Origin of the sequence: Actinomadura rubrobrunea NBRC 15275, from assembly GCF_001552235.1 — a bacterium.
In the GTDB taxonomy this organism is placed as follows: Bacteria; Actinomycetota; Actinomycetes; order Streptosporangiales; family Streptosporangiaceae; genus Spirillospora; species Spirillospora viridilutea.
This window is the reverse complement of the sequence record NZ_BCQU01000019.1, coordinates 1-85,536: the sequence shown is the minus strand read 5'-3', so window position 1 is coordinate 85,536 and position 85,536 is coordinate 1. Positions and strand designations below refer to the sequence as shown.

69 protein-coding genes and 2 pseudogenes are annotated in these 85,536 nt (G+C 72.4%); 26 read left to right on the top strand and 45 right to left on the bottom strand.

Going from position 1 to position 85,536, the window contains the following annotated elements:
• From AR3_RS08530 to AR3_RS08480, 11 genes are all read right to left on the bottom strand, one after another.
• On the bottom strand, positions 1 to 2,071 hold a 2,071-nt coding region (locus AR3_RS08530), incomplete at its 3' end, for a sensor histidine kinase (protein ID WP_157406636.1).
• Positions 2,072 to 2,075: 4 nt separating this feature from the next.
• Positions 2,076 to 2,417 carry a hypothetical protein gene (locus AR3_RS08525; protein WP_067911129.1) on the bottom strand — a complete coding sequence of 114 codons (342 nt, stop codon included), beginning with the start codon at positions 2,415 to 2,417 and terminating at the stop codon, positions 2,076 to 2,078.
• 160 nt (positions 2,418 to 2,577) lie between these two features.
• Positions 2,578 to 3,126: an ATP-binding protein gene (locus AR3_RS08520; protein ID WP_067911126.1), complete on the bottom strand. Its 549-nt coding sequence runs from the start codon at positions 3,124 to 3,126 to the stop codon at positions 2,578 to 2,580.
• A 43-nt stretch (positions 3,127 to 3,169) separates the two neighbouring features.
• Entirely contained in the window at positions 3,170 to 3,745 is a 576-nt protein-coding gene (locus AR3_RS08515) for a PadR family transcriptional regulator (protein ID WP_067911124.1), read from the bottom strand.
• 75 nt (positions 3,746 to 3,820) lie between these two features.
• On the bottom strand, positions 3,821 to 5,986 hold the full coding sequence (locus AR3_RS31665) for a fatty acyl-AMP ligase (protein ID WP_067911121.1): 2,166 nt from the start codon (positions 5,984 to 5,986) through the stop codon (positions 3,821 to 3,823).
• Between the two features lie 5 nt (positions 5,987 to 5,991).
• Entirely contained in the window at positions 5,992 to 7,785 is a 1,794-nt protein-coding gene (locus AR3_RS08505) for an acyl-CoA dehydrogenase family protein (protein WP_067911160.1), read from the bottom strand.
• 49 nt (positions 7,786 to 7,834) lie between these two features.
• Positions 7,835 to 8,245: a nuclear transport factor 2 family protein gene (locus tag AR3_RS08500; protein WP_083951119.1), complete on the bottom strand. Its 411-nt coding sequence runs from the start codon at positions 8,243 to 8,245 to the stop codon at positions 7,835 to 7,837.
• Complete coding sequence (locus AR3_RS08495; protein ID WP_217998495.1) at positions 8,242 to 8,970, bottom strand: SGNH/GDSL hydrolase family protein; 729 nt, start codon at positions 8,968 to 8,970, stop codon at positions 8,242 to 8,244. The genes AR3_RS08500 and AR3_RS08495 overlap by 4 nt, the downstream gene beginning before the upstream one ends.
• Positions 8,971 to 9,047: 77 nt before the next feature.
• Positions 9,048 to 9,710, bottom strand: coding sequence for an SGNH/GDSL hydrolase family protein (locus AR3_RS08490; RefSeq protein ID WP_067911113.1), 663 nt, complete (start codon positions 9,708 to 9,710; stop codon positions 9,048 to 9,050).
• A complete protein-coding gene (locus AR3_RS08485; protein WP_067911111.1) occupies positions 9,710 to 9,967 on the bottom strand; it encodes an acyl carrier protein in 258 nt (85 codons plus the stop codon). Before AR3_RS08485 ends, AR3_RS08490 begins: the two co-directional genes overlap by 1 nt.
• A gap of 629 nt (positions 9,968 to 10,596) precedes the next feature.
• On the bottom strand, positions 10,597 to 11,190 hold the full coding sequence (locus AR3_RS08480; RefSeq protein WP_067911110.1) for a histidine phosphatase family protein: 594 nt from the start codon (positions 11,188 to 11,190) through the stop codon (positions 10,597 to 10,599).
• A gap of 458 nt (positions 11,191 to 11,648) precedes the next feature.
• Between AR3_RS08480 and AR3_RS08475 the strand changes: the two genes are divergently transcribed.
• From AR3_RS08475 to AR3_RS08435, 9 genes are all read left to right on the top strand, one after another.
• On the top strand, positions 11,649 to 13,160 hold the full coding sequence (locus AR3_RS08475; RefSeq protein ID WP_067911109.1) for a rhamnulokinase: 1,512 nt from the start codon (positions 11,649 to 11,651) through the stop codon (positions 13,158 to 13,160).
• Positions 13,160 to 14,179 carry an autoinducer 2 ABC transporter substrate-binding protein gene (locus AR3_RS08470; RefSeq protein ID WP_106258290.1) on the top strand — a complete coding sequence of 340 codons (1,020 nt, stop codon included), beginning with the start codon at positions 13,160 to 13,162 and terminating at the stop codon, positions 14,177 to 14,179. Before AR3_RS08475 ends, AR3_RS08470 begins: the two co-directional genes overlap by 1 nt.
• 24 nt (positions 14,180 to 14,203) lie before the next feature.
• Positions 14,204 to 15,751: a sugar ABC transporter ATP-binding protein gene (locus AR3_RS08465; RefSeq protein ID WP_067911108.1), complete on the top strand. Its 1,548-nt coding sequence runs from the start codon at positions 14,204 to 14,206 to the stop codon at positions 15,749 to 15,751.
• Entirely contained in the window at positions 15,748 to 16,737 is a 990-nt protein-coding gene (locus AR3_RS08460) for an ABC transporter permease (protein WP_067911095.1), read from the top strand. The genes AR3_RS08465 and AR3_RS08460 overlap by 4 nt, the downstream gene beginning before the upstream one ends.
• Positions 16,734 to 17,843, top strand: a complete 1,110-nt coding sequence (locus AR3_RS08455; RefSeq protein WP_217998494.1) for an ABC transporter permease — start codon at positions 16,734 to 16,736, stop codon at positions 17,841 to 17,843. The genes AR3_RS08460 and AR3_RS08455 overlap by 4 nt, the downstream gene beginning before the upstream one ends.
• A gap of 27 nt (positions 17,844 to 17,870) precedes the next feature.
• Positions 17,871 to 18,695 carry a DeoR/GlpR family DNA-binding transcription regulator gene (locus AR3_RS08450; RefSeq protein ID WP_067911093.1) on the top strand — a complete coding sequence of 275 codons (825 nt, stop codon included), beginning with the start codon at positions 17,871 to 17,873 and terminating at the stop codon, positions 18,693 to 18,695.
• Positions 18,696 to 18,837: 142 nt separating this feature from the next.
• Entirely contained in the window at positions 18,838 to 19,632 is a 795-nt protein-coding gene (locus AR3_RS08445) for an aldo/keto reductase (protein WP_067911155.1), read from the top strand.
• Between the two features lie 110 nt (positions 19,633 to 19,742).
• The gene (locus tag AR3_RS32065) at positions 19,743 to 19,994 is read left to right on the top strand and encodes a hypothetical protein (RefSeq protein ID WP_227022988.1); all 252 of its coding nucleotides are present in this window, start codon (positions 19,743 to 19,745) and stop codon (positions 19,992 to 19,994) included.
• A gap of 56 nt (positions 19,995 to 20,050) precedes the next feature.
• The gene (locus AR3_RS08435; protein ID WP_067911088.1) at positions 20,051 to 20,977 is read left to right on the top strand and encodes a ribokinase; all 927 of its coding nucleotides are present in this window, start codon (positions 20,051 to 20,053) and stop codon (positions 20,975 to 20,977) included.
• Here AR3_RS08435 and AR3_RS08430 read toward each other — a convergent pair.
• Together AR3_RS08430 and AR3_RS08425 are read right to left on the bottom strand one after the other, a co-directional pair.
• The gene (locus AR3_RS08430; RefSeq protein ID WP_083951115.1) at positions 20,944 to 21,483 is read right to left on the bottom strand and encodes a DedA family protein; all 540 of its coding nucleotides are present in this window, start codon (positions 21,481 to 21,483) and stop codon (positions 20,944 to 20,946) included. The two genes, AR3_RS08435 and AR3_RS08430, sit on opposite strands and share 34 nt — an antisense overlap.
• Before the next feature lie 52 nt (positions 21,484 to 21,535).
• Positions 21,536 to 21,982 carry a PH domain-containing protein gene (locus tag AR3_RS08425; protein ID WP_227022987.1) on the bottom strand — a complete coding sequence of 149 codons (447 nt, stop codon included), beginning with the start codon at positions 21,980 to 21,982 and terminating at the stop codon, positions 21,536 to 21,538.
• A 100-nt stretch (positions 21,983 to 22,082) separates the two neighbouring features.
• Here AR3_RS08425 and AR3_RS08420 point away from each other — a divergent pair, with 100 nt between their 5' ends.
• On the top strand, positions 22,083 to 23,009 hold the full coding sequence (locus AR3_RS08420; protein WP_067911152.1) for a Ppx/GppA family phosphatase: 927 nt from the start codon (positions 22,083 to 22,085) through the stop codon (positions 23,007 to 23,009).
• Positions 23,010 to 23,022: 13 nt separating this feature from the next.
• On the opposite strand, the gene AR3_RS08415 is transcribed toward AR3_RS08420, so the two are convergent.
• Positions 23,023 to 24,507, bottom strand: a complete 1,485-nt coding sequence (locus tag AR3_RS08415) for a polysaccharide deacetylase family protein (RefSeq protein ID WP_169803796.1) — start codon at positions 24,505 to 24,507, stop codon at positions 23,023 to 23,025.
• Between the two features lie 775 nt (positions 24,508 to 25,282).
• Between AR3_RS08415 and mtnA the strand changes: the two genes are divergently transcribed.
• Positions 25,283 to 26,320 (top strand): S-methyl-5-thioribose-1-phosphate isomerase, encoded by a 1,038-nt coding sequence (gene mtnA / locus AR3_RS08410; RefSeq protein ID WP_067911081.1) that lies wholly within the window; start codon positions 25,283 to 25,285, stop codon positions 26,318 to 26,320.
• Between the two features lie 21 nt (positions 26,321 to 26,341).
• On the opposite strand, the gene AR3_RS08405 is transcribed toward mtnA, so the two are convergent.
• The gene (locus tag AR3_RS08405; RefSeq protein ID WP_067911078.1) at positions 26,342 to 27,271 is read right to left on the bottom strand and encodes an aldo/keto reductase; all 930 of its coding nucleotides are present in this window, start codon (positions 27,269 to 27,271) and stop codon (positions 26,342 to 26,344) included.
• A 115-nt stretch (positions 27,272 to 27,386) separates the two neighbouring features.
• Here AR3_RS08405 and AR3_RS08400 point away from each other — a divergent pair, with 115 nt between their 5' ends.
• A complete protein-coding gene (locus AR3_RS08400; RefSeq protein ID WP_067911066.1) occupies positions 27,387 to 28,178 on the top strand; it encodes a hypothetical protein in 792 nt (263 codons plus the stop codon).
• An 807-nt stretch (positions 28,179 to 28,985) separates the two neighbouring features.
• Here AR3_RS08400 and AR3_RS08395 read toward each other — a convergent pair.
• The 3 genes from AR3_RS08395 to AR3_RS08385 form a co-directional block, all read right to left on the bottom strand.
• Positions 28,986 to 29,414 carry a helix-turn-helix domain-containing protein gene (locus tag AR3_RS08395; RefSeq protein ID WP_083951111.1) on the bottom strand — a complete coding sequence of 143 codons (429 nt, stop codon included), beginning with the start codon at positions 29,412 to 29,414 and terminating at the stop codon, positions 28,986 to 28,988.
• Between the two features lie 192 nt (positions 29,415 to 29,606).
• Complete coding sequence (locus AR3_RS08390) at positions 29,607 to 30,104, bottom strand: hypothetical protein (protein WP_067911057.1); 498 nt, start codon at positions 30,102 to 30,104, stop codon at positions 29,607 to 29,609.
• Entirely contained in the window at positions 30,104 to 30,289 is a 186-nt protein-coding gene (locus AR3_RS08385) for a hypothetical protein (RefSeq protein ID WP_146150186.1), read from the bottom strand. The genes AR3_RS08390 and AR3_RS08385 overlap by 1 nt, the downstream gene beginning before the upstream one ends.
• Here AR3_RS08385 and AR3_RS08380 point away from each other — a divergent pair.
• Positions 30,279 to 30,680 carry a hypothetical protein gene (locus AR3_RS08380; RefSeq protein WP_146150185.1) on the top strand — a complete coding sequence of 134 codons (402 nt, stop codon included), beginning with the start codon at positions 30,279 to 30,281 and terminating at the stop codon, positions 30,678 to 30,680. The genes AR3_RS08385 and AR3_RS08380 overlap by 11 nt on opposite strands.
• A gap of 1,564 nt (positions 30,681 to 32,244) precedes the next feature.
• Here AR3_RS08380 and AR3_RS29415 read toward each other — a convergent pair.
• The 9 genes and pseudogenes from AR3_RS29415 to AR3_RS08345 form a co-directional block, all read right to left on the bottom strand.
• Positions 32,245 to 32,355 carry a methionine/alanine import family NSS transporter small subunit gene (locus AR3_RS29415; protein ID WP_083951109.1) on the bottom strand — a complete coding sequence of 37 codons (111 nt, stop codon included), beginning with the start codon at positions 32,353 to 32,355 and terminating at the stop codon, positions 32,245 to 32,247.
• Positions 32,355 to 33,893: a sodium-dependent transporter gene (locus AR3_RS08375; protein ID WP_106258286.1), complete on the bottom strand. Its 1,539-nt coding sequence runs from the start codon at positions 33,891 to 33,893 to the stop codon at positions 32,355 to 32,357. Before AR3_RS08375 ends, AR3_RS29415 begins: the two co-directional genes overlap by 1 nt.
• A 257-nt stretch (positions 33,894 to 34,150) precedes the next feature.
• Positions 34,151 to 37,168, bottom strand: coding sequence for an AAA domain-containing protein (locus AR3_RS29410; RefSeq protein WP_227022986.1), 3,018 nt, complete (start codon positions 37,166 to 37,168; stop codon positions 34,151 to 34,153).
• Positions 37,169 to 37,796: 628 nt separating this feature from the next.
• On the bottom strand, positions 37,797 to 39,623 hold the full coding sequence (locus AR3_RS08365) for a DUF2075 domain-containing protein (protein WP_227022985.1): 1,827 nt from the start codon (positions 39,621 to 39,623) through the stop codon (positions 37,797 to 37,799).
• A gap of 157 nt (positions 39,624 to 39,780) precedes the next feature.
• Positions 39,781 to 40,143 (bottom strand): nucleotide pyrophosphohydrolase, encoded by a 363-nt coding sequence (locus AR3_RS08360; RefSeq protein ID WP_067911044.1) that lies wholly within the window; start codon positions 40,141 to 40,143, stop codon positions 39,781 to 39,783.
• Between the two features lie 49 nt (positions 40,144 to 40,192).
• A pseudogene (locus tag AR3_RS32060) lies at positions 40,193 to 40,396 on the bottom strand (hypothetical protein); the annotation flags it as partial.
• A 128-nt stretch (positions 40,397 to 40,524) separates the two neighbouring features.
• Positions 40,525 to 41,664, bottom strand: a complete 1,140-nt coding sequence (locus tag AR3_RS08355; RefSeq protein WP_067911041.1) for a hypothetical protein — start codon at positions 41,662 to 41,664, stop codon at positions 40,525 to 40,527.
• A 585-nt stretch (positions 41,665 to 42,249) separates the two neighbouring features.
• Positions 42,250 to 43,392 (bottom strand): hypothetical protein, encoded by a 1,143-nt coding sequence (locus AR3_RS08350; RefSeq protein WP_067911037.1) that lies wholly within the window; start codon positions 43,390 to 43,392, stop codon positions 42,250 to 42,252.
• Between the two features lie 846 nt (positions 43,393 to 44,238).
• On the bottom strand, positions 44,239 to 45,132 hold the full coding sequence (locus AR3_RS08345) for a hypothetical protein (RefSeq protein ID WP_067911032.1): 894 nt from the start codon (positions 45,130 to 45,132) through the stop codon (positions 44,239 to 44,241).
• Between the two features lie 2,914 nt (positions 45,133 to 48,046).
• On the opposite strand from AR3_RS08345, the gene AR3_RS08335 reads away from it, so the two are divergent.
• The gene (locus AR3_RS08335; protein ID WP_067911029.1) at positions 48,047 to 48,259 is read left to right on the top strand and encodes a helix-turn-helix domain-containing protein; all 213 of its coding nucleotides are present in this window, start codon (positions 48,047 to 48,049) and stop codon (positions 48,257 to 48,259) included.
• Between the two features lie 168 nt (positions 48,260 to 48,427).
• Here the strand turns inward: AR3_RS08335 and AR3_RS08330 are convergent, their stop codons facing one another.
• From AR3_RS08330 to AR3_RS08320, 3 genes are all read right to left on the bottom strand, one after another.
• Positions 48,428 to 49,663 (bottom strand): DUF2786 domain-containing protein, encoded by a 1,236-nt coding sequence (locus AR3_RS08330; RefSeq protein ID WP_067911026.1) that lies wholly within the window; start codon positions 49,661 to 49,663, stop codon positions 48,428 to 48,430.
• A gap of 88 nt (positions 49,664 to 49,751) precedes the next feature.
• Positions 49,752 to 50,021 carry a hypothetical protein gene (locus tag AR3_RS08325; RefSeq protein ID WP_067911022.1) on the bottom strand — a complete coding sequence of 90 codons (270 nt, stop codon included), beginning with the start codon at positions 50,019 to 50,021 and terminating at the stop codon, positions 49,752 to 49,754.
• Between the two features lie 579 nt (positions 50,022 to 50,600).
• Positions 50,601 to 51,740 (bottom strand): serine hydrolase domain-containing protein, encoded by a 1,140-nt coding sequence (locus tag AR3_RS08320; RefSeq protein WP_067911019.1) that lies wholly within the window; start codon positions 51,738 to 51,740, stop codon positions 50,601 to 50,603.
• Positions 51,741 to 51,968: 228 nt separating this feature from the next.
• On the opposite strand from AR3_RS08320, the gene AR3_RS08315 reads away from it, so the two are divergent.
• Positions 51,969 to 52,754 (top strand): siderophore-interacting protein, encoded by a 786-nt coding sequence (locus AR3_RS08315; RefSeq protein ID WP_083951105.1) that lies wholly within the window; start codon positions 51,969 to 51,971, stop codon positions 52,752 to 52,754.
• 271 nt (positions 52,755 to 53,025) lie between these two features.
• Positions 53,026 to 53,448 (top strand): hypothetical protein, encoded by a 423-nt coding sequence (locus AR3_RS08310; RefSeq protein WP_146150184.1) that lies wholly within the window; start codon positions 53,026 to 53,028, stop codon positions 53,446 to 53,448.
• A gap of 300 nt (positions 53,449 to 53,748) precedes the next feature.
• Here AR3_RS08310 and AR3_RS08305 read toward each other — a convergent pair whose 3' ends face one another.
• The 3 genes from AR3_RS08305 to AR3_RS08295 form a co-directional block, all read right to left on the bottom strand.
• Positions 53,749 to 54,585: a patatin-like phospholipase family protein gene (locus AR3_RS08305; protein WP_067911013.1), complete on the bottom strand. Its 837-nt coding sequence runs from the start codon at positions 54,583 to 54,585 to the stop codon at positions 53,749 to 53,751.
• Between the two features lie 81 nt (positions 54,586 to 54,666).
• A complete protein-coding gene (locus AR3_RS08300; RefSeq protein WP_067911010.1) occupies positions 54,667 to 55,428 on the bottom strand; it encodes a TIGR03943 family putative permease subunit in 762 nt (253 codons plus the stop codon).
• A complete protein-coding gene (locus AR3_RS08295; RefSeq protein WP_390098304.1) occupies positions 55,425 to 56,456 on the bottom strand; it encodes a permease in 1,032 nt (343 codons plus the stop codon). The genes AR3_RS08300 and AR3_RS08295 overlap by 4 nt, the downstream gene beginning before the upstream one ends.
• Before the next feature lie 652 nt (positions 56,457 to 57,108).
• Here AR3_RS08295 and AR3_RS08290 point away from each other — a divergent pair.
• Positions 57,109 to 57,756: a hypothetical protein gene (locus tag AR3_RS08290; RefSeq protein WP_067911006.1), complete on the top strand. Its 648-nt coding sequence runs from the start codon at positions 57,109 to 57,111 to the stop codon at positions 57,754 to 57,756.
• A gap of 162 nt (positions 57,757 to 57,918) precedes the next feature.
• On the opposite strand, the gene AR3_RS08285 is transcribed toward AR3_RS08290, so the two are convergent.
• From AR3_RS08285 to AR3_RS08265, 5 genes are all read right to left on the bottom strand, one after another.
• Positions 57,919 to 58,830, bottom strand: a complete 912-nt coding sequence (locus AR3_RS08285; RefSeq protein ID WP_067911005.1) for a TIGR03621 family F420-dependent LLM class oxidoreductase — start codon at positions 58,828 to 58,830, stop codon at positions 57,919 to 57,921.
• Positions 58,831 to 59,729: 899 nt separating this feature from the next.
• Positions 59,730 to 60,551 carry a PIG-L family deacetylase gene (locus AR3_RS08280; RefSeq protein ID WP_217998493.1) on the bottom strand — a complete coding sequence of 274 codons (822 nt, stop codon included), beginning with the start codon at positions 60,549 to 60,551 and terminating at the stop codon, positions 59,730 to 59,732.
• A 99-nt stretch (positions 60,552 to 60,650) separates the two neighbouring features.
• Complete coding sequence (locus tag AR3_RS08275) at positions 60,651 to 61,508, bottom strand: class II glutamine amidotransferase (RefSeq protein ID WP_067911001.1); 858 nt, start codon at positions 61,506 to 61,508, stop codon at positions 60,651 to 60,653.
• A gap of 19 nt (positions 61,509 to 61,527) precedes the next feature.
• Positions 61,528 to 63,003, bottom strand: a complete 1,476-nt coding sequence (locus AR3_RS08270; RefSeq protein WP_067910996.1) for an amino acid permease — start codon at positions 63,001 to 63,003, stop codon at positions 61,528 to 61,530.
• 341 nt (positions 63,004 to 63,344) lie between these two features.
• Positions 63,345 to 63,983 (bottom strand): HNH endonuclease family protein, encoded by a 639-nt coding sequence (locus AR3_RS08265; protein ID WP_106258278.1) that lies wholly within the window; start codon positions 63,981 to 63,983, stop codon positions 63,345 to 63,347.
• 325 nt (positions 63,984 to 64,308) lie between these two features.
• Here AR3_RS08265 and AR3_RS08260 point away from each other — a divergent pair, with 325 nt between their 5' ends.
• Positions 64,309 to 65,322 carry a methyltransferase gene (locus AR3_RS08260; RefSeq protein WP_067910991.1) on the top strand — a complete coding sequence of 338 codons (1,014 nt, stop codon included), beginning with the start codon at positions 64,309 to 64,311 and terminating at the stop codon, positions 65,320 to 65,322.
• 45 nt (positions 65,323 to 65,367) lie between these two features.
• Here the strand turns inward: AR3_RS08260 and AR3_RS08255 are convergent, their stop codons facing one another.
• Positions 65,368 to 65,994, bottom strand: coding sequence for an NUDIX hydrolase (locus AR3_RS08255; RefSeq protein WP_067911145.1), 627 nt, complete (start codon positions 65,992 to 65,994; stop codon positions 65,368 to 65,370).
• A gap of 140 nt (positions 65,995 to 66,134) precedes the next feature.
• On the opposite strand from AR3_RS08255, the gene AR3_RS08250 reads away from it, so the two are divergent.
• Both AR3_RS08250 and gltX read left to right on the top strand, forming a co-directional pair.
• The gene (locus AR3_RS08250) at positions 66,135 to 66,725 is read left to right on the top strand and encodes a TIGR03086 family metal-binding protein (RefSeq protein WP_067910989.1); all 591 of its coding nucleotides are present in this window, start codon (positions 66,135 to 66,137) and stop codon (positions 66,723 to 66,725) included.
• Between the two features lie 60 nt (positions 66,726 to 66,785).
• Positions 66,786 to 68,195, top strand: a complete 1,410-nt coding sequence (gene gltX / locus AR3_RS08245; RefSeq protein ID WP_083951104.1) for a glutamate--tRNA ligase — start codon at positions 66,786 to 66,788, stop codon at positions 68,193 to 68,195.
• 197 nt (positions 68,196 to 68,392) lie between these two features.
• On the opposite strand, the gene AR3_RS08240 is transcribed toward gltX, so the two are convergent.
• The 3 genes from AR3_RS08240 to AR3_RS08230 form a co-directional block, all read right to left on the bottom strand.
• Entirely contained in the window at positions 68,393 to 69,487 is a 1,095-nt protein-coding gene (locus AR3_RS08240) for an urease accessory protein UreH domain-containing protein (protein WP_067910970.1), read from the bottom strand.
• 119 nt (positions 69,488 to 69,606) lie between these two features.
• Complete coding sequence (locus AR3_RS08235) at positions 69,607 to 70,254, bottom strand: response regulator (protein WP_067910967.1); 648 nt, start codon at positions 70,252 to 70,254, stop codon at positions 69,607 to 69,609.
• 211 nt (positions 70,255 to 70,465) lie between these two features.
• Entirely contained in the window at positions 70,466 to 74,722 is a 4,257-nt protein-coding gene (locus AR3_RS08230; RefSeq protein ID WP_067910964.1) for a HAMP domain-containing protein, read from the bottom strand.
• Between the two features lie 418 nt (positions 74,723 to 75,140).
• On the opposite strand from AR3_RS08230, the gene AR3_RS08225 reads away from it, so the two are divergent.
• The 3 genes from AR3_RS08225 to AR3_RS08215 all read left to right on the top strand — a co-directional run bounded on the left by AR3_RS08225 (position 75,141) and on the right by AR3_RS08215 (position 78,295).
• Positions 75,141 to 77,444: a SpoIIE family protein phosphatase gene (locus AR3_RS08225; protein ID WP_227022984.1), complete on the top strand. Its 2,304-nt coding sequence runs from the start codon at positions 75,141 to 75,143 to the stop codon at positions 77,442 to 77,444.
• Positions 77,445 to 77,511: 67 nt separating this feature from the next.
• Positions 77,512 to 77,853 carry an STAS domain-containing protein gene (locus AR3_RS08220; protein WP_067910961.1) on the top strand — a complete coding sequence of 114 codons (342 nt, stop codon included), beginning with the start codon at positions 77,512 to 77,514 and terminating at the stop codon, positions 77,851 to 77,853.
• A gap of 73 nt (positions 77,854 to 77,926) precedes the next feature.
• Entirely contained in the window at positions 77,927 to 78,295 is a 369-nt protein-coding gene (locus AR3_RS08215; protein WP_067910958.1) for an ATP-binding protein, read from the top strand.
• Positions 78,296 to 78,346: 51 nt separating this feature from the next.
• Here AR3_RS08215 and AR3_RS08210 read toward each other — a convergent pair whose 3' ends face one another.
• Positions 78,347 to 79,696: a class II 3-deoxy-7-phosphoheptulonate synthase gene (locus AR3_RS08210; protein ID WP_067911140.1), complete on the bottom strand. Its 1,350-nt coding sequence runs from the start codon at positions 79,694 to 79,696 to the stop codon at positions 78,347 to 78,349.
• A 172-nt stretch (positions 79,697 to 79,868) separates the two neighbouring features.
• On the bottom strand, positions 79,869 to 80,963 hold the full coding sequence (locus AR3_RS08205) for a sigma-70 family RNA polymerase sigma factor (RefSeq protein WP_083951095.1): 1,095 nt from the start codon (positions 80,961 to 80,963) through the stop codon (positions 79,869 to 79,871).
• A 130-nt stretch (positions 80,964 to 81,093) separates the two neighbouring features.
• Between AR3_RS08205 and trxA the strand changes: the two genes are divergently transcribed.
• A complete protein-coding gene (gene trxA / locus AR3_RS08200) occupies positions 81,094 to 81,447 on the top strand; it encodes a thioredoxin (RefSeq protein ID WP_067910956.1) in 354 nt (117 codons plus the stop codon).
• A gap of 658 nt (positions 81,448 to 82,105) precedes the next feature.
• Here the strand turns inward: trxA and AR3_RS29405 are convergent.
• A pseudogene (locus AR3_RS29405) lies at positions 82,106 to 82,323 on the bottom strand (methyltransferase); the annotation flags it as partial.
• Here AR3_RS29405 and AR3_RS29400 point away from each other — a divergent pair.
• Both AR3_RS29400 and AR3_RS08190 read left to right on the top strand, forming a co-directional pair.
• Positions 82,293 to 83,126: a thiamine pyrophosphate-binding protein gene (locus AR3_RS29400; protein ID WP_313819608.1), complete on the top strand. Its 834-nt coding sequence runs from the start codon at positions 82,293 to 82,295 to the stop codon at positions 83,124 to 83,126. The pseudogene AR3_RS29405 and the gene AR3_RS29400 overlap by 31 nt on opposite strands.
• 10 nt (positions 83,127 to 83,136) lie before the next feature.
• Positions 83,137 to 83,988 carry a putative RNA methyltransferase gene (locus AR3_RS08190; protein ID WP_067910950.1) on the top strand — a complete coding sequence of 284 codons (852 nt, stop codon included), beginning with the start codon at positions 83,137 to 83,139 and terminating at the stop codon, positions 83,986 to 83,988.
• Positions 83,989 to 85,536: the final 1,548 nt, after the last annotated feature.

Here is an 85,536-nt window from a genome sequence, read left to right as displayed (position 1 = left end):
CGGCCCGCGGGCCCGCCGGCCGGGGCGGCCCGGGCCGCGCGGCCGCCCCGGCGACCGCCTCGTCCTCGGGATGCTCCACCTCCACGATCAGCGACCGCGGGATCAGCACGACCGCGCTGACGCCGCCGTACAGCGACGGCTGGAGCGCGACCTTGACGCCGTGCCGCCCGGCGAGCCGCCCCACGACGAACAGCCCCAGCCGGTCGCTGACGGCCAGGTCGAACTCGGGCGGCTGCGACAGCCGCAGGTTCAGCGCCTCCAGCTCGGACTGGTCCAGCCCGATGCCGCGGTCGACGACGTCGACCGCGAACCCGTTGGCGCCCATCTCGCCGCGCACCAGCACCTCGGTCGGCGCCGGCGAGAACACCGTGGCGTTCTCGATCAGCTCGGCGAGCAGGTGCACGACGTCGGCGACCACCTCGCCGATCAGCGCGGCGCCGCCGGACACCACGACCACCTCGACGCGGGTGTAGTCCTCCACCTCGGCGACGGCGGCGCGCAGGACGTCCTCGACGTGCACGGGCCTGCTCCAGCCCCGGGCCGGGGTCGCGCCGGACAGGATGACCAGGCCCTCGGCGTGCCGGCGCATGCGGGTGGTGAGGTGGTCGAGACGGAACAGGTCCTCCAGCAGCTCCGGGTCGGAGGTGCGGCGCTCCATCTCGTCCAGCATGTGCAGCTGGCGGTGCAGCAGCGACTGGCTGCGCCAGGCGACGTTGAGGAACACGCGGCTGATGCCCTGCCGCAGGTAGGCCTCCCGCACGGCGGTGTCGATCGCGGTGCGCTGCACCTGGGTGAACGCCTCGCCGACCCGTGACACCTCCTTGGTCTTGCCGATGAGCAGGGGCGGCGCCTCGGCCTCCACGTCGACCTCTTCGCCGCGGCGCAGCCGCGCCACCACCCGGGGCAGGCGGTCGTTGGCCAGGTCGAGCGCGGCGCGTTGCAGACCGCGCAGCTCGCGCGACAGCCCGCGCGCCGCCAGCAGCGACAGCACGACGGACGCGACCACCGCGAGCAGGCCGAACCCGCCCGCCAGCACCAGCCGCCGCACGATCCGGTCGCCGATCGGCTCGGCCATGTCGTTCAGCGCCGCGCTCGCCTGGGTGAGCTGCTGCTCCCAGGCCCGCGCCAGCTGCGTCGTGGTCGCCTGCCAGGTCGCCGCCTCCGGCGGCAGCCGCCCCCCGGAGGAGGCGACGATGGCGGACTCGGCGGCCCGGTACCGCCGGTACTCCGGCGAGTCGACCAGGCGCTGCAGCGGCGCGCGGGTGGCGCCGTCCAGGTCCGCCATCCCGGCGTCGAACTCGCGCCGCCCGGCCGCCGCCCACTGGACGAACGCCAGGTGCTCGGCGGGGGTGAGCCGCCCGTCCCGCAGCAGCACCCCGGAGATCAGCGCGTCCTGGCGCATCATGTAGGCGCGCGCGTTGCCCACGCCGATCAGCGCCCGGCCCTGCTCGAAGATCGCCAGGTCGTTCACCAGCACCAGGTTGCTGAACACCTGGATGACCTTGTCCAGGACGGCGCTGTAGGAGTCGATGATCTCCAGCGCGTCCGCGTCGCCGGAGTCGACCCGGCCGCGGTACTGCGGCACCCGGTCCAGCCACCGCAGCGCCTCGGCCAGGCGCCGCTCGGTCTCCGGTTGGGCGGCGTCCCGCGCCTCGTCGGACAGGGCGCTCCTGCGGAACACCTGCTGGACGGCGTCCACCCGCGCCCGCTGCGCCGCCAGGCGCCGCCGGTGCTGCGGGTCGCGCCCGGCCATCGCCACGACGCTCAGCGAACGCTCCTGCTGGAGCTGGTTCACCAGGTACAGGCCCGGCCGGACGATCTTCTCGTACGTCGTCGAGAAGTCGTACTTGTCGAACGCGGGCCCCAGGGTGAGGTTCGCGGCGAACGCCCACAGCGCGATCAGCGACGCCAGCGGGACCACCAGCAGACCGGTGATCCGCAGGCGGATCGAACGCTTGCGGCGGCCGGCGCGGGGCGCCCCGCCCTTGTCCGGTTCTCCCTTGCGTCCGGTGCCCGGCGCGTCGCCGGCCGCGGCGTCCGGCGGGAAGGGCACCGATTCCTCGTCGGCCATCACGTCACTCCTCACCGGTGGCGGCGCGTGCGACCAGGTCGCGGAGCCGCGCGGTGATCATCGCCACCGCCTCCCGATGACCGCGTTCGGCCCGCTCCCGCGTGGTGTACCGGCCGACGTCGACGTGCGTCGTCGGGTCGGATACGAGTGTCTGCCATAGCAGTGGCCTTCCGTTCGCGGCGAATCCCAGGTCGGTCACGGTGAACCAGGTGGAGACGGCCACCACGACCGGCCCGACGCGGATCACGTCCTGGGCGAGCAGGCGCGCGTCCGCGTCGAGCAGGAGCCGTTGCGCCTCGTCCGCCGTGGCGGGGCTCCCGTCCGCCCGGTACCAGTCCACGGACATTGACATCCCCATCGCTGCCGATTCAGCCGTCTCCGTGGCGTTTCTGACGATCCGTAAATCGACATGTAAACCCGCATGGCGCGTCCGTTCCGGAAAGGGGCGGTCACAGTGGCTTCGGCGGTGCGGCAGCGGGGGGCGCGTCGAGCGCCGGACGCCGCGATCAGGCGGGGCCGGCGTGCGGCCAGGCGCGCAGCTCGCACCAGACCGACTTGCCGCGGGCGGTCTGCTCGGCGCCGTGCCGGTCGGCGATCGCCGCGACCAGCAGCCAGCCCCGGCCCGTCTCCTCCAGCAGGTCCACCCGCCGGGTGCGCGGGGCGGACGGGCTCGGGTCGTGCACCTCGATGCGCAGCAGGGCGCCGACGCGCAGCAGGCGCAGCCGGAGCGCGCCGGCGCCCGGGCAGGCGCCGGCGGCGTGGCGGACGGCGTTGGTGACCAGCTCCGACACCAGGATCTCGGCGTCGTCGCGGACGTGGGGGAAGGCGAATCCGGCGCCCTCGGCGGTCAGCAGGGCTCGGCAGAAGGCGCGGGCGCGGGGAACGGAGGCGCTCGTCGCGCGCAGGTCCAGTTCGCCCAGCGGGACTCGGGCGGTGCGGGGAGACGGGGACGCGGGGTGGATCGGGAACGCGGCGGTCGCCGGGGGAGGCGCCTTCGCGCTCAGGGTCAGGGGGTCGCTTCTCGGTCGTTCGATGGTGCGATGTTCGCCCGACATGGTGGACGCCTCCTCGGGGTGGGGCGCTCAGGGGGCGGCGCGGTCATGCGCCCTCCTCGGCTCGGGCCGCGGTCCGCTCGCGCAGCAGCCGCGCGGTGCTCGTGAACCACTCGTAGTTCTCCTGCTCGAACCGCAGGCCCCGCAGGCAGGTGAGATAGGGGCCGATCGGGGAGCCGTGCCGCAGGTACGTCTCCTCGTCCATGTCGCCGCGCAGGTGCTCGAGGGTGCGCCGGAAGATCTCCACCTTGGCGGCGGCGATCTTCGCCCGCTCCTCCAGCTGCTCGATCACGGGCGCCGCGGAGATGTGGTCCACGGCCTGCACCATCACCAGCAGGTTCTCCCGGATGATGCCCGGCTTGGCCGGGGTGGCGGCGAACCGCTCCAGTTCCTCCAACCCGGCCTGGGTGACGGTGTAGACGCGCTTGTTCGGACGGTCGTGCTGGATGACCCGTCGTCCGCGGATGAGCCCCTCGGCCTCCAGCTTGGCCAGCTCCGAGTACAGCTGCTGCGGCACGGCGTGCCAGAAATTGGAGACCGACACGTCGAAGATCTTCGCCAGCTGGTAGCCGCTGTACTCGCCGTCGAGCAGCGCCGCGAGCACCGCATGACGTAGCGCCATGGCCCATGTCTCCCTGCTTGACTCAGGGTGGTGTCCGACGTTAGCACCCACCTATCGGAACAGTCACCGTTTTGACTAAGAAATTCTCAGATGGGCGGAGTGCCGGATGTGGCCGCCCGCCCCCGCGGTCCGCGCCGGCGGCGGCGCCGCGCCCGGTGCGAGGTCCGCGGCGAGCGCGGCGATGCGCCCTTCCAGGAAGTCCCGCCGGGTGAGGCGGCGCTGGATCTTGCCGCTGGTGGTCCGCCGCACCGCGCCCCGCGCGGCCAGCACGACGCTCACCGCGGGCAGCCCGAACGCGCGGGCCACCCGCTCCTTGGTGCGCGCGGCCAGCTCCTCCAGCGGCGTCCCGTCCGCCGCGGCCGGGTTGATCTCCTGCACCACGACGACCTGCTCGGCGCCGCCCGCGTCCGCGGCGGCCGGCTCGTCGGGGGCGTCCAGGCTGAACGCGGCGCTGGTGCGCGCCGCCGGGTGCGCCGCCCGCGCCGCCTCCTCGATGTCGTGCGCGTACAGGTTGCGGCCGTTGACGATGATCACGTCCTTGATGCGCCCGGTGACGTACAGCTCGCCGTCCAGGCGGAACCCCAGGTCCCCGGTGCGCAGGTAGGGGCCGGCCCCGTCGGCCGTCCGGGCGTCGAAGACCGCGCGCGTCGCCTCCGGGTCGCGCCAGTAGCCGCGGGCGACGCTGCCGCCGCGCACCCAGATCTCGCCGACGCGTCCGTCCGGAAGCGGGACGCGGGTGCCCGGATCGACGACGCGCACGTCCAGCGTGACCGGGCGTCCGCTGCTCACCAGCCGCCGCACCTTCGCTTCAGGGAAGGTCGCGTCCGCAGCCCCGGCATCCGCCGAGGACGCCGCGTCGACGCACGCCGAGGACGCGGCGTCGGCGTGCGTCGGGTCTGTAGCGTCGGCGTTCGCAGGGGACACGGTGTCGGTGTGCGTCGGGCGCACGGTGTCGGGATGCGCCAGGGAGACAGTGTCGGCGTGCCCTGGGTCGGCGGCGTTGGTGTCCGTCGGAGACGTGGTGTCGGGAAGCGTCGGGGACGTGGTGTCGGCGTGCGCCGGATCCGCAGCCTCGGCGGGCGTCGCGGACGCGGTGTCGAGGCGCCTCGGGGGCGCGGGAGCGGGACGCGCGAGCGGCGCCGGGACGGGGACGGCCTCGCCGCGGGCGAGCGCCTCGGCGTCGAAGGAGCGGATCACCGGTCCGGAGCCGAACGGCGCGGCGCTGATCAGCAGCGTCGTCTCGGCCATCCCGTAGCAGGGCATCCAGGCCTCCCGCCGGAATCCGACCGGCCCGAAACGCGCCGCCATCCGCTCCAGCGTCGCCGCGCGGACCGGCTCGGCGCCGTTCTTGACCGTCCGCAGCGAGGACAGGTCCAGGCCGTCCAGTTGCGCGTCGGTGACCCGGCGCAGGCACAGCTCGTAGCCGAAGTTCGGCGCGACCGTGATCGTCGCCCGGTACCGGGTGATCAGCTCCAGCCACAGCACCGGCCGCTTGATGAACGCGATCGGCGAGGTGAACACGTAGCGGCACCCGAGGTACAGCGGCTCGAGCAGCTGCCCGACCAGCCCCATGTCGTGGAAGTGCGGCACCCAGCCGACCCCCACGGTGTCGGCCGACCCGCGGATGCGGCGCTTGATCTCCTCTCCGTTGTGAAGGAGGTTCCCGTGGGTGACGACCACGCCTTTCGGGGCGCTCGTCGAGCCCGACGTGTACTGCAGGAAGGCCGGGGTGTCCGCGTCGATGCGCGGCATGGACCAGCCGTCCGGATCGACACCGGCGCCGGTCAAGATCGTCTCGGTGTCCAGACACCGGACCCGCCCTGTCAGCCCCGCCCCCGACAGCCACGCGTCGAGGGCCTCGCGGTGCGCCGCGTCGGTGAGGACGCACGTGATGCCGGCGTCCTCGATGATGCGCAGGGTGCGTTGCGCCCGGCCCGCGTCGAGCTCGGGAAGCGGCGCCGGGACGGCGACGGCCCGCGCGAACAGGCAGCCGAGGAACGCCGCAGGGAACTCCAGCCCCTCCGGGTAGAGCAGCAGGACGGGTGCGTCCCGCAGGCCGCGCTCCTCCAGCAGGCGCGCCAAGGCGCGCGCCCGCCGTTCCAGCTCGGCGAATCCGAGGTCGGCCGACCGGTACCGGCGCCCCGGACCCGGCTCCTCGTCGACGAAGGTGAAGCCCCGCCCGTCGCCGTGCGCCTGGGCGGCGTCCCGGACGACCGACACGAAATCGCTGCGCTCCCGCATCGGTCTCACCTCTCCGGCAGCGGGGACGGCAGGTCGTCGGCCAGGGCCGTCAGGGAGAACCACCGGCGCTCGTCGCGGCAGCGCGCCATCGCCTCCTCCAGCGGCGGCACGTGCTCCTCGGGAAGCGCGGTGTCGGGGCGGACGCGCTGCAGGAGCCGGTGCAGGCACAGCACGAGCCACCGCCCGTCCGCGAAGGCGCCGCCGAACACGCGGCGGTTGTGCAGCCAGGTGAGCATGCACGAGACCATCGCGTGGATCTCGCAGTAGCGCCGCGCCCGGCCGAGCGCAGCGACCGAGGAGCTGTCCTCCGGGGCGGACAGGACGCCCTTGCGCAGGTCGGCGCGCAGGTCGTCGATGACGGACACCAGGTCGGCCAGGGCGGACGCCACGCCCGGGGCCGCGTGCACCGCGGCCTCCGCCACGACGGCCCCGGCGGTCTCCTCGAACCGCGCCCCGATCTCGTCGCGGCCCTCGTTGGTGAGGCGGAGCGCGCGGCCGTCGGGACGCCAGGGCGGCGGCGCCTGCGTCCAGGTGAACAGGTCGGCGAGCAGGTCGCCTCCGGCCTCGCGGTCCGTCGCGCCGCCGGCGGCGTCCACGACGAGGTACGGCAGCTGGGCGGCGACGTTGGCGAGGTTGACGTGCGTCGTCCCCTCGAACACGCTCGCGATGGCGTGGTCGCGCTGCAGCTTCTGGAACGCGCCGTGGGCCACGCCTTCCCGCAGGTAGCCGCGGGCCGCCAGCACGGTGCCGATGGCGGCCACGACCTCCTCGCCCTGCACGGGCACGAAGTACTTGACGATGGACGACCACAGGCTGAGCCGTTCGGGCGCCACCGTCAGCGCCCGCGCCACCGGGAGCGCGGTGCACTCGGCGATCAGCAGGTCGAGGTGGGACTTCAGCAGCAGGTCGCGGATGACCGGGATGCGGTAGATCTCCGCCCCGTAGAGCGTGCGCCGCCGCGCGTAGTCCATGCCGATGCGCACCACCGCGTCCATGGTGCCGAGCGACAGCGCCGCGATGGCGGTGCGGGTGATCTGCAGCGTCTTGAGCGTCTGGACGAGCCCGGCGCCGGGCCGGCCGATGACGCATCCGGCGGGCAGCCGCGCCCCGGCGAACTCCACGCCGCTCAGGTCGTGGCCGCGCAGGCCCACCGTCCGGACCGGCGGCAGCGCCGACCAGCTCGCCGGGTCCAGCTCCTCCTTGTCGACCAGCAGCAGGGAGAAGTCGCGCGGGGCCGTCTTGGCGTAGGCGGTGACGAACCGCCCGCGCGTGGCGTTGCCGACCGGCCATTTGACGCCGGTGAGGACCAGGCCGTCCCCGTCGGCCTCGGCGCGGGCCTCGCACGCCGTGACGTCGCTGCCGTGGTCGGCCTCGGAGACGCCGAAGCAGGCCAGGTCGCCGCGCAGCACTCCCTCGGCGACGGTCTTCTGCTGCCGGGGGTCGCCCCAGAGCCACACCGGGTTGACCGCCAGCAGCCCCGAGCCGTACATCACCGCCACCGTGACGCTCCGCCGGGAGACGGCGCGAGTGACCAGGAACAGCTCCTCCAGGGACGTGAGGCGTCCGCCGAGGTGGCGCGGGACCAGGTAGGCGGGGAAGCCCCAGGCCCGGACCGCCTCGACCGCGCCGGGGGGCAGCTCGTCGCGCTCCTCGGCCTCGACGATGGCCTTGTAGGAGAACGGCCCGGACTCGTCGTCCATCGGGTCGCCCAGGTAGGCGTCCAGGTCGGCGGCGATCCCGTGCGCCGGGGACAGCCGCGCCTGGACGGGGTGCGTGGGCGTGTGCGTCTGTCTGTCCATGAATCCGACCCCCTCGTGCGGGTCCATCGCGTTCGGGGCCGCCGCGCGGTCAGCGGGCGGACGCCGCGGGCCGCTCCAGCCGTCGGCCGACCAGCCGGGCCAAGGTCATCGCCGCGGGCAGCGGCCGCACCATCACCGTCAGCTCGGTGACCAGACCGTCGTCGCCGAACCTCAGCAGGTCCACGCCCTGCACGCGGGTGCCCCCGGCGCGCGCGCGGAAGATCAGCGCGTGGCCCGGCGGCGGACCGTCCGGAGCGGACGGGGCGATGCTCACCAGCTCGTCGATGTAGTGGAAGTCCTCGAAGATCTCCATGAGGACGCGCAGCAGCCGGACGACCGCGTCCCGGCCCCGGTAGGGCCGCACGACCACCGGGCTGTGGAGCTCGATGTCCGGATCCAGGGTCCGAGCGATCGCGGCGAGGTCGCGCGCCTCCACCGCCGCCCGGAACGTCCCCCTCACGACGGCCGCCCCTGCGCCAGGGCGCCCGCCGGGACGTGGGGCGCCGCGGCCCGGGCGAGGTCGTCGGCCCACGCCCGGTAGCCGGCGGGGGAGGGGTGGAAGCCGTCGGAGGCGAACAGCCTCCGGTCGCGCGCCATGGCCTCGTCCATGGGCGCGTGGACGGCGCCGTGCGCGCGGGCCGCCTCCCGCATGATCCGGTCCATGGCGCGCGCCCGGGCGCCGACCACCAGCCGCAGCGGCTGCGGCAGCGCCGGGAACCGGTGCACCGGCGGCATCCCCGCGAGCAGCACCGTCGCGTCGCGGTACGCGCCGCGCACCCCGGTGATGAGGGCGGCCAGGTCGTCGGCCCAGGCCCGCAGCGGGCGCCGCCGGATCAGGTCGTTGATCCCGACGGTGACCACCACCAGATCGGGGGCGGTGCCGTTCAGCGCGGGCACCAGGTCGGTGACCACCCGGCGGGCCGTCGCCCCGCTGCGTCCGGCGACCGACCAGGCCACGCTCCGGCCGAGCCGTTCGCGCAGCGCCGCGGCCAGGAAGCCGGGCAGCGCCTCGGCGTGCGCCGACGCCCCCACGCCCACGGCGGTGGAGTCGCCGATCACCAGCAGCCGGAAGGCGGGCGCGCCGGAGCCCGCGACGCCGTGCTCGGCGCCGGTCGCGGGGGCGAGCCGCGGCGTGCCGCGGGCCGTGCGCCGCGCCTGGACGAGCAGCACCGGCGCGAGCGGCACCGCCGCCGCCGTCCGCCAAATGTCGGCCAGGTGCGAAAAGAAACGGTGATCCGGGCCGGACAAGAAAGAACTTTTCGTCATCTCCACCCCATTCTGGTGCGGTGCACCGGTGTGCCGGGCGTCCGTTCGCCCAGCAGTTCCTCGGCGATGGGCGCGATCACCTCCGCCACATAGGCGTGCCCCGCCGGATTGAGATGGATTCCGTCCGCGCTCCACAGCTCCGGATCGTTCACCCGGGGCAGCGCTTCCGGCGGAATGAACCTCATTCCCCGTTTTCCGGCGGCGCGTCGGAGCTCCTCGTTGAAGGCGTCAATTCTCTGCCGGGTCCGCTTCCTGCGGAACGCCGACATGGGAACCCGTTCCAGTAACGGCGGGCAGGGCACCGGCGCCGCGATCGCGACCGCCCCCGCCCGCCGCGCCCAGCCCAGCACCTCCCCGATGCGGTGCGCGGCGTCCGTCTCGTCGAAGCCCCCGATCGCGTCGTTCATCCCGCAGTTGAGCACGACCAGCCCCGGGCGCGCCGACCGCGCGGCGGGAAGCTGCTCGGCGGCCACCCGCGCGATGGTGGCCTCCGGCCGCCCGAAGTTGGCGACGCGGTCGCGGGGGAGTCCCAGCAGGTCGGCGAGCCGTCCCGCCCAGCCGATCCAGCCGCCGGCCGGGTCCGGGTCGTCCCGCCCCTCCGCGACGCTGTCGCCGAACACCACCAGGCGCCAGGGCGCGGCGCCGGGTCCGGCGGCCATCACGCGACGAGTTCGAGCAGGTAGTCGGTGAGCGACGCGACGGTCCCGCGGCGGCGGGCCTCGGCCACGTCGACCTCCACCTGCAGCCGGTCCTCGATGTCGCTGACGATGCTGAGCGCGTACACCGAGTCCACGCCGTACCGGGCCAGTTCCACCGTGGGGTCGATGTCATCGGGCGGCCGGTCCAGATAGAACGCGATCCGGTCAACAAGCCACATTTGAAGCTCGTCGCGAGAAATAATTTCCGATCCGTTCATCGCGTTCCTCTCCTTTGCTGCGGGGCTTCGGATTGGGCGTGATCGGCGTCGGATGGAAGATACCCGCCTCCTCACTGGCTGTCACGGCCCCGGTAGTGGGCCATTAGGGTGCACTGTTTTCTGCACTGCAAATTGCAGATTCGCCTGCGGAGAAAGGGGCGCTAAACGCGGCTCGCCGACGGGTGCCCGATATGGGCCCAATCCGGTCGCCCGTTGTGGGCCGCCCGCCGGCGCCGTCCCGCCGCCGGCCGCCGCGCGGCGCCCCGACCTTGAGGTTTCCGTCGGCGCCGCGCACCGCATGGCGACGCACCGCTGCCGATATTGGGCGCTTCTCCGCGGGATTTGGGACCGGGTCCGTGCCGGTGCGCGACGCCGTCGGGCGCCCCGACATGACCCGATGGTGACAGCTAGCTCACCTTGCTGGTGGGGCCCGTCCCGCCGCGCGACAGACGACGGAACCGTGTGCGAGAAGGCGTTCCGCACACGGTCCTGCGGCTGGATCGCTCCCGGCGTGGTGCTCCGTTGCGGCCGCGCCGATGCCCGCGCCGGAGGGTCTCCGCCCCAAGCGGCGCCTGGAAGGCGACACACGGGACGGGGCGGCCGGCCGTTGCCGTGCGCGGACCCCGCGCTCAGGTCGGCACGTTGTAGGCGATCAGGCCGACGTCCGCGCCGTCGACCTCCAGCTCGGTGACGGCGCAGTTGCGCACCCGCGGGAACACGCGGCGGTAGCGCGGCAGCGGGATGCCGAGCAGTTCGCAGAGGGCGAGCCGCATCAGGGTGTTGTGCGCGACGACCAGGACCCGCGCCCCGGGATGCGCGGCGGCGACGCGGCGCAGGGCGGCGGCGCCGCGGGCGGCGGCCTCGCGAGGGTCCTCGGCGCCGGGGAACGGGGTGTTCACCGGGTCGGCGCGGAACGCGGCGACCTGGTCGGGAGGCAGTTCGGACAGGGTGCGGCCCTCGGCGGAGCCGAAGTCGACCTCGGCCAGGTCGGCGTCCACGGTGAGGGGCAGGCCGAGGGCGGCCGCGGCCGGGGCGGCGGTGGCGCGGGCGCGGCCGAGCGGGGAGGCCCACAGCGCCTCGATCCCGGCGCGCTCGGCCCAGCGGCCGAGCGCCTCGGCCTGGCGGCGGCCGGTGTCGCTGAGCGCGACGTCGCTGACGCCCGCGTACCGGTTCTCGGCGTGCCACACCGTCTCGCCGTGCCGGGCTACGAAGAGCGTTGTCACGTGGTCGTCCCGTCGTTCTCGCGCGGCGGCCCCGGCCGACCCGCCGCCTGGTTCCCTGGCCTCGACGAACCGAGCGTACGGTGTCGTGCAACGTTCCACGCAGCCGTTCCGCGCTCGTGCGGCGCCCCCGGGGGTTCGTGCGGCCGTCGGTCGGTGCGCGGGCCGCGGCGGGTCCGCGCACCGACAACGAGGGGAACGGCGCGCCCGTCAGATCGCGGTTCGTCTTGTGAAGTTATAGATGTTGAGCGTTAAGACGGCAAGCGGGCCGGTGGAAGGCGCGTCGTCCAGGGGGATCGACCGTCGGTCGGCGAGGACCGGCGACAGTGCTCTCGGCTGGGATGTTGCCGCGACGTCCCGGTGAGATTCACAAATCCGTAACAGACCCTTGACGCTGTGGATCTTCGTGTTACAGGCTCCTGTGAACTCCATCACCTCGGGTGTTATCTGCTGGAGGGCACATGAGCGGGCGTCCCCGCGCCGTCGTCGCCGCCGACCTCGGCGCCGAGAGCGGCCGCGTGGTCCTCGGAAGGTTCGACGGCACCCGCGTCGAACTCACCGAGGTGCACCGCTTCCCCAACGGGCCGCGCCGCGTCGGCGGCCTGCTGCGCTGGGACCTGGAGCACCTGTGGTCGCAGGTGCGCACGGGCCTGGCGAAGGCGGGCGACCTGGCCGGCCGCGTCGACGCGGTCGGCGTGGACAGCTGGGGCCTGGACTACGGCCTCCTCGACGCAGGCGGAGAGCCGCTGGCCGACCCCGTCAGCTATCGCGACCCCCGCACTCGGGGCGTGCTCGCCGAGGCCGTGCGCCGCGTCGGCGCCGAACGCCTGTACGCCGAGACCGGCACCCAGCTGATGGAGGTCAACACCGTCTACCAGCTCATGGCCGAGGCCGACGGCGGGACCCTGCGGGACGCGGCGACGCTGCTGATGATGGCCGACCTGTTCCACCACCGGCTGTCGGGCGCGACCGTCAGCGAGCACACCGCGGTCAGCACCACCGGCGCCTACGACATCACGCGCCGCGCCTGGGCGACCGGCCTGCTGGACGACCTGGGCGTGCCGACCCACATGCTGCCCGAGGTGGTGGACGCGGGCACCGATCTCGGCCCGGTGCTGCCCGCCGCGCTCGACCATCCCGCCTACGCCGGCGCCCGCGTGATCGTCCCCGGGGCGCACGACACCGCCAGCGCCGTCGTGAGCGTCCCGTTCGTCCACCCGGACGCCGGATACGTCTCCTCCGGCACCTGGTCGCTGGTCGGGGTGGAGACCGGCGCCGCGGTCGTCACCGAGGCTGCGCGCACGGCCAACCTGACCAACGAGGGCGGCGTGCGCGGCACCGTCCGGCTGCTGCGCAACTGCATGGGCCTGTGGCTCCTGCAGGAGTGCCGCCGCCAATGGGAGCGCGAGGGACGCCGGTACAGCTACGACGACCTGGTGCGGCTGGCCGAGTCGGCCCCTCCCTCCGCCGGCGTGGTCAACCCCGACCACCCCGGGTTCGTGCAGCCGGGCGACATGCCCGCCCGCATCCGCGACTACTGCCGCCGCACCGGCCAGCCGGTCCCCGACGGGCCGGGCGAGGTCGTGCGGTGCGTGCTCGACAGCCTGGCGCTGGGCTACCGGGCCGCGTTCGACGACATCGCCCGGGTCACCGGGCGTCCCGTGCCCGCCGTGCACATCGTCGGCGGCGGCTCGCGCAACACGCTGCTCAACCGGCTCACCGCCGACGCGACCGGGCTGCCGGTCGTCACCGGCCCGGTCGAGGCGACCGCGCTCGGCAACGTGCTGGTGCAGCTGATGGCGCTGGGGGAGCTGTCCGGCCTGGACGAGGCGCGCGCGGCGGTGCGGGCCGCCGCGCGCACGGGCGAGGTCGAGCCGTCCGACCCGGACCGCTGGTCGGACCTGTACGGCCGCCTGAGGGAATACGCGGCGGCCGACCAAGAGGCGGCGTTGGCCGACGAAAGGAGATCATGATGCGGCTGATCAGGACGGTCACCGTCGGTGTCGCGCTCGCTCTGACCGCGGCGGCGGGCCTCGCCGGGTGCAGCAAGAAGGACGGCGCCTCCGGGGGCTCGGGCGACGGCGAGGTCACGGTGGCGTTCGTGCCGAAGCTGCAGGGCATCCCCTACTTCGAGGCCATGAACACCGGCGGGCGCAAGGCCGCCGCCGACCTCGGCGTGGAGTGGATCTACAAGGGCCCCGCCACGGCCGACCCGGGCGCGCAGACCGAGGTGGTCAAGTCGCTGATCCAGCAGCGGGTCGACGTGCTGGTGGTGGCGCCCAACGACCCCGACTCGATGGCGCCGATCCTCAAGGACGCCCAGTCCCGCGGCATCAAGGTCATGACGTCCGACACCGACGCGCCCAACTCGGTGCGGGAGCTGTTCGTCAACCAGGCCACCGCCGAAGGCATCGGGCACGCCGTCACCGACGCGCTCATGGAGAAGATGGGCGGCAAGGGCAAGTACGCCATCGTCTCGTGCGGGCAGACCGCCGGGAACCTCAACTCCTGGATCGCGGTGCAGCGCAAATACACCGCCGAGAAGTACCCGGACGCCGAGATCGTCGACGTCGTCTACGCGGGCGAGGACGAGGCCAAGGCCACCTCCATGGCCAAGGACCTGATGAACGCCCACCCCGACCTGACCGGCCTGGTCGGCGAGTGCACCACCTCGGCGCCCGGCGTCGCCAAGGCCGTCCGCGAGACCGGCAAGATCGGCAAGGTGTTCACCGTCGGCGTCGGCACCCCGGCGTCGATGAAGCAGTACCTGGAGGACGGCTCGTCCAGCGCCGCCATCCTGTGGGACGTCGAGCAGCTCGGCTACCTCACGGTGTGGGCGGGCGTCCAGCTGAAGAAGGGCGCCCGGCTGCAGGCCGCGAACAAGGTCAACGACAAGCTGACCGCCGTGAAGTACTTCCCCGACCAGAAGATGCTGCTCCTCGGCGACCCGCTGCGGATCACCAAGGACAACGCCGGCGACTACGACTACTGATACGACTACCAAGAGGTCCGGCAAGTGGAGCGGGAGACCGAGGGCGACGAGCGGCCGCTGCTGCGGCTGGCCGGCGTCCGGCGCAGCTACGGCGGCGTGCAGGCGCTGCGCGGCGTCGACTTCGAGGTGCGCGCGGGCGAGGTGCACGCGCTGGTCGGCGAGAACGGCGCGGGCAAGTCCACCCTCATCAAGATCATCTCGGGGGCGGAGGCCGCCGACGCGGGCACCGTGGAGATGGCCGGGCGCGTCCTGCCGGGCGGCAGCACCGCCGCGGCGTTCGAGGCCGGCATCGCCACCGTCTACCAGGAGCCGCAGCTGTTCGGCGAGCTGCCGGTCGCGGAGAACATCTTCCTCGGCCGGGAGCTGCGCCGCCGCGGCCTGGTCGACCGCGCCGCGCAGCGCCGTCGCGCCGAGGAGCTGCTGCGCAGGCTCGGCCTCGACCCCGGCCTGGCCGACGTGCGCGTCGCCGACCTGCCGGTGGCGCGGCGGCAGCTGGTGTCGATCGCCAAGGCGTTCGCGCACGAGGCGAGGCTGCTGATCCTCGACGAGCCGTCGGCCATCCTCACCGACCGCGAGATCGAGGTGCTGTTCGACGTGCTGCGCTCGCTGCGCGCGCACGGCGTCGGCGTCGTCTACATCAGCCACCGCCTGGACGAGCTGACCGTCATCTCCGACCGCGTCACCGTGCTGCGCGACGGCCTGCGCGTCGCCACGCGCCCGACCGCCGAGCTGACCATCCGCGAGATCGCCCGGCTGATGGTCGGGCACGCGCCGGTCGGCGCGTCGCGGCGGCGGCCCGTGCCGGACGGCCCGGCCGTGCTGGAGGCGGCGGGACTGTCGCGGCGCGGCGCCTTCCAGGACGTGTCCTTCCAGGTGCGCGCCGGGGAGGTGGTCGCGCTGTTCGGACTGGTCGGATCCGGGACGGGGGCGATCGCGCGCGCCCTGTACGGGATCGACCCGCCGGACGGGGGCGTGCTGCGCGTGGCCGGGCGGGAGGTCCGCCCGCGCACCCCCGCCGACGCGGTCGCCGCGGGCGTGGCGATGCTGCCCGGCGACCGCAAGGCGCAGGGCGTGTTCGCGTCCAAGAGCATCGGCTTCAACATCTCCGTCGGCCACCTGCCGGCGCTGAGCCGCGCCCGCGTGTGGGTGGACCGGGCCCGCGAACGCGCCGTCGCGTCCGGGTTCATCGACCGCCTGCGCATCAAGGCGCCCGGCCCGGCGACGCCGGTCGGCACGCTGTCCGGCGGCAACCAGCAGAAGGTGGTGCTCGCCCGGCAGCTGGTGCAACGCCCCCCGGTGCTGGTGCTGGAGGAGCCCACCCAGGGCGTGGACGTCGGCGCCAAGGACGAGATCCACGACCTGGTGCTCGGCCTGGCCGACGAGGGAAGCGCCGTGCTCGTGGCGTCCAGCGACCTGCCCGAGACGATCCGGCTCGCCGACCGCGTCCTGGTGGTGCGGGGCGGGCGGATCGCCGCCGAGTTCCCGCGCGGCGCCGCGCAGGCCGACGTCCTGGCCGCCGCCGCGGGCGACGACGCGCCCCGGGCGGACGAGGAGACGGGAGAGGAGCGATGACCGCGCTCGCGCGGCCCCTGGCGCGGCGACCCGCGGCGGGGGCGATCGAGGGCCAGGAGGCGGTGCTCATCGGCGTGATCGCGCTGCTGTGGGCGGCGCTGGGCCTGTCGGTCGACACCTTCTTCACCGCGTCCAACCTGCAGAACATCCTCGCCACGGTGGCCCCCGTGACGATCATCGGGGTGGGGATGACGGCCGTCATCGTCACCGCGGGCATCGACGTGTCCGTCGGCAGCGCCATGGCCGTGGTCATGGTGATCGTGGCGCGGCAGCTGCGCGACGGCGGGCTGGCGTTCGCGCCCGCGGTCGGGCTGGCCCTGCTGATCGGCGCGCTGCTCGGCCTGGTCAACGGGGCGCTGGTGGCCTACCTGCGCGTGCACCCGATCATCATCACGTTCGGCACGCTCAACCTGTACCGGTTCGTCGCGCTGGAGATCTTCGACGGGCGGGAGGTGGCCGGGGTGCCCGGCACCCTCGGCCCGCTCGGCGGCGGCGCGGAGGGCCGCACCCTCGGGCTGCCGCACTCCTGGGTGCTGGCGGTCGCGCTGGCCGCGCTGATGTGGGCGTACATGCGGCACGTCCCGACCGGACGGCACCTGTACGCGATCGGCGGCGACGCGGAGGCGGCGCGGCTGGCCGGGGTCCGCGTGACCCGCCGGCTCCTCGGCGTCTACGCCCTCACCGGGCTGCTGGCCGGACTGGCCGCCTGCTGCGTGATCGGCGGCGGCGGGCTGGTGGCGCAGAGCGCCGGGACCGGCATGGAGCTGCAGGTCATCGCCGCCGTGGTGATCGGCGGCACGAGCATCCAGGGCGGCCGCGGCACCGTGCTCGGCACCGTGCTGGGCGCGCTGCTGGTCGGCACCGTCACCAGCGCGGTCACCCTCCTCGGCTGGCCGAACGAGCTGACCTCGCTGTTCATCGGAGTGTTCATCCTCGTGGCGGTCGGATCCGACCTGCTGCGCGAGCGCCGGAGGCGGTCCCTGTGACGACGACGGCGGAAGAGACGACCCGCGACGGGCAGGCCGTGAAGCGGCCCTCCCTCCCCGCCCGGCTGGGCCGGCTGCTGCTGCACGACCGGGTGGCGCTGCTGTGCCTGCTGCTGGTCGTGCTGGTCGCCTGGATGCAGGTGCTCGACAGGGGCGGGTACCTGCTCGGCCCCTACGACGCCGCGTACATGGCGGCGGCCCTGGAGTCGTTCGTGCCGCTGTGCGTCCTGGCGCTGGCCGAGACGCTGGTCATCCTGTCCGGGCGGGGCGGCATCGACCTGTCGGTCGGGGCGATGGTGAGCCTGACCGGCATGGCGTTCGGGTTCATGGTGGGCGAGTGGGGGTGGCCGCTGTGGCCGTCCCTGGCCGCGGCGCTGGCGTTCGGGACGGCGCTCGGCGCGGTCAACGGGTTCCTGGTGGCCGTGCTCGGCTTCCCGTCGCTGATCGCCACGCTGGCCACCGGCTACGCCTACAGCTCGCTGGCGCTGGTCAGCAACGACAACGCGCCGATCTCCACCAAGCCGATCCAGGACCTGCACGAGCTGACCAGCATGGTCGACCTGCCGTTCGGGCTGCCGCCGGTGCCCGAGCAGTTCTTCACGTTCCTGATCCCGTGCGTCGCGCTGGTGTGGCTGCTGCTCAACCGCACCGCGTTCGGACGCCGCCTGTACGCGGTCGGCACGAACGAGACCGCGGCGCGGTACGCGGCGGTGTCGGTGAGCGGGACGCGGTTCCGCGCGTTCGCGCTGGCCGGGCTGCTGTCGGGGGCGGCGGCGATCGTGACGGTCGGCCAGTTCGCCTCGGCGCGTCCCGACGCGGGGACCGTCGGCAACGGCATGGCCCTGCCCGCGATCACCATCGCGGTGCTCGGCGGGGTGGCCATCACCGGCGGCGCCGGCCGGGTCGGCGGCGTGGTCCTCGCGGCGCTGCTCGTGGTGTGGCTCAACGCCGGGATCCTGCTGTACTTCGAGGGATCGGCGGGCGCGCGCTTCCAGCTGCTCGCCCTCGGCCTGCTGCTGGTCGCCTCCACGTCGCTGAACGCGCCGGCCGGGCGCCGCCGACGGCGGCGACGCGGGCCGGCGGGGCGCACGGCGGGGCGCGCATAGGCCGCCGCAGACGCGAGGATGGTTGCCATGGAGAAAGGGGAGAGCGGCGCGCGGCCGGGCCGGGGCGACACCGCCGGGCGGCGGTCGCAGGGGCCGGCGGAACGGCAGCGGCTGATCGCCGAGCACGTGCTGGCGGAGGGGTCGGCGTCGGCCGCCGACCTGGCCGAGCGGTTCGGCGTCAGCCTGATGACGATCCACCGCGACCTGGACGAGCTGGAACGCCAGGGGGTGGTCCGCAAGTTCCGCGGCGGGGTCACCGCGCAGCCGTCGGGGGTGTTCGAGAGCAACGTCGCCTTCCGCCGCAAGTCGATGCGGGCGGAGAAGGAGGCGATCGCCGCGCACGCCGTGCGGCTGATCGAGCCGGGCATGGCGGTGATGCTGGACGACTCCACCACCACGCTGGCGCTGGCGGCGCGGCTGTCGGAGGTGACGCCGCTGACGGTGGTCACCAACTTCCTGGAGGGGCTGAACCTGCTGGCGCGGTTCCGCGGGATCCGGCTGATGGCGCTGGGCGGCGACTACGACGCCATGCACGACTCGTTCCTCGGCGTGTCCTGCGTGGAGGCGATCGAGTCGCTCAGCGTGGACCTGTGCTTCGTGTCGACCTCGGCGGTGTCGGCGGGCTACGCCTTCCACCAGGAGCAGCACATCGTGTCGGTGAAGCGGGCGATGCTCGCGTCGGCGGCCCGCAACGTGCTGCTGCTCGACCACACCAAGCTGGGCCGCACGGCGCTGCACCGGGTGGCGCCGCTGAGCCGGTTCGAACGGGTCATCGTGGACGCCGGGGCGTCCCCCGAGGCCCTGCGCGACCTCGACGAGCACAAGGTCGCCTACGACGTGGCGCCCCTGTGACCCGGCCGCGGGCCCCCGCGGCCGGGACCCGGATTCCCGGCCGCGGCGGGAGATCTGATATGCCGGTATGTGATCAACACGAGGTTTTCACGCAGGGGGTTTCGTGACCGTTCCCAACGTCACGTTCAACAACGGCGTCACCATGCCGCAGCTCGGCTACGGCGTGTGGCGGGTCCCCGACGCCGAGGCCGAGCGGGTGGTGAAGATCGCCCTGGACACCGGCTACCGCAGCGTCGACACCGCGGCGATCTACGGCAACGAGGAGGGCACGGGCCGCGCCCTGCGCGCCTCGGGCGTCCCGCGCGAGGAGGTGTTCGTCACCACCAAGCTGTGGAACTCCGAGCAGGGGTACGACTCGACGCTGCGCGCCTTCGACGCCAGCATGGAGCGGCTCGGCCTGGAGTACCTGGACCTGTACCTCATCCACTGGCCGATGCCCGCTCGCGACCGGTACCTCGACACCTGGCGGGCGTTCGAGAAGCTGTACAAGGACGGCCGCGTCCGCGCCATCGGCGTGTCCAACTTCACGGTGGAGACGCTCACCCGGCTGATGGACGAGACCGAGGTGGTGCCCGTCCTCAACCAGATCGAGCTGCACCCGTACCTCCAGCAGGAGGAGATGCGCGCCTTCCACGCCGAGCACGGCATCCTCACCGAGGCGTGGAGCCCGCTCGGCCAGGGCAAGGGCCTGCTGGACGACCCGGAGCTCGGCCGCCTGGCGGCCGAGCACGGCAAGACCCCCGCGCAGCTGGTGCTGCGCTGGCACCTGGAGCTGGGCAACGTGGTCATCCCCAAGTCGGTGACCCCGTCGCGCATCGCCGAGAACTTCGACGTGTTCGGCTTCGAGCTGACCGACGAGGACAAGGCCGCGATCGCCGCCCTCGACAAGGGCACCCGTTTCGGCCCGGACCCCGCCACGTTCGACGCGATGGGCTGAGACCCATCACCGCCGTGCCCGCCGACCGCACCAGTCGGCGGGCACGGCGTATTCGCGCACCCGACGACCCCGACGTGTAGTCGAATAAGCGCAGAACGTAATGTTGGCGCATGGGGGCGGATCGGGGGCACGTCGAACGCGCCTGCTGGGTGGGACCCGGCGGGTTGCGTGTCGCCGCCGTCCGGCTGAACGGCGCCCACCGGGTATGGGCGGACGCCGTCGGGATCCCCGCCGAAGTACAAGGCGCGTTCCTGGTCACCGACGGCGGCGCCTGCGTTGGCCGCGGCTACTACGCGACCGTCGAGGAACTGGCCGAGGTCGTCGACCTGGCGGCCCTGCGGCCTTGCGACCCCGAGGCGTGACAAACGGTGGCAAGCTTGACCCCACCGGTGTGCGGCGCGGTCGCGAGGAGGGACGGGTGCCGAAGAAGTTCGACGTCGTCGTGGTGGGGTCGGTCAACGCGGACCTGGTCGTCGGCGTCGAACGGCGGCCGGCGCCCGGCGAGACCGTGCTCGGCTCCGACCTGGCCACCTATCCGGGCGGCAAGGGCGCCAACCAGGCCGTGGCGGCCGCCCGCCTCGGCGGACGGGTCGGCATCCTGGCCCGGATCGGCGGCGACGGGCACGGCGGGCTCCTGCGGGACGCGCTCGCCGAGGCCGGAGTGGACCTGGGGCACCTGCTGGTCACGGAGGGGCCGTCCGGCGTCGCGCTCATCACCGTCGGGCCGGACGGCGACAACAGCATCATCGTGTCGCCCGGCGCCAACGCCCGCCTCACCCCGGACGACGTCGCCCGCGCCCGCGAGATGATCGCCTCGGCGGCCGTCGTGTCGTTCCAGCTCGAGGTGCCCGTACCGACCGTGCTGGCCGCGGCCCGGGCGGCCTGCGACGCCGGGGCGCGCGTCGTGCTCAACCTGTCGCCGCCCGCCCCCGTGCCCGGCGAACTGCTGGCCCTGTGCGACCCGCTGGTGGTGAACGAGCACGAGGCGGCGTTCCTGCTGGGACGGGAGGGCCGGACCGGCGCCGAAGCCGAACGCCGGACGCCGTCCGCGGTGGCCGAGGCGCTCCTGGAACGCGGCCCCCGTTCGGTGGTCGTCACACTCGGCGGGGACGGCGCCTTGGCGGCGGACGCGTCGGGCACCATCGCCGTCGCCGCCCCCAAGGTGGAGGTCGTGGACACCACAGGAGCGGGGGACGCCTTCACCGCCGCGCTGTGCCTGCGCCTTGCCCACGGCGACCCCCTGAAGGACGCCGTCCGTTACGCGACCCGGGTAGGGGCGGCGGCCGTGCGGGAATCGGGCGCCCAAAGCTCCTATCCCACGGCGGACGACGAACTGCCGCTCTGACCGGCGTCCGCGTCCGCGTTCGCACCGCCGTCCGCGCCGGAGCCGCGGCGGCGCCGCCGGACTGCCGCCCACACGCCCACGACGACGGCGACCGCGGCCACCAGCCCCGCCACCGCCAGCGGCGAGCGCCCGAAGAACTTCAGCCAGCCCCAGACGACCGCGTACCCGCCGACCACCCACGGCGGCGTCCACAGCAGCGACCCCAGCGCCGAGGCCAGCAGGTAGCGGGGGATCGGCATGCGGGTCACGCCCGCGCAGACGGGGATGGCGTGCCGGAGCCCCGCGACCCAGTGCGCCGCGAACACCGCCACCGCTCCGCGCCGGGCGACCAGCCGCTCGACGCGGCGCAGCCGCCGTTCGCCGATGCGCCGCCCCGCACGCGACGCGTAGACCCGCGGACCCACCCCGCGGCCGATCCAGTAGTACGCCTGGCCGCGCGCGAAGATGATCAGCACGGAGGCGACGACCGCCGCCCACAGCGGCATGCCCAGGAAGGAGTCCCGCATCGCGTCCCGGCCTCTCGCTCGTCGCCGTGTACCGAGCCGTTCTTAGGTAAGCCTAACCATCGTTGCGGGATGCGGTGCGGCCGCGGAGCCGTTCCAGCTCGGCCGCCACGTCGCGCACGTCGGCTCCGAGGTCGAAGAAGCTGAACAGGAACAGGTCGTCGGCGGTCTCGATCTCCAGCAGCCGGGTGTGCGTCAGCAGCCGCCGCCGCTCGTCCACCCGGACGGCGGTCACGTCGGACCAGGCCAGGCGGCGTCGCCCGGCGTACCCGCGCACCACGGTGACGCCGTCGGCGTCGGCCGCGACGCGCACCGGCGCCAGGACGTCGCGCAGCGCCAGCGCTGCCAGTCCCACCGCGGCGATCCCCGCCAGCAGCAGGAACTGCCGGTCCTCGGCCGACACGGCGGCCATGGCCGCCAGCACGGCGGCGGCCGCCGCCTTGACCGCCGCGTGCGCCGGAGGCACCCGCCAGCGCCGCTGCGCACCGCCTTCCTCGCTCACACCGGTCACGGTAGTCGACGGCGCGCCGCCCGGCGGTGCCACGGCGGCGACGTCCGATCCCCGCGATCACACGACGGGGCGGTCCGATAGCGTCATGGCCATGCGACTAGGCGTATTGGACGTGGGGTCGAACACGGTGCACCTCCTGGTGGTCGACGCCCACCAGGGGGCGCGTCCCCTGCCCGCCTTCTCCCACAAGGAGGAACTGCAGCTCGCCGCCCACCTGGAGGACGACCGGCTGTCGGACAAGGGCGAGCGCCTGCTGCGGCAGTTCGTCGACGAGGCGATCCGGATCGCCGAGGACAAGGGCGTGGAGGACCTGGTCGCCTTCGCCACGTCCGCCGTGCGCGACGCCGCCAACGGGGAGGAGGTGCTCGCCCGGATCCGCGAGCGGACCGGCGTGGACGTCCGCGCGCTGTCCGGCGCGGACGAGGCGCGGCTGACGTTCCTTGCGGTGCGGCGCTGGTTCGGCTGGTCCTCCGGCCGCCTGCTGGTGGTCGACATCGGCGGCGGCTCGCTGGAGATCGCGGCCGGCATCGACGAGGACCCCGACGTGGCGATCTCGCTGCCGCTGGGCGCCGGGCGGCTGACCCGCGACCGCCTGTCCGCCGACCCGCCGCCGCCCGACGAGCTGCGGGCGCTGCGCCGCCACGTCCGCGCCGAGATCGCCCGCCGCGTGGGAGAGGTGGCGCGGTTCGGACCGCCGGACCACGCCGTGGCCACCTCCAAGACGTTCAAGCAGCTGGCGCGCATCACCGGGGCCGCGCCCACGTCCGAGGGCCCCTACGTCAAGCGGGTGCTGCGCCACCAGGAACTGGTCGAATGGGCCGAGAAGCTGGCCCGCATGACCGCCGAGGAGCGCACCCGGCTGCCCGGCGTGTCCGCGCGCCGCGCGCCGCAGCTCCCCGCCGGCGCGGTCGTCGCCGACGCCGCCATGGACCTGTTCGGCCTGCCGGAGCTGGAGATCTGCCCCTGGGCGCTGCGGGAGGGCGTCATCCTCCGCCGCCTCGACATGATCACCGTGTGATCCGGCGGGCCGCTCAGCGCCCGTTGGACAGCCCTTGGAACACCCCGCCCGCGGGCACGCGCGCCCCGGCCAGGAGCTCGGAGACGGTCACGAACGTGTAGCCCTGCCGGGACAGACGGTCCAGGACGCGCGGGACGGCGTCCACCGTGGGGCGGCGCACGTCGTGCAGGAGCAGCACGGCGCCCGGACGGGCCATCGACACGGTCCGGTCCGCGATCGCCCGCGCGTCCCCGCCGGTGTCGTCGTGGACGTCGGCGTTCCACAGCGCCTGCACCAGCCCGAAGGAACCGGCGATCTGCCCCACCGTGCCGTCCGTGGCGCCGTACGGGGGCCGCAGCAGCGTCGGCGCCCGCCCCACGGCGTCGCGGACGACCTGCTGCGTGCGCTGCACCTCGGTGTTGACCTGCAGGGCGGGCAGGCGAGTGAGGTCCCGATGGTGCTGCGTGTGGTTGCCGATCTCGTGGCCCTCGGCGGCCGCGCGGCGCAGCACGTCCCGGTGGACGGTCGCGTTCGCGCCGACCACGAAGAACGTGGCGCGCGCCCCGCGGGCGGCGAGCGCGTCCAGCAGCCGCGCCGTGTCGGGACCGGGACCGCCGTCGAACGTCAGCGCCACGCACTTGGCCCGACGGCAGTCGACGTGCCGAGCCGCCGGGCCCTCGGCGCGGTCCGACGGGGCGGTGTCGGGCGCAGAAGTCTCGGGCGGAAACGGAGGCGCGGTGAACTTCGGCCGGTAGGAGACGGCGGCCTGGCGGGCGCGCTCCCCGAAATCCGACAGCAGGGACGCGAAGTCCGTGTCGTCCAGGGCCACGGCCACCCGTCCGGCCGTCCCGGGGGCGACCGTGTAGTCGCTGAACTCCACGACCAGGTTGCCCTCGGCGTTGAAGCCGATGGACGTGAACAGGTGCGGGGACGGCTGGACCCGTGCGGCGTTGGCCTGGCCGCCCAGGCGTTCCCGGATCCGCTGGGCCAGCGTGGCGAGCGCGCGCGGCCCGTCCACGAGGTCGGTGGACGGCCGCACGGTCCGGGTGGCGCCGTCGTACCACAATGTGACGCGCGACTCGCCGCCCGCCGTCCCCAGGATTCGGGACGTCACCAGACGGACCCCGGCCACGTCGCCCGACGCGGCCGCCAGGGACCATCGCACGTTGAGCTCCGGCACGTCCCCGGTGGGGGACGGCGGCGTGTGGGCGGTCGCGGCGAGGAACGGGTCCACCTCCGCGTCCACGGCGGCGGCCAGCGCCTTCGTCAGCTCGGGGGCCCCGGGGAGCAGCGGATATCCGGTGAAGATCCGGCGGCGGGCGTCCCGCGTGATGCGCGTCGCCGTGGTGAGGCCGGGCACCGCCGACGGATCGGCGGCGCGGATCGCCGCGCCGGAGCTGTCGACCATGGTCGGCGTGGCGGGCTGCGCGGTGCACCCGGTGAGCAGCGCCATCCCGAGCGCCGCCGCCACGGCGCCGCGCCGCATTCCGGGCAGCCCCCGGCGCATACCGCACGACAAGAAGGACCTCCTCGGAAAGCGACGCCGGACAGTGTGGACGACGGCCGCACCCGGACCCCGGGATGGCCGCGCCGACCATGCCGAGATCGACAAGGTCGGACGACGTGCCAGATTAGTAACGCTTTGAGCGTTAAACGCCACAACGCGAAGATTTGACGAGACCTTTAGATCGTCCAGGATCGTGCTTGACACAGGCTTGACCACGCGTTGACCGTGGCTCGGCTGTCGCCGACCTGCCATGGTGCGCACCAGGGACCGTGTCCGCTCAGGCGGGTGCCCCTGTGGGGACGCTGCAGTGACGGCCATTGTGCCGCGCCGCACCGACGGTGAAGCGGGGCGATCGCATGGACGGCATGCGGCCTCGGTTCTTGAGTGCCGGCTCGGAGGAACGCGGCGGCCGACGGCCGGTACGTTCTCGAAGCCGAAAGCGGTGAGGGCGGCATGGGCACGGTCCACCAGGGCGAATGGCACGACCGCCGCCTCCACGATTCCATGGCTGCGATACCAGTGACATGATTCACACCGCCGAGCCTGACGCGTTTCCCTGGCCGGTCACCCGTGCCGGTATCAGCGGCGATCGCTGCTCGTCCCCGCGCCGGCCGTGAGGCGGTGCCCGTGTCCATACCGTGCGCGCATCCCCAGACCCGCACGCCGAGCAGGTCGCCCGGCATGACACCGAGGATGATCTCGAACGCGGAGAGAACGACGAAGCGGCGGAACGACGCCTGGAGCAGCGAGGATTCCTGGGTGCTCAAGCCCTTCGTATCCTGCCGTCATGGGTCATGGTCATGACGTCAGGGCCGTCGAATGGACCGGGCAGGGGTTGCGGCTGATCGACCAGACGGTGTTGCCGCACCGCCTGTCCCACCTCCACGTACAGGACGTCGACGCGCTCGTCGACGCCATTCAGCGCCTGGTGGTGCGCGGGGCCCCCGCCCTGGGCGTCGCCGGCGCGTTCGGCGTCGCCATCGCCATGCTCCAGGCCGAACGGGAAGGCTGGGATGACGCAACCCGCGACGCCGCCATCGATCGCATCAGGAACGCCCGCCCCACGGCCGTCAACCTCGCCGCGGGCGTCGACCGGGTGCGGCCGCTCGTGCCCAAGGGCCTGGACGTCGTCGTGGCCGAAGCCCGGGAACTGCTGGAGGAGGACCTCCGCGGCAACCGCGCCATAGGACGGCACGGCGCGGACTGGATCCTGGCGCGGACACCCGACCGCCCCCTTCGCGTCCTCACCCATTGCAACGCGGGAGCCCTCGCCACCGCAGGCTGGGGCACCGCTCTCGGAGTCGTCCGCGAACTGTACGCCCGCGGCCGCATCGAGCTCGTCTACGCCGACGAGACCCGCCCCCTGCTGCAAGGTTCACGGCTCACCGCCTGGGAACTGCGGCAGGAAGGCATCCCGTGCCTGGTCCAGGCCGACGGGGCCGCGCCCGGAACCATCCTGCGCGGACTGGTCGACGCGGCCGTCGTCGGCGCCGACCGCATCGCCGCCAACGGCGACACCGCCAACAAGGTCGGCACCGTGAGCGTGGCCCTGGCGTGCGCCGAGGCGGGCATACCGTTCGTCGTCGCCGCCCCCTGGAGCACGGTCGACCTGGACACCGCATCGGGCGCCGACATCCCCATCGAGGAACGGGCACCCGAGGAGATCCTCGCTTGGAACGGCGTACGCGCCGCCCCCGACGGCGCGCGCGCCTTCAACCCGGCGTTCGACGTCACCCCGGCACGGCTCATCAGCGCACTGGTGACCGAGACGGGCGTGCTCGAAATCTCCGCGGGCGCCACGCCGGACCGCGCGTTCCCCCGCTGATCTCCGCCGGGGCGTGCGCCGTCACGTCCACGGCAAGGCGGAACGCTCGGCCCAATACTGTTCCGGCGGTACGGCGAGCGCCATGAGCTCCGCCAGTTCCTCTTCTTCAAGCGCAACCGTGACCGCCGCCAGGTTGGACTTCAGCTGTGCCGGACTGACGGCCCCCGACAGCACGGTATCGGCCCACTCCTGAGCCAGCACCGCCGCCAGCGCCACCGCGTCCGCCCCCACATCGTGCCGGGCGGCGACTTCACCCACCGCCTTCGGCGGCTGCACGGCCAGCCTGCCGTTGGCCATGCCCTCCTTCACCAGCACATGAGCGCCGGCCTCGTGCGCCTCCCGCAACGCGTCGCCCGCCGACGGCTCCAGCAGATTCCACGTCGACTGCACCGCGCTGAACAATCGCTGCCCCGCCACCTCCAGTTCCATCGCCTTGCGCACGGTGTCGGCCTGGCGAGGCCCGGACGTGGAGAACCCGACCTTGACGCCGTCGGCCGCCGCCTCGGCGAGCGCGGCCTGCAGGGCGACGTCGTCGAAAAGAGGACTGTCATGGGTCAGCGAGTGCACCTGGTAGAGACTCAGCCGCGTCCCCAACAACCGCTTCGTCTCCGCGTACTGCGTCCTGTAGCGGGCGAGGCTGTGCTCCTTGACCTCGTGGACGTCGGCGTCCACGCGCCAATCACCGACGTAGGCGTAGCCCCACTTGCTCGAGACGGTGACGTCCCCATGCCCGCGCGCATCGAGCCATCCGCTCAGGAACTCCTCGGCCCGCCCGTACGAACGCGCCGCGTCCACCCAACGGACACCCGCCTCGTACGCGGCGTCCAGCACATCCCACGTGGCCGCCCGCATCTCTTCGACGCCGCGCCCCGCAGGCAGCTGATCAACACGCCCCGCATTGATGTACGCGGGACGTCCCAGCGCCGCCAGCCCCAGACCCAGCCTCCGCATGCCTCCACCCTGTCACGCCCTCACCATCCGAAGTAATCCACAGAACGCCGTTCTGCTGCTGCGGCCGCGGTGCGGCGGTGAGCATCGAGGCACGGCGAAGAGGAGGGAGTTCACGATGACCCGCCGCACCGACTACGGCTTCCGCCAGTTCGCCGCCCTGCTGGGCGTGACCGCCTGGCAGCTGCGGCTGGCCCAGGAGCACGACCTGCTGCCCGGCCCCGACCTCGAGGGCCGCCGCTGGTCGGCGGAGCTGGCCGACCGGTACGCCGACAGCGGGCCGCGGATCGTGGCCGCCTTCGGCGAGGACCCGCCGGTCGGAGCCGCCAAGGCGGCGGCGCGGCTGGCGCTGCGGGTCGGCCTCGACGTGGAGCGGGCCGACATCGAGGTCCTCGTCGCCCGCGGCGACCTCACCGTGATCAGCCGTTTCCAGGGCAATCCGGTGTACATGCTGCGGGACCTGGACGCCCTCGACCCCGACACGATCGCCTCCGTCGTCGCCGCCCGGAAGGGCCCGCTGTTCGACAGCGTCGACGCCCGCGGCGCCGCGACGATCCTCGACTGGCCCAAGGGCGTCTTCGAACGGATCGCCGCCGAGCGGCGACTGCCGACCGACCAGCTGGGCCGCTACTCCATCGACCAGGTCCGCGCACTGGCCGCCGACGACGAGATCGCCGACCGGGTCCGCCGCGAGCGGGACCGCACCGCCCGGTTGCGGGCCCGCCGCACCCGGGAACGCTGCGAGAACACGCTGCGCGACTGGCTGCTGCGCTGCAACGCCTACCTCGACGGCGCCGTCACCGAGCCGCCGAAGGTCGCGGAGGCGGGCCGCGCCCTCCGCGCCTTGGCCGCCGCCCGAGCCGCCACCGCCCGAACCCCCGACCCGCAGTCGCCACACAGCGACGACTAATGATCGCGATGCGAACGACTCCACCGGCATGCCGGTGCGGTCCTCGCCGCCGTGGGGGAGGCCCGCCCCGTGATCGACTGCACCGACGACGCCAACGACGACCAGGGCGCCGAACCCGCGGCCGCCGAGGTGGCCGAGGCCGACCCTGCCGAGGCGCCGCGGCCACCGCTTGAGCTGGTCACCCTCGACACCCGCCCCGGCGGTGCAGTCCGCCGACACGCTCCCGCGCGCCCTGGCCCGCGCCAGGGCCCGCGCGGGGCCCGGCAGCTGCTGGCCGAGAGCCGGGTCGCCGGGCGCGGGAACGGCCATGACCGCACCACCATGGTCAGGCGCCCACTGCGTCCACGCCGCTGCACCAGACGCCCCCATGGACATCCGCGCCGCAGACGTGGCAGCACCCCCGAGCGCGGCCCAAACCAGCTCTCCACCACGAGGCCGCCAGGGCCGAGTCCAGCGTGGTCTGACGCCCGGCTTGGCGCAGGTGGTGCGCCAGGCGGTCGTGGTGTAAGCCCAGGCGTTGTCGGTCAGGTCGCGCCGGATAGTGAGCCGCAGGCGGCAAACCAGGCCGCGGCACGGACCAGGAACGGCAGTGCAAGGCGACGGCGATCTCGCCGGTGAGGATCTCGGGTGTAGGTCAGGCGGGAGTACCCGTCGACGGCACAGTGCAGGTAGACGTAGCCGTCGCGGACTCCGGCGGTCTTGGCGCGGGCTACCCGCCGGGCCTGCTCGCGGTGGCGGCCGTGCGCTCGCCGGCCGCCGTCGGGGATGCGGCAGGTCTTCGTGAAGTCCGGTGCACCCTGAGGCCGGTCAGCCCGCGTTGATCGGCCGCACGGTGCGGTTGGCCGTGCCGCCGGGGTCCAGGTCGCGGTGGCGGTTGAGACCCAGGCGGGCCAGGTGGCGGCCCACAGTGCACTCGCTGATCGTGATGCCCTGGCCGTTCGACTCGATGGCGATGCGGCGGGCTGACCGTTTGCGCTCCCGGCGCAACCGTTCGATCCGTGCGATGACTTCGGGTGGGGTGGCAGTGGGCCAGCGGTGCGGGACGCTGGGCCGGTCCAGCAGACCGGTCTCGCCGAAGCAGCGGTAACGGTCGAACCACGTGCTGGCACATGAACGGGAGATGTCCATCTCGGCAGCCACGTGTGCGATCGGGCGCGTGTGGCAGCAGTGGACGAGCTGGCGGCGGCCTCGACCGACGGCGCGTCGCGGCGATACCCGCCAGGTTGGCCGCTTCATGAGCGCGCTCTCTTCAAAGCGAGTTCACTGGAGGCGCGGCCGGGCGCAGGCATGGATGCACCCGCACGCGGAGTTGCGCAGCCGAAGGAACCGCGCGTTCTACCTCCGGGGCCCTCCGAAGGGCGTGGCGACTGCGCTACTGCTTCCCTGGAAGGGCCCGGAGGAAAGGGACGTCATGCCTTGAACGGCGAGTCAGAGTCGCTTGGAGGATCGGGAGCCGCGTCGGCGCTTCTTGGAAGCTTCGGTTTTGACGATCGCGAACAGGCGGTCGCGGGCCTCGGTCCGGGACATGGCGGGAAGACGGCAGGGAAGAGCACCGGCCATGTCCGACGGCGCATCGACGCGACCGTCCTGGTCGACCGACACCCGGTCGCCGGGCCAGTCGCCCAACACCACGGCCGAGACGTCGCCGGCATGCCGCTCGAGAAGCCGGGAAATCCGGTCGGCCTCCTGCTCGCAGTCGGCCACCAGCAGGAGACGGCGCCCGTGCGAGCAGGTCCCCTCCGCGCGCATGGCCAGCTCGGTCTCCAGGTAGGACAGAGCGGAGTCGAGGTTGCCTGGGATGAACAGGCCGTCCGGGGTGTCGTCGAGCAGGTCGTCCTCGGCCAGGCCGAACAGCACCATGGCGTCGGGACGCGGGATCACCACCAGGGCGGTGTCCTGGTACTCCTCCAAGGCCGTCAGCGTCATCACCCGTGTGGTGGCCGGGGCCCCTCTCCGGTCAGGGGGAGCAGCGGCAGTGCGAACGGATCCAACGCCGGCCGGTAGGTGACGCGCACGGTCGGCTTCTCGTCGGCGGGCGCGGCCCCCGCCAGCAGCGCCGAGGACGCGGCCGCGACGATGCGATGGCGAAGCGGATATCCGATGGCGGCCACCGTGGGCAGCAGAAGGCCGATCAACAGCAACGGCTGCAGGGAGGTGGTCCTCGACCTGTCCTCATCGATCTGCGCCTGGGGGGACGGCCGCAGGGAGAGCGGCGCGGAGGGGGAGACGATCGGCGTCGCCGACGTCTTCGACGCGGAAGGCGTGGGGCTGGGACGGGGCGGAGCCGGTGCGGCCGGACGAGTGGATGCGGCGGGGGCGCGGCGCTGCGTCGCGGGCGCCGAGGCCCGCTTCTTCTTCACCGGAAGCCGGACCGGGGGACGGCCGAAACGAGGCCGGTCCGCCCATGATCGGCGCTGCATCGCCTCCCACGTGTCCCTGCAGACCTTGGCGGTGTACCAGTCGGTGAAGTACGGCGCCCGGCGGCAGGCGACGGACCAGTAATACCGTCGATCGGGGTCGGGCCTGGGCGTGGCGTGCGCCTGCGCAGGCGTGGTGAAGGAAACGACTCCTGTCAGGACGACGCTGCCCAACACCCCGTGCGCGCACCGCACGGCCGCTTTCCGCAACGGGCCGACGCGCCTGGGATCTGGCTGAAGGTGCTTCATTCTCCGCCCCGGGGGGTCGCTGCGGACACTCTCAGACTGCCGATCGTAGTAAATTTGACTACGCTGTGTTGACGATTGCTCACACTTGTGTCCCTGGAACTGAGAAAGTTTCGCGTGGTCCCCGCTGAGCGGGAGCAAACTCTGTAGGTCCGCGGCGACGGCGCCGGGCGCACTCTTCCGGCGGGCGCCGTGCCCGAGAAGGCGAGATCGGTTCGCCTGCAAACCGCCTGCCCGTGGCCGACGGCGGACGCTTCGGCTCGGCGCCGCCTCCCGCGATGAAGCTCGCTGATCGGCATGCCGGGAAGGCGGGGGCGGCACGGCCGCCGAACACTCAGACCGCCCATTCACTGCGACTGCTCGGACAGCCAGCGGCCTGCGACTTCAGAGAGGGACGAGAAGGGGGCGTCATTCATCGCGGCGCCGGAGAGGAGCGCACGGACACCGCCCCGAGCGTCGCGACCCGGCGCGCATCGCCGAGTGAGATCACTGACCAGCAGGTCGTCGGGGATCGTCGGAGCGAGAACCAGATCGTCGCCCCAGTATGCCGAGGCACAGCTGTATCGCCCGCTGACCAATGTCGCGACCCGACCGCCACAACCCGTCGCGATGTGGTCGAGCCGTCCGACCATGACGAGGACGGCCCGCGGTGCCGTTCGGTGTGCCGCCACCCCCGCGTGGGCGCCGCGTAGCCGCGCTGACCGCCCGATGCCCGAGGCCGGCCGTGGCCGACGCCGGATCGTCCTTCAGGCGCGGCGTGACGCCGCGGGCATGCCGTGGCGGGAAGGGCGGCAGGGGAGAGCAGGGCCGGCCTTCCGCTCCTCGGCGTCGAGCGGCTCGATGGCCGCGACCGCCCCGCCGCATCTCTGCGGACGGTCGACCGATTCCGCTCTCCTAGACCGACGGGGCGGCGACGATCAATGTGGATTTGCCGAAGCCGCGCCGGACCGGTCAGCCGCCGGCCGTCGACCCGGTGACGTTCAACAACCCAGGTCGGAGAGCATCCAGCCCTTGGCGAGGCGCCCACACGGGTATCGAATGCGGCCACCCGCGTCGTAACGGAACGCATCCCACGTACGTCAACGCGCCGACCTGATGAGGCGCCGCGCAAAGGTCGCACGTGGCGCTCCGTTTCAGGACGACCTCGTCGGCGGTCGCGCGGATCTCGTCAAGCGGGGCCCGTCCATCGGTGACGCGGGCGCGTACGGGGTCGTCCGCGTCGTGGTCGCCGTCGGCGTAGAGCCGTACGGGGAGCTTGTCCAGCAGGCGGACGGGGCGTGCCGCCCCCGGCAAACGCGGGACGAACACCGAGGCGTCCGCAAGAGCCTGCAAGGAGGCAGACGCGCGTCCGCCCGGCCACCGGAGCGGATGGCGTACCGGTGGCCGGGCGGACGTCAACGGGTTCAGGAGTCCCCGTGCTCAGGGTGGCCGCGGAGGCGGAGGATGGACGCGACCAACCCGCCCCAGACGATGACGATGGCGATGACCATCATGATGACGGCGCCGGCGGACATCAGCGCGCTCCCTTCTCCTCAACGGTCTCGCCCTGCGCCGGTGCGACCTCGGGGGTCGCGGCGCGGCGCCACAGCAGCAGGGCCATGACGACGCCGACGACGAGCACGCCGCCCGCGACGCCCCAACCGGCCGCGTTCAGGAACCACGAGGGGTAGCCCTCATAGTTCTCGGCGAACTCGTCGCGCAGGCTGTCCCACATCATCCAGCCCAGCATCAGCGGCGTGATGACGCCCAGGCACAGCCGCCACAGCAGGCCGACCTTGGTCGCCGAGGTGGCGTTGGCGTGGTCCTGCATCTCGGTCAGGCGGCGCAGGATCCAGCCGGCCACGACCACCACCACGAGCGCGGCCAGCGCGATGCCGTACTGGTTGACGAAGTGGTCCACCACGTCCAGCAGGTACAGGCCCTGGTCCGTGGGGAACAGGGCGATCGACACGACCGCCACCGCGCCGCCGACGCCCAGCACCGAGGTGAGGCGGCCCAGGCCGAAGCGGTCCTGCACGGCCGACACCACGACCTGCACGATGCTGATCAGCGAGGTCAGCCCGGCGATCACCAGCGAGCCGAAGAACAGCACGCCGAACAGGTCGCCGCCCGGCATGGACGAGATGATCTTCGGGAAGGCGATGAACGCGAGACCCACGCCGGACGCGGCCACCTCGCCGACCGGCACGCCGCTCGCGGACGCCATGAAGCCCAGCGCGGCGAACACGCCGATGCCCGCCAGCAGTTCGAACGAGCTGTTGGCGAACCCCGCCACCATCGCCGAGCCGCTCAGATCCGCCCGCCGGGGCAGGTACGACGCGTAGGTGATCATGATGCCGAAGCCGACGGACAGCGAGAAGAAGATCTGCCCGTAGGCCGCGACCCACACGCTGCCCTTGGTGATCGACGACCAGTCCGGGGAGAACAGCGCGTCCAGGCCGGCGCTCGCGCCGTCCAGGAACAGGGCCCGCACCACCAGGACGCCGAACAGCAGCACCAGCAGCGGAATGAAGATCTTGTTGATCCGCTCGACGCCGCCCGCGATGCCCAGCGCCAGCACGCCGAGCGTGATCGCCCACACCACGATCAGCGGCCAGGCCACGCCCGCCACGTAGGTGGAGATGCCCCCGGGGGCGTCGGCCACGTGCAGGAACTTGGCGCTCAGGAACTTCTCGGGGTCGTCACCCCATTGCTGCCCGATCGAGAAGCCGACGTAGCGCACGGCCCACGCCAAGACAACGGCGTAGTACACCGCGACCACGAAGCAGATCGCGACCTGCCACCACCCGATCGCCTCGGTGGGCCGCGCCAGCCGCCGGAACGCGGCGGGAGGCGCGCCGCGGAAGCGGTGGCCGATCGTGTACTCCAGGATCAGCAGCGGAATCCCGGCGGTGAGCAGCGCCGCCAGGTAGGGGATGAGAAAGGCCCCGCCGCCGTTGTCGTATGCGACGTAGGGGAACCGCCAGATGTTCCCGAGCCCGATCGCCGATCCGATCGCCGCGAACAGGAACCCCCCTCGACTGGTCCACTGCTCGCGTTGCTGGTCAGGCACTGGCCGACCCTCCCATCTCGCTCGTCGTGCGGTGTGGCCCCCCATTATCGGTCTGTCGTTAAGGTGCTTTTCGCTCGGCTGCCGCGAGTAACCCCTTCGTAACGTATCTGATATCTAGGTCCACTCCGAAGCCCACCCCCCGGGGCCCGGAGCCTGTACCGCTCCACCGAGCCCCGCCCATGCCGGCCCCAGGCGAGCAGGTGACGTCCTGGAACGCTCAAGCGCACCGCGAAGCTCTGGGCGCTGCAGCGGTACGTTCAACCGCCACCGGGCAGCCAGTGCCGCACAGCCTCTCGCGGCACGTTGGCGTCTACGTGCCAAAGCTTCAGCCTTGCGTCCCACCGTGCTTTCACGCGACGCTTGGCCTCGTCCTTTTCCTCGTAGGGCACCGCCAGATACAGGCGGCCGTTTACGACATCCCCTGGAGCGATGCCGTGCGATGAGGCTGCGGCAGGGAGAGTGCGGGCCGGTCGGTCCATCCGGGCCCGGTCCACGATGGTCCGAACCCGCTCGCAGGCGGTCGGGTCGGTGATGCGCATCATCAAGTCGGTGGACCCGGTGTGGGCGAGGAGGTTCAGCGATCCGTGCCACAGGACGCTGTCGTCGATGATCAGCACCTTCTCGTGCATGCGTTCGCGTGCCAGCACCTGGCAGCCGGCCTCCCTCAGGCGTCCGACCAGCGCGGCCTGAGGCGAATCGGCGGGGTGGGGTCGGGTGTGGACGGTGACGCGAACGCCTGCGGCGATCCGCGGAGACAGTCGCCGGAGCCAGAACCGCACCGGATTCGGCGACAGGAAGGCACAGAAGATGTCGATGCTGCTGCGGGCTCGCGCGATGTCCCATTCGACGGCGCGTGCGACCTCGTCGGCGGGAAAGAAGGCGGGGCGGGCGAGTTCCTCTTCGTCCAGTCTGCCGAGCTCGGCCGCTGAGCGGATGGGGACCAAGTCCTCCACGGGCAGCCGCTGCGCATGGCGTTCCAGGTAGTCGAGCATCCGGGCGGCCTCGCTGCCCGCGCGCAGTTCCCCGCGGAGGAATTCCACGTTGGCGACGACGACCAGGTGGTCCTGGGCCCTGCTCAGGGCCACGTTCAGCAGGCGGCAGGTCCGTGAAGACAGCCCGACCTCCTGGTAGAAGTAGCCGAGTTGTCGGCCCGCGCCGGCCACCGTGTCGATCACGACGAGGGGCCGCTGGCTGCCCTGGAAGCGGTGGACGGTGTCGACCAAGCCGTCGTACGCCTCACCGAAGCGGTGTTTCAGACTGGCGTTGAGGATCTTCTTCTGGTTCTTGTAGGGGGCTATGACCGCGAGCAGGTCCGTCGGTCGCCGTCCGTCGGGCAGCTCGGTCCATCCGCGGGGCGGCAGGACGGTGTCGTACTGCAAACCCCGGATCAGCTCGTGGATCACCGCCTCGTGCACGGGATTGGACAGGTGCGCCTGGTTCCCCGTGCCTTTGAGAACGCGGCTGGAGGTGTCGACGAGCACCAGCGGACTCTCGATCAACGGCGACGCGGGCAGGCTGCTGGTGTCGGGTCGGCCGGTGCGCAGCGGGGCGTCGGGGTAGGCGACCTCGTTGACCAGCGCGCAGATCGCGGGACGCATCCGGTACTGCTCGTCCAACGCGACCATCCGGCGGTCGCTCTGGACGGCGCCGCCGCGTGCGTCGACCAGACCCGCGGCATGGAAGGCGTCACGGTCCATCCACAGCTGCGAATGCCGCCGGTCCGCCTCGGTGGCCCGGTGATCGGTCGAGGCGCGGGTCACCGCGGGCAGTTGCCGGAAGTCGCCCGCGACGACGACGCGGCGCGCCGCGATGCCCGCCGCGAACCACACCGACGGCAGGCCCACCATGCCCGCCTCGTCGATGATCACAACGTCCACGGCGCTCATCAGCGACCGGGACTGCACCGCCTTGGAGACCGTGGTGCCCATCACCCGGCAGCGGTCGCGCACCGTCTCCTCGATCCGCCGGCGCTCCTTCTCCAGGTCGTCCAGCTGCTCGTCCAGCCGTTCGGCCTCCCGTCGCAGCCGATCAAGGGACGCCAGGCCGCGCGCACGGGCGAGCAGCGGCGTGAGCTCGGATTCGAGCCTGGAGAGATCGGCCGCGTGCCGCCGGCGATCGGTCTGCGCGTCGTCGTGTCGCCGTCTTGCGTTGTCGTACGCCTGTCGATGCTCGGCCAGCTCCAGGTACAGCGCGTCGAGCTTGGCCTGCTTGCGGCGGGCGAACAGGCCGGACGGCACGCCGATCTCCGTGATCCGGCGTTCGACGTCCCGGGCCCTCCCGGAGGTGACGTGCATCCACCGCTCGGCATCGGCGATCGCTTCGTCGACGGCTCGCAGTCGTCCTCGCAGAGCGTCCAGCTGCGCCGACATCCGAGCCGCCTTCTCGTGGACGGCGATGTCGGCTCGCATCTCCTGCAGACGCCCCGCCACTTGCGTGATCTTCTGCTCCAGGGAGAGGGCCAGCCGGTCGGCGATGCGCTTCGGGCTGATCTGCTCGCCGTATCGGTCGGCCAGCGAGGGGACGGCGATGTCCCCGACTCGTTGGACGAGACCCGAATCGAAGCCCGGCTCGCCGGACAACAGATCGCACATGCGTTCCAATGCCTGGTCCACCGCGACGTGCGTCGGCGCAAGGAACAGGGTGCGCAGGCCCTGCCGGTAGCAGCCCTCCACGATGCACGAGACGACGTCGGTCTTGCCGGTGCCCGGCGGCCCCCACACGAACGTGACGTCGCTGCCCAGCGCCTGTGCAACGGCCTGCCGCTGACGTTCGTTGAGCCGCTGGTAGCGGCTGACGTACCGGTCGGGGTCGGTGCAGCGTCCGACTCGGGGCGTGCCCTGACCGAGCATCCGATTCGCCGTAGTCAGGTTGACCCGACCCTGACCGTCCCGTACCTCCCGCAGCCGCTCGGCCAGCGCCCGCAGCCCCGCCGTCTCGTCCTCCGCCAGCTGCGCGCCCTCGGGCCGCTCGCCGAGATCGGCTTCGGTGATGACGCGGACCTTCCCGCCGGGCAGCCGCGAGGCCTCGGCCTGCGCCCACGGACGACGCGGCCGGGTGGTCCTGACCAAGAGATCCTTGACCTCGAACGTCTCGTTCCAGCGGGTGCAGGAGAACAGGTACTCGCGCTCGTCTCCCGTTCGCCCCACCAGCCGCCCGTCCCGCAGCGACACTTTTTCCGATCCGCTCAGATCGCTGTGCAGGACGGCGGCGATCTCTGCGTCGATCGCTCGCAAGAACTCCCCGACCGGACCGGGCGCCATGTGTCCGTGAGCCAACGCCGGATCCTTCCGCCCTCTCCCCGCCCGCGCGTTGAGGAAGAAATTTACCGTGTCACTGACAGCTCGTCAGTTGGTTTCGCCCGAGTTGTGCAATGCAGGTCGACCGGCATGCGGCCGTTATCCCACACGACATCTGCCGAATGCGGGCGGGCTGGCCTCCGCTCAGCGTCATGCTTCTGGCTGGTGGGCGAGAGGCGCAGATCGGACTGAGGGGAAGGGGGCGCTCGCCAAGAGGCATGCTCACCAGCTCGTCTAGCTTGGCAGTGACACTGCCCAGGGGCCATCAAGCCTGAGCGGATTAAGACCTGGCCACTGGGCACGACCCCCGCCTACCGCCTCTGCCTCCCGGACGTCGAGCAACGGGCACTGCGCGGCCTGAAGTTCAACGAGGCCCTCTCCGAACAGCTCGCCTGCGCCACCCTCGCCGCCCGCCTCGCCGACTTCGACAGCGCTCTCACTGCTCTCAACGAACCGTGAGGTTCGTATCGTCGAGTTGACGAGCTGTCTTAGAACTGCCTGGGGCTACGACGTAGACGACCACCCGCGAATGCCGCAAGTCAACACGGCCACGGACGTTCTCCCTCAAAGGGATGTGCTCGTATTGGAGCACGGTCGCCTCGCCGGGTCACCCGACGAGGCGGGCGAGGAACTCCTGGGTCTCCCTGTCGACCGAGTAGAGGACGGTGCCCATCATCCCTCGGGTGAGCAGCACCTTATAAGTGTTGCGAATCAACCGGTCGGCCTGCGCATCGCTCACGTCGCGCTTCCTCAGAGCGGGATCTCGGCTTGCTTGGCGCACGGTGACCAGGCGACCGTCGCGGTAGACCAGGTCCGGCCCGAGGATGACGCCGTTCCAGTCGTATTCGAATCCCTGGGCCGTGTAGACGCAGCCAACCTGCTCGAACCCGCCGTCCAGCGTCGCCCACAGCGCACTCGGCGGAGCGGAGCCGACTGCGCGGTCGCCCCGAACGTTCCACGGCCGTGCCCAGTCGCCGATGACCACGTCCGGAACGAGCGTCCCGTTGCGGGGGTCGCTCCAGGGCCAGCAGAACCCGGCGGTCATCCGGGCGGATCGGCCGCTGTTCAGGTGGCCGCGCAGCATCGCCTCCATCTCGTGCGGCGAGTCGGCCATGATGACGGTGAAGTTGTCGTCCCCGTCCCAGCGCTCGGGAGTGCCGCCGTCGAGCCCGAGCAGCTTGAGCACCCACTCCTCGTACTTGCGGCTGCCGCCGCAGCGGAACTGTTCATCGAGGGAAATGTGCTGAACGTCCAGCCCCTTGCGCGCGGCATGCTCGCGGATCTGGCGGAGCGTGCCCATTTCACCCGGGCGGACGTTCTGGTGCTCGTCGAGCAGGAAGACCGGCACCCGGGCGGCGTCGATCAGCTCGTCCACCTGCGGACGGCCGGTACGTTGACTCGCCGGCGTGAAGCGGGTGGCGGAGACCTCGCGGATGCGGTGGGCCTCGTCGCAGATGAGGACGTCCAGCCCGTTCTTCTCGGCGGTCATGAAGTCGTTGAAGTACTTGAACATGGCCTTCATGCGCGACGAGCCCTTGGCGACATGGCGACGCATCGTCGTCGTGAACGAGCGCGATCCCGTGGCATGCAGGACCTCGTAGCCGCGGTGCGAGAGCTCACCTAGGAGCGCCACCGCGATGACGCTCTTGCCGCTGCCGGGGCCGCCTGTGATGACCACGACGCTCTTCGAATCCCCCTTGCGGGCCTTGTCGACCTTGTGCAGCACCATTTCGTACGCCAGGCGCTGCTCGGCGAGCAGGACGTACGCCTTCTGATGCTTGATCTCCGCGGCGGCGTGCTCGAGCAACTGCTTGGAGGGGCCCACCCGCTTGGACAGCAGCCGGTCGGCGGCCGCCGCACCCGGCTTCGGCGCGAAACGGTCGCGCAGATAGTCGATGAACGCGCCCCGCGTCGTACGCGTGAACAGCCGCGTGCGGTTGTCGTGCACCAAGTCGTACAGGTCGAGGACGTCGTCGCGAGCCGCGTTGTGAAGATAGGCGACCGCGTGCACGGCGTCGGGCCGGTCGGCCAAGGCGGGCAGGAAATCCAGGAGATAGTCGGAGTAGCCTTTGGCCTGCAGCGAAGGGTGCAACTGAGGGTCGCCCGGCTTGCACTCCACGAGCACCCTGCCCTCGTCCTGGCCCCACACCCGCGCGTGGCTCCACTGCTTGAGCTCGACGACGACGTACGCGTCTTCGCCGGTCCGCCGGTCGACTCCGGCGAGCACCACGTCGGCCCGCTTGCTCGTCAAAGGCAGCTGGTACTCGATGAGCATCTCGACCTCGTCCAGACCGGCCTCCACAAGGTCGTGGGCGAGGACGGGGAGGCTGCGGTCCCAGGAGCGCTTTTCGGCGGAGGAGGCGGAGACGGCGGCGCTCATCCTCAGGTGCTCGTCGAGGATCTCGCTCAGCTTGCCTTCGACCGGAGACAGCAAAGCTTTGGCGGTACGGCGGAAGGCCGTCAACGGACTTACCCCCAGGCAGCACGAAAACCTCGTGCGGTATGGGGGCATGTCCGCCGGCGGAGCCAGTCGGCGGAAGCCCGTCGGACCGCGACACTTCAGGCAGAAGGCTAGCGGCGGCCGCCGACATTCAAGAGCGGTCGAGCGGAGGAGCCTTGCGGGCCGATCCCCGGTAGGTGGCGGGATCGTAGCGGCGTTCGCTCTCGTCGAGTTTGGCGTGCGCCGCCCCGGCCAGGTCGACGCCGAGAACGTCGGCCAGCCGTGTCAGGTATATGAACACGTCGCCCAGCTCGGCCCGCACTCGCGCGGCCGCCTCGGCGTCGTTCATGATCGTTTTGGATTCCTCGGGCGTCAGCCACTGGAACTCGGCGACGAGCTCACCGACCTCCCCCGACAGCGCCATCGCCAGATTCTTGGGCGTGTGGAACTGCTCCCAGTCGCGTTCGGCGGCGAACCCGCGCAACCGTTCAGCCAGGTCGACGATCTCTCTCACGTCCCCAGGCTAGTGGCCCAGCAGTCGGAGGGACGGCCGGCTACGGGAGGGGACTGTGATGCGGGCGGCTGGAGCGGTCGTGCAATGCCGGCAGTAGGCGGCCCACCGTGCGGGGTGGTGTCGCCGAGGCCGCGAAGCGTTCGGCTGCTCGGCGCAGCGGTGGGCCGTCTGCCACGACACCCCGGTCAAGGTGCAGGCGTCCGGTCAGGGGCAACGGGCGTCCTGGTGGGACAGGAGGGCCACCTGCAGCCAGTGCAGATGTCGCAATCCGCACCGAAACCAGCCGACCCTCTTGTCGCCAAGAACCGCCCAAGGCGTGTCGCCTGTCACCAACATCCCCCGACAGCACACCTGTGCCTCCGGCTGCGGGTACTGAGCCGATCAGCGCGGGGCTGGGCCGTTCGCCCAGATTCCCCAGCCAGGCTCGCCAGTTTCACTGGCGTTGATGTAGCCGACCGCCCAGGCGAAGCGGGCGCGGGGGACGGCGGTCACGTCACTGACGGTCGCGCGCTGCCCATTCGGCTGCTCCAGCTGGGTCACGGTCCAGCGGCCGTCGCGGTAGTGCAGCAGCTCAGCCGGCTCGTCCGGCAGCGCCGGAATGACCCAAACGCCGCCGCGGCCGTCGGACGTCACATCCAAGAACCCGTACGGAAGGGGATGGGACGGCGGGACGATCCGCTGCCAGGCGCGGCCGTCGAAGTGCAGCATGAACGGCGCGTAGGTGCCGCTGTCTCCATCCTGGCGGTACTCCTCACCGACGATCCACACATCACGCGACGACTCGGCGTGGATTCCGGAGAACCGCACCCAGTGATCGTCTGTGTTCGGCGGTCCGGGGACGCTCACTTCGGTCCAGGTGCGGCCGTCCCACCGCGCCAGCAGATCGCCGTACAGGTGCACGGGGCTGCCTCCGATGGCCCAGATGTCGTCGGACGCCACGGCGCTGGCCTCCTGCAGATGGCCGACCGGCGTCTCGACCCGGCTCCACGTCCGGCCGTCGAAGTGCCAGGTGCCGATGCTCTCGCCGATATAGCCGTCGCCGAACAGCCACACGTCGCGGGGACCGAGCACCTCGGTGTCGGCTATGTAGGTCCCGCCGGGCCAGCGTCCGGCGACCTGCCATCTGCGCCCGTCCCAGCGGAGGGCGAAGGCTTCCCCACCGGCGGGGTCGCCGCCGCCGAAGGCCCAGACATTGCGAGAGCTGGATGCGTCCGCGGCCGAGATCCCCCTGTTCAGCCCGGACGGCAGCGCCACCGCCGTCCAAGACCGGCCGTTCCACCGGCGGGCCACCGGCTCGGGCCCGCGGTCGCTCGTAAAGGCCATGCCGAACGCCCAGGCGTCGCGCCGCCCGAGCGCGACCACATCAGTGAGCGCGACGTTCGGGTCCTCTGCGCCGAACGCGGCGAGACGCCAGTCTGTCGGACCGGTCGCGGCGCCGGCGGGAGCCGCCCCTACGGTGATCGCGACGGCCGCGATGCCGCCGAGCGCGGAAATACGGCTGATGAATTTTCCTAGCATCATGCTCGTCCTCGTTCTTCCGGAAGTTCTTGAGATGCGAGTGCAGTGCGTTGCCGCGGGACGCCTATCTAAGAGCCGCCTTACTTGAGGCCCGCACCGGTCGTCGGTCGTCCCGTATCGTCCGTTCGAACGTTCAACCCTTCGGCGTGCTCCGTGCTCTGCGGGCAGCGGCCCCCTCGATATGCGTGGCAGCTCAGAATGGGTGTCGTTCTCTTTAAGTCGACAGGTGCTGAGCTTTGCCGCCCGGCGAATCGCAGATGCCGTTCGCCCCTTTCCGTGCATGGACAGCCCAGGGTGTCGGATACCGCAGTACGCAGGGCGGAAGACGAGCATCCTCATGCGCGAGCCTCGCACGTCGCCACCCTCGCGAGGGGGAAGCAGGTCCGGTGGCGAGGGACGCGTCGACCTGTGCCTTGTGGCACGCCACCGGCCCTGTCTCCCTGCATGGCTGGATGCCGAGGCGGGATCGCGGAACCCCGTCGCTGACATGCCATGACCTGCTGGGGCTTCGCATTGCTCCCTCGACTGCTGGTTGGGACGCTCGGGCCAGCGGTTGCGGTGAGACGGTCAGCTTCTGGCAATCGGGGGTCACGGCTTGGGTTGGCGAGGCGATATGCCGTTGCTCCAAATCGTCCAATTCCATGTACCGGAGAGGACGGGCGTGCTGCCGACCGCCCATGCGGAGCGGCGGTGCGGCACGCCGGCGATGGCGCGCACGGTGCCGTTCGGCCCTCCCGGCAAGTCGACCTGACTCACGGCCCACTGGCCGTTGCGGTAGTGCAACAGTTCCGGCGTGTCGCCGATCGAAGGCAGGACCCATACGCCGCCTTCGCCGTCGGAGGCGACGTCGTAGACCCCGTACATGCGCGGCGCGGGCGGCGAGTCGATCTTTTGCCAGCCGTCGCCGTCGAAGTGCAGCAGGAGGAACCCGTAGGTGTCCTTGTCCCCGTCCCGCCGATACTCCCGGCCGAAGACCCACACCTCCCGTGAGGAAACGGCGTGGACCCCGTCGAAGAACACCATGTGGTCGCCCTCGTGAGGAAGCCCAGGGACGTCCACTTCCGTCCAAGTCCGACCATCCCACCGCGCCAATAGGTCATGGTCCCTTCCCTCGGGATGCCTTCCGACGGCCCAGATGTCGTCGGCCGCCACGGCGCTGGCCTCCTCCAGCCTTCCCACCGGTGTCGGCACTTCCGCCCACCGCCGGCCGTCATAGCGCCAGCTCTTGTGGTCCAGGTCGTTCGGATGGAAGCCGAACACCCACACGTCGCGGGGATCGAGAACCTCGGCGTCGGTCAGCCAGGTGTAGCTCGGCCAGTGATGGGCGACGCTCCAAGCTCTGCCGTCCCAGCGCAGCGCGTAGGCGTCGCCGAACGCCGGGTCACCGCCGCCGAAGGCCCAGACATTTCTGGGACTGGACGCGTCCGCGAACGAGATGCCCTTGCCCAGCCCGGTCGGCATCGTGACCGTTGTCCAGGACCGGCCGTTCCAGCGGACGGCGAGCGGGTCGGACCCGTGACTCGACTCGGTTTCGCCGAACGCCCAAGCGTTGCGTGGCCCGATCGCCACCACGTCCCGCAGATTGCTGTTGAAGGGCTCATCGCCGACTGCGGCGATCGGCCATACGTCCAGACCGGTGTCGGCGGCAGCGGGAGCCGTACCCGCGATGACCGCGAGGGCCGCGATTCCTCCGAGCGTGGAAAGTCGCCTGGTGATTGGGCCTGACAACATGCTGGTCCCCGTTGTTCTCGCAGTTTCCCGAGAGTGAGCGGGGATACGGCTGCTCGGGTTGCCATTGCACACGCCGCTATAGATGGGACGTGCGTTGGCGGTGAGCGGTTGACCGCACGCTTTCTTTCACCCGGTGATCAGCATGGTTCGTGTCCAAGGACGCTCTGAGGCTCAGCAGCAATCGGCCTTGACGGCTTGCCCGACGGCAGAGACCGCGGTCGCGAGTGCCGAGACGAAGCCATGCCGGACGCGACGGCGGCACAGCCCAGGCGCCATACCTGATCGTTTTGCCCGGCTGTTCGCCACTCTCATGCTGGCTGCCTCGGTCCACTCCGGCTTCCGTTGGCACCGTTCGTTGGACACGCCCGGCACTGGGGACGTCGCCGTGGCTCCGTGCAGTAAGCGCTTGACATGCGCGGTCAGCCCATGACGGATCGTCACCTGTCACGTGCTCAGAGCAGCTCGTTCGACTTGGTGTTTCGGGCGGACGAAGCCGCCCGAAACACAAGGCGTCGAGCAGCGCTTCCGGGGCGTCGTCTCCGATGAGGCGACGTCACACGACAGTGTCTCGGGAAGGGGACGGGCGTCTCCCACCCTTGGGCTGCTCAGCCCTTGCTTGTTCGGCGGCGAGGCGGCGTTCCAACTCGGTGGGCGATCTTCCCGATGACAGCTGGGGCTGAGGGCGTACGACGTCGTTTCGTTTGCCGCGCGAAGATCGCGCATACTTTCGATTCGCATCTTCGCTTGATGACGCTCGATCTTCTCAAGGGACACTTCCGACTCCGGAAGGGCGATGGTGGGATCAGGCACCAGATCAACGGTGTGCGGTCTTCTGGTGCGCCCGTGCTACTGCTGGGAAAGCTCTGCCGTGAGGGGAAGCCATTCACGTTTGAGGTTTTCCAGAAGTCGATCCCGAACCTCGGTCCGCACCTTCGCCCTGGTGAACACGCAGATCGGATCCAGGCAGTACTGGCACACAGCCTCGTGCTTCGACGGGTCCTTGCACATGACCACGGCAAGAACGCGAACCGGCCATATGAACTCGAAGATGGCGTCGGCTCCTAGCGCACCTCTGACAGCCAGGGGCAATGTCTCAAAGAGCGATCCGGTGGCGAGCCGGATCACCGTCTGCACCTCCTGTCGGCCGAGTCCGGGCGGTTGCCCTAGATGCTCGTCCACCACCTGCAGCACCAGTCTCTCCGCGGTCTCACGGGCACGGGCCAGGAGTACGTCGACCGCCTGCAGGCCGTGCCTGTACACCCGCCGAAGGCTTTCGAGCGCGTGCGCGGCCTGGGCGAGCAGTTCGCACCAAAAGTGCACGTCCACGGCCCAGCCTTGGAACATCTTCGTCCTGTCCGGGCCCAGTCGGTTTTCGATCTCGCGTAGGAGGCGTCCCCGCTCGGGATCGTCTTTGCGGCGGTCGAAGGGCCGTGTCACCTCCTGGGCACCTTCCAGTAGCGCCTTCTCCCGATGCAGCCATCCCACGATGTCGGCGAGCGCGCAGCCGACCGCGGCCTGCGCAACGGTCAGGCTTTTGGGCTTGTTCTGCCAATCCTTTTCCCGGTCGTCCGCGAATTCCCTCGCCCGCCGACCGGTCGGCTCCGCAGCGATGGTGAACGTCCCCTGCCAGCCGTGTTGTGCACCTCCGCATCCTGTGCACCTGCATCCAGGACGCGTCGCCTCAGCGCAGCGGCTGTTGTGGCCCATGTATTCCTCCACGAGAGCGAACAGAGAACGCATTATCCGAAGCGTGGAGGTGTGTGTGAATAGCTGGCTCTGCCAGGTAACGCTCGGCTGACCGAAAAGTGACAGTTCTCCATGAGGCGGTATGCCGACGTGCTGCTTTTCGGGGATATCGATGCTGAGGCAGGGGCGGTCCGAAATTGTGTGCAGTGGTCGTCGCTGGTCAGACCGAAAGCTCTCCGAGGTGCGTGAGCGGCATGGCTGTTGCGCTCGAAGAGGTGCGGGTTGCGAGTCAAGAAGAGATGTTTCTGTGAAGTCCTTGTATGTTAGGTGACAGCAGAAATTTATGCAATCAGAGAACCGGATCCCGGGAGGTGAACGGCTGGGACGGCGGCTCCTGCGTGCTACCGGTGGAGACTGCGCGCTAAGGGACGCAGTCAACGGAGGCGGGAGGCTGAGTGTGCTCCGCTTACCCGAGTTGAGAGAGCCATGGCGATGGTGCTAGGCGACTGAGCGCTGTTTCGAGGCGGGTTATCCGGTGGCGTAAAGCAGAAGCGTCAAGTGATCAGTGTGACTGACGTCAAGATGTGGTCCTCTCGTGTGGAGGAATTCAGGAACGGAGCGATTTCTCGATCTTTGATCCTTCTGAGGTGCTGCGGCCCCCGTTCAGTGGTCCGCAATCGCCTTTCGAGGCAGTGCCCGCTGAGGAGACCGCGGCTGCGCGTCTGTTCAACTTGCTCGGCGCCGTATGGTGATTCGCTCGCCGACCTGGACGCCCGCCCGCCATAGCGGAACTCTTGCAAGCGGCACGTTGTAGTGCTTCCCGGTCGGCTGCCACCGCGGCCGTCCGCTTCGGCCCGCGCGCACTCGCGCCGGCTTCACCACATTCATCGAGGCGGAGGTCGCGCGGTTGGTTGACGGACTCGCCTCAGTGGACGGCTGGCCCGCTACGAGGCCGATGCCGCGACGGCGGACCGCAGACGTGCGCGGGCCGCCGAGGCGAGGCGGCAGCGCGGGGCGTTGGCCTCTGTGAAGTTGAGCGCCATCGTGCAGTGGTGTCGTATGCCGTGCGCTGCCGCCGCTGGTGATTGACCACGAGGAGGCGGTCGATCTGAGCGGGAACGTGTCGTTCACCGCCGTCCCCGGCGACGCGGTCCTGCCCCTGTTGCACGGCGCGCTGCGCACGAACGACACCCGGCTGGTGGCCGCCGCCCTCGGCCGAGGGAGCCATACCGCTACGTGCGCCACACGGCCCGCGCGTCGGAAAGCGCCGGTCGTTCTGGCGAAACCTGAGGGGCATCGGAGTTGTTGGCGGGGTCCTGGGCCGGAGGGAATGCCATGGTGCTGGTGACCCCGCCACGCCTCTTGGCCTGCCAGTCCGGCATGGTCGGGGCGTCAGCGAGGAGGCCGCTGGCAGGCTGGCCTCCTCGCCTTGTCATGCGGGCCGTGGCCCTCTTGGGGCAGAAGCAGGTGATCTCGGGCTCGCTGTGGCGGTGTGCTTGGGATGTGTTGCTCGATGAGGTCAGTGGTGCTGTGGGGCTTGCCCTCGGGGCTTTCGGCGAGCAGAAACCGGGGCTTCTTTTTGGCCACCGAGACGCTGGTGGTCTCGCCTAAGAGGTCAACAGCGGTGCAGAAGGCGATGGTGGACTCATGGGGGAGGGCGGCGTGGGTGGCGTCGATGGCTTTGGGGACCGAATGTCCATAGACGGCGGCGCCGGCCGACATCGGCGATGTGGGCCGGCAGCGGGTCGTCTTGGTGCTTGACGCCGTGTCGTAGCCGCTTGCCCGGCCACAGCGTGGTTGGCGGTTGAACGTCGGCCGCCATCGCAAGCCCTGACGCTGTTTAGAGGAGGCTCTGGCCGTCCGGGCTGCTGTGACGGTCCACGAGAAGCCAGCAGCTCGAAGTGTTCGGACCCGGCGAGGAGCAACTCCGGTCTCTTCGTCCAGCAGGTGGAGGCGTAAGAGGTGTGCAAGCGGTAGCGCTCGTCCTTCTAGCGCCTCCATGCGTGGGTGGAGGTGTCGACGTGTCGCTCTTTCGCCGCCTTCTGCTTGGCGCAGCAGTGGGTTGGGAGAGGGCTGGAGCTTGGGGTGGTGGGTTGTGTGGCGGCGAGGGCTGATCGTTGTGGGCAGGGCGGACGGTCAAGCAGGGGTCGTGGGCGCCCATCTGCCTGAAAGTGCGGGGCGGACGGTTCAGAGCGGATGTGTGGCGGCAAGCGCTGCGCCGGAAGGATGCCCAGCTTGGGGTTCTTGGGCGGGGAGGTCGGACGCGTGGCCGCGGACACGAACCGGCTGAGTTCGTCGGGGTTCTACCGGGGCGCCCACGCACGTTGGTGGAGGTGTCGACGTGTCGCTCTTTGCCGCCTTCTGCTTGGCGCAGCGGGGTTGGGGGAGGGGCGGAGCTTGGGGTGGTGGGTTGTGTGGCGGCGGGCGCTGATCGTTGTGGGGAGGGTGGACGGTCAAGCAGGGGTCGTGTGCGTCCATCTGCCTGGAGGTGCGGGGCGGTGCTTCCAGTGAACGGTTCAGGGCGGATGCGTGGCGGTGGGCGCTGACGAGGGATGCCGTCGGACGGCCCGCGGTGCGCCCCTGCCGGGGGGCGGTTCCGACGGGCGGTGACCGGCGGACGGGGTCTGTGTGGCGTTGGTTCGGGGTGTTTCGGGAGTGCTTGAGCGCTTCATGTCGTTCAGGACGTACATGAGGTGGGGGAGCGGCGTCCGCCGGGGTGGACGGAGGCGCCGGAGGGGCGGGGCGGAGCGAGGCCGGCCCCCAGGTCGTGGCGATCGTCACCGGGGCAGCGGTTGCGGCTCGGCGATCGCCATGGAAAAGTCCACCATCAGTCGTTCATGTGACGATTCGTGCGGCATTGGCGGCCTGTTTGCGGGGAATGTGTAGGTTGGGTAGATCAACAGCGCGCTGAACTGCGGGGGGACGTCCCGCCGAGCAGCCGACAAGCACGTCGATACTGGAGGTACCCGTGGCCCGCACCTTGGCGAGGGGAACCCGAGTGACCGGTGCCGAGCGCACCAAGCTCGCGGCGGAGCTCGCCCCTCGATACGCGTCCGGTGAGAGCATTCGCGACCTGGCCGCCGAGACCGGCCGGTCGTACGGATTCATCTACAACATCCTCAAGGAGGCCGGTGTCCCGCTGCGCGGCCGCGGCGGCAACACCCGGCGCAGGAAGGGCTGACCGTCCGCCGGTCACGGCGCCCGGTCACCGGGGCCGGTGCCGCGCACGCGGCTCACCGGCGGGCGGCGGGCGTTCGCGAGCGGACCGGTTCCGCGATGGCGCCGACGCCGGGGCGTCGCGGCGGCGGAGCGTGCGCGGGTGTCGCCGCGGCGGGCGGTTCGGCGTCCGTCAGGGGGTCCGGCCGGCGATCTCGGAGCGGGAGTCCAGGCTCGCCAGGTCGGCGGCGGCGCGGCCGGCCACCCACCCCGCGTAGTCGGACACCGCGCGGGCGCGGCCTCTGACGAGGTCGGGGAACAGCTCGTCGACCGCTCGGTCGACGGCTCGGTCTCGTGCGGCCAATGCGGGGAGCAGCCGGCCCCGCGCCGGCGCCGCGCCTGCTGCCGCGCTGTCGCGGGCGGCATGCTCGGCGACGTGGAGGGCGCGGTCGGCGGCCTCCCGCAGCCGTTCGCCGATGCGGGCGGCGTAGGCGTTGAGGAAGGCGTGCCGGAACGACCGTGTACGGGATCGGCCGTCGGCGTCCCGCTGCGCCCCGGCCCGCGCCATCGCCGCGGACGTCTGCACCAGCAGGGAGGTGAACAGCATCTCCACGGCGGCCAGGTCCGCCGGGAAGCCGAGCACGGTGGAGAAGCCCAGCTCGCGATGCCACACGGCGCGGCACCGGTCGGCCTCGGCGACCACCGTCAGCAGCGCGGCCTTCGGCGACTCGTACGGGGCGTCGACGGCCAGACGCCGGCCTGCGGGGGCGGAGGCCGCGCCCGTGTCGTCGGCAGCCAGCAGCGCGTGGTCGATGCTGTGACGGGCCATCAGCTCCTGCGCGCGGGCGCTGAGCGCCTCGGCCTCCTCGGGGAATTCGGTCGATTCCGCCTTGGCCAGGAGCGCCCGGACCTTGGCGAGGATCCGCTCGTCGACCGGGGCGGCGGTCGCGCGCGCCGGTTCCCCGGGCAGCGGGCCGAGCCTGGGCAGCCGGGGCAGGGTGGCGAGCAGGTGCAGGACCTCGAGGGCGCAGACCAGCAGGGCGGCCCGGTCGACGCGTTCGCGTCGGCACCAGGCGCTCGGCAGCTCGTCGTCGCGCGTCCACCAGACTCGCGCGCCGAGCGCCGACAGCTGGGCGCGCCACAGGGCGTCCACCGTCGCCGCCGGGTAGGCGCGTGACTCGGCCGCGATCACGTCCACGACCAGACGCCGGTGCCGGGCGCCGTGGCTGCGGCCGGTGTGGCGCGCCACGTCGGCGGGCTGCCAGCCGCGGTGCCAGGCGGCGGTGACCCCTTCCTGCAAGCGAGTCGTCAGCAGCCGGTCGACGAGGTGTTCCCGGCGGGCGGCGAGTTCGGCGGCGCAGGCGCGGAACGCCGGCCCGTCGGTGCGCGACAGCGCCCGCAGGGCCTGCGTCACCAGCGCCTCCACCATCGGTCGTCCCCCGTTGCGAAAGACCGGAGAGCATCCTGCCAGGCGGCGACCGCCGCGACCGCGGGGACGCGCCGTGGCCGGCGGCGGCTCAGGCGCCGTCCTCGCCGCGCAGTTCCTCGAAGACGACGCTCTGGTAGGCGCGAGAGGTGTCCGGGACGTACGTCAGGCGGGCCAGGGCATTGCCGTCCTGATCTCGGATCTCGAAGTGGTAGCCCTCGTCGGCGGGCTGGCCCACCTGGGCGACCGCCTGGTCGTGACGCAGTCGGCACATGGTGTCGACTTTCTCCAGGGCGACCTCGAGGCTGCCGGCGTCGGTGATCAGCCGGGCGGGCTCGCTCGTCTCCCAGATCTCGAACATGGTCGCGTTCCTGTCGGCGGTCGGGGGATGCAGGTGCGTGGACCATAACCGGTCTGCGGGATAGCTTGCGCCGGTTCGCTGAAACTTTCAATCGGCGAACGTCTCGGATTGATCACTTCTCGGGGCGGTGCGCGTTCACAGCGTTATTCGCCTTCGGACGACCGGGCCGGCCGCATGTCCCCGTTGGCCTCGGTGAACGGCGTTCCGAAGCGGACCAATGCGCCTCCGCGGGGCGTTGCGGCCGACTCGGACGGCAATCCGGCGTGGTTCGCGAGAACCCGCACGTCGACCGGTGTTCCCTCCGTGCCGGGCCGACCGGACGCGGCCAAAGGCATGGGAGATTCGCCACACCGGGCGACGCGCACCGGGGCCTTTGCTGCGCGCTGCACGGCGTGAGCATTCCGCATTGTTAGCCATTTCCTGTAAACCTCGGAAGTCGCTTGTGCGTCGGCACATTGCCGGGCGGGGATTGGGGCGGTGCGCGGCCGCCGATCGGTGGGCGTCGGCGGCGGCTGCCGGAGCGGCGTGCTTCTTTGGCGGACGCTCGCCCGAAAGGCTGGCCGAACGGCTGCCCGAGCGTCAGAGGCAGGAGTACAGGGCGTCGATGAGAGCGCGGTTGCGGGGGTTCTGCCAGCCCATGCTCATCTGGTTCGTCACGTACCCGAAGCCCACCTCGGCGTCCGGGTCGCAGAAGCCCAGCGAGCCCGCCGCGCCGAAATGTCCGAACGACCTCGGGTTGGGGCCGAGCGGCCGCTCGGGCTGGGTGAGCTGGAAGCCGAGGCCGAAGCGCGACGGACGCAGCAGCACCAGGTCGTCCCCGGACGCCTGCTCGGCGGTGACGGCGGCCAGCGTGCCGGCGTCGACGACGCGCACTCCGTCGAGCGCGCCGCCCGCCGCCAGCGCCGTGTAGACGCGGGCGACGCCGCGCGCCGTGGCGTGCGCGTTCGTGGACGGCAGCTCGGCCGCGCGCCAGGCGGCCGTGTTGACCGCGCCGAGGCCGGACAGCCCGCCGGGGTTGAAGTAGGCGTTGTGCCGCATCAGCGCGGCGTCGTCCAGGTCGGACGACCGGTCGTCCTCGGGCGGGTCGCCCGGCCAGTGGAAGTCGGCGACGCGGCGGTGCTCGGCGGCGGGCAGGCCGATGTGCACGTCCGCGCCGAGCGGTCCGGCGATCTTCTCGCGGAGCAGGGCGCCGATCGTCCGCCCGGTGGCGCGGCGGACCACCTCGCCGAGCAGGAAGCCGAAGGTGTTGACGTGGTAGCCGTGCGCGGTGCCGGGCGGCCACCAGGGCTCCTGCTCCGCCAGCGCCGCGGTCATGGCGTCCCAGTCGAGCATGGCGCCCGGCGGCATCCGGCGGCGCAGCGCGGGCAGACCGGCCCGGTGGCTGAGCACGTGCCGCACCGTCGCCTCCCGCGCCGTGAAGCCCGGCCAGTGGCGGACGACCGGGTCGTCCGGGTCGAGCCGCCCCTCCTCGAAGAGCCGGGCCGCGACCAGCGCGGACAGCCCCTTGCCGACGGAGAACACGTTGACCAGCGTGTCCGGTCCCCAGCGGCGGCCGCCGCGGGCCGTCCCGCCCCACAGGTCGGCGACCGTGCGGCCGCCGACGGTCACGCACACCGCGGCGCCGAGCTCGCCGCGCCGCGCGAAGTTCTCGGCGAACGCCTCGCGCACCGCCGCGAACCGCGGATCGCACGTCCCGCCGATCATGGTTTCCGCCTTCATTCGAACGAGATTCTAGAGCGGTGCCGGGCGGGGTGCGCGGCGAACCGGTGACCGCGTCCGGCGGCGGCCGGGCGCATGCGGTGCCGGTGCCGCCCGCGCTGGTCGAGGCGTCGTGCGGCGATCTCGGGGATGGCCGGAATCGGACGTCTTGCGGGGTCGTCTGCTGCCGTGGGCCCATGTGGCGATGTATCGTGAGTTGCAATGAGATATATCGCGTTTGGAGGTCTCGTGACCGTTGACGCGGAGTCGGCGGGAGCCGCGGCCCCGGGCCGGCGCGGGCTCCGGGACAAGGTGCTGAATCTGGTGTTCGTGCGCGGCCGCGTCGTGGATGTGCGGCAGGCGGCCCGGCGCATGCGCCTGGTGCGCGTCACGGACGTGCCCGGTCTCGACTGGACGCCCGGGCAGCACGTGCGGGTGAACGTCTCCGACCCCTTCACGGCGCGTGCCTGGCTGCGGGGCATGGCCGACGTCCTGCGCAGCTACTCGGTCTGGAACTACGACGCCGCGACCGGGGTGCTGGAGTTGTGCGTCATGGACCACGACGGGGACGGGCCGGGTGCGCGGTGGGCGCGAACGGTCCGTCCCGGCCAGGAGGTGGCCTTCACCAAGCCCCAAGGCCGGTTCACCGTGCGGGACGACGCGCCCTACCACTTGTTCGCGGGGGAGGAGACGGCGTCGGTGGCGTTCGGTGCGATGCTGCGCGCCCTCCCCGCCGGCGCCGATGTGCACGGCGTGGTGGAGGTGGCGGGCCCTGAGGACCGACTTCGGCTCCCCCTGGGGGAGAAGCTGACTTGGCGTTATCGCGGCGACGCCCCGGCGGCGTCGTCCTCGTCATTGGTCGCGGCGGTGCGGGCGTTGCGGCTGCCGGACGGGCCGCCCGGCGTCGCCTACGTGGCGGGCGAGGCGCGCACCGTCCACGCCGTCCGCGCCCACCTCGTGCGCGAACGGGGGTGGCCGCGTAGATCGGTGCTGGTCAAGCCGTTCTGGACGCCCGGCAAGCGGGGTATGGACTGAACCCGTGAGACGCGTCACCATGACGGCGGAGGAGCGTGAGGCTTTCAGTGGAAGGTGTGACCGATGAGGGATGTGTCACATCTTCCGGGGCTCCGTCGGAGCGCGCTTTCGGTGCAGGTCAGGAGGGGAAGGCGGGGTGACGGCGGGCGGTTCGCGGCGGTTCGGTGAGATCTTTTCTTGATCTGCACGTGCATCGGCTCTTGCACCTGCACGCTATTGCTAGCAGGATTGCCCCCGGACCCCCCCGCACGTGAACTCCCCGGAGATCGCGATGACCGCACACTTGAGCGACAGCGACCGACAGGCGCTGCGCCTCGCCCACGACCTGCGCGAGCAGATGAGGCTGGCTCTGCCGCGGCAGAGCACCGCGCCGTCGGTGTCGCCCTTCGTCGACCCCTCGGGACGCCCCAGCGTCCTGATGCGGATGGACGACGAGACCGCGCGCGCCCTCATGGCGGTGCTCAGTGAACGCCTCGCGGCGCAGGCGCAGGCGCCCATGCAGGCGCAGCCGCAGTTCCCCGCCGAAGCCCGCCGCCCGGACGGCTCCCACGCCGCGCCCCCGCCGCCCGCGGCTCCGGCGCCCCCGCAGCAGCCGGACATGTCATCGCTGCCTCCGACGTCGGCGTTCGCCCCGGCATCGGCCGTCCCCACGCAGGGCGGCCCGCTGCTGCCCACGGCGTTCCCCGCACGCTGAGCCCGCGCGCGGACGGTCCGCCGACGCGCCATCGCGGTCTCCTTGACGCCCGGGGCTCGAAGCCCCGGGCGCGCCGCTATCGTGGCCCCGCCCGGCTGCGCCCGGCGCCCCCCGCCGCAGGCCGGAGCAGCGCGGGCAGCACGCGGCCGTGGCGCCGCCGGAGGCGCGATCCGCGACCGACCGCCCGAGCGCATGTCCGCGGCCGCGTGGTATGCGGCGATGCGACGCGTCGTCGCCCGGATGAGACAGCACCCTGGACGTCCCCCTGCGGGCGGTTCGACGGGCACGGCCGCCGCCCGGTCATCCCCACGCCTCCGCGACCGCCTTGGCCGCCGCGGACGCCTGAGCCCGTCCCGCCCGTGCCGCGGCGGCGCGCCGTGAGGGGTCCAGAGAGTTGCCGCCGAAGGCCCGCCGCGCCGCCGCGTCCGGTGTCACCACCGCGACCCGGGCGCCCTGCCGCCGCAGCTCGGCGACCTGTTCCGCCACGCCCGCGAGCGGCCCGAACCCCCGCGGCGAGGGCGCCAGAACGACCACGCGGCGGCGGCCGGCCGCCAGGTCGGCGTTGACCGGCGACCGCGCCCCGCCGTCGATGTAGCGGACGCCGCCGACGGTCGCCGGCGGCCACACCCCCGGGACGGCGCAGCTCGCCGCGACCGCGTCCACCAGCGGCACCCCTCGGCCGCGGTGGAAGACGGCGAACGCTCCGGTCGTCGCCTCCACCGCCGTGATCAGCAGGGGCCGCCTCGGCCACTCGTGGACGGGCAGCCGCGCCGCGATCACGGCCCGCCGTTCGGCCTCCGGCACCGTGCGCGCCGCCAGCGCGAGCCGGCCGATCCGCGCGCCCGCCTCGGCCGCCGTGCGGGACCGCAGCGCGGCCCACGCCCACCGCGCCAGCACCGCCCTGCCGACGCGCGCCGGGACCTCCCCGTCGGGGGCGGCCAGCTGCGCCGCGTACCGCTCCTCGACCGGCAGCCCGCACGCCACCTGCGCGCCGACGACCGCGCCGGCCGAGGTGCCCACCACCAGTCCCGCCGTCGTCAGGTCCACGCCGGCGTCCGCCAGCCCGGCCAGGACGCCCCACTCCCAGGCGATGCCCGTGACGCCCCCGCCGCCGAGCACCAGCGCCGTGTCGTCCATGCACGCTCCCTTCGCCGTCGGCGGACACCGTATCGGCGGCCGCCGGAGACGGAGGGGGTACGGGGCGGACGGCCCCCGGGATCACTCGTAGGGGTTGGCGGGCCGCTTGATCCGCTTCACGGACGTGCCGTACAGAACGTGCACGCCGCTCTTGGCGGCCCCCGGCGGCTGCCGCCGCCACGTGCCCTCAACCTGCACCCACGTGTCGGCGGGCGGGCGGGGCAGCCCCTTGACGATCACGGGGAAGGGCACGGCGTCGCCCGCGCAGCACGCCATCCGCAGCCGGGTCACCTGCCAGCCGCCGCCGCGGCGCGGCGTGACGAAGCCGGTCAGGCGCACCGGCACGCCCTCGAACGTGGACGGGTCGCCGGTCTGCGCCTGCCACGCCCGTCCGATGAACTCGCCCATCGTCATGGGGATCGGACCGCGGTCGCGCGGCAGCGGCGCGTAGCCCTCCGAATCCCGGCTCGGCGGCGGGGCGGGCGGGCGGTCCGCGCCCCGCGCGGCGGTGAACGACCCCAGCGCGGGCGGCGCGATCACGAAGATCGCCAGCACGGGCAGGCACAGCAGCCACGCCACCCGAGGTCCGCGGGCGTGGTCGTGCCCGTGGGGGCCGGGGTGCCCGCCGTGCCCGGGGTGCGGGTCGGGCTCGGCGGTCGGCTCGTCCGACCACTCGCGGCGCAGGCCCGCCGCGCCCAGCGCCACCAGCGCCAGCGCCGCCGGCACCAGCACGTACCGGAACCCCGGCCGCACGTAGTTGAGATAGTCGTCGGTGGCCAGCGTGATCCACAGCACGGCCCCGCCGACCAGGATGAGCAGCAGGTTCTGCGCGGCGCGGGTCACAGCAGAACCCCTCCCACCAGCGCGCTGGCGGCGATCGCGAGCGCGAACGTCAGCGGCGCGAACCGCACCGCGAACCGCCGCCCGAAGAAGCCCGTCTGCAGCGCCGCCAGCTTCAGGTCCACCATCGGCCCCACCACCAGGAACGCCAGCCGGGCGGTGGGGGAGAACTGGCTGAGGCTGGCCGCCACGAACGCGTCCGCCTCCGAGCAGATCGACATCAGCACCGCCAGCGCCGCCAGCACCAGCACCGACGGCCAGCCGGAGTCGGCGACGCCGCTCACCCATCCGGCCGGGACCACCACATTGATCGTCGCGGCGGCGGCTCCGCCCACCACGAGGAAGCCGCCCGCGTGCATGACGTCGTGCCGCATGGCCTGCCGGAACGCCTCCCAGCGGCCGACGCCCTCGGCGGCCGGGCGGGGCGGGACGCGGATCCACTCGCCCTTGCCGATCAGCAGCCACGTCCACCCGGCCAGCACCGCCACCAGCAGCGACGCGGCGAACCGGCCCGCCACCATCTCCGGGGCGTCCGGGAACGCCACGGCCGTGGCCACCAGCACCACCGGGTTGATCGCGGGCGCCGCCAGCAGGAACGTCAGCGCCGCGGCCGGGGCCACCCCGCGCGCCATCAACCCGCCCGCGACGGGAACCGAGGCGCACTCGCAGCCGGGCAGCACCGCGCCCATCGCCCCCGCCACCGGAACGGCGGCGCCGGGACGCGACGGCAGCACCCGCTTCCAGAACGCCGCCGGGACGAACACCGTGATCGCCGCCGACAGCGTGACCCCGAACACGAGGAACGGCAGGGCCTGCACGCACACCGCCACGAAGATCGTCGTCCAGGCGTCCAGGGCCCGGGAGTCCACCGCCGGGGCCACCCAGAGCCGTCCGGCGGCCAGCACCGCCGCCAGCGCGGCGAAGCCCCAGGCGGCGCGGGTGCCCGGCGCCATCGGCCGGCCGGGCGCCCAGTCGGGCGGAGGGAGGAGATCGTCATCGTCGGCCGTCCGCAGGCCGGCGGGTTCCATCATAAGGATCATGGTCCCATAGGCATCGGCGGTGCGATGCCGTCACACCATTCACATTCGGCGCACCGCCGTCCGCCCGCGGCGCCGCGACCGCCTATATTGATCTATCTGTGATCTGGGCCCGAGCCGGCGCGGCCGCAGACGCCGGGAACCTCGACGGGACAGGGCTTCCGGACGATCCGCCGGTCCCCTCGAAAGATCGTTAAACCGGTGATCTACCCCAGGAATAGTAAAATCCGGCCCGCTTTTGCATGAGCTGGGTAAATCGTCCTATACTCGACAGCGTCCTGGTCAACCAGCCATTGACCTGGCCAATCGCATAGCCGTCGCCTCCCGTCCGCCAGACGGGACCCCCCTCCGCCGGTCCGCGGCCGGCCATGCAACGGCCGCATCTCCACGGGGGCGCCTCATCGCCCCGGCCGGCATCTCACCCGTTTTCTTTCGCCCGCGCACGATCGCGGCCACCGGGGGCCGCTTCTAGATGCGCGCATGCGGTCGACCCTTGCTCGACGGGCGGCCCGCTTCCCACGGGTTCCTCTTTTCACGACGGCCTATCCGAGCTGTGCCTCGGAGCTGATCCCTGCCCTTTTTCACGCCGCCGCGGCGTGCCCAGGCAGGTGACGGCTGCTCCCTGTCCGCCGAACGAAGGATTCCTATGCAGCAGCGTGCGCTCAATGTCGTCATGACCGCCGTGACCGGCTCCTGCCTGGCCGGCATGCTGGTGGCCGGAGTGGCCGCCGCGAGTGACGATGCCGCCGCGCCCAAGACCATGCCGTCCCAGCAGCCGCTGGCGGCTCAGGAGAACAGCGTTCTGGACGTGCGGCCCGGCAAGGCCGCCACGGGGGAGGCCGCCCACGCCGACTCCCTCACCAAGCTCACCAAGAAGAAGACCAAGAAGAAGCGCAAGAAGAAGGCACTTCTGACGGGGTACACGACCGCGTCCTACTTCTGGGACGACGGGTCGGGCATCAACGGTGACACCGGCGCCCCCGCCAGCGGCAAGCCCATGCAGAAGGGCCTGTTCGCCAGCCCGAGCTGGCCCCTGATGACCAAGGTGCGCGTCACCTACAAGGGCCGCAGCCGCGTCGGCTTCATCGGCGACCGCGGCCCGGGCGCTCCCTCTCACAACGGCGTGATGCTCGACCTCGACACCTACACGTTCCGCTACCTGCTGGACGGCGGCAAGCCCGCCAGCAAGTACTACGCCGGCACCGGCGAGGGCCACCTGCGGGGCGTGAAGTACGAGGTGCTCGAGTGGGGCGACGGCCCCGGCACCAGGGGCAAGCCCCGCCCGCTGGGCTGACGCCGCCCGACGGGACACTCGAGGACGTCCGCCGAGGACGTCCCACCGCGGAGTCGACACGACGCCCCGGCGGTCTGCGGACCGCCGGGGCGTTCGCGACCCCGAAGCCGCGCGCGGCGCCGCGCCGGCCCACATGCCCTCCGCGCCGCAGAGGCCGTGCCGTCACCGGCCGGTCAGCGCGGCGACCACGGGGGCGAACTGCTCCATCTGCCCGTCGGGCACCACGTAGTACGAGAAGCCGTACGTTTCGCGGCGCGCGACCATCTGCTCGGCGATGTGGTCGGGAGGGCCGACGAACTGCGACGGCATGTCCGGCACCAGCTCCGCGGACGAGGCTCCCCAGCCGCGCCGCACGGCCGCGCGAGCGGCCGCCGTGCGCGGATCGGGGCCGAAGGCGGGCGACACCAGCATGCTCAGCTCGACGTCGCGTCCCTCGGCCCGCACGCGGTCGACCTTGCGGGCGATCGTGCCGGGCAGCCGCTCAGTGATCTCATCGGAGATCGTGCCGTCCGGCAGGGCGCGGGGAAGGACGCCCACGATGTCGGCGTGGCGCCCCGCGAGCCCCAGCATGCGCATGCCGCCCGCCCCGATCAGCAGCGGAGGCCGCGCCGCGGGCCGCGGGAACACCGCAAGGTCGCGGACGCTGTAATACCGGCCGGTCAGCGTGACCTTCTCGCCGCCGAGCAGGCCGCGCAGCATCTGCACCGACTCCTCCAGACGGTCCACCCGCACCCGCGGCGGGTCGAACGGCAGGCCCGCGCGGAGGTACTCCTCGCGCAGCCGGCCCGCACCGAGGCCCAGCTCGAACCGGCCGCCGGAGACCTGGTCGAGGGGCGCCGCCTCCTTCGCCGGCATCACCGGGTGCCGGTAGTCGTTGGCGAGGGCGAGCGTGCCGACGCGCAGCGCGCGAGTCGCGCAGACGGCCGCCGTCGGCGCCACCATGGGGGCGAGCTGGTCGCCGAACGGCCCGGCGATGACATGGTCGCGCAGGGTCACGGTGGCGTAGCCGAACTCCTCGGCGCGTCGCGCCAGGGCGGTCAGCTCGTCGGCGGACCGGGCCGTCTCGACCACCACGCCGAAGCGGAAGGGGCGTCGTCGATCGGCTCATGCGCCCATGCTGACTTTCGGGGGACGGGGACGACGGGCGGCGGCGCCGGCAGGAATCCGACGTCATGATCGGCGCGCACCGGCGTCCGGCGGGGCCAGTGGTGACGGCGCGAGGCCTGGGTCAGCTGTCCAGGAAAGGGCGTTCTGTCGGCCATGTGGTCCCGCCGGACGCTTTCATGCTGACATCAGAACGCCGTTTCTGGAAGGTGCTCGTCACCCTGTGGAGCGGTCCGATTTCAGACACATCAGGGTGACCATCGAGATATCCCACGGAGGGTGCACGCCGCCGCACCGTGCGCCACCCGGGGCCGGCGCGCCCGCTCGACGGACATGATCGGGCCGCGGGCACGCAGAGCAGGCCGAGCGTGATGGATGCACCAGGTCGCCAGCCTCCTCGGGGCCGTTCCGCGCGGCGTGAGCACCCCGTGAGTGCCCTCTCCAGGAGCACGCAGGGCTTGAAGCAGCCGCTCTGCGCGAAGTGATGGAGGTCCGGGCAGCGTCCCTCGACGGTGTCGGCGCGCTCAGTGCAGGCCGACCGCGAGCTCTCCCGGCAGGCCAGAGCGGTCTCCTTATCGCCGTCCCGCCATCGTGGGGTCCTTCGCGCCCAGCACCGCTGACGCTCGGGCCCGACGCGGGGTTGGGCGCTGCAGCGGCGGCGTGCCGCGTGTGGGCGGTCCAACGGAGGCTTGGCGCCTGTGGTCCCCGTGCCCAGTGGCATCGGCGCTCGGCCCTATCGTGGGGCGACGTCAGGGCTGCGGCGTGCCCGATTCGGGCGGCCCGACCGAGGAACGCCCCTCCCACCGGAAGCTGAACGGGTGCTGGGCGGTCGGGCGGAGGTCGGGAGGGCAGGCGCCGGACCGTTGGCGTCAGGAGGGGCGCAAGCCCGCGAAGAGATCGTCCTCGTGGTCGGGCGCCGGGACGCGGGTGGAGCGCCGCACGAACGTCTCGGTGCCGAAGATGACCTCCTGGATCTCCTCGGGCAGGCTCAGCAGGAAGATGCTGTCGCCCTGGCTGGCGTGCACCTGCAGGGCCTTCCGCTTGCGCCCGGCATAGGGGGTGACGTCCACCACGCTGGTGATCAGCTCGTCGGGGGTGCCGAAGTCGTCGGGCAGGTCCGGTTCGGGCAGGTCGACACCGGACGTTTTCATCAGCTCCGCCAGCCGCGCCACGCCCGAGCGGGGGACGGCCGTGTAGTAGAGCTTGTCCGGAACGCCGCTGAGCTCCGCGGCGGCCATCGCCACGCGGTGGGCCTGGATGTGGTCGGGGTGGCCGTAGCCGCCGTTCTCGTCGTAGGTGACCACGACCTGCGGGCGGTACCGCTCCATCAGCGCCGCCAGCCGCGGCGCCGCGACCTCGACGGGGACGTTGGCGAACGCCTCGGGATGCTCGTTGGCGGGCCAGCCCGCCATCCCCGAGTCGCGGTAGCCCAGCAGTTCCAGGTCGCGGACGCCGAGCAGGTCCGCCGACTCCTTCAGCTCGGCCAGCCGCCGCCGGGCGACCCGATCGGCGTCGTGGCCCGGCTCGCCGGGCTTGGCCCCGTTCTCGTCGTCGCCCTGCTCGCCGTTGGTGCAGGTCACCAGGACGGTCCGCACGCCCTCGGCCGCGTAGCGCGCCAACACCCCGCCGGTGCCGATCACCTCGTCGTCCGGATGGGCGTGGACGGCCATCAGTGTCAACGGATGCTCCACGACGCCACTGTAGGCGGTGCCTGTGACGCAGCCGCCCTCCGCCCCGCGCCGCAGCGCCCCCGGAACGTGCCCCGGCGCCTGGTGCCGGCGCTGACGGGGTCAGCTCTGCGAGGCGGCCTCCTCGGCGGACAGGTCGGCGTCGGTCAACGGATGCGCCGGCGGATCGAACGGGAACATCGGCGCGGCGCTGAGCCCGTCCACCACGAGCAGCTCCCCGGGCTCCAGGAGCCGCCAGCCCGGGTCGTCGTCCATCCGCTCGCTGGCGATCACGTACGCGGGGGCGGTGCGGCGGCCGTCGCCGTCCGGTCCCGCCAGGTCCAGGCTGCCGGGCTCGTGCGGGGACTGCAGGTGCCGCGGGCCGCACAGCCGCGGCGTCAGCGCCCACAGCTCGTTGTGCGCGGGATAGCGCAGCGCCCACAGGCGGCGCGCCTCGGCCAGCACCAGGTTCAGCGAGTAGACCGGCAGTTCGGCGGCGATCCGGCGGATCGCCGCGATCAGCCCGGCGGTGGTGTCGCCGCGCCGGCGGATCTCCGCGGTGACGTAGGCGAACACCCGCTCGGAGTCGGTCTGCCCCTCCGTGAGGACCCTGTCCACATCGGTCAGCCACGTGTCGAGCACGTCCATGCCCTGCACCACGCCGTTGTGCGCGAACAGCCGGTTCTTCATCGCGAACGGGTGGGCGTTGCGCACGGAGACCGGGGAGCCGGACGCGTACCGGACATGCGAGACGAAGGTGTGCGACACCACGTGGCGGGCGTGCGAGGCGAAGTCGGCGTTCGCGTACGCCGCGATCGGCGCCCGGTCGCGCACCGGCTCGTCGCCGAGCGAGAACCAGCCCAGTCCCGTGCCGTCGGGCATCCGGCGGCTCTGCGCCTCCAGGCTCTGCGGGGCGTCCAGCAGCCAGAACGCGGCCCGCACGCGCGGGCCGCCGGTGGTCATCCCGAACAGTCGGCACATGGCGGTCCGCCGGCCGAGGTCACCCGCCCGCGTCGGCGTCGCGGGTCGCGCCCGCCGGGGCGTCGCTCCGGCGGTGCCGGCGCGAGACGAACAGCCAGCCCACGACCAGCGCCGCGGCGATGAACGGCACGGCCATGACGGTCATGTGCCCGGCCCCGTCCCGGTCGAACCACATCAGGACCAGCACGGCCAGCAGGAACGCCAAGGTCAGGGGCTGGGTGACGGGCGACCCGGGCAGCCGGTAGGCGGGCCGCGCCACCCGCCCCTGCCGGGCCCGCCGCACGAACAGCAGGTGCGACAGCATGATCATCGCCCAGGTGCCGAGGATGCCCACGGCCGCCAGGTTCAGCACGATCTCGAACGCCCGGGCCGGCACCCAGTAGTTGAGCACCACCCCGAGAACGCAGATCGCCGACGTCATCAGGATGCCCCCGTAGGGCACCTGGGAGCGGCTCATCGCCATGGTGAAGCGCGGCGCCGACCCGGCCGCGCCCAGCGAGCGCAGGATGCGCCCCGTGGAGTACAGGCCGGAGTTGAGGCTGGACAGCGCCGCGGTCACCACGATCAGGTTCATCACGTCGCCCGCCGCGGGGACGCCCAGCCCTGCCAGAACGGTGACGAACGGGCTTTCGTCGGCCGAGTAGGCGTTCCACGGCAGCAGCATGGCCAGCAGCACCACCGAGCCGACGTAGAACAGCAGGATCCGCCAGATGATGGAGTTGATGGCCTTCGGCACGACCCGCTCGGGGTCCTGCGTCTCGCCCGCGGCCACGCCCACCAGCTCGGTGGAGGCGTAGGCGAACACCACGCCCTGGATGAGGACCAGCATGGGCAGCACCCCGTGCGGGAACACCCCGCCGTTCTCGAGGATCAGCCTCGGCCCCGAGTCGTGGCCGGCCACGTCGTGCCCGGTCACCAGCAGCGCGATGCCGATGAGCATGAACGCCGCCAGCGCGCCCACCTTGACGATGGAGAACCAGAACTCCAGCTCGCCGAAGATCCGCACGGAGATCAGGTTGACCGTGAGCACCACGGCCAGGGCGATCAGGGCGAGCGTCCACTGCGGGATCGCGCTGAAGGCGTCCCAGTAGTGGATGTAGACGGCGATGGCGGTGATGTCGACGATGCCGGTGGTCGACCAGTTGAGGAAGTGCATCCACCCGGCGACGAAGGCGCCCTTCTCGCCCATGAACTCCCGCGAGTAGGACACGAACGACCCCGACGAGGGCCGGTACAGGACGAGCTCGCCGAGCGCGCGCACCACCATGAACGCGAAGAACCCGCAGACCGCGTACGCGATGGCCAGCGAGGGGCCCGCGGTGGCCAGCCGCCCCCCGGCGCCCAGGAACAGGCCGGTGCCGATGGCCCCGCCGATCGCGATCATGCTGACGTGCCGCGTCTGCAAGGACTTGCGGTAGCCGAGGTCGCCCGGATCCACTGGGGCGCCGGTGTGCGCGGACGGGGGCGTCGTCGTCCGCAGCCGGTTGTCGCTCACGCGGCCGTCATCCCTTCCTGCGGGTCATCGTGCGGTGAACCGGTGCAGTCTGGGATGAATGGCTCGAAAATGTCAAAACGGCGCGTCCGAAACCGGGTGCCACTGGGGTCGACGAAGGCGGCGCCCGAGGCGGGACCGGCCGACGCCGCGCCTCTGGCCTGGGTGAATCGACCCGCACTGCCGGCGCCGACCGACGCGGCGGACCGGCTGGTGCGACGCGGCCGACGTCCGGATCGCCTTCGGTCGGCATGTCGGAACCGACGCCGGACGCGGCGAGGCCCCGGCCGGGAGCGTACACGGCGCGGCCGGGGCCTCGACGGGGAGGGCCTGTCCGAGTGGGCTCAGCAGGCGTTGAGGAGGTTGGTCAGCGCCGCCTTCTCGGCGCTGTCGACGCTGAGGTCGTAGCGGTACTTCACGTCGACCCACGAGCGGGCGTACATGCAGCGGAACGCGGCGCGCGGCGGCACCCACTCGGCCGGGTCCTTGTCGCCCTTGGCCTGGTTGACGTCGTCGGTGACCGCCCACAGCTGCGAGCTGGACAGGTCGTTGGCGAACTGCTGGCGGCGGCTGGTCGTCCAGCTGCTGGCGCCCGAGCGCCACGCCTCCGCCAGGGGGACCATGTGGTCGATGTCGACGTCGGACGGGTTGGACCAGGTCGCCCCGTCGTACGGGCTGTACCACGACCCCGAGGTGGGATAGCAGTCCGAACCGACCTGGACGTTGGACCCGTCCCGCTTGAGCACCTCCTCGCGGGTGTTGCAGTTGCCGGAGATGGTGATCCAGTGGGGGAACTTGTCCCGGCTGTACCCCGTGGAGGACCCCTCGGCGGCGACGCGGAGCGACGCCAGGTGCGCCAGGGAAGTGGCCTTGTCGGGCGGGGTCGGCGGGGCCGCGGCAGCGGGGGAGGCCGGCAGCGCGCCGGTCAGGGCGGCGGCTGCGGCGAGGGTGGCGGCGGTGACGGTGAGTCTCCTGCGCCTCACGGGGCTCTCCTTGCTCTCTAGGGAACAGAGCACCCCCTAGTGTTATTTGGCGCGATAAAACTGAAATCGTCCGATTGGTAACGATCAAGTGTGACGATCGTGTGACAGTCCGCTGTTGACACCGAGCGGAGGGATCGTCCACGCCGAGACGCGCCCGGGCACGCCCGCCGCCGGATGTGGTGCGGATGCGGCCCGACTCCTGCGGAAAACGGCGGCGCAGCAGGCGGCGTTCGGTCAGGTCGCCGCGCGTGCCGTGCTCATCGCCCGCGTGTCCGCATACCCCGCCCGGGGAAGCACACGGTCACGGCGAACAAAGGAGACGGCCATGGCGCGATCAGCGCTGCTGGACATGGCGTTCGGCTACATGCCCGCACAGATCCTGTACGCGGCCGTCGAGCTGCGTCTGGCCGACGCGCTCGCCGACGGCCCCCGGACCGCCGAGGAGCTCGCCGAGGAGACCCGCGCCCACGCCCCCTCCCTGCACCGGCTCCTGCGCGCGCTCACGGTGCTCGGCGCCGTGCGCCAGGTCGAGCCGAACCGGTTCGCGCTGACGGAGGAGGGCGAGCGGCTGCGCCCCGATGCCCCCGGCTCCATCTGCGGCCTGGTCGCGCTGTTCTGCGGTCCGGAGGTCTGGCGGACCTGGGGGGATCTGGTCGAGACCGTGCGCACGGGCGAGTACGCCTGGGAACGGATGACCGGCATGATCCCGTTCGAGTACTTCGCCCGCAACCCGGAAGCGTCGGCGACGTTCAACCGGGCCATGGCCGAGGACGCGCGCAACGTCGCCCCCGCCCTCGTCAGGACGCACGACTTCGGCCGCTACCGCACGATCGCCGACATCGGCGGCGGCAACGGCACGCTCATGGCCGCGATCCTGCGCGCCGTGCCCGGGCTCAGGGGCGTCCTGTTCGACCTCCCCGCCGCGCTGGAAGACGCCGGCCGGCCCCTGGAGGAGGCGGGCGTCGCCGACCGCTGCGAGGCGGTCTCCGGAGACTTCTTCGCGTCCGTGCCGGAGGGCGCCGACGCCTACGTCCTCAAAAGCGTGATCCACGACTGGGACGACGAGAAGGCCGCCGCCATCCTGCGCACCTGCCGCGCCGCGATGACGCCCGAGGCGCGCGTGCTGATCGTGGAGCCCGTCCTGCCGCCCCTGGTCACGCCCGAGTACCGGCGCGCGATCATGAGCGACGTCAACATGCTGGTCGCCACCGGCGGCCGGGAGCGCACCGAGGCCGAGTTCCGCGACCTGCTCGCCGCGGCCGGGCTGCGGCAGGTGTCGATCTCCGACCTCTTGGAGCCGACCACGTACCGGATCATCGAAGCGGCCCGGCGGCCCTGACGGCGCGGCACGGCCGGATCGGGGCCAGGCGGACGGGGACCGCGGTCAGGTACGGGTCCAGTCGGGCTGCAGGAAGTCGGCCACCCGGACGTGGCGTCCCAGCAGCACCACCTCACGGAACTGCCAGAGCAGCGCGCCGGTCGGCGCGTGCACGACCCAGTCGGGGCCCAGGCGCATCTGCAGCATCCGCCCGCCGTCCAACTGGGGCACCCAACGCGGCGTGTCGTCTGCGGCCAGCCTCTGCAGCGTCACCAGGTGGATCGAGTGCACCTCGGCCGGGTCGGGACGCAGGGGGCCCGGCGCGTCCAACGCCACCACCACGGGCGTGATGGCGAAACCCGACGCGGCGGGGAAGTCGTCCAATCGGCCCAGGACGTCCTCGGGGGCGGCCTCCAGGCCGACCTCCTCGCGCAGCTCCCGCAGAGCCGCCTCCACCGGAGTCTCGCCCGCGTCCACGCCTCCGCCCGGCAGTCCCCACTGGCCGGCGTTCCGCCCTCGGTAGGCGCGCTTGATGAGCACCACGGACAGGGCGCCGTCGTGCTCCAGCACGCAGACCACCACCCCGGCGCGCCGCAGCCCTGGGGAGTCGGCGACGGTCGTGTGGGAGAAGGCGCGCAGCCGCACGGCGGCGGCCTCCCGGAAGTCCGCCAGGTCGCCGAGGAGATCGCTCATGTTCCGATCGTGCCAGGCGACACCGCGGCCGGAACCCGCGCGACGCGCGCTGACCGCGGCGCCGCGCATGTCGCGTTTCTTCAAGAATTCGGAGGAGTCGACCCCGTAGTGTGGGAACACATGTTCGAGAGGGGGCGACGATGGAACTGAGGACGCTGATGGCGCCCGCCGCGGAGGCCGCCGTGGGCGTCATGGACGCCGTGCCCGCCGACCGGCTGGACGCGCCGACGCCCTGCCCGGAGTGGGACGTGCGGGCGCTGGTCAACCACATGATCTTCTGGAGCGGACGGATCGAGGGCGCCGCGCACAAGCTGACGCCGCCCGCCGAGCCGGGCCAGGACCACGACTTCACCGTCGACGGCGACTGGGCCGGGCTGTACGCCGCGCGGGTGCGCAAGGCCGCCGAGGCGTGGTCGCACCCGGATGCCTGGGAGGGGACGACCCGGCTCACCGGCGAGGGGACGGCCATGCCCGCCCCGTTCGTCGGCGGCATTCTGTTCCTCGAGTGCGTGCTGCACGGGTGGGACCTGGCCGTCGCCACCGGGCAGAGCGCCCGGTTCGGCGACGACCTGGTCCGCGCCGCCTACGCGCAGCTCGACCGCATCGCGGACACCGGCCGCAAGCTTGGGGCGTTCGGCCCGCAGGTCCCGGTGCCCGAGTCCGCTCCGCTGTTGGAGCGGCTGCTCGGCCTCGCCGGGCGCGACCCGCACTGGGAGAGCGGGCGGGCGTAGCGGCGCCGCGCGGCACGGTGGGGGAGGGGGCGGCGCCGCGACCCCACTAGGCTTGGAGGCATGTCTGCCAGCTCTTCGATCCGTGTTCGTTTCGCCCCCTCGCCCACCGGCATGTTCCACGTGGGCGGGGCCCGCTCCGCGCTGTTCAACTGGGTGATGGCCAAACAGTCGGGCGGGACGCTGGTCCTGCGGATCGAGGACACCGACGCCTCCCGCAACCGGCCCGAGTGGACCGAGGGGATCATCCGCGCCCTGGCGTGGCTCGGCATCGACGGCGGCGAGTACGAGGGCCCGTACTTCCAGTCCGCCAACGCCGACAAGCACCGCGAGGCCGCCCTCCGGCTCCGCGAGCAGGGCCGGGCGTACTACTGCGACTGCACCCGCGAGGACGTCGTCGCCCGCACCGGCGACCAGCACCGGGGCTACGACGGACACTGCCGCGACCGCGGGCTGGAGCCGGGGCCGGGACGCGCCCTGCGGTTCCGCACCCCCGACCACGGCAAGACCACGGTCGTGGACCTGCTGCGCGGCGAGCCCACCTTCGACAACGCGGCCCTGGAGGACTTCGTCATCGCCCGCGCGGACGGGTCGGTGACGTTCCTGCTGGCCAACGCCGTCGACGACATCAGCCAGGGCATCACCCACGTGGTGCGCGGCGAGGAGCACCTGTCCAACGCGCCCAAGCAGCAGCTGCTGTGGGAGGCGCTGGGCGCCCGGCCGCCGGTGTGGGCGCACGTCCCGGTGATCGTCAACGAGAAGCGGCAGAAGCTGTCCAAGCGGCGCGACAAGGTGGCCCTGGAGGACTACCGCGCCGAGGGCTACCTGGCCGAGGCGATGCGCAACTACCTGATGCTGCTGGGGTGGGCGCCGTCCGGCGGCCGCGAGATCGTGCCGTGGGAGGAGATCGTCCGGGAGTTCCGGATCGAGGACGTCAACACCTCCCCGGCGTTCTTCGACGTCAAGAAGCTGCGCGCGTTCAACGGCGAGTACATCCGTGCCCTGCCGCTGGACAGGTTCATCGCCGAGTGCCAGCCGTTCCTGGAGCAGGCGCCGTTCGACGCGGACGCGGAGGTCTTCGCCAAGCTCGCGCCGCTGGCGCAGACGCGCATCGCGCTGCTGTCGGAGATCGTGCCCATGGTCGACTTCGCGTTCCTGGACGAGCCGGTGTTCGACGAGGCGTCCTGGACGAAGGCGATGACGAAGGGCCCGGCGGCCGAGATCCTGGCCGACGCCGAGGGCGCCTACCGCGACGCCCCCTGGGAGGCCGGAGAGCTCAAGACCCGGCTGGAGCAGGTCGGCGCCGCCCACGGCCTCAAGCTCGGCAAGGCCCAGGCCCCCGTCCGCGTCGCCGTCACGGGCCGCACCGTGGGCCTGCCGCTGTTCGAGTCCCTGGAGGTCCTCGGCCGCGAGCGCACCCTCGCCCGCATCGCCGCCGCCCGCGCCCGCCTGGCCGCCGAGTCCGGCTCCTAGTCCGCCGGGGACGGTCCCGCCGGGGCAGGCCGTCGCCGGCGGGACCCGCCTCACCTGAGAAGGGCGGGGCACGTCCGCGCAGCCCCGGCCCGTGCGCCTCGTCGATCAGAGCCCGGGCCTCGTCGACGCATGCCGACGACAGGGGCGACGTTGTAGCCGAATCGATGGGTTCCGACGCCCCCCGTTCGGAAGCCGGGTCAGCGGAAGGTGATCGAGCCGGGGTAGTGGCCGGAGGCGCAGACGAACCGGAGACGGCCGGGCCGGGGCGTCCCCAGGTCGACGCGGGTCTCGCCGTCCACGGGCAGGACGAGGTCCACGTTGCGGGAGGGGATGGTGAACACGCGGGTGTGGCCGTGGGTGCCGCGGGTGCGCAGGACGAGGACGGTGTGCACCCCCGCGCGGGCCGTGAGCACGGCGGGCCGGTAGCCGCGGTCCAGGGCCCAGACGGTGACGATCTGCGTGCCGGACGCGTCGCGGCGCACCGCCGCCGCGTCCGCCGCGGCCGTGCCGCCGCCTCCGTCCGCGGGCAGCCACCCGCCCAGGCGCAGCCCCGCCAGCAGCGTCCAGCCCGCGACGGCCAGCAGCGCGACCGCCGCCACGGGCGCCAGCCGGCCGCGCAGCCGCCCGGCCGCGGCGCCCACCAGCCCGAACACCGGCGCACCGCCGACCGCGAACCCGGCCATCACGGCGGCGCCGCCGACCGGGGAGCGGGACGTGACCGCCAGCAGCTCGGCCGACAGGGTCAGCCCGCAGGGCAGCAGCACGGTGGCCGCGCCCAACGCCGCCGGCCGCACAGCCCCTCGGCGCCGCCCCGACGGAGCGGACGCGACGTCCGATGGAGCGGCGTCTCGGACCGCAACCGGGCGGCAGGACGTTGACGAAGGGGAAGTCGCGGTGAGGGCGTGACACCTCCCCTCACCGCCGTGTAATGGGACGTCGTCGGACACGGCGGCGCCCCGGCAACCGCCGAGGCGGCGGGGGAGCAGCCGGCGCACCGGGCGGAACCCGAGAAGGTCGAGCGCGAACAGCAGCAGCGCCGCGGCGGCCAGGCACAGCAGCACGCCCCGCGTACGGGGACCGGGCTGGACCGCGCCGCCCGCCATGCCCAGGACCGCCCCGAGGCACGCGTGGACGGCGAGCCGGGCGGCCAGGAACGCGGCCACGGGACGCGTCGGCCGCCGCTCGCCGCGCACCGCGCCCGCCAGCAGAGCCAGCTGCACGGCCGTGCACGAGGTGACGCCCGCCAGCAGACCCGTGGCGGCGCCGGCGGCGAAGAGGGCGGGGGCGTCCATGGGCATCTCCTCCCGCCGCCGTACCGTCCCCGGCGCGGGCCGCCGCCAAGCCTGACCGGCGGGGCACCTGTCCCTGGCGAGACGGACAGAAAAGACGCGCGCCCCTCCCGGCCGCGGGCCTAGCGGCCGGACGGGGAGGAGTCGTCGCCGGGGGCGGTGAGCGCGGCCCGCAGGTCGGCGAACCGGCGTTCCAGCTCGGCGAACTCCTCCCGCAGAGGCTGCGGCACCCGCTTGCCCACGGCCTCCAGCTGCTCGGTGACGGCGGTGAGCCGCTCCGCGACGTCCTGCCCGTCGGCGGGACGGGTCCGCAGCAGCTCCGCCTGCTCCCGGAGCACCGCGGCCTGCTGCCGCAGCAGCGACGTCTGCTCGCGCAGCTGCTTGTTCTTGTTGTGCAGCTCCACGAACACCGACACCTTGGCGCGCAGCACCCACGGGTCGAACGGCTTGGAGATGAAGTCCACCGCCCCGGCGGCGTAGCCGCGGAACGCGTAGTCGGGGTCGCTGTCGACCGCGGTGAGGAAGATGATCGGCACGTCGCGGGTCTTCTTGCGGCGCTTGATGTCGCGGGCGGTCTCGAAGCCGTCCATGCCCGGCATCACCACGTCCAGCAGGATGACCGCGTACTCGTCCGTCAGCAGCGCCTTGAGCGCCTCCTCGCCGGAGCGGGCCCGCACCAGGTCCAGGTCGAGGGAGCTGAGGATGGCCTCAAGGGCGATCAGGTTCTCCTCGCGGTCGTCCACGAGCAGGATCTTCGCCTTGTCGTCCACGCGTGGCCTCTCTCCTCGATCCGATCCCCGGCCGGACGGCGTGGCCCGCGACCGCCCGGCGCCCGAACCCGGCGCCCCGCCGCGGCACGGACGGCCGCGGCCGCTCCGCCGCGCCCCGGCCGCCGCCCCGATCATCCCACGGGTCGGCGTTCCCCATCAGTGCACAACGTCCTGCCCCGCCCGACGACCCGGCGCCGGCGGGCGGGGCGGGTCAGCGCACGGCCGACGGCTGCAGCCAGCGCCGCATCACGTCCAGCAGCCGGTCGACGTCCACCGGCTTGGGCACGTAGTCCGACGCGCCCGCCGCCAGGCTCTTCTCCCGGTCGCCCTTCATCACCTTCGCCGTGATCACGATGATGGGCAGCTCGGCGAACTGCGGCATCTCCCGGATCGCGGCGGTGGTGGCGTAGCCGTCGAGTCCGGGCATCATCACGTCCATCAGCACCAGCGCCACGTCCGGGTTGCGGTGCAGCAGGTCGATGCCCGCCTGCCCGTCCTCGGCGTACAGCACGTCCATGCCGTACCCCTCCAGGACGCTGGTCAGCGCGAACACGTTGCGCACGTCGTCGTCGACGATGAGCACCTTGCGGCCCGACAGCGCCGTGTCCAGGTAGTCGGCGGGCGGCTCGGGCACGAGCCCGTTCAGCGGGTCCTCGCCTTCGTCGCGCTCCCTGGTCGGGGCGTCCTCGCCGCGGCCGGGCGCCGGCGCCTCCAGGGCGGGCGCGGACCCGGCGGGCGCCGCCGGCACCGCCGGCGGGGCGGCGCGGTCGGCCTGATCGGCCGCGTCGTGCTCGTCTGCCGCGGGGCGCCGCCGCTCGTCCGGCGAGGGGCACCGGGCGGGCAGGTACAGGGTGAAGACGCTGCCCTGGCCGACCTCGCTCTCCACGTGGATCTCCCCGCCCAGCAGCCGGGCGATGTTGCGGCTGATGGACAGGCCGAGCCCGGTGCCGCCGTAGCGGCGGCTGGTGGTGCCGTCGGCCTGCTGGAACGCCTCGAAGATGGCCTGCAGCTTGTCCTGGCTCACCCCGATCCCGGTGTCGATCACCCGGAACGCCAGCACGTCCGGGGTGTTCCACAGCGCCGGGACGGTGAAGTCCATGTCGTCGGCGCGCTCCACGCGCAGCCGCACCTCGCCCTCGCTGGTGAACTTCACCGCGTTGGACAGCAGGTTCCGCAGCACCTGCTGCAGCCGCTGCTCGTCGGTGTACAGGGTCGCCGGGACGTCCGGGGCGACCTCCACCCCGAACCGCAGACCCTTGTCCTGCGACAGCGGACGGAACGTCGCCTCGACGTAGTCGACCAGCGCCGAGACCTCCAGCGTCTGCAGGTGCACCTCCATCTTCCCGGCCTCCACCTTGGCCAGGTCGAGCATGTCGTTGATCAGCTCCAGGAGGTCCGTGCCGGAGTCGTAGATGGTCCGGGCGAACTCCACCTGCTTGTCGGTCAGGTTGCCCTCGGCGTTCTCCGACAGCAGCTTGGCCAGCACGAGCAGGCTGTTGAGCGGGGTGCGCAGCTCGTGCGACATGTTGGCGAGGAACTCCGACTTGTACCGCGAGGAGATCGCCAGCTGCTCGGCGCGCTCCTCCAGCGTCCGCCGGGCCTGCTCGATCTGGTAGTTCTGGATCTCGATCGCGCGGTTCTGCTGGGCCAGCAGCGCCGCCTTCTCCTCCAGCTCGCTGTTGGAGTGCCGCAGCTCGCCCTGCTGGCGCTGCAGCTCGTCGGACCGCTCCTGCAGCTCCTGCGCGAGCCGCTGGGACTCGGCCAGCAGCGCCTCGGTGCGGGCGTTGGCGCGGATGGCGTTCAGCGTCACCCCGATCGTCTCGATCAGCTGGTCGAAGAGCGCCAGGTGCACGTCGGTGAACCGGCTGAACGAGGCCAGCTCGATCACGCCCAGCACGGTGTCCTCGAACACGATCGGCAGGACGATGATGTTGACCGGGTCGGCCTCGCCCAGCCCCGTGCCGATCTTGATGTAGCCGGGCGGCGCGTCGGTGAGCAGGATCCGGCGGCGCTCCCGGGCGGCCTGGCCGATCAGGCCGTCCCCGATGCCGAACCGCTCCGCGCCGATCCGGTCGCGGTCGATCCCGTACCCGGCGATCAGCACGAGCTCGGCGTCGTCGGGGTCGGGGGCCTCCGCGCCGTCCTCGGGGTACTCGGCCATGTAGAACGCGCCGTACTGGGCGCTGGCGGTCGGCGTCAGCTCGTTCATGATCAACTCGGCGACCTGCATGAGGTCGCGGTGGCCCTGCATCAGCCCGCCGATGCGCGCCAGGTTGGTCTTCAGCCAGTCCTGCTCCTGGTTGGCCCGGGTGGTCTCGCGCAGCGTGGCGACCATCAGGTTGACGTTGTCCTTCAGCTCGGCCACCTCGCCGCGGGCCTCCACGGTGATGGAGCGGGTCAGGTCGCCGCGCGCCACCGCCCGGGCGACCTCGCCGATCGCCCGCACCTGCGTGGTCAGGTTGCTGGCCAGCTCGTTGACGCTCTCGGTGAGCCGCTTCCAGGTGCCCGACACGCCCTCCACCTCGGCCTGCCCGCCGAGGCGGCCCTCGGTGCCGACCTCGCGGGCGACGCGGGTCACCTCGGAGGCGAACGCCGACAGCGTGTCCACCATCGTGTTCAGGGTGGTCTTCAGCTCCAGGATCTCGCCCTGGGCGTCGACGTCGATGCGGCGGGTCAGGTCGCCGTGCGCCACCGCGGTGGCCACCTGCGCGATGTTGCGCACCTGGGTGGTCAGGTTGGAGGCCATCCCGTTGACGTTGTCGGTCAGGTCCTTCCACATGCCGCCCGCGCCGGGCACGATCGCCTGCCCGCCCAGGCGGCCCTCGGTGCCGACCTCGCGCGCCACCCGGGTCACCTCGGCGGCGAACGCCGACAGGATGTCGACCATCGTGTTGATGGTCTCCTTCAGCTGGGCGATCTCGCCCTGCGCGTCGACGGTGATCTTCTTGCTCAGGTCGCCCTGCGCCACCGCGGTGGTGACCTGCGCGATGTTGCGCACCTGGGTGGTCAGGTTGTTGGCCATCGAGTTGACGTTGTCGGTGAGGTCCTTCCAGACCCCGCTGACCCCGTGCACTCGGGCCTGACCGCCGAGGCGGCCCTCGGTGCCGACCTCGCGGGCGACGCGGGTGACCTCGTCGGCGAACGCCGACAGGGTGTCCACCATCGTGTTGACGGTGTCCTTGACCTCCAGGATCTCGCCCTGCGCGTCGACGGTGATCTTCTTGGTCAGGTCGCCCTGGGCGACCGCCGTGGTGACCTGCGCGATGTTGCGGACCTGGTAGGTCAGGTTGGACGCCATGCCGTTGACATTGTCGGTCAGGTCCCTCCACACGCCGCTCACGCCGGGCACGCGGGCCTGGCCGCCGAGGCGGCCCTCGGTGCCGACCTCGCGGGCGACGCGGGTGACCTCGTCGGCGAACGCCGACAGGGTGTCCACCATCTGGTTCACCGTCAGCTTCAGCTGCAGGATCTCGCCCTGCGCGTCGACGGTGATCTTCTTGCTGAGGTCGCCCTCGGCGACCGCCGTCGTCACCTGGGCGATGTTGCGGACCTGCGAGGTCAGGTTGTTGGCCATCGCGTTGACGTTGTCGGTGAGGTCCTTCCAGACCCCGCTGACGCCCCGCACGTTGGCCTGACCGCCCAGCTGCCCCTCGGTGCCGACCTCGCGGGCGACGCGGGTCACCTCGTCGGCGAACGCCGACAGCTGGTCGACCATGGTGTTGACGGTGAGCTTCAGCTCCTGCAGCTCGCCCGCGGCCTCCACCGTCACCTTGCGGGTCAGGTCGCCCTTGGCGACCGCCGTCGTCACCTCGGCGATGTCGCGGACCTGCGAGGTCAGCCGGTCGGCCATCAGGTTCACCGCCGCGGTCACGTCCCGCCACCGGCCGGACATGCCGCGCGCGGACGCCTTGCCGCCGAGCCGCCCCTCGGTGCCGACCTCCCGGGCGAACTGGGTGACCTCCCAGGTGAACTGGTCCAGCAGCTCCACCATCGAGTTCGCCGACCGGGCCATGCGCAGCAGCTCCCCGCGCATCGGCCGCCCGCCGACCCGCAGCTCCACCCGCTGGTTCAGGTCGCCCGCGGCGACCGCCTCCACCACCTTGTGGATGCCGGTCGCCAGGTCGGTGAGCTTGTCGATGATCGCGTTGGCGTCCTCGACCACGGTGCCCCAGGTGCCCTTGAGCGCGCCGGGCCGCAGCCGGCCGCGCAGCTGCCCCTGCCGGCCGATCTCGCGCCGCACCCGCGCCATCCCGGTGGCGATGTGCTCGGCGTTCTGGCGGATCTCCTCCAGGATCGCCGCGGCCTCCGCGACGGCGCCCTCACCCGGCACGTCCAGCTCTTTGCGGAGCTTGCCGTCCCGCACCGCCGCCAGCGCCTTGAGCAACGGCGCCAGATCGGCGTCGCTATAGCGCGGCGTGGTGTCATGGGACCCGTTGCGGTAGTTCGTACGGGGAGCGGTTCGGGGCATGCTGCTCATCCTCCTGGCCCGCGACGTGGGTACCCGGGAACGACGGACACCTCCTTCTGACGTGGCCGCACCTGTACTTTACGTTCCACGCCGCCGATGTCAGGCCCGCCGCACGACGGCGGTGCGCCGCACCCGTCGCGTGACGCCTCGAGGTGGCTCGTAGCCTTCGTGTTACGGTCTGTCGTGTTGTGGCGGCCCTGGCCCGCACCTGTCCGCCGGGCCGGGAAGATGCCGTCCCGGACCCCCGCTCACCGGTGGCCCGGTGCCGCGGCCGGGCCCGTCGGCGGCGCCGACCGGGACGCCGCGGCCGGCCCGTCCCCGGGATCCCGCCGCGGGCGGGGACCTCTCCTGGCCGGGCGGCGAACCCGTCTGCCACGATAGCCGGGCCCGGGAAAAGCTCGAAGTGAGGAACGGACTGTTGGATCGGCAGACGGCGGCGCGCACGGCGCGGTCCTCCTCGGCGCAGAAGGTGTCGGCCACCTTCCCCTCCGTCGCCACGTCCGTGGCGGAGGCGCGGCGGTTCGTCCGCCGGGTGCTGACGGGCTGGCACATGGACGAGGCCGTCGACGACGCCGTGCTCGCCACCAGCGAACTGGCCACCAACGCCGTCGCCTACGCGGGCACCTCGTTCGAGGTGATCTGCCGGCTCACCGACGGCGAGATCCAGATCGAGGTCCGCGACCGCCACCCCACCCGCGTCATCGCGATGCCGGGCATGGAGGCCTCCAGCGGCCGCGGCCTCCCGTCGATCGCCGCGCTGTCGGAGTCCTGGGGCGTCACCTACGACCGGCGCGGCAAGGGCGTGTGGTTCCGGCTGCCCCGGCCCGGCGGCGACTCCGGCGCCGCACCCGACCGCGAGGACGCCGCCGAGAAGGCCGCAGGCGCCGCGAGCCCGCCGACCCAGGGCGCCCGCCCCGGAGACAGGACCGCCGCGCGCCCCGCCACGCGCAGGGAAGGGCGGGGAGCCGCGGCCGCCGGGGGCCGCCTCGGCGGCGGCGCCGCGCGCGACGAGAACGACCTCGCCGCCAGGGCCGTGGCCGGCGACCGGCTGCTGCGCTCGACCTCGGCCAAGGAGACGCTGCAGGAGGCGGTCGGCACCGTCCGCAACATGCTCGACGCCGACGGCGCCGCCGTCCTGCTGACCGAACGCGACGGGCGGCTGGTGCTGGGCGCCGCGTCCGGCCTGCCCACCGAGGCCCCCGTGGAGGAGCTGTCGGTGGTCGGCCTCGGCCCGGACGCCCGCGGCGGCGCGCCGTGGGTGGCCGCCGACGCCGCCGACCCGGTCGCCGCGGCCCTGCGCGCCCGCTCCATGGTCGCCGCGCCGCTGGTGACCCAGGGCCGCCTCACCGGCCTGGTCGTCGCCGTGGCGTCCGCCCCCGGCCGGTTCGACGAGGCCGACGCCGCCCGCCTGGGCCGGCTGGCCGAGGAGACGGCGCTGTCGCTGGAGAAGGCCCGCATCGGCGAGCTGGAGCGCTCGTGGCGCGGCTGGCTCAGCTTCGTCGCCGAGGCCAGCGACCTGCTGGCCGGCACCCTCGACCAGGAGCGCACCATGGCGCTGGTCGCCCAGCTGGTCGTGCCGCGGCTGGCGACCTGGTGCGCCGTCTACACCGTCGCCGACGGCGACGGCGAGCGCGACCGCCTCGCCTACGTCTGGCACGCCGACGAGACCCGCGCCGACGGGCTGCGCGACCTGCTCGCCCACGCCGACCTCGCCCCGCCGATGGACGCCCCCGGCCCTTGGAACGGTCTCATGGCCGCCCCGCCGGACGTGCGCGCCGCCGCCGGGAGCACCGCCCGCGACCAGGCCTACGCGTTCCCGCTGATCGCCCGCGGCCGCCGCATCGGCGCCATCGTGATCGGCCGCCCGGCCGGCGACCGCTTCCCGCGCAGCGCCATCGAGCTGGCCGAGGAGCTCAGCCGCCGCGCCGCCCTGGCGATCGACAACGCCCGCCTGTACTCCGCCCAGACCGCCATGAGCCGCGCCCTGCAGCGCAGCCTGCTGCCGCCCGGCGTGCCCGAGATCCCGGGCCTGGAGGTCGCCGTGGTGTACGAGCCGGCCGGCGAGGGCAGCGAGGTCGGCGGCGACTTCTACGACGTGTTCGAGTGCCCCGACCCGTCCGGCGGGCCCGCCGGGCCCGCCCACCGCTGGCGGTTCGCCATCGGCGACGTGTGCGGCACCGGCCCGCAGGCCGCCGCCGTCACCGGGCTGGCCCGGCACGCCCTGCGCATCCTGGCCGCCGAGGACATGTCCGTCCCCGACGTGCTGGCCCGCCTCAACCGGCTGATCCTCGGCGAGGGCGAGCGCGGCCGCCTGCTGACCCTGCTGCACGGCGAGATCACCCCGCGGCCGCGCCGGGACGGGGTGACGATCACGCTGAGCAGCGCCGGGCACCCGCCGCCGCTGATCCTGGACCCCGACGGCGCCGTCCGCGAGGCCGCCCGCCCGCAGCCGCTGCTCGGCGTGTTCGACGACGTGCGGTTCCACACCGACACCGTCAGCCTGCGCCGCGGACAGGTGCTGCTGTGCGTGACCGACGGCGTCACCGAGCGGCGCTCGGGCTCCCGGCTGCTGGGCGACGGGCACGGCCTGGAACGGCTGCTGTCGGGCTGCACCGGCCTGAGCGCGGGCGCGGTCGCCGCCCGCATCCAGCGGGCCGTGCGCGACTTCGGGCCCGAGCCGTCCAACGACGACGTCGCACTGATCGTCCTGCGGGCGTCGTGACCGAGCGGGACCGGGGCGTCACCGGCGGGGGCGTCAGGAGGGCCCGCAGTCGGTATGGTGGGGTGTCGTGGGCCTAGCCTTGCAGACGACGCGACACGACGGCCGCGCGACGATCGCCGCGCGCGGCTCCATCGACCTGCACTCCTCCGAGGAGCTCCGAGCCCGGCTGACCGAGCTGGTCGACGCGGGGGAGCGGGAGGTCGTGGTCGACCTCACCGCCGTCGACTTCTGCGACTCCTCCGGCCTGAACGTGCTCGTCCGCGCGTACAAGCACGCCCGCGCCCAGAACGCCACGCTCGTGGTGACCGGCGCCTACGGCCGGGTGGAGAACGTGCTGCGCACCACCGGCCTCGACCGCTTCCTCATGGCGGACGCGGCGGACGGCGAAGGCGCCGAGGGCCGCGTGTGATGCGCGGCCGCCGCACCGCGCCGTCGACGGCCGACGGCCGGCCCGCCCCCCGAACCGTCCGGCGGTCCCCGCGATGACCGAGACGACGATGCGCGCCGCCCCGCAGACCGAGGCGGTGGAGCACGCGCGCCGACTGGCCACCCGCACCATGCGCACGTGGGCCCTCATGGAACGCGAGGAGCTGGTCACCGCGATCGTCGCCGAATTGGTCGCCAACGCCGTCCGGCACGCCGGAACCGCCTTGGAACTGCGTCTGATACGCGACGACTCCCGGGTCCGCGTGGAGGTCCGCGACCGCGCCGCGCAGATGCCGCGCCTGACCGTCCCCGGCCCCCTGGACGAGTCGCACCGCGGCCTGTTCATCGTCGACCGCTTCGCCACCGCCTGGGGCGCCGAACCCGTCGCCGGCGGCAAGGTCGTCTGGGCCGAGGTCGCCATCTGACCCCCGCCCCGACGCCGTCCGCGCCGCCGCGGCCCGCGGCGAGGCGCGAGGTCAGTGGGTCTCGCGGTACAGCTCGGCGACCATGAACGCCAGGTCCAGGGACTGGCTGCGGTTGAGCCGCGGGTCGCACGCGGTCTCGTACCGCTGGTGCAGGTCGGCCTCGTCGATCTCGTGGCCGCCGCCGACGCACTCGGTGACGTCGTCGCCGGTGAACTCGATGTGGATGCCGCCGGGGTGGGTGCCGAGCGCCCGGTGCACCTCGAAGAACCCGGTGACCTCCGCCAGCACGTCGTCGAACCGGCGGGTCTTGTGCCCGCTCGGCGCCTCGAAGGTGTTGCCGTGCATCGGGTCGCAGATCCAGGCGACCGGCGGCCCGCTGCCGCGCACCTTCTCGATCAGCGGCGGCAGCGCGTCGCGGATCTTGTCCGCGCCCATCCGGGTGATGAACGTCAGCCGGCCCGGCTCGCCCTCGGGGTTGAGCCGCTCGGCCAGCGCCAGCGCGTCCTCAGGGGTGGTGGACGGGCCCAGCTTCACCCCGATCGGGTTGCGGACGTGCCGCAGGAACTCCACGTGCGCGCCGTCGAGCTGCCGGGTCCGCTCGCCGATCCACAGCAGGTGCGCCGACACGTCGTACGGCTGCCCGCTGCGGCTGTCGATGCGGGTCAGCGCCCGCTCGTACTCCAGCAGCAGCGCCTCGTGGCTGGAGTAGAACTCCACGCTGTGGAGCTCCTCGGGGTCGGCGCCGCACGCCTTCATGAACGCCAGCGCCCGGTCGATCTCCCCGGCCAGCCGCTCGTACCGGCGCCCGGCCGGGCTGGCCGCCACGAAGTCCTGGTTCCAGGCGTGCACCTGCCGCAGGTCGGCGTACCCGCCCGTGGTGAAGGCCCGGCACAGGTTCAGCGTGACGGCCGAGCAGTGGTAGGCCTGCAGCAGCCGCCGCGGGTCGTTGCGCCGCGCCTCGGCGGTGAACTCGAAGCCGTTGACGGCGTCGCCCCGGTAGGCGGGCAGCTCCACCCCGCCGCGCCTCTCGACGGGCTTGGACCGCGGTTTGGCGAACTGCCCGGCCATCCGGCCGATCTTCACCACCGGCACGCGGCCCGCGTAGGTGAGCACGACCGCCATCTGCAGCAAGGTCTTCAGCTTGTTGCGGACGGCGTCGGCCGTGGAGCCCGCGAACGTCTCGGCGCAGTCCCCGCCCTGCAGGACGAACGCCTCGCCCCGCGCGACCGCCGCCAGCCGCTCCTTGAGCTGGTCGCACTCGCCCGCGAACACCAGCGGAGGCTGCTTGGCCAGCTCCTCGACCACGGCGCGCAGCTCGGCCTCGTCTTCCCACTCGGGCTGTTGCAGTGCCGGGAGGGCGCGCCAGGCGTCGAGCTCCCCCGTGACGCTAGATGTACTCACGTGCACCAAGGCTATGGCACCGGGGCCGCCCTGACATGGGGAGCGCAGTGTAGGAAACCGGAAAACTTCCGGAAGGTTCCCCATGTGACGACAGGCGGCCGACCGCGTGCATCCGCACCGACCGTCCGTCTGCGTGCGGCTCGCGCGGGGCCACGCGGCGCGTCGCGCGGCGTCATGCCGCCTTGCTGCGAGACGCGGCCGCGCGCACGGCCGCCGCGGTGACCTTGTGCTCCGCGGCCGGGGCGCCCCGCGTCTTCGGGGTCCGAGCGGCCGCCGGCGAGCCGGTGCGGGCGGCGGACGGGACGGCCGCGGCGTGCGCGGGCCCGCGCTGCCCGTTCAGTTCCGCCTCCGCCGCCATCTGGCGCAGCCGCCGCAGCGACCGGTCGGTGATCTGCCGCACCCGGTTGTGGCTCAGGCCGTAGCGGGCGCCGATCTGCGCGTACGACTGCGGCTGGCCGCTGTCCATGCCGAACCGGGCCCGCAGGATCGCCGACTCGCGTTCGGGCAGCCGTTCCAGCAGGCGGCCCAGCCCCTCGCTCTCGTCGAGCGCGAGGATCTCCGCCTCGGGCGTCACCCCGTCGGGGTCCTCCAGCAGGTCGCCCATGGCGGTCTCGCCCGTGTCGTCCACCGCGGCGTCCAGGCTGGCGGGATCGCGGCGCCAGCTCAGCAGCTCGTCGACGTGCTCGGGCTCGGCGCCGACGGCCTCCGCCAGCTCCTCGCGCGTGGGGTCGCGGCCCAGGTCGCGGCCGAGCTGCCGCTCGGCCCGCCGCAGCCGTGACAGCTCCTCCTCGACGTGCACCGGGAGGCGGATGGTGCGGGCGGTGTGGCTGAGGCCGCGTCCGATCGCCTGCCGGATCCACCAGGTCGCGTACGTCGAGAACTTGAAGCCGCGCCGGTAGTCGAACTTCTCCACCGCCCGCATCAGCCCCAGGTTGCCCTCCTGGATGAGGTCGATGAGGGGAAGCGCGTCGGTGGGGTACTTGCGGGCGATCGAGACCACAAGGCGCAGGTTGGCCTCGACGAAGCGCTGCTTGGCGCGCAGCCCCGCCTCGACGATCTCCTGCAGCTCTTCCCGGGTGGTCCCTTCGGGGATCGGGCCTTCCTCCAGGAGCTGTTCGGCGTACAGGCCCCCTTCGATCGCCTTGGCCAGGTCGACCTCTTCCTCCGCGTCCAGCAGGGGGGTGCGGCCGATCCGGTCGAGGTACGCCCCGACAAGGTCCTTGTCGAGGGCGTCGATCCTGTCGCCCTTGCTACGGGTTGCAGCCATCCTGACCCTTCTTCGGTGCGATCTCCCTGAAGGGAGAACGCCAATTACGGCTCTGTGATTCCCACGTCGGGAATACTGCGGGGCTGTCCGCCGCTTCCCTGGCTGATACCCCGAGCGAGGAGAAACCGACATGGCGACGGTCACGCTGACCGCAGACAACTTCGACGACGTGGCCCAGCGCGACGGCATCGTGCTGGTCGACTTCTGGGCCGAGTGGTGCGGTCCGTGCCGCGCCTTCGCCCCGGTCTTCGCCAGGGCCGCCGAAAAGCACCCCGACATCGTGTTCGGCAAGGTCGACACCGAGGACCAGCCCGAGCTGTCGGAGCGGTTCGGCATCTCCTCCATCCCCACGGTCATGGCGATTCGCGACGGCGTGATCGTGTTCGCCGAGCCCGGGGCCCTGCCGGAGGCGGTGCTGGAGAACGTCATCCAGCAGGTGCGCGACCTCGACATGGAGGAAGTGCGGCGCCGCCTGCCGTCCTGACAGGGCGGAGTCACGGCGGCTGGAGTCCCCGTGACGCCGCCCTGAGGGGCTCGCAGCACCATCGGTACGACCAGGTCGTGGGCGAATCGCTTCAGGCGGTGACGCGGCCCAGATCGTCCAGCAGTGGCGGCGCGCCCTCCGGCTCGGAGCCACCGACCGGAGGGCGGTTACTGGGCTGCGCCGAATGGGACGTGGGCTTCCTCGGAAGGCACCCTTCATCGGCGCCACCGAACTGTAGGGCGCCCCAGACCAGCGCGTACCGCCGGAATGAGCCCTTCCGCCGGCCATTTCGCGCCGCCGCCACGAGATCGTCCGCGCCTGGGCGCCAAGCCCGGCGCCCAGGCTTCAGGCAGCCCTCGCCATGTGGCGTTACGGCCAGGGACGACTGGCTCGGCGCGGCCGCCCCTCTGATAGCGCCTCACCCACGGCGCCGCCAGTCCCCTGGGCGTGGCCGTAGGGCGCAGCCGGCCCCGGGAGGGACGCCGGCGAGGCCCAGCGCGGCGCCGCCGCCGACAAGCGGCGCTCAGCGGGACGACCGCGCGCCGTCGGGCCGCATGAGGGTCGATCGCCGGGGCCATACCGGTCCGAAGGCGATGGTGGACACCGGGATGTGGGAGGCGCGGGCGGCGTCGACGGCCTCGGGGACCGAGCGGCCGGTGGCGACGGGGCCGTAGCCGCACCCAGGTCCAGCAGGTCGCCGGTGGGAGGGGGAAGAGGCGCGGTTTCCAACAGGATGCGCGTGCCCGAGTCGACGCGGTCGGGTGAGAACATGCCGCGGTCGGTCTGCAGCCGCAGGTGCACGCCGGGCAGGACGAGGTCGACGGTGGTCGCAGCTCCCGCTCCTAATGGAGGCGTCGCCAAGCCGGGTGCTTTCAGGCGGGAGACGGCAATGCCTGTACCAGCCGCTTCAGAGACCTCAGGCGTGCAGCTCGGGGCGTCCTGTCCAGCGGGTTGACCGGCCTGCTGCGGTCTGGGGTGCCCGAGCGGGCGAGGCTGTGATGGCTGGAGCTTCGTCGCCGTCGCTTCGCAGGGGGCGTCGTCGACGCGGCAGCCGGCTGGTCATGTGGGGCTCCAGAAGCGTCACGCTGGGCGTGGCGGCACCCGCTCGAAGCCGTGATCTCGCAGATCGGCAGCACCCTGCCGCCGCTGGGGCAGCCGATTCACAACCTGACCAGACGCTGGGGCCGGCCAGGCGCTCAGGGCGTCCGGCGGCGGTGGTGTGCACGTCGGGGACGGCCGCGGCCGACTTCCACCCGGCGGTGATCGAGGCGCATCAGGCGGGCGTGCCGATGATCGTGCTGACCGCCGACCGTCCGCCGGAGCTGCGCGACACCGGCGCCAACCAGAGCATCGACCAGATCAAGCTGTACGGGACGGCGGCGCGGTGGAGCTGCGAGCTGGGCGCGCCGGGGAACCGCCCCGGGATGGCGGCGCACTGGCGGTCGGTGACCAGCCGGGCGTGGGCTCTGGCGCAGGCACCGCTGGACGTGACGTCCGCTGGCACGACGCCGAGCCCTTGGAACCGTCTCGAGAACTTTGCGGAGGTCATGACGGGGCAGAGCGGGGGCCGACGATGGCGTCCGCGGCCTCGACGGCGCGCTGAATGGCACCGTGGCCGCCCGCGTCCTCACCTGCGCTGTGCGGTCCGCGACGTCCTCGAGGACGGTCTGGCGTGGTAGACCATGACCCGTGCTGGCTGATGTGGTCGAACGTCTGGCGTGCCCTGTATGCGGGGAGACCCTCGCCCTCAACGGCGAAGGGAAGACCCTGCGCTGCCCCGCAGGACACGCCTTCGACGTCGCCCGCCAGGGATACGCGAATCTGCTCCCTGGAAACGCCCGTCCCGGCACCGCCGACACCGCCGAGATGGTGGGCGCGCGCGAGACCTTCCTACGAACTGGTCACTTCGCCCCCATGGCGAAGGCCGTCGCGGAGCTCATCACCGCAGCACTCGACGCCGTTCCAGGAGGCGGGTGCGTCCTGGACGCGGGAGCCGGCACGGGCTACTACCTGAGCGCGGTACTCGACCAGCCCGGCGACGCGGTGGGCATCGCCCTGGACCTGTCCAAATACGCCGCCCGGCGGGCCGCCCGAGCCCATCCACGCATCGGCGCCGTCGTCGCCGACCTCTGGCGGCCGTTGCCGGTCCGCACCGACGCCGTGGACGCGGTCATCAACGTGTTCGCTCCCCGCAACGCCCCGGAATTCCATAGGGTGCTGCGCGGCGGCCTCCTGGTCACCGTCACCCCCTCGCAACGGCATCTGGGCCCGCTCGTCGAAACCCTCGGGCTCGTGACCGTCGACGAACAGAAGAACGAACGCGTTGATGCGGCCCTCGGAGCCCATTTCACCCTGGAGACGCGGCGCACGCTGGAATATGAAGCGACCCTCGACCACGCGCAGACCGAAGCCCTCGTCGGAATGGGGCCGAGCGCGCACCATGTTCCGGCCGACGAGCTTCGGCAACGCGTCGCCCGTCTCCCCGAGCCGGTCACGGTGCCGCTCTCTTTCGTGGTCTCCGCCTTCCGTCCTGTGCCGTAGCAGATGTCACGGCTGTCCCAGCAGCCGAGCTGCCCCAGTCCTGGTCTGCGGTGGTGACTGCGCAGGCCGGTCACATGATCAGTGGCCACGCAGCCTCGGCACTGCCCACTCGGGGATCAGTACGGCCATTGCGCAGCGCGCCTCGGCGGCCGCCGAAGGGGGAGAAGCGGTCCGGTACGCGTCACCGACAGTCCTGTCGGCAGTGCGGTGCCCGAGCCGCGCGGACCGCGACCGTCGCCGACGACCTTGTCGTCGGCGACGGTCTGCCGCCGATGGGGGAGGCCGCAGCCTCCAGCGCGGACCTGGTGATCGCCGCTCTGCGGGCACGGGCTCGGCACCCTGCTCGACAAGAGGTTCGTCGACGCGCGGGCAGTGGCAGCGGCTCGCGGCTTCTACCGGGACCCGCCGTTGCCGGCGCGCCTGACATCACGTCCGATCGTCCCGTCCAACAGGTTCGAAACTCCGCTCGCGGAACGGGCCAGGCGCCACGGTTTCGCGCCCAGCCCGACCGCAAGGCCAGTGCCGGAGGCGCAGACGAACCGGAGACGGCCGGGGCGGGACGCTCCCAGGTCGATGCGGGCCTCGCCGTCCACGGGCAGGACGAGGTCCACGCCCCAGATGTAGACACCCGTGGAGTCGACTCGACGGCATCCCTTCAGGTGTGGTCGCAGTCCTGCCAGAGCAGTCCAAAAGAAGCGGTTACGCAGCGTTCCGAAGCAGGGCGTTGCCCTGCGCGCGACTCGGGCGCGCAGCGCCTTGACCGATCGGGCTCGCAGCACCGGGACGATCAGGGATCGTGCAACGGTTCCCTCAGGTCATGGCGAGAAGCTGCGGCACGTGCAGGACAGGGGCCCTTCGACCTCGACACATGCTCATCGCGACGGCGGCCGGAATACCGTGCGCAACCGAGAGCAGCGTGGATCTGTAACGGCGGGAACTCCCTCTGATCAACGTGAACGCGGCACGTACCGGTGAGTGGCTGGCCTCTCGGCCACAGTCGAACGACGTGAACGTGACCCGATGCGCGGTCCGCGTGCCTCGGCGCCGCGTCGTCCGGACCACGTGAGCGCCCGTCGCTCCGATTTGACTGTTGCGATCTTGCCTGCCTAAAGTCATCTGCACCCTGAGGGATGCGGGACGCCGCGAGGCGGACGGCCCCAGGGGATCAGATCAGAAGGCGGCCCGAGCGGCGCTCGGTCTGTTGTACACTGGTCTGGTCAGCCCGAGCTGGGTGCTGGTCGCCAAGAGGCGGCCGACCCGATGGGCATCTTCCCCGAGTCGACACCGAGCCGGTCCAGGCTTTTGTTCGGCTTGTGGGATACCCGGTTGCGGACTTCTTTGTCGAATTGGCTCTGAAAAGGGTCGGTTTGACAGAGAAGAAAAGCCGGGTAAATTAAAAGTGTCGCCCCGGGGCGGTGACCGCGAGAGCGGGATCCGCGCGGTGGGTGTCCGTTTCTTGAGAACTCAACAGCGTGTCAAAAGCCAGTGCCTTGTGAGGCCAGGCGATTGTCTGGCCGCCCCCGTTGCCCTGGGAGCCGCGTGGTTTCC

Bases quoted from the DNA above. Each gene is read 5' to 3' on its own strand.
- AR3_RS08525 (WP_067911129.1), bottom strand. From the start codon at position 2,417: ATGTCCGTGGACTGGTACCGGGCGGACGGGAGCCCCGCCACGGCGGAC.
- AR3_RS08520 (WP_067911126.1), bottom strand. From the start codon at position 3,126: ATGTCGGGCGAACATCGCACCATCGAACGACCGAGAAGCGACCCCCTG.
- AR3_RS08515 (WP_067911124.1), bottom strand. From the start codon at position 3,745: ATGGCGCTACGTCATGCGGTGCTCGCGGCGCTGCTCGACGGCGAGTAC.
- AR3_RS31665 (WP_067911121.1), bottom strand. From the start codon at position 5,986: ATGCGGGAGCGCAGCGATTTCGTGTCGGTCGTCCGGGACGCCGCCCAG.
- AR3_RS08505 (WP_067911160.1), bottom strand. From the start codon at position 7,785: ATGGACAGACAGACGCACACGCCCACGCACCCCGTCCAGGCGCGGCTG.
- AR3_RS08490 (WP_067911113.1), bottom strand. From the start codon at position 9,710: ATGGCCGCCGGACCCGGCGCCGCGCCCTGGCGCCTGGTGGTGTTCGGC.
- AR3_RS08485 (WP_067911111.1), bottom strand. From the start codon at position 9,967: ATGAACGGATCGGAAATTATTTCTCGCGACGAGCTTCAAATGTGGCTT.
- AR3_RS08475 (WP_067911109.1), top strand. From the start codon at position 11,649: ATGAGCGGGCGTCCCCGCGCCGTCGTCGCCGCCGACCTCGGCGCCGAG.
- AR3_RS08470 (WP_106258290.1), top strand. From the start codon at position 13,160: ATGCGGCTGATCAGGACGGTCACCGTCGGTGTCGCGCTCGCTCTGACC.
- AR3_RS08460 (WP_067911095.1), top strand. From the start codon at position 15,748: ATGACCGCGCTCGCGCGGCCCCTGGCGCGGCGACCCGCGGCGGGGGCG.
- AR3_RS08450 (WP_067911093.1), top strand. From the start codon at position 17,871: ATGGAGAAAGGGGAGAGCGGCGCGCGGCCGGGCCGGGGCGACACCGCC.
- AR3_RS08445 (WP_067911155.1), top strand. From the start codon at position 18,838: ATGCCGCAGCTCGGCTACGGCGTGTGGCGGGTCCCCGACGCCGAGGCC.
- AR3_RS32065 (WP_227022988.1), top strand. From the start codon at position 19,743: ATGGGGGCGGATCGGGGGCACGTCGAACGCGCCTGCTGGGTGGGACCC.
- AR3_RS08430 (WP_083951115.1), bottom strand. From the start codon at position 21,483: ATGCGGGACTCCTTCCTGGGCATGCCGCTGTGGGCGGCGGTCGTCGCC.
- AR3_RS08420 (WP_067911152.1), top strand. From the start codon at position 22,083: ATGCGACTAGGCGTATTGGACGTGGGGTCGAACACGGTGCACCTCCTG.
- mtnA (WP_067911081.1), top strand. From the start codon at position 25,283: ATGGGTCATGGTCATGACGTCAGGGCCGTCGAATGGACCGGGCAGGGG.
- AR3_RS08405 (WP_067911078.1), bottom strand. From the start codon at position 27,271: ATGCGGAGGCTGGGTCTGGGGCTGGCGGCGCTGGGACGTCCCGCGTAC.
- AR3_RS08400 (WP_067911066.1), top strand. From the start codon at position 27,387: ATGACCCGCCGCACCGACTACGGCTTCCGCCAGTTCGCCGCCCTGCTG.
- AR3_RS08395 (WP_083951111.1), bottom strand. From the start codon at position 29,414: ATGAAGCGGCCAACCTGGCGGGTATCGCCGCGACGCGCCGTCGGTCGA.
- AR3_RS08390 (WP_067911057.1), bottom strand. From the start codon at position 30,104: ATGACGCTGACGGCCTTGGAGGAGTACCAGGACACCGCCCTGGTGGTG.
- AR3_RS08380 (WP_146150185.1), top strand. From the start codon at position 30,279: ATGGCGGCCACCGTGGGCAGCAGAAGGCCGATCAACAGCAACGGCTGC.
- AR3_RS29415 (WP_083951109.1), bottom strand. From the start codon at position 32,355: ATGTCCGCCGGCGCCGTCATCATGATGGTCATCGCCATCGTCATCGTC.
- AR3_RS08355 (WP_067911041.1), bottom strand. From the start codon at position 41,664: ATGATGCTAGGAAAATTCATCAGCCGTATTTCCGCGCTCGGCGGCATC.
- AR3_RS08350 (WP_067911037.1), bottom strand. From the start codon at position 43,392: ATGTTGTCAGGCCCAATCACCAGGCGACTTTCCACGCTCGGAGGAATC.
- AR3_RS08345 (WP_067911032.1), bottom strand. From the start codon at position 45,132: ATGCGTTCTCTGTTCGCTCTCGTGGAGGAATACATGGGCCACAACAGC.
- AR3_RS08330 (WP_067911026.1), bottom strand. From the start codon at position 49,663: ATGGTGGAGGCGCTGGTGACGCAGGCCCTGCGGGCGCTGTCGCGCACC.
- AR3_RS08325 (WP_067911022.1), bottom strand. From the start codon at position 50,021: ATGTTCGAGATCTGGGAGACGAGCGAGCCCGCCCGGCTGATCACCGAC.
- AR3_RS08320 (WP_067911019.1), bottom strand. From the start codon at position 51,740: ATGAAGGCGGAAACCATGATCGGCGGGACGTGCGATCCGCGGTTCGCG.
- AR3_RS08310 (WP_146150184.1), top strand. From the start codon at position 53,026: ATGACCGCACACTTGAGCGACAGCGACCGACAGGCGCTGCGCCTCGCC.
- AR3_RS08305 (WP_067911013.1), bottom strand. From the start codon at position 54,585: ATGGACGACACGGCGCTGGTGCTCGGCGGCGGGGGCGTCACGGGCATC.
- AR3_RS08295 (WP_390098304.1), bottom strand. From the start codon at position 56,456: ATGATGGAACCCGCCGGCCTGCGGACGGCCGACGATGACGATCTCCTC.
- AR3_RS08290 (WP_067911006.1), top strand. From the start codon at position 57,109: ATGCAGCAGCGTGCGCTCAATGTCGTCATGACCGCCGTGACCGGCTCC.
- AR3_RS08275 (WP_067911001.1), bottom strand. From the start codon at position 61,508: ATGTGCCGACTGTTCGGGATGACCACCGGCGGCCCGCGCGTGCGGGCC.
- AR3_RS08260 (WP_067910991.1), top strand. From the start codon at position 64,309: ATGGCGCGATCAGCGCTGCTGGACATGGCGTTCGGCTACATGCCCGCA.
- AR3_RS08255 (WP_067911145.1), bottom strand. From the start codon at position 65,994: ATGAGCGATCTCCTCGGCGACCTGGCGGACTTCCGGGAGGCCGCCGCC.
- AR3_RS08250 (WP_067910989.1), top strand. From the start codon at position 66,135: ATGGAACTGAGGACGCTGATGGCGCCCGCCGCGGAGGCCGCCGTGGGC.
- gltX (WP_083951104.1), top strand. From the start codon at position 66,786: ATGTCTGCCAGCTCTTCGATCCGTGTTCGTTTCGCCCCCTCGCCCACC.
- AR3_RS08240 (WP_067910970.1), bottom strand. From the start codon at position 69,487: ATGGACGCCCCCGCCCTCTTCGCCGCCGGCGCCGCCACGGGTCTGCTG.
- AR3_RS08230 (WP_067910964.1), bottom strand. From the start codon at position 74,722: ATGCCCCGAACCGCTCCCCGTACGAACTACCGCAACGGGTCCCATGAC.
- AR3_RS08215 (WP_067910958.1), top strand. From the start codon at position 77,927: ATGACCGAGACGACGATGCGCGCCGCCCCGCAGACCGAGGCGGTGGAG.
- AR3_RS08205 (WP_083951095.1), bottom strand. From the start codon at position 80,963: ATGGCTGCAACCCGTAGCAAGGGCGACAGGATCGACGCCCTCGACAAG.
- trxA (WP_067910956.1), top strand. From the start codon at position 81,094: ATGGCGACGGTCACGCTGACCGCAGACAACTTCGACGACGTGGCCCAG.
- AR3_RS29400 (WP_313819608.1), top strand. From the start codon at position 82,293: ATGGAGGCGTCGCCAAGCCGGGTGCTTTCAGGCGGGAGACGGCAATGC.